94 protein-coding genes and 1 tRNA gene (2 of these 95 cut by a window edge) are annotated in these 115,343 nt (G+C 63.2%); 44 read left to right on the forward strand and 51 right to left on the reverse strand.

The genetic code is table 11. The features are described 5' to 3' along the window. A protein-coding gene (locus tag L6D64_RS12610; protein ID WP_236192452.1) for a DUF2780 domain-containing protein crosses the window boundary here: on the forward strand, positions 1 to 560 show its 3' portion. Its footprint begins 16 nt before the window's first position; the window shows 560 of its 576 coding nt (coding positions 17–576); its start codon lies beyond the left edge, outside the window; it ends in the stop codon at positions 558 to 560. Positions 561 to 750: 190 nt separating this feature from the next. On the opposite strand, the gene L6D64_RS12615 is transcribed toward L6D64_RS12610, so the two are convergent. Both L6D64_RS12615 and L6D64_RS12620 read right to left on the reverse strand, forming a co-directional pair. Further along, positions 751 to 2,100 (reverse strand): APC family permease, encoded by a 1,350-nt coding sequence (locus L6D64_RS12615; protein WP_176506819.1) that lies wholly within the window; start codon positions 2,098 to 2,100, stop codon positions 751 to 753. 219 nt (positions 2,101 to 2,319) lie between these two features. Then, positions 2,320 to 3,207 carry an acyltransferase gene (locus L6D64_RS12620; protein WP_176506818.1) on the reverse strand — a complete coding sequence of 296 codons (888 nt, stop codon included), beginning with the start codon at positions 3,205 to 3,207 and terminating at the stop codon, positions 2,320 to 2,322. Positions 3,208 to 3,389: 182 nt separating this feature from the next. Here L6D64_RS12620 and rloA2 point away from each other — a divergent pair, with 182 nt between their 5' ends. Further along, a complete protein-coding gene (gene rloA2, locus L6D64_RS12625) occupies positions 3,390 to 3,890 on the forward strand; it encodes a retropepsin-like aspartic peptidase RloA2 (protein WP_176506817.1) in 501 nt (166 codons plus the stop codon). A 160-nt stretch (positions 3,891 to 4,050) separates the two neighbouring features. Here the strand turns inward: rloA2 and L6D64_RS12630 are convergent, their stop codons facing one another. From L6D64_RS12630 to aceE, 5 genes are all read right to left on the reverse strand, one after another. Further along, complete coding sequence (locus tag L6D64_RS12630; protein WP_176506816.1) at positions 4,051 to 4,674, reverse strand: glutathione S-transferase; 624 nt, start codon at positions 4,672 to 4,674, stop codon at positions 4,051 to 4,053. A 3-nt stretch (positions 4,675 to 4,677) separates the two neighbouring features. Beyond that, complete coding sequence (gene msrA / locus L6D64_RS12635) at positions 4,678 to 5,346, reverse strand: peptide-methionine (S)-S-oxide reductase MsrA (protein WP_176506815.1); 669 nt, start codon at positions 5,344 to 5,346, stop codon at positions 4,678 to 4,680. Positions 5,347 to 5,484: 138 nt separating this feature from the next. Continuing rightward, on the reverse strand, positions 5,485 to 8,166 hold the full coding sequence (locus tag L6D64_RS12640; RefSeq protein ID WP_176506814.1) for a putative bifunctional diguanylate cyclase/phosphodiesterase: 2,682 nt from the start codon (positions 8,164 to 8,166) through the stop codon (positions 5,485 to 5,487). Between the two features lie 417 nt (positions 8,167 to 8,583). Further along, positions 8,584 to 10,212: a dihydrolipoyllysine-residue acetyltransferase gene (gene aceF, locus L6D64_RS12645; RefSeq protein ID WP_176506813.1), complete on the reverse strand. Its 1,629-nt coding sequence runs from the start codon at positions 10,210 to 10,212 to the stop codon at positions 8,584 to 8,586. Between the two features lie 13 nt (positions 10,213 to 10,225). Next, positions 10,226 to 12,871 (reverse strand): pyruvate dehydrogenase (acetyl-transferring), homodimeric type, encoded by a 2,646-nt coding sequence (gene aceE / locus L6D64_RS12650; RefSeq protein ID WP_176506812.1) that lies wholly within the window; start codon positions 12,869 to 12,871, stop codon positions 10,226 to 10,228. A gap of 383 nt (positions 12,872 to 13,254) precedes the next feature. On the opposite strand from aceE, the gene glnE reads away from it, so the two are divergent. The 8 genes from glnE (at position 13,255) to L6D64_RS12690 (ending at position 23,260) form a co-directional block, all read left to right on the forward strand. Beyond that, positions 13,255 to 16,188, forward strand: a complete 2,934-nt coding sequence (glnE, locus tag L6D64_RS12655) for a bifunctional [glutamate--ammonia ligase]-adenylyl-L-tyrosine phosphorylase/[glutamate--ammonia-ligase] adenylyltransferase (RefSeq protein ID WP_176506811.1) — start codon at positions 13,255 to 13,257, stop codon at positions 16,186 to 16,188. A 111-nt stretch (positions 16,189 to 16,299) separates the two neighbouring features. Then, entirely contained in the window at positions 16,300 to 17,349 is a 1,050-nt protein-coding gene (gene waaF / locus L6D64_RS12660) for a lipopolysaccharide heptosyltransferase II (RefSeq protein WP_054886016.1), read from the forward strand. Beyond that, on the forward strand, positions 17,350 to 18,408 hold the full coding sequence (gene waaC, locus L6D64_RS12665; RefSeq protein WP_176506810.1) for a lipopolysaccharide heptosyltransferase I: 1,059 nt from the start codon (positions 17,350 to 17,352) through the stop codon (positions 18,406 to 18,408). After that, on the forward strand, positions 18,408 to 19,532 hold the full coding sequence (locus L6D64_RS12670) for a glycosyltransferase family 4 protein (protein ID WP_176506809.1): 1,125 nt from the start codon (positions 18,408 to 18,410) through the stop codon (positions 19,530 to 19,532). The genes waaC and L6D64_RS12670 overlap by 1 nt, the downstream gene beginning before the upstream one ends. Continuing rightward, on the forward strand, positions 19,529 to 20,335 hold the full coding sequence (gene rfaP / locus L6D64_RS12675; RefSeq protein WP_176506808.1) for a lipopolysaccharide core heptose(I) kinase RfaP: 807 nt from the start codon (positions 19,529 to 19,531) through the stop codon (positions 20,333 to 20,335). The genes L6D64_RS12670 and rfaP overlap by 4 nt, the downstream gene beginning before the upstream one ends. After that, complete coding sequence (locus L6D64_RS12680) at positions 20,335 to 21,069, forward strand: lipopolysaccharide kinase InaA family protein (protein WP_054886012.1); 735 nt, start codon at positions 20,335 to 20,337, stop codon at positions 21,067 to 21,069. The genes rfaP and L6D64_RS12680 overlap by 1 nt, the downstream gene beginning before the upstream one ends. Beyond that, positions 21,066 to 21,818, forward strand: a complete 753-nt coding sequence (locus L6D64_RS12685) for a lipopolysaccharide kinase InaA family protein (protein WP_176506807.1) — start codon at positions 21,066 to 21,068, stop codon at positions 21,816 to 21,818. The genes L6D64_RS12680 and L6D64_RS12685 overlap by 4 nt, the downstream gene beginning before the upstream one ends. After that, positions 21,818 to 23,260 (forward strand): lipopolysaccharide kinase InaA family protein, encoded by a 1,443-nt coding sequence (locus tag L6D64_RS12690; protein ID WP_176506806.1) that lies wholly within the window; start codon positions 21,818 to 21,820, stop codon positions 23,258 to 23,260. Before L6D64_RS12685 ends, L6D64_RS12690 begins: the two co-directional genes overlap by 1 nt. Here the strand turns inward: L6D64_RS12690 and L6D64_RS12695 are convergent. The 8 genes from L6D64_RS12695 to L6D64_RS12730 form a co-directional block, all read right to left on the reverse strand. Continuing rightward, complete coding sequence (locus L6D64_RS12695; protein ID WP_176506805.1) at positions 23,221 to 26,247, reverse strand: dermonecrotic toxin domain-containing protein; 3,027 nt, start codon at positions 26,245 to 26,247, stop codon at positions 23,221 to 23,223. The genes L6D64_RS12690 and L6D64_RS12695 overlap by 40 nt on opposite strands. Before the next feature lie 60 nt (positions 26,248 to 26,307). After that, positions 26,308 to 26,493 (reverse strand): hypothetical protein, encoded by a 186-nt coding sequence (locus L6D64_RS12700; RefSeq protein WP_176506804.1) that lies wholly within the window; start codon positions 26,491 to 26,493, stop codon positions 26,308 to 26,310. After that, positions 26,490 to 27,602 (reverse strand): PepSY-associated TM helix domain-containing protein, encoded by a 1,113-nt coding sequence (locus L6D64_RS12705; RefSeq protein WP_176506803.1) that lies wholly within the window; start codon positions 27,600 to 27,602, stop codon positions 26,490 to 26,492. Before L6D64_RS12705 ends, L6D64_RS12700 begins: the two co-directional genes overlap by 4 nt. A gap of 55 nt (positions 27,603 to 27,657) precedes the next feature. Continuing rightward, positions 27,658 to 30,090: a TonB-dependent siderophore receptor gene (locus tag L6D64_RS12710; protein WP_176506802.1), complete on the reverse strand. Its 2,433-nt coding sequence runs from the start codon at positions 30,088 to 30,090 to the stop codon at positions 27,658 to 27,660. A gap of 220 nt (positions 30,091 to 30,310) precedes the next feature. Beyond that, positions 30,311 to 31,267: a FecR domain-containing protein gene (locus L6D64_RS12715; protein ID WP_176506801.1), complete on the reverse strand. Its 957-nt coding sequence runs from the start codon at positions 31,265 to 31,267 to the stop codon at positions 30,311 to 30,313. After that, positions 31,264 to 31,782 (reverse strand): RNA polymerase sigma factor, encoded by a 519-nt coding sequence (locus L6D64_RS12720; protein WP_176506800.1) that lies wholly within the window; start codon positions 31,780 to 31,782, stop codon positions 31,264 to 31,266. Before L6D64_RS12720 ends, L6D64_RS12715 begins: the two co-directional genes overlap by 4 nt. A 101-nt stretch (positions 31,783 to 31,883) precedes the next feature. Continuing rightward, the gene (locus tag L6D64_RS12725) at positions 31,884 to 32,594 is read right to left on the reverse strand and encodes a 3'-5' exonuclease (protein WP_176506799.1); all 711 of its coding nucleotides are present in this window, start codon (positions 32,592 to 32,594) and stop codon (positions 31,884 to 31,886) included. Beyond that, entirely contained in the window at positions 32,591 to 34,528 is a 1,938-nt protein-coding gene (locus L6D64_RS12730) for a putative nucleotidyltransferase substrate binding domain-containing protein (RefSeq protein ID WP_176506798.1), read from the reverse strand. Before L6D64_RS12730 ends, L6D64_RS12725 begins: the two co-directional genes overlap by 4 nt. A gap of 214 nt (positions 34,529 to 34,742) precedes the next feature. On the opposite strand from L6D64_RS12730, the gene L6D64_RS12735 reads away from it, so the two are divergent. After that, entirely contained in the window at positions 34,743 to 35,186 is a 444-nt protein-coding gene (locus tag L6D64_RS12735; protein WP_236192458.1) for a response regulator, read from the forward strand. 43 nt (positions 35,187 to 35,229) lie between these two features. Here L6D64_RS12735 and L6D64_RS12740 read toward each other — a convergent pair whose 3' ends face one another. Beyond that, complete coding sequence (locus L6D64_RS12740) at positions 35,230 to 37,407, reverse strand: malate synthase G (RefSeq protein WP_176506796.1); 2,178 nt, start codon at positions 37,405 to 37,407, stop codon at positions 35,230 to 35,232. Positions 37,408 to 37,859: 452 nt separating this feature from the next. Here L6D64_RS12740 and L6D64_RS12745 point away from each other — a divergent pair, with 452 nt between their 5' ends. Beyond that, entirely contained in the window at positions 37,860 to 38,378 is a 519-nt protein-coding gene (locus tag L6D64_RS12745; RefSeq protein ID WP_176506795.1) for a glycine cleavage system transcriptional repressor, read from the forward strand. Positions 38,379 to 38,594: 216 nt separating this feature from the next. Here the strand turns inward: L6D64_RS12745 and rarD are convergent, their stop codons facing one another. The 4 genes from rarD to L6D64_RS12765 form a co-directional block, all read right to left on the reverse strand. Then, a complete protein-coding gene (rarD, locus tag L6D64_RS12750; protein ID WP_176506794.1) occupies positions 38,595 to 39,482 on the reverse strand; it encodes an EamA family transporter RarD in 888 nt (295 codons plus the stop codon). Between the two features lie 55 nt (positions 39,483 to 39,537). Beyond that, positions 39,538 to 40,512 (reverse strand): serine/threonine protein kinase, encoded by a 975-nt coding sequence (locus tag L6D64_RS12755; RefSeq protein WP_176506793.1) that lies wholly within the window; start codon positions 40,510 to 40,512, stop codon positions 39,538 to 39,540. A 156-nt stretch (positions 40,513 to 40,668) separates the two neighbouring features. Then, positions 40,669 to 41,433: a TOBE domain-containing protein gene (locus L6D64_RS12760; RefSeq protein WP_176506049.1), complete on the reverse strand. Its 765-nt coding sequence runs from the start codon at positions 41,431 to 41,433 to the stop codon at positions 40,669 to 40,671. A 26-nt stretch (positions 41,434 to 41,459) separates the two neighbouring features. Then, positions 41,460 to 42,197: a ComF family protein gene (locus tag L6D64_RS12765; RefSeq protein ID WP_176506050.1), complete on the reverse strand. Its 738-nt coding sequence runs from the start codon at positions 42,195 to 42,197 to the stop codon at positions 41,460 to 41,462. Positions 42,198 to 42,286: 89 nt separating this feature from the next. On the opposite strand from L6D64_RS12765, the gene bioB reads away from it, so the two are divergent. The 10 genes from bioB to L6D64_RS12815 all read left to right on the forward strand — a co-directional run bounded on the left by bioB (position 42,287) and on the right by L6D64_RS12815 (position 55,343). Continuing rightward, on the forward strand, positions 42,287 to 43,345 hold the full coding sequence (gene bioB / locus L6D64_RS12770) for a biotin synthase BioB (RefSeq protein ID WP_176506051.1): 1,059 nt from the start codon (positions 42,287 to 42,289) through the stop codon (positions 43,343 to 43,345). A gap of 1 nt (position 43,346) precedes the next feature. Continuing rightward, the gene (gene bioF / locus L6D64_RS12775; protein WP_176506104.1) at positions 43,347 to 44,519 is read left to right on the forward strand and encodes an 8-amino-7-oxononanoate synthase; all 1,173 of its coding nucleotides are present in this window, start codon (positions 43,347 to 43,349) and stop codon (positions 44,517 to 44,519) included. Beyond that, positions 44,512 to 45,243 carry an alpha/beta fold hydrolase gene (locus L6D64_RS12780; protein WP_176506052.1) on the forward strand — a complete coding sequence of 244 codons (732 nt, stop codon included), beginning with the start codon at positions 44,512 to 44,514 and terminating at the stop codon, positions 45,241 to 45,243. Before bioF ends, L6D64_RS12780 begins: the two co-directional genes overlap by 8 nt. Beyond that, positions 45,236 to 46,054: a malonyl-ACP O-methyltransferase BioC gene (gene bioC, locus L6D64_RS12785; protein ID WP_176506053.1), complete on the forward strand. Its 819-nt coding sequence runs from the start codon at positions 45,236 to 45,238 to the stop codon at positions 46,052 to 46,054. The genes L6D64_RS12780 and bioC overlap by 8 nt, the downstream gene beginning before the upstream one ends. A 10-nt stretch (positions 46,055 to 46,064) precedes the next feature. Next, a complete protein-coding gene (gene bioD, locus L6D64_RS12790; protein ID WP_176506054.1) occupies positions 46,065 to 46,745 on the forward strand; it encodes a dethiobiotin synthase in 681 nt (226 codons plus the stop codon). A 124-nt stretch (positions 46,746 to 46,869) separates the two neighbouring features. Continuing rightward, on the forward strand, positions 46,870 to 47,166 hold the full coding sequence (locus L6D64_RS12795; protein WP_054885247.1) for a hypothetical protein: 297 nt from the start codon (positions 46,870 to 46,872) through the stop codon (positions 47,164 to 47,166). 297 nt (positions 47,167 to 47,463) lie between these two features. After that, entirely contained in the window at positions 47,464 to 49,269 is a 1,806-nt protein-coding gene (locus tag L6D64_RS12800; protein WP_176506055.1) for a phenylacyl-CoA dehydrogenase, read from the forward strand. Between the two features lie 527 nt (positions 49,270 to 49,796). After that, positions 49,797 to 51,935: a cytochrome-c peroxidase gene (locus L6D64_RS12805; RefSeq protein ID WP_176506056.1), complete on the forward strand. Its 2,139-nt coding sequence runs from the start codon at positions 49,797 to 49,799 to the stop codon at positions 51,933 to 51,935. Positions 51,936 to 52,136: 201 nt separating this feature from the next. Then, on the forward strand, positions 52,137 to 53,420 hold the full coding sequence (locus L6D64_RS12810) for a GGDEF domain-containing protein (RefSeq protein ID WP_176506057.1): 1,284 nt from the start codon (positions 52,137 to 52,139) through the stop codon (positions 53,418 to 53,420). A gap of 144 nt (positions 53,421 to 53,564) precedes the next feature. After that, a complete protein-coding gene (locus L6D64_RS12815; protein ID WP_176506058.1) occupies positions 53,565 to 55,343 on the forward strand; it encodes an acyl-CoA dehydrogenase C-terminal domain-containing protein in 1,779 nt (592 codons plus the stop codon). Between the two features lie 246 nt (positions 55,344 to 55,589). Here L6D64_RS12815 and L6D64_RS12820 read toward each other — a convergent pair whose 3' ends face one another. After that, complete coding sequence (locus tag L6D64_RS12820) at positions 55,590 to 56,513, reverse strand: LysR family transcriptional regulator (protein ID WP_054885242.1); 924 nt, start codon at positions 56,511 to 56,513, stop codon at positions 55,590 to 55,592. A 212-nt stretch (positions 56,514 to 56,725) separates the two neighbouring features. Here L6D64_RS12820 and L6D64_RS12825 point away from each other — a divergent pair, with 212 nt between their 5' ends. After that, positions 56,726 to 58,003 (forward strand): aspartate aminotransferase family protein, encoded by a 1,278-nt coding sequence (locus L6D64_RS12825; protein ID WP_176506059.1) that lies wholly within the window; start codon positions 56,726 to 56,728, stop codon positions 58,001 to 58,003. Between the two features lie 138 nt (positions 58,004 to 58,141). Further along, the gene (locus L6D64_RS12830) at positions 58,142 to 58,300 is read left to right on the forward strand and encodes a YqaE/Pmp3 family membrane protein (RefSeq protein WP_009681539.1); all 159 of its coding nucleotides are present in this window, start codon (positions 58,142 to 58,144) and stop codon (positions 58,298 to 58,300) included. A gap of 33 nt (positions 58,301 to 58,333) precedes the next feature. On the opposite strand, the gene L6D64_RS12835 is transcribed toward L6D64_RS12830, so the two are convergent. From L6D64_RS12835 to rpsU, 15 genes are all read right to left on the reverse strand, one after another. Beyond that, entirely contained in the window at positions 58,334 to 60,157 is a 1,824-nt protein-coding gene (locus tag L6D64_RS12835) for a S9 family peptidase (protein ID WP_176506060.1), read from the reverse strand. Beyond that, positions 60,123 to 61,271, reverse strand: a complete 1,149-nt coding sequence (pqqE, locus tag L6D64_RS12840) for a pyrroloquinoline quinone biosynthesis protein PqqE (protein WP_176506061.1) — start codon at positions 61,269 to 61,271, stop codon at positions 60,123 to 60,125. The genes L6D64_RS12835 and pqqE overlap by 35 nt, the downstream gene beginning before the upstream one ends. Beyond that, on the reverse strand, positions 61,243 to 61,518 hold the full coding sequence (gene pqqD / locus L6D64_RS12845; RefSeq protein ID WP_176506062.1) for a pyrroloquinoline quinone biosynthesis peptide chaperone PqqD: 276 nt from the start codon (positions 61,516 to 61,518) through the stop codon (positions 61,243 to 61,245). The genes pqqE and pqqD overlap by 29 nt, the downstream gene beginning before the upstream one ends. Then, the gene (pqqC, locus tag L6D64_RS12850) at positions 61,515 to 62,252 is read right to left on the reverse strand and encodes a pyrroloquinoline-quinone synthase PqqC (RefSeq protein WP_176506105.1); all 738 of its coding nucleotides are present in this window, start codon (positions 62,250 to 62,252) and stop codon (positions 61,515 to 61,517) included. The genes pqqD and pqqC overlap by 4 nt, the downstream gene beginning before the upstream one ends. A gap of 27 nt (positions 62,253 to 62,279) precedes the next feature. Further along, positions 62,280 to 63,191 carry a pyrroloquinoline quinone biosynthesis protein PqqB gene (gene pqqB / locus L6D64_RS12855; protein WP_176506063.1) on the reverse strand — a complete coding sequence of 304 codons (912 nt, stop codon included), beginning with the start codon at positions 63,189 to 63,191 and terminating at the stop codon, positions 62,280 to 62,282. A gap of 80 nt (positions 63,192 to 63,271) precedes the next feature. After that, positions 63,272 to 63,343 carry a pyrroloquinoline quinone precursor peptide PqqA gene (pqqA, locus tag L6D64_RS12860; RefSeq protein WP_168085465.1) on the reverse strand — a complete coding sequence of 24 codons (72 nt, stop codon included), beginning with the start codon at positions 63,341 to 63,343 and terminating at the stop codon, positions 63,272 to 63,274. Between the two features lie 169 nt (positions 63,344 to 63,512). Beyond that, complete coding sequence (pqqF, locus tag L6D64_RS12865; protein WP_176506064.1) at positions 63,513 to 65,792, reverse strand: pyrroloquinoline quinone biosynthesis protein PqqF; 2,280 nt, start codon at positions 65,790 to 65,792, stop codon at positions 63,513 to 63,515. Between the two features lie 57 nt (positions 65,793 to 65,849). Continuing rightward, entirely contained in the window at positions 65,850 to 66,644 is a 795-nt protein-coding gene (locus L6D64_RS12870; RefSeq protein WP_176506065.1) for a carbon-nitrogen hydrolase family protein, read from the reverse strand. A 15-nt stretch (positions 66,645 to 66,659) separates the two neighbouring features. Then, positions 66,660 to 68,342 carry a flavin monoamine oxidase family protein gene (locus L6D64_RS12875; RefSeq protein WP_176506066.1) on the reverse strand — a complete coding sequence of 561 codons (1,683 nt, stop codon included), beginning with the start codon at positions 68,340 to 68,342 and terminating at the stop codon, positions 66,660 to 66,662. Positions 68,343 to 68,531: 189 nt separating this feature from the next. Further along, positions 68,532 to 68,993 (reverse strand): Lrp/AsnC family transcriptional regulator, encoded by a 462-nt coding sequence (locus L6D64_RS12880; RefSeq protein ID WP_176506067.1) that lies wholly within the window; start codon positions 68,991 to 68,993, stop codon positions 68,532 to 68,534. A gap of 120 nt (positions 68,994 to 69,113) precedes the next feature. Continuing rightward, positions 69,114 to 69,190 (reverse strand) — tRNA-Ile (locus L6D64_RS12885). Positions 69,191 to 69,206: 16 nt separating this feature from the next. After that, a complete protein-coding gene (locus L6D64_RS12890; protein ID WP_176506068.1) occupies positions 69,207 to 72,950 on the reverse strand; it encodes a bifunctional diguanylate cyclase/phosphodiesterase in 3,744 nt (1,247 codons plus the stop codon). A gap of 118 nt (positions 72,951 to 73,068) precedes the next feature. Then, positions 73,069 to 74,919, reverse strand: a complete 1,851-nt coding sequence (gene rpoD / locus L6D64_RS12895) for an RNA polymerase sigma factor RpoD (RefSeq protein ID WP_176506069.1) — start codon at positions 74,917 to 74,919, stop codon at positions 73,069 to 73,071. Between the two features lie 67 nt (positions 74,920 to 74,986). Next, entirely contained in the window at positions 74,987 to 76,969 is a 1,983-nt protein-coding gene (gene dnaG, locus L6D64_RS12900; protein ID WP_176506070.1) for a DNA primase, read from the reverse strand. Between the two features lie 285 nt (positions 76,970 to 77,254). Further along, positions 77,255 to 77,470: a 30S ribosomal protein S21 gene (rpsU, locus tag L6D64_RS12905; RefSeq protein ID WP_003255575.1), complete on the reverse strand. Its 216-nt coding sequence runs from the start codon at positions 77,468 to 77,470 to the stop codon at positions 77,255 to 77,257. Positions 77,471 to 77,674: 204 nt separating this feature from the next. Between rpsU and tsaD the strand changes: the two genes are divergently transcribed. After that, a complete protein-coding gene (tsaD, locus tag L6D64_RS12910) occupies positions 77,675 to 78,700 on the forward strand; it encodes a tRNA (adenosine(37)-N6)-threonylcarbamoyltransferase complex transferase subunit TsaD (RefSeq protein WP_176506071.1) in 1,026 nt (341 codons plus the stop codon). A 15-nt stretch (positions 78,701 to 78,715) separates the two neighbouring features. Here the strand turns inward: tsaD and plsY are convergent, their stop codons facing one another. Further along, positions 78,716 to 79,285 (reverse strand): glycerol-3-phosphate 1-O-acyltransferase PlsY, encoded by a 570-nt coding sequence (gene plsY, locus L6D64_RS12915; protein ID WP_054885227.1) that lies wholly within the window; start codon positions 79,283 to 79,285, stop codon positions 78,716 to 78,718. Positions 79,286 to 79,359: 74 nt separating this feature from the next. Here plsY and folB point away from each other — a divergent pair, with 74 nt between their 5' ends. Together folB and folK are read left to right on the forward strand one after the other, a co-directional pair. Next, positions 79,360 to 79,716: a dihydroneopterin aldolase gene (folB, locus tag L6D64_RS12920; RefSeq protein WP_103448718.1), complete on the forward strand. Its 357-nt coding sequence runs from the start codon at positions 79,360 to 79,362 to the stop codon at positions 79,714 to 79,716. Continuing rightward, complete coding sequence (gene folK, locus L6D64_RS12925; protein ID WP_176506072.1) at positions 79,707 to 80,216, forward strand: 2-amino-4-hydroxy-6-hydroxymethyldihydropteridine diphosphokinase; 510 nt, start codon at positions 79,707 to 79,709, stop codon at positions 80,214 to 80,216. The genes folB and folK overlap by 10 nt, the downstream gene beginning before the upstream one ends. Before the next feature lie 48 nt (positions 80,217 to 80,264). On the opposite strand, the gene L6D64_RS12930 is transcribed toward folK, so the two are convergent. From L6D64_RS12930 to L6D64_RS12980, 11 genes are all read right to left on the reverse strand, one after another. Further along, on the reverse strand, positions 80,265 to 81,359 hold the full coding sequence (locus L6D64_RS12930; RefSeq protein WP_176506073.1) for a multifunctional CCA addition/repair protein: 1,095 nt from the start codon (positions 81,357 to 81,359) through the stop codon (positions 80,265 to 80,267). A 54-nt stretch (positions 81,360 to 81,413) separates the two neighbouring features. Next, positions 81,414 to 82,982: a SpoVR family protein gene (locus tag L6D64_RS12935; protein ID WP_099813725.1), complete on the reverse strand. Its 1,569-nt coding sequence runs from the start codon at positions 82,980 to 82,982 to the stop codon at positions 81,414 to 81,416. Further along, positions 82,979 to 84,250: a YeaH/YhbH family protein gene (locus tag L6D64_RS12940; RefSeq protein WP_099813724.1), complete on the reverse strand. Its 1,272-nt coding sequence runs from the start codon at positions 84,248 to 84,250 to the stop codon at positions 82,979 to 82,981. Before L6D64_RS12940 ends, L6D64_RS12935 begins: the two co-directional genes overlap by 4 nt. Before the next feature lie 141 nt (positions 84,251 to 84,391). Further along, entirely contained in the window at positions 84,392 to 86,314 is a 1,923-nt protein-coding gene (locus tag L6D64_RS12945; protein ID WP_054885222.1) for a PrkA family serine protein kinase, read from the reverse strand. A 283-nt stretch (positions 86,315 to 86,597) separates the two neighbouring features. Continuing rightward, positions 86,598 to 86,927 carry a thiosulfate sulfurtransferase GlpE gene (gene glpE, locus L6D64_RS12950; RefSeq protein WP_054885221.1) on the reverse strand — a complete coding sequence of 110 codons (330 nt, stop codon included), beginning with the start codon at positions 86,925 to 86,927 and terminating at the stop codon, positions 86,598 to 86,600. Positions 86,928 to 86,940: 13 nt separating this feature from the next. Further along, positions 86,941 to 87,807, reverse strand: coding sequence for a symmetrical bis(5'-nucleosyl)-tetraphosphatase (locus L6D64_RS12955; RefSeq protein WP_176506074.1), 867 nt, complete (start codon positions 87,805 to 87,807; stop codon positions 86,941 to 86,943). Continuing rightward, positions 87,807 to 88,187 (reverse strand): Co2+/Mg2+ efflux protein ApaG, encoded by a 381-nt coding sequence (apaG, locus tag L6D64_RS12960; RefSeq protein WP_176506075.1) that lies wholly within the window; start codon positions 88,185 to 88,187, stop codon positions 87,807 to 87,809. Before apaG ends, L6D64_RS12955 begins: the two co-directional genes overlap by 1 nt. 142 nt (positions 88,188 to 88,329) lie before the next feature. Beyond that, positions 88,330 to 89,130 carry a 16S rRNA (adenine(1518)-N(6)/adenine(1519)-N(6))-dimethyltransferase RsmA gene (rsmA, locus tag L6D64_RS12965; protein WP_176506076.1) on the reverse strand — a complete coding sequence of 267 codons (801 nt, stop codon included), beginning with the start codon at positions 89,128 to 89,130 and terminating at the stop codon, positions 88,330 to 88,332. Then, positions 89,127 to 90,116 (reverse strand): 4-hydroxythreonine-4-phosphate dehydrogenase PdxA, encoded by a 990-nt coding sequence (gene pdxA / locus L6D64_RS12970; protein WP_176506077.1) that lies wholly within the window; start codon positions 90,114 to 90,116, stop codon positions 89,127 to 89,129. The genes rsmA and pdxA overlap by 4 nt, the downstream gene beginning before the upstream one ends. Next, the gene (locus tag L6D64_RS12975; protein ID WP_176506078.1) at positions 90,113 to 91,432 is read right to left on the reverse strand and encodes a peptidylprolyl isomerase; all 1,320 of its coding nucleotides are present in this window, start codon (positions 91,430 to 91,432) and stop codon (positions 90,113 to 90,115) included. Before L6D64_RS12975 ends, pdxA begins: the two co-directional genes overlap by 4 nt. Then, positions 91,413 to 94,223, reverse strand: a complete 2,811-nt coding sequence (locus tag L6D64_RS12980) for an LPS-assembly protein LptD (protein ID WP_176506079.1) — start codon at positions 94,221 to 94,223, stop codon at positions 91,413 to 91,415. Before L6D64_RS12980 ends, L6D64_RS12975 begins: the two co-directional genes overlap by 20 nt. A gap of 130 nt (positions 94,224 to 94,353) precedes the next feature. Between L6D64_RS12980 and L6D64_RS12985 the strand changes: the two genes are divergently transcribed. Genes L6D64_RS12985 through L6D64_RS12995 form a run of 3 tightly spaced genes read left to right on the forward strand, consistent with a single transcriptional unit; the run spans position 94,354 to position 96,807 of the window. Next, entirely contained in the window at positions 94,354 to 95,373 is a 1,020-nt protein-coding gene (locus tag L6D64_RS12985; protein WP_176506080.1) for an aminoglycoside phosphotransferase family protein, read from the forward strand. Beyond that, positions 95,370 to 96,041: an N-acetylmuramate alpha-1-phosphate uridylyltransferase MurU gene (gene murU, locus L6D64_RS12990; RefSeq protein WP_176506081.1), complete on the forward strand. Its 672-nt coding sequence runs from the start codon at positions 95,370 to 95,372 to the stop codon at positions 96,039 to 96,041. Before L6D64_RS12985 ends, murU begins: the two co-directional genes overlap by 4 nt. Position 96,042: 1 nt before the next feature. Continuing rightward, on the forward strand, positions 96,043 to 96,807 hold the full coding sequence (locus tag L6D64_RS12995) for a TerB family tellurite resistance protein (protein ID WP_176506082.1): 765 nt from the start codon (positions 96,043 to 96,045) through the stop codon (positions 96,805 to 96,807). Between the two features lie 31 nt (positions 96,808 to 96,838). On the opposite strand, the gene L6D64_RS13000 is transcribed toward L6D64_RS12995, so the two are convergent. Continuing rightward, positions 96,839 to 97,837, reverse strand: a complete 999-nt coding sequence (locus L6D64_RS13000) for an alpha/beta hydrolase family protein (RefSeq protein ID WP_176506083.1) — start codon at positions 97,835 to 97,837, stop codon at positions 96,839 to 96,841. Between the two features lie 95 nt (positions 97,838 to 97,932). Between L6D64_RS13000 and L6D64_RS13005 the strand changes: the two genes are divergently transcribed. The 9 genes from L6D64_RS13005 to trpE all read left to right on the forward strand — a co-directional run bounded on the left by L6D64_RS13005 (position 97,933) and on the right by trpE (position 108,665). After that, entirely contained in the window at positions 97,933 to 100,320 is a 2,388-nt protein-coding gene (locus tag L6D64_RS13005; RefSeq protein ID WP_176506084.1) for a PAS domain-containing sensor histidine kinase, read from the forward strand. A 10-nt stretch (positions 100,321 to 100,330) separates the two neighbouring features. Continuing rightward, entirely contained in the window at positions 100,331 to 100,960 is a 630-nt protein-coding gene (locus L6D64_RS13010; protein ID WP_054885209.1) for a response regulator, read from the forward strand. Positions 100,961 to 101,100: 140 nt separating this feature from the next. Then, on the forward strand, positions 101,101 to 102,225 hold the full coding sequence (locus L6D64_RS13015) for an ABC transporter ATP-binding protein (RefSeq protein ID WP_054885208.1): 1,125 nt from the start codon (positions 101,101 to 101,103) through the stop codon (positions 102,223 to 102,225). A 40-nt stretch (positions 102,226 to 102,265) separates the two neighbouring features. Beyond that, positions 102,266 to 103,300, forward strand: a complete 1,035-nt coding sequence (locus L6D64_RS13020; protein WP_176506085.1) for an ABC transporter substrate-binding protein — start codon at positions 102,266 to 102,268, stop codon at positions 103,298 to 103,300. Between the two features lie 60 nt (positions 103,301 to 103,360). Next, positions 103,361 to 104,608, forward strand: a complete 1,248-nt coding sequence (locus L6D64_RS13025; protein ID WP_176506086.1) for an ABC transporter permease — start codon at positions 103,361 to 103,363, stop codon at positions 104,606 to 104,608. Between the two features lie 11 nt (positions 104,609 to 104,619). Next, complete coding sequence (locus L6D64_RS13030) at positions 104,620 to 105,447, forward strand: ABC transporter permease (protein ID WP_054885205.1); 828 nt, start codon at positions 104,620 to 104,622, stop codon at positions 105,445 to 105,447. 176 nt (positions 105,448 to 105,623) lie between these two features. Continuing rightward, on the forward strand, positions 105,624 to 106,298 hold the full coding sequence (gene rpe / locus L6D64_RS13035; RefSeq protein WP_027917448.1) for a ribulose-phosphate 3-epimerase: 675 nt from the start codon (positions 105,624 to 105,626) through the stop codon (positions 106,296 to 106,298). After that, positions 106,295 to 107,113 carry a phosphoglycolate phosphatase gene (locus tag L6D64_RS13040; RefSeq protein ID WP_176506087.1) on the forward strand — a complete coding sequence of 273 codons (819 nt, stop codon included), beginning with the start codon at positions 106,295 to 106,297 and terminating at the stop codon, positions 107,111 to 107,113. Before rpe ends, L6D64_RS13040 begins: the two co-directional genes overlap by 4 nt. Positions 107,114 to 107,183: 70 nt before the next feature. After that, positions 107,184 to 108,665, forward strand: a complete 1,482-nt coding sequence (gene trpE, locus L6D64_RS13045) for an anthranilate synthase component I (protein WP_176506088.1) — start codon at positions 107,184 to 107,186, stop codon at positions 108,663 to 108,665. Positions 108,666 to 108,793: 128 nt separating this feature from the next. Here the strand turns inward: trpE and estP are convergent, their stop codons facing one another. Continuing rightward, positions 108,794 to 110,674, reverse strand: a complete 1,881-nt coding sequence (gene estP / locus L6D64_RS13050) for an esterase EstP (protein ID WP_176506089.1) — start codon at positions 110,672 to 110,674, stop codon at positions 108,794 to 108,796. Between the two features lie 374 nt (positions 110,675 to 111,048). Here estP and L6D64_RS13055 point away from each other — a divergent pair, with 374 nt between their 5' ends. The 4 genes from L6D64_RS13055 to L6D64_RS13070 all read left to right on the forward strand — a co-directional run bounded on the left by L6D64_RS13055 (position 111,049) and on the right by L6D64_RS13070 (position 114,340). Further along, positions 111,049 to 111,642 carry an aminodeoxychorismate/anthranilate synthase component II gene (locus tag L6D64_RS13055; protein WP_176506090.1) on the forward strand — a complete coding sequence of 198 codons (594 nt, stop codon included), beginning with the start codon at positions 111,049 to 111,051 and terminating at the stop codon, positions 111,640 to 111,642. Positions 111,643 to 111,651: 9 nt separating this feature from the next. Then, complete coding sequence (trpD, locus tag L6D64_RS13060; RefSeq protein WP_176506091.1) at positions 111,652 to 112,701, forward strand: anthranilate phosphoribosyltransferase; 1,050 nt, start codon at positions 111,652 to 111,654, stop codon at positions 112,699 to 112,701. Beyond that, entirely contained in the window at positions 112,698 to 113,531 is an 834-nt protein-coding gene (gene trpC, locus L6D64_RS13065; RefSeq protein WP_176506092.1) for an indole-3-glycerol phosphate synthase TrpC, read from the forward strand. Before trpD ends, trpC begins: the two co-directional genes overlap by 4 nt. Before the next feature lie 104 nt (positions 113,532 to 113,635). After that, positions 113,636 to 114,340 carry a lipoate--protein ligase family protein gene (locus L6D64_RS13070; protein WP_176506093.1) on the forward strand — a complete coding sequence of 235 codons (705 nt, stop codon included), beginning with the start codon at positions 113,636 to 113,638 and terminating at the stop codon, positions 114,338 to 114,340. Here L6D64_RS13070 and crp read toward each other — a convergent pair. Next, complete coding sequence (gene crp / locus L6D64_RS13075; protein ID WP_176506094.1) at positions 114,337 to 114,981, reverse strand: cAMP-activated global transcriptional regulator CRP; 645 nt, start codon at positions 114,979 to 114,981, stop codon at positions 114,337 to 114,339. The two genes, L6D64_RS13070 and crp, sit on opposite strands and share 4 nt — an antisense overlap. A 189-nt stretch (positions 114,982 to 115,170) precedes the next feature. Between crp and L6D64_RS13080 the strand changes: the two genes are divergently transcribed. Continuing rightward, positions 115,171 to 115,343: the beginning of an OsmC family protein gene (locus tag L6D64_RS13080; protein ID WP_039602515.1), read on the forward strand. It continues 250 nt past the right edge of the window; 173 of the gene's 423 nt are visible here — the first part of the coding sequence; its start codon is at positions 115,171 to 115,173; the stop codon falls past the right edge of the window.

A 115,343-nucleotide genomic window follows, 5' to 3' on the forward strand; every position in this document is an offset into this window, starting at 1 on the left:
TGGCAACCCTGATGACCCTGGCCGCAAGCCCGGTGTTCGCCTTCAACCTCAGCGACGCCGCCAACGCCGTCTCCGCCATGCAGAACCAGCAGCAACAAGGCCAGGTACAGGCGCCCGAAGGGCAGGCCAATCTGCTCAACACCCTGGGCAGCCAGTTGAATATCACCCCCGAACAGGCCGTGGGCGGGGCAGGGGCCATGCTGGGGCTGGCGCGTAACAACCTGAGCAGCGACGACTATGGCCAACTGACCAAGGCCGTGCCGGGCCTGGACCTGCTGTCGGGTGCCAATGTCCTGGGTGGGCTGAGTGGGCTGGGTGAGTTGCTGGGCAGCGACAAGGGCAGCCAGTCGGCGCTGGACAAGGCGCTGGGCAATGACGTGCAGAACCGTGGTGACTTGGACAATGCGTTCAAGGCGCTGGGGATGGATACCGGGATGATCGGGCAGTTTGCGCCATTGATTCTGCAGTACCTGGGGCAGCAGGGGATTGCGGGGTCGTTGTTGCAGAATCTGGGTAGCCTTTGGACCACACCGGCGCCGTTGGCACAGCCTTCGGTTTGATTTTTGTGTAGCGTCAGTGCCGGCCCTATCGCCTACAAGCCTGGCGCTGCACCTGTGGGAGCGGCCTTGTGTCGCGAAAGGGCTGCGCAGCGGCCCCAAGATCTAAGCGTTACCGCAACGATTGCTGGGGCCGCTTTGCGGCCCTTTCGCGACGCAAGGCCGCTCCCACAAAAAAGCAGATTGCGGCTGGTCAGGCAGCTTCGCTGAAGTCCACAAGGCGCACAGGGCGGCGGAAGCCGGCGGTCAGTATTGCCAGGTACGCCAGACCAAACGCAAACCAGCACAGCCCAATCACCAAGGTCAGCGCCGACAGGCTGGTCCACAGCCACAGGGTCAACGCCAACCCCACCAGCGGCACCAGGCCGTAGCACAACAGCCCCTTGAGGTTACGCTGGGCGCTGTCGTCCATCAGGTGCGTCTTCACCACCGCCAGGTTCACCGCCGAAAACGCCACCAGCGCACCGAAGCTGATCAGCGAGGCGAGGGTGGCCAGGTCGATCACCAACGCCAGCAGCGAGAACGCCGACACCAGCGCAATGGCGAACACCGGCGTGCCGAAGCGCGGCGACAGGTAACCGAAGCTGCGCCTTGGCAGCACGTTGTCACGCCCCATGGTGAACAGGATGCGCGACACCGCTGCCTGCGAGGCCAGCGCCGAGCCGAGGCTGCCGGCGACATACGCTGCCGTGAAGAAGTTGGCCAGGAACTGCCCGCCCGCCTTGAACATCACCTCGTTGGCCGCTGCATCGGCATTGGCGAAGGTGGTGCCCGGCATCACCAGCTGGCTGACATAGGCCAGTACGGTGAACAGCACGCCAGCGAACAGGGTGGTGAGGATGATCGCCCGCGGTACGTCACGGCGGGCATCGCGGCATTCTTCAGCCAGGGTCGACACGGCGTCGAAGCCGAGGAACGACAGGCACAGCACCGCCGCGCCGGCCATGATCGCGCCGAAACCGGGCTTGGAGCCATCACCCAGCAGCGGCGCCAGCAGGTCCAGCGGTTGGCCGGCCAGCGACTGGCACGACAGCGCGACAAACACCACGATGAAGACGATCTGCGCGCCGACGATCAGGTTGCTGGTCTTGGCCACCGAGTGGATGCCGACCACGTTCAGCACCGTCACCAGCACGATCGAGGCCAGGGCGATGGACCACGCCGGGATGGCCGGGAAGGCGATGTTGAGGAACAGGCCGATCAACAGGTAGTTGATCATTGGCAGGAACAGATAGTCGAGCAGCAACGACCAGCCGGCGAGGAAGCCGACGTTGGGGCCGAAGGCCATGTTGGTGTAGGAGTACGCCGAGCCCGCGACCGGGAAGCGCTTGACCATGAAACTGTAGGACGCGGCGGTGAACAGCATGGCCACCAGGGTGACCATGTAGGCGCCGGCGGTGCGGCCACCGGTGAGTTCAGTGACGATGCCGTAGGTGGTGAAGATGGTCAGCGGGACCATGTACACCAGGCCGAAGAACACCAGGGCGGGGAGGCCGAGGACACGGCGCAGTTGGGCGGAGTTGGAGCTGGGTGGGTTGGCCATCGATCGATCCAGGCATTTTTGTAGTTGTGCTTTGGTCGATTTTTATCCACTTGGGTGGGTGATGACAAAAAAGTATTACTTATTCTAATTATTAGCCTGGGTTTTAATTGGGGCCTTAGTTGTGCCTGTACCGGCCTCTCGCGGATAAATCCGCACCTCACGGGTAGCGATCCCCGTAGGAGCGGATTTATCCGCGAGAGGCCGGTACAGCAATAAAACTCAGCTCATTTCACCGCGCAGCTGCTCAATCCGCTGGTCCTTCTCCAACCACAACTGGTTCACCCAACCCTGCACGGTCTGACGGAAAGCCGGGTCATTCTCGTAATCCCCATCCCACAAGGCCGGGTCCAGCTCACGCACCTGAATGTCGATAATCACCCGGTTGATGCTGCCATTGAGCAACGCCCAGAACCCCGGCGCCTGCTTGCCGGGGTAGACGATCGTCACGTCCAGCAGCGCATCCAGCTGTTCGCCCAGCGCTGCCAGCACGAACGCCACGCCGCCAGCCTTGGGCTTGAGCAGGTAGCGATAGGGCGATTGCTGTTCGCGGTGCGTGGCCTCGGTGAAGCGGGTGCCCTCGAGGTAGTTGACCACGGTCACCGGCTGGCGCTTGAACAGCTCGCAGGCGGCTTTGGTGATCTCCAGGTCCTTGCCCTTGAGCTCCGGGTGCTTTTCCAGAAACGCCTTGCTGTAGCGCTTCATGAACGGGTAATCGAGGCCCCACCAGGCCAGGCCCAGCAGCGGCACCCAGATCAGCTCCTTTTTGAGAAAGAACTTGAAGAACGGCGTGCGGCGGTTGAGGCTTTCGATCAGCGCCGGGATATCGACCCAGGTCTGGTGGTTGCTGACCGCCAGGTACGAGGTGTCCTTGCGCAGGTTCTCGACACCGCGAATGTCCCACTGGGTCGGGATGCACAGGGCGAAGATGGCCTTGTCGATTTCCGACCAGGTTTCGGCCACCCACATCACCGCCCACGAGGCATAGTCACGCCCACGGCCCGGCAGCACCAGTTTGAGCAGGGCGAAGACCAACAGCGGGCAGATCAACACCAAGGTGTTGAGCAGCAGCAGGATGGTCGTGAAAAGGCCGGTAAGCAGGCGACGCATAAGGAAACTCTTGTTGTGGGAAATTAGCAGGGCGCAATGATAAGCAGCGCCGCGGCCTACGCCAAATGTCCAATGCCCGACGGCAGGGACAAATGTTTCACAACATGTTGGTTAGGCTTGTGACAGCGAACCTATCCCGCCAGTGCAGTCTAAGCACTGACCCTTCTCAAGGAAGCTTGCCTGTGAAATCTCTGCTTGCCCTCTTATCGCTGCTGGCGTTGCCGGTCATGGCCGCCGAACCGACACTCTACGGCCGTTACGAGAACATCAAGTTGCCCGAGCTGGGCCAGACCTTGAAAGCCAAGATGGACACCGGTGCCTGGACGGCCTCGCTGTCGGCCAAGGACATCGAGTTGTTCACCCGTGATGGCGAGGAGTGGGTGCGTTTCCGCCTGGCTACCAAGGACTCCGACGGCAAGGTCTATGAGCACCAGGTCTCGCGCATCAGCAAGATCAAGGGGCGTGCCGAGGAAGAGGACGAGGGCGATGCGCCGGAAATCTCCAAGCGGCCGGTGATCGACCTGGAGATGTGCCTGGGTGGCGTGAAGCGCACCATGGAGGTCAACCTGGTGGACCGCAGCCACTTCAACTACCCGTTGCTGATTGGCTCCAAGGCATTGCGCCAGTTCAAGGCGGCGGTGAACCCAGCCAAGAAGTTTACTGCGGGTAATCCTGACTGCTGATCGCGATAGCACACTGGTTCTGCTGTATGTGGGAGCGGCCTTGTGTCGCGAAAGGGGCGCGAAGCGGCCCCAGGTTCTCAGCTTCGCAGCGGAAATTGCCGGGGCCGCTTCGCGGCCCTTTCGCGACACAAGGCCGCTCCCACACCCGCGAAGAGGCCCTTCAGGCCGCTGGGGCGGTAGCAACCATCGACGGCCGCTTGGCCACTTCGGCATACCACGCCGCCAGGCCAGGCTGGCGCTCACGCCAGCCGAACTGCGGCTGGCGCAGGTCCAGATACCCTAACGCACAGGCCACGCCAATCGCCGCAATATCGAACCCGGACGCCAGCTCTGCCAGGTGCGCTTGCTCCAGGTTCGCCAGGCTGCGGCGAATCTTCTCGGCTTGCGCTTCGAGCCAGCCCTCCCAGCGCTTCGCTTCAGGCCGCAGGAAGCTTTCGTAGCGGCTCAGCACCGCTGCATCCATGATCGCGTCAGCCTGCGAAGCCAAGGTCATGCGCCGCCAGCGCGCCGAGCCCTCGCGTGGCAGCAGCGGCTGGCCGACATGCTGCAGGTCGAGGTACTCGCAGATCACCCGGCTGTCGTGCAGCACGGTGCCGTCCTCCAGGCGCAGCGCCGGGATCTTGCCGATCGGGTTGTCCTGGTTGAGCTGCTCGTCGCCGTTCACCGGGCTGATGTTCACCGGCTGCAGCGCGACACGGCCAAGCTGGCCGGTCTCGTGCAGCACCACCATGACTTTGCGCACGAAAGGTGACAGCGGTGAGTGGAACAGGGTCATCGTGCCCATGGTTCAGTTGCCCTGCAGGCTCGGAGGCAGGCACACGCCGGTGCCGCCGATGCCGCAGTAGCCGTCCGGGTTCTTGGCCAGGTACTGCTGGTGGTAGGCCTCGGCGAAATACACCGTCGGCGCCTGGTCGATTTCGGTGGTGATTTCGCCGAAGCCGGCCTTGCTCAGCTCGGCCTGGAAGGCATCGCGGCTGGCCTTGGCCTGCTCCAGCTGTTCCGGGCTGGTGCAGTAGATGGCCGAGCGGTACTGGGTGCCGACGTCGTTGCCCTGGCGCATGCCCTGGGTCGGGTTGTGCAGCTCCCAGAACATCGCCAGCAGCTCGCGGTAGCTGACCTTGTCCTTGTCGAACACCACCAGCACCACCTCGGTGTGGCCGGTCAGGCCCGAGCAGACTTCTTCGTAGGTCGGGTGCGGGGTGAAGCCACCGGCGTAGCCGACCACCGTGCTGACCACGCCTTCGCGCTGCCAGAAGCGGCGCTCGGCGCCCCAGAAGCAGCCCAGGCCGAAGATGGCGAAATCAATGGCGCCTTCGAAGAACGGGCCGAGCAGTGGGGTGTCTTTGAATACGTAGTGGAACTCGGGCAGCTGCATGGGCGTTTCGCGGCCAGGCAGGGCTTGCTCCGCGGTTGGCATGACGTTTTTGTTCACCAGGATTTCCGAACGCAGGACCATGGCCGTTCCTCTGTATGTCGGTGGGATAGGAGTTGGCCTCATCGCGGATAAATCCGCTCCTGCAAGGATTGCGTAGGAGCGGATTTATCCGCGATGAGGCCTGAGTGGGATCTAGTTTGCCCGAGCTTGGCGCCGCTGTCAGGCTATTGGGCCGCGCGGATAGCGCTTGAGTTTTTCTTCCAGCTCACGGCCCGGGATTGGCCGGTCGAACAGGTAGCCCTGGCCGACGTCGCAGCGATGCCGGCGCAGGAAGGCGAGCTGCTCGGGCGTCTCGATCCCTTCGGCCACCACCTTGAGCTTGAGGTTGTGGGCCATGGCCACCACCGCCGAGGTGATTTCCATGTCGTCCTGGTTGTCGGGGATCTCGTTGATGAAGCTGCGGTCGATCTTGATGATGTCGATCGGGAATTTCTTCAAGTAGCTCAACGACGAATAACCGGTGCCGAAGTCGTCCATGGCCAGGGTCAGGCCCAGGGCCTTGAGTTCGTCGAGCTGGCGGTGGGTGTCTTCGGTCGCTTCCAGCAGCAGGCCCTCGGTGAGTTCCAGCTCCAGCAGGTGCGGGGGCAGGCCTTCTTCCTTGAGGATCAAACCGATCGAGGCCACCAGGTCGGGGTCGGAGAACTGTTTGGGCGAAAGGTTGATGGCCACGTGCAGGCAGCCCATGCCGGCTTGCTGCAACTGCTGGCTCATGCGGCACGACTGGCGCACCACCCACTTGCCAATGGGGATGATCAGGCCGGTTTCCTCGGCCACGCTGATGAACTGGTCCGGGCGGATCATGCCGCGCTCGGGGTGGTTCCAGCGTAGCAAGGCCTCAAGGCCCAGCAGGCGGCCGCTGCGCAGGCACAGCTTGGGCTGGTAGAACACCTCCAGCTCGTTCTGGGTCAGGGCGCGGCGCAGGTTGTTCTCGACGAACAGCTTGTAGCTGGCTTCGGCATTGAGCACTTCGGTGAACACCTGCACCTGGTGCTTGCCGTTGGCCTTGGCCTTGTGCAGGGCGAGGCCGGCATTCTTCATCAGAGTGGTCGGGTCGCTGCCGTGCAGCGGCGCGCACGCCAGGCCCACCGAGGCGGTGACGTTGATCAGCTGGTTGTCGACGAACATCGGTTTGTCGAGGGTACGCAGCAATTGCAGGGCTACGCCCTGGCCGTCTTCCAGGCTGGTGTCGTCGAGCAGCACGGCGAACTCGTTGCTGGCGAAACGGGCGAGCACGCCGTTGACGCTGAGGCTGTTGCGCAGGCGCCGGGCCAGGCTGATCAGCAATTTGTCGCCGGTCTGGTGGCCGAGGCTGTCGTTGATCCGCTTGAAGTTGTCGATGTCCACCAGCAGCAGGCAGATCGGGTTCTCGCTGTCGCGGGCGAAGCGCTCGTCGAGCTTGCGGATGAATGCCGGGCGGTTGCCCAGGTTGGTCAGGTTGTCGGTGTAGGCCAGGCGCTCGATGCGTTGCTGGGCCAGCTTGGTCTGGGTGACGTCTTCGTAGATGCCGATGTAGTGGGTCAGCTCACGGTTGTCGCCGTACACCTTGGAGATCGACAGTTGGCCCCAGTAAGGCTCGAGGTTCTTGCGCCGGCTCTTGAATTCGCCCTGCCAGCTGTTGCCCATGGCCAGGCTCGACGGCGAGTCGAACAGCAATTCGCTGAGGTTTTCCAGGGCTGGCAGCTCGGCCAGGTGGTGGCCCTGGACTTCCTCGGTGCTGTACTGGGTGATGGCCGTGAAGCTTGGGTTGACGTACTCCACCACGCCGTCGCGGTTGACCAGCAGGAAGGCGCTGGCGCTTTGTTCCACGGCCCGCTGGAACAGGTGCAGGGCGCTGGCGGCGGTGCGCCGGTTGTGGTTGGTGATGACCTGGGCGAACTGGTCGGCGAGCTCACCGGCAAAGGCGATTTCATCGGACTGCCAGGCGCGCGGCTGGCCAGTCTGTTCCAGGCACAACACGCCGACTACCTGGCCATCGACGCGGATGCTGGCGTCGAGCATGGCGTTGTTGTCGGCATACAGGCTCTCGGCCAGGTCACGGGTGCGCGGGTCGTGGTTGGCGTTGTGCGCGTCGATGGCACGGCTGGCGTGCAGGGCGTCCAGGTAGTCGGGGAAGCGGCTGGCATCGATCGGTTCGGGCAGGCGGTGCGCCTGCTCGTCGCGCAGCCAGGCACTGATCGGCTCCAGACGCTGCTCTTCCAGGTGCCAGATGCTGGCGCTGTCGACCTTGTAGATCTCGCAGGCGCTGCGGGTGATCAGCTGGGCGGCTTCGAGCAGCGAGTTCTCGGCGCTGTAGCGCTGGCGGGCCAGGCGCAGGATGAGGTCTTGCTGGGCACGCACGCGTTCCAGGTGCTCAAGCTGCTCCTGCTGGGCACGCTGGTTGATCTGCAGGGCCAGTTGCAAGCGGTTGTTGCGCGATTCCAGGTCGTCGGTGTCGAGGTCGCTGTCGTCGTCATCGAGCACCGTGAGGAAGCCGCGCAGCAGCTGGCGGTTGTGCTGCTTGTATGCCTCGCCGGCTTCCAGCACGCGCAGCGCGCGGGCCTGGGTGTGCAGGGTGTAGCGCACCCGGTAGTAGCCGCGGTTGCTCAGTTGCAGTTGGATTTCATCGTGCAGCCGGTAGCGGGCCTCGGGTTCCATGAGGCTGGCATAGGGCGCATCGATCAGCGCACACAGCTCGGCAGCGGGCAAGCCGAACTGGCGTTCGCAAGCAGGATCGAGGTAAAGCATCGCCCAGTTGGCTTCGTTCAGCCTTTCGAAACGCAGCATGCCGAGCCGCGAGGGCACGGGGAGCTGAGTGACGACCTCGGCCGCCACACGGCTGGCGGCATCGGGTTGGCTTTTCATCGAAGACTCGCTTGAAGGGGACGCGGCCTGGACGGCGGCGTATCTGGCAAGGTTGCATCATGTCCCTGAGGCTGGCAAGCGGCCATGAGGGCTGTCATGTATATGTTTTCGGCCGCCTGGCTGAAATCCTTAGTTTGCCTTGGGATTTTTGGCGCCTGTGAGATCGAGCGCCGCCCGCGCGGCGCATCGCGGATAAATCCTACAGTTGTTGCGACGTGCCGAACTTGTTACGCCATGGTCGCCTGCCTTGGTGCATGTCTTGAGTCTTGCAAGCCGGCTGACAACCATGGCCTCACAGGCATGGCCACGTTGCTTAAAGGCGGACAAAAAAGCCCCGCCAACGGGCGGGGTTGAGGTACGAGCGTGGCAGCTCGAAAAGGGTACCTGCCTCCCTGGGAGGAGGCAGGTGGGCTGCGATTACAGCAGCATGGTGCGGATATCGCCCAGCACGTCGCCCAGGCGCTTGGTGAAGCGCGCGGCGGCAGCGCCGTTGATCACACGGTGATCGTAGGACAGCGACAGCGGCAGCATCAGCTTCGGCTGGAAGGCCTTGCCATCCCAGACCGGCTGCATGGTCGCCTTGGAGACGCCCAGGATCGCCACTTCCGGCGCGTTGACGATCGGCGTGAAGCCGGTGCCGCCAATGTGACCGAGGCTGGAGATGGTGAAGCAGGCACCTTGCATGTCGTCGGCCGACAGCTTCTTGGTGCGCGCCTTCTCCGCCAGTGCAGCGGCTTCTGCAGCCAGTTGCAGCAGGCTCTTCTGGTCGACGTTCTTGATCACAGGGACCAGCAGGCCGTCCGGAGTGTCCACGGCGAAGCCGATGTGCACGTACTTCTTGCGGATGATGGCCTTGCCGCTTGGCGCCAGCGAGCTGTTGAAGTCCGGCAGTTCCTTGAGCAGGAAGGCGCAGGCCTTGAGCAGCAGTGGCAGCACGGTCAGCTTGACGCCAGCCTTCTCGGCCACGGCCTTCTGCGCAACGCGGAAGGCTTCCAGCTCGGTGATGTCGGCGGTGTCGAACTGAGTCACGTGCGGCACGTTCAGCCAGCTGCGGTGCAGGTTGGTGGCACCGACCTGCATCAGGCGGGTCAGGGCGACTTCTTCCACTTCACCGAACTTGCTGAAGTCCACGGCCGGGATCGGCGGGATGCCAGCGCCGCCGGCTGCTGGAGCTTCCTTGGCCTTCTGCATCATCGCCTTGACGTAGACCTGCACGTCTTCTTTGAGGATGCGGCCGTGCGGACCGGTAGCAGCCACTGCGCCCAGGTCGACACCGAATTCACGGGCCAGCTGGCGAACCGCCGGGCCTGCGTGAACCTTGGCGTTGCTGCCGGCAGCCGGTGCGGTAGCGACCGGAGCGGGGGCAGCAGCCGGGGCGGCAGCGGCAGGTGCGGCGGCAGGAGCAGCCTCGGCCTTGGCCGGTGCAGCAGCGGCTGGTGCCGGTGCCGCAGCAGGTGCAGCGCCAGCCACCTTGAGCTTGAAGATCAGGTCGCCAGTGCCGACTTCGTCTTCCAGCTTGCACAGGACTTCTTCGACCACGCCGGCAGCCGGCGACGGGATTTCCATGGAGGCCTTGTCGGACTCCAGGGTAATCAGCGACTGGTCGGCTTCGACGGTGTCGCCGACCTTGACCAGCACTTCGATGATCTTGGCCTTGCCCGACGAGCCGATGTCCGGCACGTGGATGTCCTGCACGCTGGCCGCAGCCGGGGCTGCGGCCGGAGCAGGGGCAGGTGCTGCTTCAGCGGCTGGCGCTGGAGCAGCAGCCTGGGCAGGAGCGGCAGCAGGAGCCTCAGGGGCCGCAGCAGCGGCGCCCTCGGCTTCCAGAACCAGCAGCTCGTCGCCTTCTTTCAGGCGGTCGCCCAGCTTGACCTTCAGTTCCTTGATCACGCCGGCCTTGGGCGCCGGGATCTCCATGGAGGCCTTGTCGGACTCCAGGGTCAGCAGGCTCTGGTCAGCCTCGATACGGTCACCGACCTTGACGAACAGCTCGATGATTTCACCTTCACCGCTGCCGATGTCAGGTACGCGAATGAGTTCGCTCACTTAAAAATACTCCTCAGCAGTCCAGTGGGTTGCGCTTGTCCGGGTCGATACCGAACTTGACGATAGCGTCAGCCACAACCTTGGGTTCGATCTCGCCGCGGTCAGCCAGGGCTTCCAGGGCAGCCAGCACCACGAAGTGGCGGTCGACTTCGAAGAAGTGACGCAGCTTCTTGCGGCTGTCGCTGCGACCGTAACCGTCGGTACCCAGGACCTTGAACTCTTTGCTCGGCACCCACTGGCGGATCTGCTCGGCGAACAGCTTCATGTAGTCGGTGGACGCGATGACCGGGCCTTTGCGACCGTTCAGGCACTGCTCGACGTAGGTCTGCTGTGGCTTCTGGCCAGGCTTCAGGCGGTTGGCGCGTTCCACGGCCAGGCCGTCGCGACGCAGTTCGTTGAAGCTGGTGACGCTCCACACGTCGGCACCGACGTTGAACTCTTCACGCAGGATCTTCGCCGCTTCGCGAACTTCGCGCAGGATGGTGCCGGAGCCCATCAGCTGTACGTGGTGCGCGGCTTCGCGGGTGTCTTCTTCGAGCAGGTACATACCCTTGATGATGCCTTCCTCGACACCGGCCGGCATGGCTGGCTGCTGGTAGGATTCGTTCATCACGGTGATGTAGTAGAAGATGTCCTGCTGCTCTTCGGTCATCTTCTTCATGCCGTCCTGGATGATCACCGCCAGCTCGTAGCCGTAGGTTGGATCGTAGGTGCGGCAGTTCGGGATGGTGCCCGCCATCATGTGGCTGTGACCGTCTTCGTGCTGCAGGCCTTCACCGTTGAGGGTGGTACGGCCGGCGGTACCGCCGATCAGGAAGCCACGGGTGCGGCTGTCGCCGGCAGCCCAGGCCAGGTCGCCGATGCGCTGGAAGCCGAACATCGAGTAGAAGATGTAGAACGGCAGCATCGGCTGGTTGTGGCAGCTGTACGAGGTACCGGCAGCAATGAACGACGACATGGCGCCGGCTTCGTTGATGCCTTCCTCGAGGATCTGGCCCTTCTTGTCTTCGCGGTAGAACATCACCTGGTCTTTATCGACTGGCTCGTAGAGCTGGCCGACCGACGAGTAGATGCCCAGCTGGCGGAACATGCCTTCCATACCGAAGGTACGGGCTTCGTCCGGGATGATCGGGACGATGCGCTGGCCGATGTCCTTGTCCTTGACCAGCTGCGCGAGGATACGCACGAAGGCCATGGTGGTGGAGATTTCGCGGTCGCCCGAACCGTCCAGGATCGCTTTCAGCGTTTCCAGTGGCGGGGTCGGCACGCTGAAGCTCTTCGCGCGGCGCTGTGGCACGAAGCCGCCGAGGGCAGCACGGCGCTCGGCCAGGTACTTGGCTTCGGCAGAACCTTCTTCAGGCTTGAAGAACGGCAGGTTCTCGAGGTCGGCATCCTTGACCGGGATGTCGAAGCGGTCACGGAAGTGACGCAGGCTGTCGACGTCGACCTTCTTGGTATTGTGCGCGGTGTTCTTGGCTTCGCCGGCACCGGTACCGTAACCCTTGATGGTCTTGGCCAGGATGACGGTTGGCTGGTCCTTGTGGTTGACCGCCTGATGGTAAGCCGCGTAGACCTTGTACGGGTCGTGGCCGCCACGGTTGAGCTTCCAGATCTCGTCGTCGGACAGGTCTTCGACCATGGCCTTGAGCTCTGGGGTGTTGAAGAAGTTCTCACGAACGTACGCGCCGTCTTTGGCTTTGTAGTTCTGGTACTCGCCGTCGATGACTTCGTCCATGCGGCGCTGCAGGGCACCGTTGGTGTCCTTGGCGAACAGTGGGTCCCAGAAGCGACCCCAGACCACCTTGTTGACGTTCCAGCCACCGCCACGGAACACGCCTTCGAGTTCCTGGATGATCTTGCCGTTGCCGCGAACCGGGCCGTCGAGGCGCTGCAGGTTGCAGTTGATGACGAAGATCAGGTTGTCCAGCTTCTCGCGGCCGGCCAGGGCGATTGCGCCCAGGGATTCCGGCTCGTCGCACTCGCCGTCGCCCATGAAGCACCAGACCTTCTGCTTGCCGGCCGGGATGAAACCACGAGCTTCCAGGTACTTCATGAAGCGTGCCTGGTAGATAGCCTGGATCGGGCCCAGACCCATGGATACGGTCGGGAACTGCCAGAAGTCAGGCATCAGCCACGGGTGCGGGTACGAAGACAGGCCGTTGCCGTCCACTTCCTGACGGAAGTTGTTCATCTGCTCTTCGCTGATGCGGCCTTCCATGAAAGCACGGGCGTAGACGCCTGGCGAGGCGTGGCCCTGGAAGAAGATCAGGTCGCCGCCATGCTCTTCAGTCGGCGCCTGGAAGAAGTAGTTGAAGCCGATGTCGTACAGGGTGGCACTGGAAGCGAAGCTGGAGATGTGGCCGCCCAGGTCCGAATCCTTCAGGTTGGTGCGCATCACCATGGCCAGCGCGTTCCAACGCACCATCGAGCGAATGCGGCGTTCCATGAACAGGTCGCCAGGCATGCGTGCTTCGTGGGTGACAGGGATGGTGTTGCGGTATGGCGTGGTGATCGCGTACGGCAGCTGGGAGCCACTGCGGGTGGCCAGCTCGCCCATGCGGGTCATCAGGTAATGAGCGCGGTCTTCGCCTTCTTTGTCGAGGACCGACTCCAGGGCATCCAGCCATTCCTGGGTTTCGATTGGATCGAGGTCTTGCATGGCTTGCTCCAGGGCGGAAAGGCCACCAGAATCGGGGGCCTGAGTTTGCGACTGGCCTTATGGGCAGACGTCGTGAATTCTTGGATTACCGGGGTGTCTCCCGGCGCCGTGTAGTTTTACTACATTTGCTTCGGCATTTCATGCTTTTGCACGTCACGGGTAGTAGTAAAACTACACAAATGCGACGTTTGGTCGCACCTCGGCTTGTGAGGAAAAACGTTCATGTTGGTTGGCGGTGTGTCGCGAACAGGTGGATCTTGATGTTTCATGCCAATGATTCGTTTTTTTCAGCTATTTCCAACTTTTGTATGACAGTCCAACCGAGGTCCGGCTCCCTCCTGGCCGCTTTTTCCCCTCCTTTTCACGCCGATCAAGGATAGACCATGCGCCTACCTTTGCCGCTCGAACTGCCTGCTTCCCTGCAACCGCTGGTCGTTCGCAACCAGCAGTTCCTGCGCGATGCCGTGGCGGGCCACGCTGACCTCGACCTCAACACCTTGACGCCTTTGCACCGGCAACAGTTCGATCAGGTCGCCGCCGCCAGTGATTTTGTCCTTGGCGTTGCCCAGCGCGAGCCGGCCATGCTGTTCGCGATGATCGCCAGCGGTGAACTGGACCGCCGTTACGCACCGGGCGAGCTGCGCGGGCAGATCGCCGCTGCAGCCCAGGCCGCGCAGAGCGAGGACGAGCTGGCGCGCAACCTGCGTCGCCAGCGCAATCGCCATCAGCTGCGCATCATCTGGCGTGACATTACCCGCCAGGCCGAGCTGGGCGAGACCTGCCGCGACCTGTCCGACCTCGCCGATGCGGCCATCGACGAAGCCTACCAGTGGCTGTACCCGCGCCACTGCCAGCAGTTCGGCACGCCGATCGGCAACCGTAGCGGCCAGCCGCAGCACATGGTGGTGCTGGGCATGGGCAAGTTGGGCGCGGTGGAGCTGAACCTGTCGTCGGACATCGACCTGATCTTCGCCTTCCCCGAGGGCGGCGAAACCGAAGGGGTCAAGCGCTCGCTGGAAAACCAGGAATTCTTCACCCGCCTGGGCCAGCGCCTGATCAAGGCGCTCGACCCGGTGACCGTCGATGGCTTTGTATTCCGTGTCGACATGCGCCTGCGCCCCTACGGCTCGGCCGGCGCCCTGGTGCTCAGCTTCAATGCGTTGGAGCAGTACTACCAGGACCAGGGCCGCGACTGGGAACGCTACGCGATGATCAAGGCGCGGGTGGTGGCCGGTGACCAGGCCGCTGGCGCGCAACTGCAGGAAATGTTGAAACCGTTCGTGTATCGGCGTTATCTGGACTTTTCGGCGATCGAAGCGCTGCGCACCATGAAGCAGCTGATCCAGCAGGAAGTGCGGCGCAAGGGCATGGCCGACAACATCAAGCTGGGCGCGGGTGGCATCCGCGAAGTCGAGTTCATCGCCCAGGCCTTCCAGCTGATTCACGGTGGCCGTGACCTGAGCCTGCAACTGCGGCCATTGCTCAAGGTGCTGGCAATCCTGGAGGGCCAGGGTTACCTGCCGCCCGCCGTGGTGGCAGAGCTGCGCGAAGGCTATGAATTCCTGCGCTACACCGAACACGCCATCCAGGCCATCGCCGACCGCCAGACGCAGATGCTCCCCGACAGCGAACTCGACCGTGAGCGTGTCGCCTATATGCTGGGTTTTGCCGACTGGCAGAGCTTCCACGATCAGTTGATGTACTGGCGCGGCCGGGTCGACTGGCACTTCCGTCAGGTCATTGCCGACCCGGATGAGGACGAAGGTGAAGGCGAGCTGGTGGTCGGTGGCGAGTGGTCACCGCTGTGGGAACAGGCCCAGGATGAAGAGGCCGCAGGTCGCCAGCTGGAAGAGGCCGGTTTCAAGCAGCCGACCGAAGCCTTGCGCCGCCTGGCAGCGCTGCGCGCCAGCCCGCAGCTGCGTTCGATGCAGCGCATCGGCCGCGAGCGCCTGGATGCCTTCATTCCACGCCTGCTGGCCCAGGCTGTGGAACACGACAACCCGGACCTGGTACTGGAGCGGGTGTTGCCGCTGGTCGAGGCCGTGGCCCGGCGCTCGGCCTACCTGGTGCTGCTCACCGAAAACCCGGGCGCCTTGCGGCGCTTGCTGACCCTGTGTGCGGCCAGCCCGTGGATCGCCGAGCAGATTGCTCGCTACCCCTTGCTGCTCGATGAACTGCTCAACGAAGGCCGCCTGTTCAGCCCACCACTGGCGCCGGAGCTGGCTGCCGAGCTGCGCGAGCGGCTGACGCGCATCCCCGAGGACGACCTGGAACAGCAGATGGAAGCGCTGCGCCACTTCAAGCTGGCCCATAGCCTGCGTGTGGCAGCGTCGGAAATCAGCGGCAACCTGCCGTTGATGAAAGTCAGCGACTACCTGACCTGGCTGGCCGAGGCCATACTCGACCAGGTGCTGGCCCTGGCCTGGCGCCAGACCGTGGCCCGCCATGGTCAGCCCCGGCGCAGCGACGGTAGCCTGTGCGACCCAGGCTTCATCATCATCGGCTACGGCAAGGTCGGCGGCCTGGAGCTGGGCCATGGTTCGGACCTGGACCTGGTGTTCATTCACGATGGCGACCCGCAGGCGGAAACCGACGGCGCCAAACCGATCGACAGTGCGCAGTTCTTCACCCGCCTGGGCCAGCGCATCATCCACTTGCTGACTACCCAGACCAACTCCGGCCAGCTGTACGACGTCGACATGCGCCTGCGCCCGTCTGGCGCGGCGGGGTTGCTGGTCAGTTCGCTGGGAGCGTTCGAGCGCTACCAGCAGAGCGAGGCCTGGACATGGGAGCATCAGGCCCTGGTGCGCGCCCGTGTGCTGGTGGGCTGCAAACAGGTGGCGACGGCATTCGAGGGCGTGCGCGCCAAGGTCCTGGGCCAGCCTCGCGATCTGGGCAAGTTGCGCAGCGAAGTGAGTGAAATGCGCGCCAAGATGCGCGACAACCTCGGCACCAAGGCCACCCTTGCCGGCACCGCGGCCAATGCCTTCGATACCGGTGTGCCGTTCGATATCAAGCAGGATGCCGGCGGTATCGTCGATATCGAATTTATGGTGCAATACGCCGCTTTGGCCTGGTCTCACGAGCACCCGGCCATACTCCGATGGACCGATAACATCCGCATTCTGGAAGAACTGGAGCAGGCAGGGTTGATGCCGGCCAGTGACGCGGTGCTGTTGCGTGAGGTGTACAAGGCGTTCCGCTCGGCGTCGCACCGCCAGGCCCTGCAGAAGCAGGCCGGGGTGATCGATGCGGCGCAGTTCGCCGATGAGCGCCGCCAGGTGCGACGGATCTGGGCTGAGCTGGGGCTGACCTGAAGGCCCGGAATGGGCCTGAGTGGTACACTGTCCGCCACATAGCCTGAATATAAAGAGGGGAGGCCAGGCTGTATGCAGCCTGTAGCCTCCCCGAGCGTTTCTGGACTAAGCATGAGAATACTGATCATTGGCCCCAGCTGGGTCGGCGACATGGTGATGGCGCAGACCCTGTTCCAGTGCCTGAAACAGCAGCACCCCGACTGCGTGATCGACGTGCTGGCGCCCGAGTGGAGCCGGCCGATCCTTGAGCGCATGCCCGAAGTGCGTCAGGCCTTGAGCTTCCCGCTCGGCCACGGCGCGCTGGAACTGGCCACGCGTCGGCGCATCGGCAAGTCCCTGGCCGGCCAGTACGACCAGGCCATCCTGCTGCCCAACTCGTTGAAGTCGGCACTGGTGCCGTTCTTTGCCGGCATTCCCAAGCGCACCGGGTGGCGCGGTGAAATGCGTTTCGGCCTGCTCAACGACGTGCGCAAGCTGGACAAGGCCCGCTACCCGTTGATGATCGAACGTTTCATGGCCCTGGCCTACGCACCCGGTGCCGAGCTGCCGCAGCCGTATCCGCGGCCAAGCCTGCAGATCGAAGCGCAGAGCCGTGAAGCCGCCCTGGCCAAGTTCGGCCTGGCGTTGGACCGCCCGGTGCTGGCGCTGTGCCCGGGCGCCGAGTTCGGTGAGGCCAAGCGCTGGCCGAGCGAGCACTACGCCGCTGTGGCCGATGCGATGACCCGCCAGGGCTGGCAGGTGTGGCTGTTCGGCTCGAAGAACGACCACCCGGTCGGCGAGCAGATCCGCGACCGCCTGATACCGGGCCTGCGTGAAGAGTCGTACAACCTGGCGGGCGAAACCTCGCTGGCCGAGGCCATCGACCTGATGTCCTGCGCCGATGCCGTGGTGTCCAACGACTCTGGCCTGATGCACGTGGCGGCGGCACTGAACCGCCCGCTGGTCGCGGTGTACGGTTCCACTTCGCCTGGCTTCACGCCGCCGCTGGCCGAACAGGTGGAAGTGGTGCGCACCGGCATCGAGTGCAGCCCGTGCTTCGACCGCACCTGCCGCTTCGGCCACTACAACTGCCTGCGCCTGCTGGAACCGGGCAGAGTGATCGCCGCCCTGCACAGCCTGGGTGGTCCGAACCTGATCGATACCGTGGCCGAGGTCGACTAAGTGCGGGTACTGATCATCAAGACTTCGTCGCTGGGTGATGTGATCCACACCCTGCCGGCGCTGACCGACGCCGCCCATGCCATCCCGGGCATCCGTTTCGACTGGGTGGTGGAAGAGGGCTTTGCAGAGATCCCCAGCTGGCACCCGGCAGTCGACCAGGTCATCCCGGTGGCGATCCGCCGCTGGCGCAAGAACCTCTGGCAGACCCTCAAGAGCGGCGAGTGGAAGGCGTTCAAGCAGCGCGTTCGCGAGCGCCAGTACGACCTGGTGATCGATGCCCAGGGCCTGGTCAAGTCGGCTTGGCTGACCCGCTACGTCAAGGCACCGGTCGCCGGGCTGGACCGCTATTCGGCCCGTGAAGGCTGGGCCAGCCGGTTCTATGACCGGCCGCTGTCGGTCGCCGTTGGCCAGCATGCCGTGGAGCGAGTGCGACAACTGTTCGCCATGGCCCTGGCCTATGACCTGCCGGAAGGCATCGGCCAGTACGGTCTCGACCTCGACCGCCTGCAATTGCCGCCGGCTGCGCCTTACGTGGTGTTCCTGCATGGCACCACCTGGGCGACCAAGCACTGGCCTGAAGCCTACTGGCGCGAACTGGCCGAGCGCATGGCCCGGCGCAAGCTGCAGGTACGCCTGCCCTGGGGTAACCCTGCTGAAAAGGCCCGTGCCGAGCGCATTGCCCAAGGCTTGAACAACTGCCAGGTGCTCCCCAGATTGAACCTTGCCGGCGTCGCCCGTGTGCTGGCGGCGGCCAAGGCCTGTGTGGCGGTGGATACCGGCCTCGGCCACCTGGCTGCAGCGCTGGACGTGCCGACCATTTCGCTGTTCGGCCCGACCAACCCAGGCCTGACCGGCGCCTACGGACGGACCCAGATTCACCAGGCCAGTGACTGGCCATGCGCACCCTGCCTGCAAAAGAAATGCACCTACAAACCGAGCGCCGAAGACCTGCGCCGGTTCGATCTGAAACGCGAGTGGCCACTGTGCTTCACTCGCCTGAATCCCGAGCATGTAGCGAGCCGCCTGAGCGCGCTGCTGCTGGCTGAGGATGTTCGTTGATGCAACTGGCTTTCGTGCTTTACAAATATTTCCCCTTCGGCGGGCTGCAGCGCGATTTCATGCGCATCGCCCTGGAATGCCAGAAGCGGGGCCATCAGATCCGCGTGTACACGCTGATCTGGGAAGGTGATATCCCGCCGGGCTTCGAGGTGCTGGTGGCGCCGGTCAAGGCGATCTTCAACCACCGCCGCAACGAGAAGCTCAGCGCCTGGATGGAAGCGGACCTGGCCAAGCGCCCGGTCGACCGGCTGATCGGTTTCAACAAGATGCCGGGGCTGGACGTTTACTACGCCGCCGACGGCTGCTTCGAGGACAAGGCGCAGACCCTGCGCGGCGGCCTGTACCGCCGCTGGGGCCGCTACCGGCATTTTGCCGAGTACGAACGTGCCGTGTTCGCCAAGGACGCGCGCACCGAAGTGCTGATGATTTCCGAAGTGCAGCAGCCGCTGTTCATCAAGCACTACGGCACCCCGGTGGAACGCTTCCACCTGCTGCCGCCAGGCATCTCCCAGGACCGCCGCGCGCCGGCCAATGCCGCCGAGATCCGCGCCGAGTTCCGCAAGGAGTTCAACCTGGGCGATGACGACCTGCTGCTGGTACAGATCGGCTCCGGCTTCAAGACCAAGGGCGTCGATCGGAGCCTCAAAGCCCTGGCCGCACTGCCCTCGGCGCTGCGCAAACGCACCAGGCTGATGGTCATCGGCCAGGACGACCCCAAGGTGTTCCAGTTGCAGAGCGCCGCCTTGGGCTTGGGGGAGCAGGTGCAGTTCCTCAAGGGCCGCAGCGACATCCCGCGCTTCCTGCTGGGTGCCGACCTGCTGATCCACCCGGCCTACAACGAGAACACCGGCACGGTGTTGCTCGAAGCGCTGGTGGCCGGCTTGCCGGTGCTGGTGTCCAAGGTCTGCGGTTACGCTCACTACATCGCCGAGGCCGACAGCGGCCTGGTGCTGGACGAGCCGTTCGAGCAGGAGCAGCTCAATGCCTACCTGCAACGCATGCTGGAGGACGCTCAGGCCCGCGCCGGCTGGTCGCGCAACGGCCTGGCCTTTGCCGACAGTGCCGACCTGTACAGCATGCCGCAGCATGCTGCCGATGTGATTCTGGGACAGGAGAACGCATGAAGCTGATTTTGGCCGAACCCTTCAAGCATCTGTGGGCCGGGCGGGACGCCTTCGAGGCCGTGGAAGCGCTGCAAGGCGAGGTCTATCGCGAGCTGGAAGGCCGCCGCACGCTGCGTACCGAGGTCGATGGCGAAGGCTTCTTCGTCAAGATCCACCGTGGCATCGGCTGGGGCGAGATCTTCAAGAACCTGCTCACTGCCAAGTTGCCGGTACTCGGTGCCGGCCAGGAATGGCAGGCCATCCAGCGCCTGCATGAAGTGGGCGTGCCGACCATGACTGCGGTGGCCTATGGCGAGCGTGGCAGCAACCCGGCCAGCCAGCATTCGTTCATCGTCACCGAAGAGCTGGCGCCTACCATCAGCCTGGAAGACTTCAGCATCGACTGGGTCAAGCAGCCGCCCGAGCCACGCCTGAAGCGTGCGCTGATCGCTGAAGTGGCAAAGATGACTGGCGGCATGCACCGCGCCGGGGTCAACCACCGAGACTGTTACATCTGCCACTTCCTGCTGCACACCGACCGGCCGGTGACGCCGGAAGACTTCAAACTGTCGGTCATCGACCTGCATCGCGCCCAGACCCGGGCGAAAATCAGCCGCCGCTGGCGCGACAAGGACCTGGCCGCGCTGTATTTCTCGGCGCTGGACATCGGCCTTACCCGGCGTGACAAGCTGCGTTTCCTGCGCGGTTACTTCCAGCGCCCGTTGCGGCAGATTCTGGCCGAGGAGGCCGCGCTGCTCGCCTGGCTCGAGCGCAAGGCGCAGAAACTCTACGATCGCAAGCAACGCTATGGGGATGCACTCTGATGGCGAGTTGGACACTGGCGCCAGGCTACGAACATCTGGCGTCGGACTTCGGCAGCCTCGATGCGGTCTTTGCCCTCAAGGGCGAACACCTCACGCGTGACCCGCTCAGCGAGGTTATCCGCGTCGAGCGTGACGGGGTCAACTACTACGTCAAGCGCTACACCGGCGCTGGCAAGCACATGCGCCGTTACCTGGGCCGGCCACGCATCAAGGCCGAATGGCAGAACCTCAAGCAGTTCGCCAAGTGGGAAATTCCCACTGCCGAGGTGGTGGCCTGGGGCCTGGAACGCAAGGGCCTGGCCTTTGGCCGTGGGGCGATGATCACCCGCGAGCTGCCGCGTACCGAAGACCTTTCGGCCCTGGCCGAGCGCAACGACCCACGCCTGGCCGACCGGGTCTGGGTCGACAAGCTGAGCCGTCAGCTGGCGCGCCACACCCGGGTGATGCATGAACACCGTTTTGCCCACAACGACCTGAAGTGGCGCAACCTGCTGGTCGACGACCTGGGTACGCTGTTCTTCATCGATTGCCCGACCGGCGATTTCTGGCGCGGCTTCATGTGGCGCCACCGCATGATCAAAGACCTGGCGTGCCTGGACAAGGTGGCTAAATATCATCTGTCGGCGACCCAGCGCCTGCGTTTCTATCTGCAGTACCGTGGGCGTCAGCGCCTGAATGTGCGCGACAAGCGGCGCATTCGCCAGGTGCTGAGCTTCTTCGAGGGAAGGGAATGACCGACTACCTGGCCAGCGCGGACCTCGCGCTGCTCAAACGCCATGGCTTGAACGATTTCGAAGCGTTGTGGGCGCTGCAGCTCGACGCCGTGGACGAACCTAACACCGGCCGCGGCGGCTGGAGCAGCGTCTATCGCCTGGAGCTGGAGGGCAAAGGTTATTACCTCAAGCGCCAGAGCGATTACCTGACCCGCACCTTGCACCGGCCGTTTGGCGAACCGACCTTCGCCCGCGAGTTCCGTAACATCAGCCGTTACCACAAACTGCACATCCCGGCCTTGCAGGCTGTGTTCTACGGCGAGCGCAAGCAGAACGGCAAGCACCGGGCAATCCTGATGACCCGTGCGCTGGACGAGTGGAGCGACCTCGAAGGCCTGCTGGCTCAGTGGCCACAGCTTGCCGATGACGCCCGGGCAGGTATCCTCAAGGCCTGCGGCCAGCTGGCGCGCACCCTGCACGGTGCAGGCCTGGTGCACGGCTGCTTCTATCCCAAGCACATCTTCCTGCGCCCACGTCGCGAGGGCTGGGAAGCGCAACTGATCGACCTGGAAAAGACCCGGCCGCTTCTGTTCGGCATGCGTGACCGCCTGCGCGACCTGGAGCCGCTGCTGCGACGTGCCGGGGCCTGGAGCGAGGCGGACGTGCGCCAGTTGTTGGCGGCCTACCTGCAGCAGCCTGGCGACAGCGCCCTGGTCGGCACCTGGCTGCAACGCCTGACGCAACGCCGTCGTGAAAAAGAGGCCCGCTGATGCGTTTGTCCGAACTCAAAGACGCCGGGCGCAGCCCGGCGCTGCCGTTGAGCATCACCCTGGCCGATGCCGCTGGCCCGGCTGACCTGCAATTGCTCAGCCTGCTGCGGGTGCTGCCCGGCCAGCGCTATGTCGGCGCCGGCATCTGGCGTGGCACCCCGGTGCTGGCCAAGCTGCTGGTCGGCGGCAATGCCGCGCGGCATTTCCAGCGCGAACTGGATGGCGTGAAGCTGTTGGCCAAAGAAGGCCTGACCACGCCGCAACTGCTGGCCGACGGCCTCAAGGAAGGCGAGGGCGGCTGGCTGCTGTTCGAATTCCTCGATGGCGCCGAAAGCCTGGCCGATGCCTGGGCGGCGGTGGAAAGCCTGCCGGTGCTGGCTGACGAGCAGCACCTGGTGCTGGGCGAAGCCCTGACTGCCGTGGCGCACATGCATGCCCAGGGCCTGTGGCAAGAAGACCTGCACCTGGACAACCTGCTGCGCCACGGCGGCAAGCTGTACCTGATCGACGGCGCCGGCATCAAGGCCGAGACACCCGGCCAGCAGCTGTCGCGCCCGCGTGTGCTGGAAAATCTCGGGGTGTTCTTCGCCCAGTTGCCCAAGCGCCTGGAGCCGTTCATCGAAGAGCTGCTGGTGCATTACCTGCTGGCCAACGCCGAGCACGCGCTGCCGCTGGAAGCGCTGTTGAAGCAGGTGGACAAGGTGCGCAGCTGGCGCCAGAAGGATTACCTGGAAAAGGCTGGCCGCGAGTGCAGCCTGTTCAGTGTCGAGCGCAGCCTGTCGGGCCTGCGCGTGATCCGCCGCAGCGAGGTGGAGGCCATGCGGCCGGTGCTCGAGCAGGCGGATGCACTGATCGACCAGGGCCACCTGTACAAGACCGGTGGTGCGGCCAGTGTGGCGCGTATCGAAGTGAACGGCCGCAAGCTGGTGCTCAAGCGCTACAACATCAAGAACACCGCCCACTGGTTCAAGCGCTTTTGGCGGCCGAGCCGGGCCTGGCATTCGTGGATCGAAGGGCATCGCCTGGAATTCCTCGACATCGCCACCCCGCGCCCGCTGGCGGTGCTGGAGCAACGGGTGATGGGCCTGCGCAGCCGCGCCTACCTGGTCACCGAATATGTCGATGGCCCGGACCTGACCGAGTGCTTCGCGCCCTATGTGGACAACGGCGACGCACCTGAGGAGCAGGTCGATGCGCTGGTGCATGTCATGCAGCAGCTGATCCGCGAGCGCATCAGCCACGGCGACTTCAAGGGTCACAACCTGTTCTGGGACAAGGGCCAGTGGTCGTTGATCGACCTTGACGCCATGTGCCAGCACGCTACCCAGCTCAGTTTCGCCCCGGCCTATGCCCGTGACCGGGCGCGGCTGTTGCGCAACTGGCCGAGCAGCAGTGCCCTGCATCAACGTCTGGACCGACTGCTGCCTCGGCTGTCCGAATAGGCAGCGGGTAGTGCCAGCCAGTCGCTGCTGCGGCCGGACTGGCGTACGCGAATGCGCCATGCACCCTCTTGCTGCCGCAAGACCGCCGAGGCTGGGACGGCGCCGCTGAGGGTGTCAGGCAGCAGCAGATGGTAATGGCCGGCGAGCAGGTGCTGGCGAACGGGAAGCTGGTGGTCACCCAACTGCAGATACGACAGGCTGCCCGCTGCGAACAGCCCTGGTTGATTGTCGATGGCGCTGCCTTGCCGGGCAGGGATCAGGCGGCATTGCGCCAGCAGGCTGGCAAGGTCGGGTAGCCCGTCATACCAGAGCACGGGCGAGTCCACTGTCCAGTTGCCGTCTTGCTTGCGCTTGATCGGCAGTTTCAGAAAGGCAAAGGGTTGGTCCGGGTCGGTGGCTCGCCAGCGCCGGCCGTCATAGCTGACATTGAAAAGAACGCCCTGGTTGTCTTGCACATAGTACTGGCTCAGCCCTGGCTTGGCCGAGGGCAGCTCATAGACCGTCTCGCCATGCAGGGTATCGATTCGGTAGCGGAGCCGGGCCCGCTCAGGGAACGCCTCATAGTGCCTGGGCAGCGGCACCGGAGGTGGTTTGGGCAGCCCGCGCAGGGCCCGGCGCATCAGGCCCGACCCCGCCATTTCGTTGAGCCCTGCGGTGCCGTGGCCTAAGGCAGCGATGGCATGGTGAAGGGCGCCATCATGATCCCCCTGTTCGAAGGCTTCGAAGCCATCCCATATCGATATCGACATGCGGCCGAATGCCAGGGCAATCATTGTGCGCTGCGGCAATACCAGGCTGACGATATCCAGCAGGAGCCTGAGGACGTTGATTGAAAATTCGCCGAGCAGTTCCTGGTTGCTGCGCGTGGACGTATCCGTTTCGCTCATCAGGTGGTTGACCTCCGCAAGATACAGCGCTTGCAACAGGTCACCGGTGATCGTCTGAGCCCTCACGGTACTTCCGAGTCCGCCTTTGCGCAGACGTTTCTCCAATAAGCGTCCAGTCGCCGTCGGCAAGCGCTGGATCAGGTAGGCCTGCAGGTGAAGGTCGCTGCGCACTGCCTTGATCAGCGCGCGGACACTGCTGTATTCGCGCCAATAGCGGCGGTCCGGGACGTCCGGGCAGTACACCACGATGTGTCGGGACGCCTGCGGTGAGACCAGCAGCACTACGCCTTGCAGGGTGTCTTCATTGACGAGCAACTGCTGTGCGTGCACCGCGTGCCCTGCGAAAGGTGGCCGGCTCTGGCTGTCGGCTGAGTGGATGACCGTGCTGGCCCAGCCATAGCCCTGTTCGCTGGGATCCTCGAGGAAATGGCCGGCGTAGCGCGCCTTGACCGCTTCGGCATTCATGCGAGTGCGGGTGAGCTGTCCATGGGCCTTTTTTCGCCAGCGGCCTTGCTCTGAGTCGAGCAGTTGGATGCGCAGGTAGGCCTGGTAGCCGCTGCCTGCGTTGAGTCGCCGTACGATGTCCTTTACCCGCTGAGGCGTGAGCGCGGGGAGAGGTTGGTCGCCATATACGTGTACGCGCGCCGTCAGCCAGTAATCCACGTCGAACCAGGCAATGTTCAGCAATGCCAGTTCTTCGAGGCGGTAGGTGTGATGCACCAGTTCGACGGTGTCGCCCACCTGCGGGCGGCTCGCGACCGGGATGTAGCTGCTGGTGATGCCAGTGGGTTGTGGTTGGATGAACGGGCCTTTCTGGCGCGCCAGAGTGACGCTGACGGAAATGTCCTTGGGATCGATGTCCAGGCCTGGGTCACGTTGCAGGTACTCGCGCAGACGCTCGTTGACCCAATGCAGCAAGCTGTGCCGTTGTTTGAATTGATCCAGTGTCAGGATGCCTGGGCCGCTGGCGCCTTCGATGGCGGCTATCTGTTCTTGCATGGCCTGCATGATGTGCGTGACACCTTGCGCCGAGGTCTCGCGTAGCCAGTTGGGCAAGTGTTTTTCCAGCAACTGGCCGTAGCGGTTGGCCATCGGTCCTTTGCTGCTGACGGCGCCGCGCCAGTCCAGGGCCTTGGCCAATGCCTGGTCGAACTGCCCGATGTCACGCTGCTGCCCGCGATTCCAGGCGGTCTGCCAGGTGTGGCTGAGCTGCTTGATCTGCGCGTCGCGGATAGCGTGGGCGAAGTGGTCGGCCAGATCTTCGGTGTACCAGTCATAGCGCAAGCGTTCGGCTTGGCGGGCGTTGTGTTGTTCGACGGGGTCGATCATCAGCTTGACCAGGTGCTCGCTTTGCTGGGGGTCTTCCAGGCGCTCGCAGACTTCCTGATGAAGGGCCGTCAGGCTGTCGAAGGTCTCGATGCCGTGGGCCACGCTGCACAGCATCGCTCGGCCAACACCCTCGTGAGGCTCCAGCAAGCCCCCCTCCAGGCCCTGCTCGGTGAGCACCAGAAAACCTGGCAGATAACTACGCCAGTTGGGGGCGGTGCTGCTCAGCAGGATTCGATAGATTTGTGGGCGCATGCCCGTAGGCAATTGCCGTCGTTGCCAGGGGTAAGGCATCTGTATGCAGGTCCTGAGCAACTGGGTGTGTTGGGGTGAAAGGGTCTGGTCGGTCATGCGCAAGCGGACTTCTGCCTCGAACCGGTCGCGCAAGTACGAGGCCAGCCGCACCAGGCGGCTCAAACCATTGCTGCCACGCTCCATCCAATAGTTGGCCAGGCGCGCGTGCAAGCCCTGGCGCAGGCCATGGCAGAAGCTGTGGATGCTGTTGTTGAAGTCGAGCGGCAGGCTTATGGCCGGATAATCGGCGTGCCGTGGCCGACTGCCTGCGGGTACGCGGAACGTGCCGCCATCGAACAGATGAAAGCCCACCAGCTGAAACAGTGAATGGCCTTCGAACATTAGCGTACGGGCGCTGATGGCGAGCCCTGGAAAGAGCCCGGCGAGGTGTTGATCGAGGGCATGTTCGATGCCGTGTAGCGGCGGCAGCAAGGCCTCCAATTGGGTGTCCAGCACCTGGAACAATGGCTGTGTGGTCATGCTTCGTCTCCTTGAACGAGGCAGACCATGTTGCGCGGGCATGGCGGGGGGCTGTGTTAGTCAGCTACCGCTGGCGCGCCACAGGCCACGGATGGATAGCCAGGCGGGCAGGCCAAGACCGAGCCAGGACAGCCCGTCCCACCAGCCGTCGCCAAGCAAGGCGGCGAACAGGCCCAGCGCACCGAGGGCGGCAATCAGCGCTGGCCAGGCAAAGATGCGCGAGGTGGTCTGCGACGCGTGGCTCATGGTCGTGCCTCCCGGCGCTTGTTGTACTTGCTGCACCACAGGTAGAGGCCGCTGCCGAGCACGATGATGGTCAGCACATCCAGCACTGCCCAGAGGATCTGCATCGGCCGACCGCCATAGTCACCGAAGTGCAGCGGCTGTGACAGGCCCAGGGCATCCATGTACCAGGGACGCTCGCCGACCGCGGTCACCTCGAGTGTGCGGGCGTCGATCAGCACTGGCGTGAACAGGTGTGAGCTCAGGTGCGAGGCGCCATTCATGAACACGGCGTAGTGGTGTTCGCTGGAGAAACGCGTGCCGGGGAAGGCGATGAAATCCGGGCGCATGCCGGGGGCGGCCTGTTCGGCTATCTCCAGCAGACGGGTGGCCGGCGCGCGCTCGGTCAGCGGCGGGGCATCACCATAAGGAGCAACCATGGCGGCCAGGCTGTCGTTGCGCCAGGCGGCGATGACCAGGTCGGAGAGGGCGCTGATCACCCCGGTGACGCCGACGGTCAACGCCCAGGCCAGGGTGACGATGCCGATCAGGTTGTGCAGGTCCAGCCAGCGCAGGCGCCGGGATTTGTCGTGGCGCACGGTGGCGAAGTCCAGGCGGCGCATGAACGGTGCATAGAGGACGGTGCCGGAGATGATCGCGACGACAAACAGCACGCCCATGAAGGCCAGCAGCAGCTTGCCGGGGAGCCCTGCGAACAGGTCCACATGCAGGCGCAGCATGAGCATCATGAAACCGCCATTGGCAGCCGGCATGGCTACGGCTTCGCCGGTGCGGGCGTCGAGCATGAAGGTGTGCGACGAATTGGGTTCGGTGCCGGCGGTGGCAGCGGTGATCGCCAGCACACCGTCGGGTTCGTCCTTGTCGAAGCCGAAATACTGCACGACCTCGCCGGGGCGGTGTTGCTGAGCTTTCAGCACCAGCTGTTGCAGGTCCAGGTGCGGGGTGTCGGCGGGCATCGCGCGCAACTCTGCGGCATCGCCGAGCAGGTGTTCGAGTTCGTGGTGGAAAATCAGCGGCAGGCCGGTGAGCGCCAGCAACAGCAGGAACAGGGTGCAGACCAGGCTGCTCCAGGTGTGGATCACCGACCAGCGGCGGATGGTTGGGCTTTTCATCACGGTACCGATGTTGTCTGTTGGACCGTGGGGCCGCGACGCGGCCCCCGTTCACTCAGAACTTGTAGGAAGCACTGGCCACGACACTGCGCTCGTCGCCGTAGTAGCAATAGAAACTGTCGCAGGTGGAGATGTAGTCCTTGTTGAACAGGTTGGTGGCATTGACCGCCACCGACGCGCCCTTGAGGCTAGTGCTCAGGCGACCGAGGTCGTAATGCACCGAGGCGTCGAACACGGTGTAGGCGTTGGCCTTGCCCAGGTAGGTATTGGCCTGGTCGCCGTAGGTGTTGCCGGTGTAGCGCGCACCGCCACCGATGCCGAAGCCATCGAGCACGCCGCTGTGCCAGGTGTAGTCGGCCCACAGCGAGGCTTGCTGGTTGGGCATCAGCTGCAGGCGATTGCCTTTGAAGTCGCCGTCCTGCACTTCCGACTTGGCCAGGGTGTAGGCCGCAGTCAGCTTGAGGTTTTCGGTGACGTCGGAAACCGCTTCCAGCTCCAGGCCATGGACTTTCACTTCGCCGGTCTGGCTGGTGACGGTCACACCGCCCTCGTTGTTGGTGACCGAGACGTTTTTCTGCGTCAGGTCATACACGGCTGCCGAGAGCAGTGTGTTGGAGCCCGGTGGTTGGTACTTGACGCCCAGTTCCCACTGCTTGCCTTCGGTCGGTTTGAACGACTCGGAGGCGGACACGGCAGCGTTGCTGGATGGCTGGAACGACTCGGCATACGACAGGTACGGCACGAAGCCCGAGTCGAATACGTAGCTGATGGCCGCGTTGCCGCTGAATTTCTTGTCGCGCTGGGTGTTGGTGGCATCGCCCTGGTTGAGGAACTTGGTGCTGGTGTGCACCCAGTCTTCGCGACCACCCAGCGTCAGGCGCCAGTTGCCGAGGGCCATCTGGTCCTGGACGTAGACGCCGGTCTGATAGGTTTTCTGGTCGTAGTCGTAGAACGCCGTGGAGCGGTCCGGGCGAGTGATCGGCACGCCATAGATCGGGTTGTTCACGTTGCTGTCCGGCACGTTGAAGCCGAAGATCGACAGGTAGTTGGTATTGATGCGCTGGTGGTCCAGGCCCAGCAGCAGGGTGTGAGTCACGTCGCCGGTGGCGAAGTCGGCCTGGAAGTTGTTGTCCACCGCGAACTGGCTGATGTCTTCATCGGTGTTGGTGGACATGCGGCTGACAGTGCCATCGTCCTTCACCGGCGGCGTGCCCGGGTTATAGGCGCCGGGGGTGATGGTCTGGAACGCCAGGTCCGTCTTGGTGTAGCGCAGGTTCTGACGGAACTGCCAGACATCGTTGATGCGGTGCTCGAAGGCGTAGCCCAGCGCGTAGTAGGTGCGGTCGTAGAACTCGTAGTCCGGGTCACCCAGGTTCTTGTGGTGGGAGATCTTGCCGAACGGCATGTCGATCTTGGTGCCCTGGATCGGCCGGAACTGGCTGGTGGCGCCTGTATCGTCGCGGGTGAACTGGGTCAGCAGGGTCAGCGTGGTATCGTCGTCGATGTTCCAGGTCAGGCTTGGAGCGATGTTGTAGCGCTTGTCATCGATATGGTCGATCTGCGTGCCGCCATCGCGAATCACACCACTGACGCCGTAAAGGAATCGGCCTTCGTCATCAATCTTGCCGGTGCTGGCAAAGTTGATCTGGCGGTGGTTGTCGCTGCCGTACTGCACTTCGATTTCATGGGCGCTTTCAGCCTGCGGGCGGCGGCTGACCATGTCCAGCAGGCCGCCGGGTGGGGTCTGGCCATACAGCGAGGACGCCGGGCCACGCAACAGCGCCAGGCGGTCGAGATTCCAGGTTTCGGCCTTCGGGTTGGCATATACGCCGCGTGGCAGTGGCAGGCCGTCGAGAAACTGGGTCGGCTCGAAGCCGCGCACCCGCATCCAGTCGTAACGGGTGTCGCTGCCGAAGCTGGCGGAGACGATGCCCGGCATGTATTTCACGGCATCGTCGAGGCTGTGCACGCCACGGTCACTCATTTGCTGACGGGTGGCCACGGAGATCGACCGCGGCACTTCGACCAGCGCGGTGTCGGTCTTGGTTCCCGCTGCAGTGCGCTTGGCCAGGTAACCGTCGACCGGGCCCCAGGCGCTCTCGGACGCGCTGGCGGCATTCACGGTGGTTTCCGGCAGGGCCAGGGCGCCATCCGGCACGGCGACCAGGCTGTAGCTGCCCACGCTGCTTTGCTGCAGTTGCAGGCCGGTGCCCTGCAGCGCGGCTTGCAGGGCGCCGAGGCCATTGTATTGACCGTTGACCGGCGCCGAGGTACGGCCGCTGACCAGCGCCGGGTCGATGGCCAGGGCGATGCCCGACTGGCTGGCGATCTGGTTCAGCGTCGTGGCCAGCGGCGCAGCGGGCAGGTTGTAGGTGCGTGGTGCCGACTGCTCGGCGGCAAGCAGGGCGGTGCTGGACAAGGGCGCGGCCACGGCGATGGCCAGGGCCATCAGGCTGGGGCGCAGGATACGATCAACGGCACGGGACATGCAGCGGTTCCTCGACGGATAAGTGCTTACTGCTTCCTTGCCGAGCGAGATTTCAGAAGTGACAGGGGGAATCGGAAAAAAAGTGAGAATTATCAGGATCTGGCTTTCACCTGCACCGGCCCTTTCGCGGGCTCGCCCGCTCCCACAAGGACCGTCCCTGTTTCAAGGACGGTGAGATTGCTGTGGGAGCGGGTTTACCCGTGAAGAGGCCCGTACAGGTTTACTTGGGAACTACGGTCACCCACCACGGCGTATGCCGCTCGATCTTCACCGGTAGCGCCGGCACGAGCGAAGCCAGGGCCAGGTCGGTGTTGGTCAGCGGGAAGCTGCCGGTCACGCGCAGGTCGGCCACTTCATCGGCCACGCCCAGGTGACCGCTGCGGTAGCGGCCCAGCTGTTTCAGCAGGTCGGCCAGGCGCATGTTGTCGACCACCAGCATGCCGCGGGTCCAGGCATCGGCCCCGGCTGGCACCGTGCCTATCTGGCCGAGGCCGTTGGTGTTCATCAGCACTTGCTGGCCTTCGTGCAGGACCAGCTCGTCGCCGCTGTTGTGCGGCATGGCGGCTACTGACGACTGCAAGACTTCAAGGCGCGTGCCATGGTCTTCACGGCGCACCTGGAAGCGCGTGCCCAGCGGGCGCAGGCGGCCATCGTCGGTACGTACCAGTAACGGCCGAGGATCGTCGTGGCCGGTTTCCACCGAAATTTCGCCTTGATGCAGCACCAGCACGCGCTGGTCGCCGTCGTAGTCGATATCCACGGCGGTGTGGCTATTGAGGCTCAGCAACGTGCCGTCGGCCAGACGCAGGGTACGCAGTTCACCGGTGGCGGTGCGCTGGTCAGCGAGCCAGTAACTGGGTGCCAGCGACGATGTGCCGACGCCGGCCAGCAGGGCACCGAGCAGGAACAGGCCGGCCAGCCCTCCGCCGGCCTTGCCTATCCGGCGGCGCAGGCTGGCGCGCGATTGCAGCAGGGCCTGGCGAGCCGGGCCGGCAGCGGCGCTGACGCGCTGGTCGAGCGCGCCGAGCTGGCGCCAGGCACGGGCATGTTCCTCGCTGGCGGCATGCCAGCGGATGAATTCGTTGCGCTGGTCAGGCGTGCCGCTGCCATCGTCCAGGCTCATTTTCCAGGCGATGGCGGCTTCCAGCACGCGCGACGAAACCGGTGTGTTGTTCACCTGGGCTCCCCGTACAGGGCCACGTAGCACTGGCGCATGCCCTGGGCGATGTACTGGCGCACGCGCGACACCGAAACGCCCAGGCGTTCGGCGATTTCGGCGTGGCCCATGCCATCCAGGCGGTTGTGCAGGAAGGCTGCACGGGCCTTGCTCGACAACTTGCCGAGCAGGCGGTCGATGGCCTTGAGGTCCTCGAGGATCAGTTGCTGGGTTTCCGGGGAGGGCTGTTCCGCTTCGGGCATCAACGCAAGCTCCGCGAGGTAGGCCTGCTCCAGCGCCGCACGGCGGAAGTGGTCGAACATCAGGCCCTTGGCCACGGCGGCAAGGAAGGCGCGCGGTTCGCGCGGGGTGTCCAGCTGGTCGCGGCCGAGCAGGCGCACGAAAGTGTCCTGGCTCAGGTCTTCGGCGCGCTGGCGACAGGCCATGTTGCGCTGCAGCCAGGCAAGCAGCCAGCCGCGATGGTCGCGGTACAGCGAGCCGACCAGTTCGGCGTGTGGGCTGTGGGCAGCAGACATGCAGCGTCCCCCGGAACGAATGCATTAACTAACGATAATTATTCGCGATTGTTACAGAGGCGGGGGGTGGGGTGCAATGGACGCTTATCGGATTGCCATCATCAAAGACCGTGGTGATGCGCTTTGCGCCGGCGCCAGCTGGCCAGCCGCTGTTCGAGTTGCAATGGGCTGTCGAGCTGCTGGCGCCGGGCCTGGCTGAACAGGATCAACGCCAGCTCAGCCGTGACCTGCGCATCGGCGCTGGCATGGTGACGCTCATCTACCTGCAGGCCGAAGCGCGCCACCCAGTCGTCCAGCCCGGCTTCGCGCAATACGGTGTCGGGGTTGAGCATCGGCGCCAGTTCCGCAACGTCGAGGAAAGGCAACTGCAAGCGATAGCCGAGGCTTTCTTTCAAGGCCCGGGCAAGCATGCGCTGGTCGAACGGCGCATGGAACGCCAGCACCGGGCTGTCGCCCACGAACTCGAGCAGGTCGAGCAAAGCCTCGGCCGGGTCGCAGCCAGCCGCCAGGGCGCTCGGCCCGAGGCCGTGGATCAGCACGCTGGCGTTGGTTTTCTGCTCAGGGCGGTGCAGGGTGCGTTCGAATTGCTGGGCGAAATCGATGGCCCCGTCTTCGATGGCCACCGCGCCGATCGACAGCACGAGGTCGCGATGGGGGTTCAGGCCACTGGTTTCCAGATCAAGCACGACCCAGCGCTGCTCGCGCAACGAGCACACCCCCAACGGCCGTGCCTTGGGCAGCCGGGCCAAGCGCTGGCGCAAGGCGTCGTCCAGCAGTGGGGCCGCGGGGCGCAGCCAGGCGAACAGGCTCACAACTGATACCGCAGCGCCAGGCTGCTCTGCAGGCGCTGGGCCTGGCGCAGGGATTCGCGCAGGATGCGCCGGTCCAGATGGTTGAGGCTGTCTGGATCGAGGCGGTTGGAGTAGGGCAGGTTGTCGCGGGTCTGGCGCTGGTGCTGCTGCATGCGGGTTTGCTGGATGAAGTGGTAGGCCTCTTCATAAGCCGCGCCATCGAGCGCTTCGATGACCCCTTTGTCGACCAGCTGACGCAGGCGCTCGAGGGTGTTGCAAGCACCAATGCCATTGGCCAGGGCCAGCAGCCGGGCACCGTCGACGAAGGGGGTCAGGCCCTGGACCTTGAGGTCTAGTGTGGCGGCCTTGTCATTGCCCTGGCGGGTCAGCACGAATTCGCGCAGGCGGCCCACGGGTGGACGCTGGCGCAGCGCGTTATCGGCCAGCATGCGCTGGAAGATGCGGTTGTCCGCCACCTGCTCCAGCAGCTGCCGACGCAGCTGTTCACAGCCCTGTTCATCGCCCCAGACCACGCGCAGGTCGAAGTAGATGCTCGAACCCAGCAGGTTCTCTGGGCTGGCTTCGCGCACAAAACCGGCAAAGCGCCGCGCCCACTGGGCACGTGACAGGCACAACTCGGGGTTGCCGGCCATGACGTTGCCCTTGCACAGGGTGAAACCGCACTGGGCCAGGCACTGGTTGATGTACTGCGCCAAGGGCAGCAAGCGTGCACGAATGATCTCGGCTTGGGCGTCGTCGGCGGCCTCGAAGAGGATGCCATTGTCCTGGTCGGTATGCAGGGTCTGCTCGCGGCGCCCTTCGCTGCCGAAGCACAGCCAGCTGAACGGCACGCCGGGGTCGCCGCGTTCGGCTATGGCCAGCTCGATCACCCGGCATACCGTGTGGTCGTTGAGCAGCGTGATGATCTGGGTGATCTGGGTCGAGGAGGCGCCGTGAGCGAGCATGCGCTCGACCAGTTGGCCGATCTCGCCGCGCATTTGTACCAGCGAATCAAGGCGTGGCGCGTGGCGGATAGTACGCGCCAGGTGTACCAGGTCGACCCGCTGCAACGAAAACAGGTCACGCTCGGAAACCACGCCACACAGCCGCAGGTTTTCCACCAGACAGACATGGGCGATGTGCCGTTCGGTCATCGCCATGGCGGCATCGAAGGCGCTGGCCTGGGGGCTGAGGTAAAAGGGCCTCGCTGTCATGTGCCGTTCGATCGGTGCAGCGAGCTCGGCATCGGCGGCGGCCACCACCTGGCGCAAGTCGCGAAGGGTGAAGATGCCGATCGGGTAGCGCTGCGGGTCGATCACGACGATGCTGCCCACCTGCTGTTCATGCATCAGCCGCACCGCCTCGCGCAGCGGTGTATCCGGTGCGCAGACCACCGGGTGTCGCATGGCCAGTTCGCCCAGCGGGGTATTCAGCGAGTACTGGGTGCCAAGGGTTTCCACTGCACGTTGGCGTACCTGCTGGTTGACTTGGTCGAGCAGGCTGCTGACACCGCGCAGTGCAAAGTCTCGAAACACATCCGACATCGAGAACACGCGGATGAACGCGGCCTTGTTCAACTGCAGGCAGAAGGTGTCTTCACCCGCCAGGTGTTCGGTGCGCGTGGCACGCTCGCCGAGCAGCGCCGCCAGCGGGAAGCATTCACCGCCAGTGATCTCGAAGGTGGTTTCCACCCCGGGCTTGACCAGGTGCTGGCGCTCGCCTACCACACGGCCTTGCTTGACGATGTAAAAGTGCTCGACGGGGCCATCCGTGGGTTTGATGATGCTTTCGCCGCTGGCATAGAAGCGCAGCTGGCATTGTTCCACCAGAAAGGCCAGGTGGCTCTGCTCCATCTGGTTGAACGGCGGGAAACGCTGCAGGAACTGCAGGGTGCCCTGGATGTTCTGTAGTACTGCCGTTCTACCCGCCTGACTGTAGGCGTCCTTTTTGCTCATGACACTGACCGTATCGCTACGCCGAACTATATATATCTATATATAGGTGCCGGCCTTGTTGTTCTCGGCCCCCATGGTCGGCTGGCAGCGGGGTGGTGCCCATTGGACGTAAGTCTAGTGAACCATGGCTGTCAAAGCGCCGACGAAAGGTGAGCCGGGTTACGTAGCTTTCGTGGTCATAACCCTTGAGCGGTTTTTTTTTGACGAGATGAACATGGCTGAGCATGACGACATCCTGAGTGACGCCGAACGCGAGGCCCTGGCCGTGCTCAGTGCGCCCCTTGCGCACAGCCCGGTGGTGTTGATCGTCGATGACGACCCGGTCAACAGCGATGCGCTGAAGTGGTACCTGAAAAGCTGGGGTATCGAATGCATGACCGCTGACGGCGTAGAGGAAGCGATGTTCAAGCTGCATTACGAGCCGCGCATTGCGCTGTTGATCACCGACCTGCGGATGCAGCCCTGCAATGGCCTGGACCTGATACGGCAGATCCGCGAATCGGAACGGGCAGCATTGTCGATCATCGTGGTGTCGGGCGACACCGATGTGGAGGAGGCGGTGGACGTGATGCACCTGGGGGTGGTGGATTTTCTGCTGAAGCCGGTGGATCTGGAGAAACTGCTGGGGTTGGTGAAGAAAGAACTGAAGATCGGCTAGTACTGGCCCGGGGCCGCCAAGCAGCCCCGGGCGCAGGTATTACTTACAGCCCGTTACGCGCCTTGAACTCGCGACGGCGGCGGTGCAGCACTGGCTCGGTGTAGCCGTTCGGCTGCCTGGCACCTTCGATGACCAGCTCGATCGCCGCCTGGAACGCGATGTTGTCGTCGAAATTCGGCGCCATCGGGCGGTACAGGGCGTCACCGGCGTTCTGCTTGTCGACCACTGCAGCCATGCGCTTGAGGCTTTCCAGCACCTGCTCCTGGCTGACCACGCCATGGCGCAGCCAGTTGGCCAGCAGCTGGGCCGAGATGCGCAGGGTGGCGCGGTCTTCCATCAGGCCGACATCGTTGATGTCCGGAACCTTCGAGCAACCCACACCCTGGTCGATCCAGCGCACGACATAGCCGAGGATGCCCTGGGCGTTGTTGTCCAGCTCGTTGCGGATCTCTTCAGCCGACCAGTTGGTGTCGGCCGCCAGCGGGATGGTCAGGATGTCGTCGACCGAAGCCGGGGTGCGCGAAGCCAGCTCGCGCTGACGCGCCTGCACGTCGACCTTGTGGTAATGCAGGGCGTGCAGGGTGGCGGCGGTTGGCGACGGTACCCAGGCGGTGTTGGCGCCGGCCAGTGGGTGAGCGATCTTCTGCTCGAGCATGGCGGCCATCAGGTCAGGCATGGCCCACATGCCCTTGCCGATCTGCGCACGGCCTTGCAGGCCAGTGGCCAGGCCGACGTCGACGTTGTTGTTCTCGTAGGCGCCGATCCACTTCTCGTTCTTCATGGCGCCCTTGCGCACCACTGCGCCGGCTTCCATCGAGGTGTGGATTTCGTCACCGGTACGGTCGAGGAAGCCGGTGTTGATGAACACCACGCGCTCGGCGGCCGCCTTGATGCAGGACTTCAGGTTGACCGTGGTACGGCGTTCCTCGTCCATGATGCCGACCTTCACGGTGTTGCGCTTCATGCCCAGCAGGTCTTCGACGCGGCTGAAGATCTCGGCGGCGAAGGCGACTTCTTCCGGGCCGTGCATCTTCGGCTTGACGATGTACACGCTGCCGGTGCGGGTGTTCTTGCGGCTGGTGTTGCCGTTGAGGTTGTGCAGGGCGATCAGGTTGGTGAACAGGCCGTCCTGGATGCCTTCAGGGATTTCGTTGCCCTGGGCATCGAGGATTGCCGGGTTGGTCATCAGGTGACCGACGTTACGCACGAACAGCAGCGAACGGCCGTGCAGGGTTACGCTGCCGCCGTTGGGCGCGGCGTATTCGCGGTCCGGGTTCATGGTGCGGGTGAAGGTCTTGCCACCTTTGCTCACGCTTTCGGCCAGGTCGCCTTTCATCAGGCCCAGCCAGTTGCGGTAGACGATGACCTTGTCGTCGGCATCCACGGCGGCGACCGAGTCTTCGCAGTCCATGATGGTGGTCAGTGCCGATTCCATCAGGATGTCTTTGACGCCGGCGGCATCGGTGCTGCCGACTGGCGTGCTGGCGTCGACCTGGATTTCGAAGTGCAGGCCGTTGTGCTTGAGCAGCACAGCGGTCGGTGCCTTGGCGTCGCCATGGAAACCGACCAGTTGGGCATCATCACGCAGGCCGCTGTTGCTGCCGCCTTTGAGGGTGACGACCAGCTTGCCGCCTTCAATGCGGTAGCCGGTGGAGTCAACGTGCGAACCGGCAGCCAGTGGCGCGGCTTCGTCGAGGAAGGCGCGGGCGAAGGCAATGACCTTGTCGCCGCGGCGCTTGTTGTAACCCTGGCCTTTCTCGGCGCCGCCTTCATCGCTGATGGCGTCGGTGCCGTACAGGGCATCGTACAGCGAACCCCAACGGGCGTTGGCGGCGTTCAGGGCGAAGCGGGCGTTCATCACCGGAACGACCAGCTGCGGGCCAGCCATGTGAGCGATATCTTCGTCCACGTTCTGGGTGGTGGCCTGGAAATCGTCGGCTTGTGGCAGCAGGTAGCCGATTTCCTGGAGGAATGCTTTGTAGGCTACGGCGTCGTGCGCCTGGCCTTGGCGTGCCTGGTGCCAGGCGTCGATCCTGGCTTGCAGCTCGTCGCGCTTGGCGAGCAGGGCTTTGTTCTTTGGAGCGAGGTCATTGATGATCTTCTCTGCACCGGCCCAGAACTGCTCGGCGACGATGCCGGTCCCCGGAATGGCTTCGTTATTCACGAAGTCGTACAGGACCTTGGCGACCTGAAGGCCACCGACTTGAACGTATCCAGTCATTGCTTGCCTCACTCTGCTCAGCTATTTCGCTCTTCTGTATTAAGCCTGTAGCGCTTCTCTAAACACGTTCCAGTGCTTGCCCTCGTCGGATGGCACGAGCGCGGCTGGGTGCGGCCTGCCAGACGGGCTGGCAGACAGTGTGCGTATTTTCACAGGCGCCTTGGCAGACATCCAAACGACGTTTTGTAGTCCGCGCCACGGGATACTACATGAAGCAGTAGACGAGGCAAAATCAGACTAAAAGCGCCGTTATGCGACCGGTTGGTCGCGTATGGTCACGCTGGGAGAACGTATGTTCGCAAAAAACGGGTGGATTGTTCCAGATAAATCTTGAAACAGTACACGATTTGTCATGCCGATTGCCCTGCGGCAGGTTGCCGCGCCTTGCCTATACTGAGTCGATCCCCCGTATTTACGCCGCCTTTGGGCGGCCCGACACCGAGGAAGGGCCTGTGGATCATCTTGTACTGACCGTGATTGCCCCGGACAAGGCCGGCCAGGTCGAGCGCATTGCCCAGTGCATCGCCGACCATAACGGCAACTGGCTGGAGAGCCGCATGTCGCGGATGGCCGGGCAGTTCGCCGGGATCCTGCGGGTGGCGGTACCGGCGGAAAACTACGACGAACTGGTGAAGTCGTTGCAGGCGCTGGGTCAATACGACATTCGCGTGCTCATTGCCGAGAGCGGCATCGAACCGTCATGTACCTGGAAACCGATCGCCATGGAACTGGTAGGCAATGACCGCCCGGGCATCGTGCGCGATATCACCCGCCTGCTGGCGGACCAGGGGGTGAACCTGGAGCGCTTCACCACCGAAGTGCGGCCAGCGCCGATGAGCAGTGAGCCGTTGTTCCATGCCGACGCGCTGTTGGCGCTGCCGTTGACCCTGTCGCTGGATGAGCTGCAACAGAAGCTGGAGAGCCTGGCGGACGACCTGATGGTGGAGTTGAAGTTACGGCCGGAAGAGTGATCGGGTTATCCCGATTTCACGGGGACGGCCCTGTGGATAAGCTGGGGGCGCAGCTCTCCAGCCCAGGAACGGCAAGGCTTTCCGAGGTTTGATCAAAAAACGTACATAAATCAGCCGCTTGTGCACAAAGCGCGGGGACGAGGGTGTGGATAACCTTTGGAGATGTTGATGCAGGCCACGAGCGGCGTGGCCTGCACAATTTTGATCGTTTTTTGATCAGGCGCGCTTGCGCAAGTTCAGCCAGGCGTCGACGCTGTACACCGCCAACCCCGCCCAGATGAAGATGAACGCTAGCAAGCTGCTCGACGACAGCTGCTCATCGAACAGCAGCACCGCTTGCAGCAGCACCAAGGTCGGCGCCAGGTACTGGAGAAAGCCCAAGGTGGTATAGGGCAAATGCCGCGCTGCCGCGTTGAAGCACACCAGCGGCACCAGTGTCACCGGCCCTGCCGCCATCAGCCACAGCGCCTCGCTGCTGGCGTAAAAGTCAGCTTGTGCGCTCATCGCTGTCGGATGCAGCAGCAACCAGCCCAGTGCCAGCGGTACCAGCATCCAGGTTTCCACTACCAGGCCGGGCAGCGCCGCCACCGGTGCCTGTTTGCGAATCAGGCCATAGAAGCCAAAGCTCAGGGCCAGCGCCAGCGACACCCATGGCAGGCTGCCGACTTGCCAGACCTGCTGCGCTACGCCCACCGCCGCCATGGCCACCGCCAGCCATTGCAGGCGGCGCAGGCGCTCGCCGAGCAGCAGCATGCCCAGCAGCACATTGATCAAGGGGTTGATGTAGTAACCCAGGCTGGCTTCGAGCATGCGACCGTTGTTCACCGACCAGACATAGGTCAGCCAGTTGGCGGCGATCAATGTCCCGCTCAGGGCCAGGATAGCCAGCCGGCGCGGGTTATCACGCAGCTCGCGCCACCAGCCGGGGTGCTTCCACACCAGCAACAGCAATGAACCGAACAGGGCCGACCAGAGCACCCGGTGGACGATGATCTCAACCGCCGGAACGCTCTGGATAGCTTTGAAGTACAGCGGGAACAAGCCCCAGATGATGTAGGCACCTAGGCCCAGGAGATACCCGCGGCGCGGGTTTGCAGCGTGCATGGAGAGTCCTTGCTCAATAAAGCGACGCCTATTGTAGACAGAGGCGCGCTGGCTTCTAGAACAATTTCAGCGGTTGTTCATCCAGTGCCGCCAATTGCTCGCGCAAGGCGAGGATCTGGTCCCCCCAGTAACGCGGCTGGCCGAACCACGGAAAGCTCGGCGGGAACGCCGGGTCGTCCCAGCGCCGCGCCAGCCAGGCGCTGTAATGCAGCTGGCGCAGGGCGCGAAGCGGTTCGATGAGGGCCAGTTCGCGCGGGTCGAAATCGTGGAACTCGTTGTAGCCGTCGATCAGTTCGGCCAACTGCCCAAGGCGTTCCTCACGGCTGCCGGCGAGCATCATCCACAGGTCCTGCACAGCGGGGCCCATGCGGCAGTCGTCCAGGTCGACCACGTGATACACCTCGTCGCGGTGCATCAGGTTGCCGGGGTGCAGGTCGCCATGCAGGCGGATGACCTGATGCGGGGTGCGGGCAAAGACATCCTCGACCCGCTTGAGCAGATCCCGGGCCACGGACTCGAAAGCCGGCAGCAAGTCCCTGGGGACAAAACCACCGTCGAGCAGGGTGTTCAGCGAGGCATGGCCGAAGTTGTCCACAGCCAGCGCTTCGCGGTGTGCGAACGGGCGCGCAGCCCCTACCGCGTGCAGGCGGCCAAGCAACTGGCCGAGGCGGTAGAGCTGGTCGAGGTTGCCGGGTTCCGGTGCATGGCCGCCTCGGCGCGGGAACAGCGTGAAGCGGAAGCCTTTGTGCTCGAACAGGGTCTGGCCGTGGTGTTGCAACGGCGCGACCACGGGCACTTCGCAGGCGGCCAGTTCGGCGGTGAACTGGTGCTCTTCGAGAATCGCCGCATCGCTCCAGCGCCCGGGGCGGTAGAACTTGGCGATCAACGGTTGCGAATCCTCGATGCCCACCTGATAGACGCGATTCTCATAGCTGTTCAGCGCCAGGACCCTGGCATCGCTGAGAAAGCCCAGGCTTTCCACGGCGTCCAGGACCAGGTCGGGGGTGAGGGTGTCGAAGGGGTGGGACATGGTGGCTCCGGGGGTGGGCGGCATGCTGGCATGGTAACCCATTCCAAGGCCTGCCCAGATGTTGCCGGTACGGGCCCTGTCGCGGGTAAACCCGATCCCACAGAATTCGTACAACACTTGAACAGGATGCAGTACCTGCGAAGAGGCCGGCGCAGGTTAAACCGGTACCCCAAGCAACACATGGGAAGGATGAAACTGTACGCGTACCTGGCATCCTTCACTGACCGACTGCTCGCCCAGCCAATCCGCTTCGGCAAAGGCACACAACGTCTGCCCATTGCCCAGCGCCAACCGCACCTCGCTGTCCCCCTGCGCATCCGCCAGCACCGCTTCGACGGTGGCGTTCAGCACATTGCTACCCGCATCCGCCTCATCCCCTGCTGCCAGCAACTGCACCCACCCGGCCTTGAGCAGCGCCACCACCGTGGTCCCCAATGTCAGCTCCAGCCGCGCCGTGCTGTCAGGGGTAATCAGTGCATCGATCTCCAGCCCGCCGCCCAATGCCAGGCTGACCCGATCATGCCGGCCCTCCCTGCGCAAACCGCTGACCTGCCCCTGCAGCTGGTTGCGTGCACTGGTGCGCAACATCAGGCGCCCGAGCAGATCCAGGTCGCTGGACTCTTCCGCTGCGTCGAGAATCTGTGCCTGCAGTGCCTGCACTTTCTGATACAGGCGCAGCACCCGCTCGCCTTCCATGGACAGCCTTGCGCCGCCACCGCCACGCCCGCCCGTGCTGCGCTCGACCAAGGGCTTGCTGGCCAGGTTGTTGAGTTCATCTATCGCATCCCAGGCAGCCTTGTAGCTGATGCCGGCAGCCTTGGCCGCGCGGGTGATCGAGCCTTGTTCGGCAATGTGCTGGAGCAGGCTGATGCGCTGCGGACGGCGTGCAATATGCTGGGTGAGGAGGGCGGGCAGGGACATGGGGCGGCCTATCGGGTGATGACCCGTCAAGCTTGCCCCGGTTTTGCCGTGCGTGCCAGGCAATACACATCGATCCTGCGCGCACCTGCCAGGTGCAACAGCTGCGCAATGGCCTGCGCGGTGGCTCCGGTGGTCATGACATCATCGATCACGGCAACGTGGCGGCCCTCGATTGCTGCCTCGCTGGACAGCGCGAACGCCTGGCGCAAATTACGCCGGCGAGCACGGGCGTCCAGGCTCTGCTGTGCCGGTGTTTCACGCGTGCGCAGCAACAGACGTTCATCACATTCGATCGCCAGTGCCCTGGACAGCCAGCGCCCGAGCATGCCGGCCTGGTTGAAGCCGCGCTCGCGCAGCCGGCGTCGGGCCAGCGGTACAGGCAACAACAGGTCTGGCCTGGGCAGGCCTTCCTGATAGCGATGGTGCATGTGGAGGCCCAGCAGTTCGGCCATCAGGCGCCCCAGCGGCCATTGGCTGTTGTGCTTGAAGCGGCTGATCAGCGTGTCCAGCGGGAACCCATAGTGCCAGGGCGCTATGGCCTGCTGAAAAGCTGGCGGGCGGCGACTGCACTGGGCGCAGATCAGGCCGGCCATCGGCAATGGCAGGGCACAGCGCAGGCAATACTCATCGAGCCAGGGCAGTTCCTGCTCGCAGGCGGCGCACAACGGGTAATGCTGTTCGGCAAGTTCGCCGCATAGCAAACAGATATGATTAATATTTGTACAGTTGTAAACCAGTGCTTTTAACCAAGGTTGACAGTTCATAGGCCATCCATGAGTATGCGAGCTATCCGTGATGCGCTGGCGGGCACTTGTACCTCGGCGCCAGTTACAGCCTAAACAAGGAAACGCCGATGAGCGCCAGCACAACTGCAACAACACGTCACGATTGGTCCCTGCCTGAAGTCAAGGCACTGTTCCAGCAGCCTTTCAATGACCTGCTGTTCCAGGCGCAGACCGTGCACCGCGCGCATTTCGACCCCAACCGCGTACAGGTTTCGACGCTGCTGTCGATCAAGACCGGTGCCTGTCCGGAGGATTGCAAATATTGTCCGCAGTCCGGCCACTACAACACCGGGCTGGAAAAACAAAAGCTGATGGAAGTGCAGAAGGTGCTCGAGGAAGCGGCTCGCGCCAAAGCCATCGGCTCCACCCGCTTCTGCATGGGCGCGGCCTGGAAGCACCCGTCGGCCAAGGACATGCCCTACGTGCTGGAGATGGTCAAAGGCGTGAAGGCCATGGGCCTGGAAACCTGCATGACCCTCGGCAAGCTCGACCAGGATCAGACCCTGGCCCTGGCCGAGGCCGGCCTGGACTACTACAACCACAACCTCGACACCTCGCCTGAGTTCTACGGCAGCATCATCACTACCCGTACCTACAGCGAGCGCCTGCAGACCCTGGCCTACGTGCGCGATGCCGGCATGAAGATCTGCTCTGGCGGCATCCTCGGTATGGGCGAGTCGCTGGACGACCGCGCCGGCCTGCTGATCCAGCTGGCCAACCTGCCCGAGCACCCGGAATCGGTGCCGATCAACATGCTGGTCAAGGTCGCCGGTACCCCGCTGGCCGATGAAGAGGATGTAGACCCGTTCGACTTCATCCGCATGCTGGCAGTGGCTCGGATTCTCATGCCGAAGTCGCACGTGCGCCTGTCCGCCGGCCGCGAGCAGATGAACGAGCAGATGCAGGCCCTGGCCTTCATGGCGGGCGCCAACTCGATCTTCTACGGCGAGAAACTGCTGACCACCGCCAACCCGCAGGCCGACAAAGACATGCAGCTGTTCGCTCGCCTGGGTATCCAGCCTGAAGCCCGCGAAGAGCATGCCGACGAAGTGCACCAGGCGGCCATCGAACAGGCCTTGGTCGAGCAACGCAGCAGTGAGCTGTTCTACGACGCCGCGTCTGCCTGAGATGGCTTTCGACCTGGCGGCGCGCCTGGCCGAACGGCGTGCCGCAGACCTGTATCGGCAGCGGCCATTGCTGGAAAGCCCGCAGGGGCCGGAAGTGGTGGTCGATGGCCAACGCCTGCTGGCCTTCTGCAGCAATGACTACCTGGGGCTGGCCAACCACCCTGAAGTGATCGCCGCCTGGCAAGCGGGCGCCGAGCGCTGGGGTGTCGGCGGTGGCGCCTCGCACCTGGTGATCGGCCATAGTTCGCCGCACCATGCTGTCGAAGAGGCGCTGGCCGAACTGACCGGTCGCCCACGGGCGCTGCTGTTTTCTACGGGCTACATGGCCAACCTGGGCGCCATCACCGCGCTGGTGGGGCAGGGCGACAGCGTATTGCAGGACCGCCTGAACCACGCGTCGCTGCTCGACGGTGGATTGCTCAGTGGCGCCCGGTTCAGCCGCTACTTGCACAACGACGCTGCCAGCCTGGCCAACCGCCTGGACAAGGCAACTGGAAACACGTTGGTGGTCACCGACGGTGTTTTCAGCATGGATGGCGACCTCGCCGATCTGCCGGCCCTGGCCACTGTGGCCCGCGCCCGCGGCGCCTGGCTGATGGTCGACGATGCCCATGGCCTGGGTACGTTGGGTGAGCAGGGCGGCGGAATCGTCGAGCACTTCGGTTTAGGCATCGATGATGTACCTGTGCTGATCGGCACGCTGGGCAAGGCCTGCGGCACGGCTGGCGCTTTCGTCGCAGGCAGTGAAGAGCTGATCGAAGCCTTGGTGCAGTTCGCCCGGCCCTACATCTACACCACCAGTCAGCCGCCAGCGCTGGCCTGCGCCACGCTCAAGAGCCTGGAACTGCTGCGCCGTGAAACCTGGCACCGCGAGCACCTGGCTGCGCTGATCCGCCAGTTCCGCCAGGGGGCTTCGCAAATTGGCCTGCAACTGATGGACAGCCCGACGCCGATCCAGCCGATTTTGATCGGCGACAGTGCCCAGGCCCTCAAGCTGTCGCGCATGCTGCGTGACCGCGGCCTGCTGGTGACCGCCATTCGCCCGCCAACGGTGCCTGCTGGCAGTGCCCGCCTGCGGGTCACCCTGAGCGCGCCGCACAGCGAGGCGCAGGTGCAGCTATTGTTGAATGCATTGGCCGAGTGTTATCCACAGCTGGAGGCCGCCGATGCGTAACCGTTTGTTCCTTTTTCCCGGTTGGGGGCTGGGCACTGCTGCCCTCGAGCCGCTCGCCGCCAGCCTGCGGGCCCAGGACGCACGCCTGCAGGTCGAATTGATGCCCCTGCCGGAACTGCCTGATGCCGACGTACAAGCCTGGGTGGACTACCTTGATCGCAAGGTGCCCAGCGACACCTGGCTGGGTGGCTGGTCGCTCGGCGGCATGCTCGCCAGCGAACTGGCGCGCAAGCGTGGCGACCACTGCTGCGGCCTGCTGACGTTGGGCAGCAACCCCAGTTTCGTGGCCCGCGCCGATTGGCCCCATGGCATGGCCGAGGATACCTTCGGCACCTTTCTCGATGGTTGCCGCAGCCACACGTCGGTGACCCTCAAGCGTTTCCGCACCCTGTGCAGCGACGGTGCCTTGCAACCTCGCACGCTGCTGCGCCAATTGGGTATCGGTGTGCCGGACACCGATCCGCTGTACCTGGCCACCGGCCTTGAAGTGCTGGCCAAACTCGATACCCGTGAGGCCCTGCAGGCCTATGGCGGCCCGCAATTGCACCTGTTCGCCGGCAGCGATGCGCTGGTGCCGGCCGAGGTGGCCAAAGCGCTGAGCGAGCTGCTGCCCGATGTGGAAGTCGGCCTGGTCGAAGACAGTTCCCACGCCTTCCTGCTGGAGTATCCACAGGAGCTGGCGGCGGGCATCAAGAGTTTCCTGCATGAGAGTGGCGATGACTGACCTTTCCCGTCCAACCCTGCCCGGCGCGCTGCCGGACAAACGCCAGGTGGCCGCCTCGTTCTCCCGGGCGGCAGCCAGCTACGACAGTGTTGCGGCCCTGCAGCGTGCGGTGGGCATGAGCCTGCTGGAGCAGTTGCCGGATGACGTGGCACCGACGCGCTGGCTGGACCTTGGCAGTGGCACGGGGCATTTCAGCCGGGTACTGGGCGAGCGTTTTGCCCAGGCCAGCGGCGTAGCTGTGGATATAGCCGAAGGCATGTTGTGCCACGCGCGTGGCGAACTGGGCGGGGCGCATTACCATGTGGCTGGCGATGCCGAGCGCCTGCCGCTGCGTGACGCCTGTGTCGACCTGGTGTTCACCAGCCTCGCGGTACAGTGGTGCGGTCAGTTCGCCAGTGTGCTGGATGAGGCCCGGCGAGTATTGCGCCCGGGCGGGGTGCTGGCGTTCAGCAGCCTGTGCGTCGGCACGCTCGATGAATTGCGCGCCAGCTGGCAGGCCGTGGATGGCATGGTGCATGTCAATCGCTTCAGAAGGTTTGAAGACTACCAGCGCCTGTGTGCAGCCAGTGGCCTCTCCGAGGTCAGCTTGCGGCGCCAGGCCCATGTGCTGCACTACCCCGATGTGCGCAGCCTGACCCATGAACTCAAGGCGCTCGGTGCGCACAACCTCAACCCCGGGCGGCCTTCCGGCCTGACCGGCCGTGCGCGTATGCAAGGCCTGTTGCAGGCTTACGAAGCGTTTCGCCAGCCTCAGGGGCTGCCCGCCACCTATCAGGTGGTCTATGGTGTGTTGCGCAAGCCACAGGCATGAGAGGAGCAGCATGAGCCAGGCCTATTTCATTGCCGGGACCGACACCGATGTCGGCAAGACCACCATCGCCGCCGGGCTGCTGCATGCGGCCCGCTTGCAGGGGTTGAGCACCTTGGGCGCGAAGCCGGTGGCTTCGGGTTGCTCGATGACGCCCAAAGGCCTGCGCAACAGTGACGCCCAGGCGTTGATCGACGAAAGCTCGATCAAGCTTGCCTACGAGGAGGTCAACCCGTTTGCCTTCGAGCCGGCCATTGCCCCGCATGTGGCGGCCCGGGAAGCGAATGTCGCGCTGGAAGTCACTGTGCTGGCAAAGGCCATGCGCCATGTGCTGGGGCAGGGCGCAGACTTCACTTTGATCGAAGGTGCAGGCGGCTGGCGCGTGCCATTGTCCAACCATGCCAACCTCTCTGACCTGGCGATTTCCCTGAAACTGCCGGTGATTCTGGTGGTTGGGGTGCGCCTGGGATGCATCAACCACGCGCTGCTCAGTGCCGAGGCAATTGCCCGCGACGGGCTGCAACTGGCAGGCTGGGTGGCGAATATCATCGAACCGCGGACCTCGCGGCTGGAAGAAAACCTCGCCAGCCTGGCGGAGCGACTACCTGCCCCGTGCCTGGGGCGGGTGCCGAAGCTCAAGCAGGCTACTGCTGATGCGGTGGCAGAGCATTTGCAGCTCGACTTGCTGGATTGAATGCGGCCGGATATGCCCTTGGCCTATCAAGTGGCACTGAGCCATTAGGGATTTAAACGGGCCTTTTCGCGCCTGGCCTGCTTTAATTGCCCTTGTTCATATCCAGCGTCATTGGAGTTCTGACATGGAAATCACCGGCAGCACCGCGTATTACGCGGGCCTCAATGCCATCTACAACGGCCAGAACCGGGTCGATCAGGCCGCCGGCGAGATCGCCAATGCCTCGGTCGAGCGTGCCGCCACCAGCCAGTCCAGCGACTTTCAGGCCGAGCGCCTGCGTGGGGTCGACCGCAGCCAGCAAATGGACCTGGCAACCAGCACCGTGCAATTGGCCCTGGGCAAGACCGAGGTCGAACTAGGTGCCAAGGTGGCCAAGGCTTCCGACGAAATGCTCGGGCGGTTCATCGATACCTACGCCTGATTCCAGCTTCCCTGCAAAACCCTGTGGGAGCGGGTTTACCCGCGAATGCGCCTGTCCGGACACCCCTGTTGTCCCGGCTGGCCCTTTCGCGGGTAAACCCGCTCCCACAGTCGTTTCTGCCTGAGATTTCAGGCGATGGCATAAACGCCATCTTTCGCGGCGTAAATGGCACCATAGTCCCTTCTTGACATCGGGCTGTCCTAAACGTAAGTTTCAAACAACTGTTTGACCCAAAGCCGCCAAGAGCTGGTCGGTACCAGCGGTCCCCTACCGAACTCATCACAGAGGTTCATCGCAATGCCTGATTACAAAGCCCCCTTGCGTGATATTCGTTTCGTCCGCGACGAGCTGCTCGGCTACGAGGCGCACTATCAGAGCCTGCCGGGTTGCCAGGACGCAACGCCTGACATGGTCAACGCGATCCTGGAAGAAGGCGCGAAGTTCTGTGAGCAGGTGCTGTCGCCACTGAACCGTATCGGTGATCAGGAAGGCTGTACCTGGAGCGAGTCGGGCGTGAAGACGCCGACCGGTTTTAAGGAAGCCTACCAGCAGTTCGTCGAAGGTGGCTGGCCGAGCCTGGCGCATGACGTCGAGCACGGTGGCCAGGGCCTGCCGGAGTCGCTGGGCCTGGCCCTGAGCGAAATGGTCGGGGGTTCGAACTGGTCCTGGGGCATGTATCCAGGCCTGTCCCACGGCGCGATGAACACCATCTCCGCCCACGGCACCGCTGAGCAGCAGCACACCTACCTGACCAAGCTGGTGTCCGGCGAGTGGACCGGCACCATGTGCCTGACCGAGCCACACTGCGGTACCGACCTGGGCATGCTGCGCACCAAGGCTGAGCCACAGGCTGATGGCAGCTACAAGGTCTCCGGCACCAAGATCTTCATTTCGGCCGGTGAACACGACATGGCCGACAACATCGTCCACATCGTGCTGGCTCGTCTGCCAGATGCGCCGGCGGGTACCAAAGGCATTTCGCTGTTCATCGTGCCGAAGTTCCTGCCCAACGCCGAAGGCGGCGTGGGTGAGCGCAACGGCGTGAGCTGTGGCTCGATCGAACACAAGATGGGTATCCACGGCAACGCTACCTGCGTGATGAACTTCGACGGTGCCACTGGCTACCTGATCGGCCCGGCCAACAAAGGCCTGAATTGCATGTTCACCTTCATGAACACCGCACGCCTGGGTACTGCGCTGCAAGGCCTGGCGCATGCCGAAGTGGCGTTCCAGGGTGGCCTGAAATACGCCCGTGAGCGCCTGCAGATGCGCTCCCTGACCGGCCCGAAAGCGCCGGACAAGGCCGCTGACCCGATCATCGTCCACCCCGACGTGCGTCGCATGCTGCTGACCATGAAGGCCTTCGCTGAAGGTAACCGTGCGATGGTGTACTTCACTGCCAAGCAGGTGGACATCGTCAAGTACAGCCAGGACGAGGAAGAGCGCAAGAAGGCCGATGCCCTGCTGGCCTTCCTGACCCCGATCGCCAAGGCGTTCATGACCGAAGTCGGCTTCGAGGCCGCCAACCATGGCGTGCAGATCTACGGCGGCCACGGCTTCATCGCCGAGTGGGGCATGGAGCAGAACGTGCGCGATAGCCGCATCTCCATGCTGTACGAGGGCACCACCGGTATCCAGGCCCTTGACCTGCTGGGCCGCAAGGTGCTGATGACCCAGGGCGAAGCGCTCAAGGGCTTCACCAAGATCGTGCACAAGTTCTGCCAGGCGCAGGAGGGTAATGACGCGGTCAAGGAGTTCGTCGAGCCATTGGCTGCGCTGAACAAGGAGTGGGGCGAGCTGACCATGAAAGTGGGCATGGCCGCGATGAAGGACCGCGAGGAAGTCGGCGCCGCGTCGGTGGATTACCTGATGTACTCCGGTTACGCGTGCCTGGCCTACTTCTGGGCGGACATCGCTCGCCTGGCGGCGGAAAAACTGGCAGCCGGCACCAGCGAAGAAGCCTTCTACACTGCCAAGCTGCAGACTGCGCGCTTCTACTTCCAGCGCATCCTGCCGCGTACCCGTACTCACGTCGCCAGCATGCTGTCGGGCGCCAACAACCTGATGGACATGAAGGAAGAAGACTTCTCTCTGGGTTACTAAACCCGGTTGAGTTACTGAAGAAAACGCCGCTCCTGCCGAGCGGCGTTTTTTTTGTTTTATTTTTATCTTCAGGTGTCCGGGCTGTTCTTTCACTTCCAAATTGCAATCGCTGGCGCAGCGCAACTTTTCGACAGGCGCAGGCTTATCGTTCTGTGACTTTTGGATGGGTCGAATTCAGCCCATTCTTTAATTTCATCCCCTGTTCACTACAAGTAGCAAATACATTGCCAGATGCTATCTGGTCGCCTTTCCAGCGTCCGGTCCCTTGTGTGCCGTGGCTTTCGTCATTTCTGTGAACGGTTCATGAATATGAGTTGGGGAATGTCACCCACTATTGGGGCTGTTTTACACCGGAACTGAGGAAGTTTGAATTTCAGTATTTCTTGGTATTGCCGACAAAATAAACTGGTCTAAAAAACCATTGAATGTTTCGTGTCGAAATACTTTGTTACAGCTATGGTGGCATTAAGCGCACTTCGTTGCGCGAACCAACAGCCTGAAAAACCTGAGCCGTCGGGAAGTCCATCATGGTCGACTATCTGATTAACGTGCGAGTCCCCCGCCTGGCCTGTGCGATAGCGATTACATTCGCCGCCAGCCTTCCTTTGACCAGCGTTCGGGCTGCGGACCCGGCCGGGACCGTACCGGTCGTCCCGGATGTGCCCAGCCTGCAGTCACTGCGGGGCATGACGCCGCCGGATCCCTCCGGTACCGAAGGTGGCCGCAAAGTCGACCTGATGTCCGATTACGTGATCAATCGCGGGGCGGTGGTGCTGTTGGGCAAGGCGCTGTTCTGGGACATGGCGATCGGCAGTGACGGCGCCACCGCCTGCGCTTCATGCCACTACCACGCCGGTGTCGATCACCGGGTCACCAACCAGATCAACCCCGGCCAGGCCAATACCAATGCCAACGTCGCGTCGATCTTCAACAAGCCGTTCACGGCAGGCGACATTCCGGGTGACGTGCCGAGTTACACCACCCGCTCCGGTGGCAAGGGCGGCCCGAACTACACGTTGAAAAAGGGTGACTTCCCGACCCACGTACTGGCCAATCCTCTGGACCGCAACTCGGCGATTGTCTATTCGAGCGATGACGTCATCGGCTCGCAAGGTGTGTTCGACGCCAACTTTGTCAAACCCCGCCAGTCGCGCTTCGACAAGTGCACCCAGCAGCCGGATGGCATTTTCCAGGTGGGCGGCATCAACGTGCGGCGCGCCACCGGGCGCAATGCGCCGTCGGTGATCAACGCGGCATTCAACGTGCGCAACTTCTGGGATGGCCGGGCCAACAACGTATTCAACGGCTTCTCGCCGTTCGGTAACCGCGACCCTGACGCTGGGATCTTCGTGACCAAGGATGCCAGTGGCGCGGCGGTCAAGGTACGCCTGGCTCTCAAGGATGCTTCGGCCGCTTCGCAAGCCGTCGGGCCTCCCGGCAGCGCGGTGGAAATGTCTTGTGGTGGGCGTACGTTCGCCGACATTGGCCGGCGCATGCTCGACACCATGATGCTCAAGGGGCAAAAGATTTCGCCTACCGACTCGGTACTCGGCCCCGTCTCCAGTGCCCGTCGGCCAACCTATCGCGAACTGATCAAGAACGCCTTCCAGCCTCGCCTGTGGAACGCCACGCAGCCGGTCTTGCTGGGCAGCGAGCCCTATACCCAGATGGAGGCGAACTTCCCGCTGTTCTTCGGGCTGGCGATCCAGATGTACGAATCCACGCTGATCTCTGACCAGGCGCCACTGGATGCCTACCTGCAGGGCGACCACACCGCCATGAATGCCCAGCAGGTGCAAGGCATGAACCTGTTCCTGGGCAAGGGCAAGTGCGTCAGCTGCCATGGTGGGGCGGAGTTGACCAACGCGGGCAGCAGGCTGCTGTTCCAGCCGCATGAGCGCGTCGAGCGCATGGTCATGGCTGACGGCCTGACCACACTCTATGACAATGGGTTCTACAACACCGGTGTGCGCCCCACTTCCGAGGACCTGGCATTGGGGGGCTCGGACGCCTGGGGTAATCCTTTGTCCTTCACCCGTGAGTACAACAGCCAACTGCAAGGCGGGAATGTTCCCGACCCACTGGAGGTCGATGTGTGCACCTTCGAAGTGCCACTGAGCGCAGCAGTCCCCTGCGACCCGACGCTCAAGCCCAGTGTCGGTTTCCGCGACGCGGTCGATGGCGCCTTCAAGACCCCGACCCTGCGCAACATCGCCTTGACCGGGCCGTACTTCCATAACGGCAGCCGGGCAACGCTGCAGCAGGTCATGGAGTTCTACAACCGCGGCGGCGACCGGCGCGGCGAAGACGCCAGCAACACCAGCGGCTTCGAGCACCCGGCAGTCAACCAGCACAACGGCTCCAACCTTGATCCGGACATGACCCCGCTGAACCTGACGGCGGATGAAGTGGATGCATTGGTCAAGTTCATGGAAGTCGGCCTGACCGATCCGCGCGTGGCTTGGGAGCGGGCGCCGTTCGATCATCCGTCCCTTGTGCTGCCGCAGGGTGAGAAGGGCGATGAAAACTCGGTCGGGCAAAAACCGGCCAGCGCACAGATCACCTCTCGGCAAGCACAAGACGCCGAGTTCCAGCTCAATGCCGTCGGTGCCTCGGGTCGCTCCACTGCGCAGGGGCCGTTGCTGCCCTTCAACAACGACCTGTAACGCTGTTCCCCTTTGCATCACTGGCGTCCGCTGGAGGCCAGTGATGTTTTTTCAGCAACCGGTAAAGATCCCGTTACAAGAAAACCTCAAGCGCTCCACCCTCGCTGCCGTTAACCCACCGGTGTATTCATCTATTCACGTGTGCTGCCGATGAACTAGAGGCACAATGCTATTATTGATCTGCCGGGTCGGAGATTGCCCTTGTTTCGTCTAAATGCTGTTCGCGCGAGCCATTTCCTGCCTTCGCTGTTTTTGCTGCTGGCTGGGCTCGCGGCGGCTTATGTAAGAGACCTCAGCGTCTTCTTCACATCCCTGTTCAATGTTCTTCCCACCTTGGTCCTGCTGCTGGGGGGCGCCTACTGCGCCGTGTATCGCCGCCAGCGTGAACTGTTCCTGATGGTGACGGTGTACATCGCTTATTTCCTGCTCGACACGCAGACCGATTTCTACCGTGACAATGGCCGCGTGCGCGAGGACGCAGCCGTGATCTTCCACCTGGTGTGCCTGTTGCTGCCTGCCCTGTACGGCCTGTTCGGCGCCTGGCAGGAACGCACTCACCTGGCCCAGGACCTGTTGGCCCGCTTCGCCGTGCTGTTCGCCGTTGGCAGCGTGGCCGTGGCCTTGGAGCAGAGCTTCCCGCAGGCGCTGCTGGCCTGGTTGGCGGAGATCCGCTGGCCCTCGCTGCATGGCCAGTGGATGAGCCTGATCCAGATGGTCTACCCGGTATTCCTGGTGGTGTTCGTCCTGCTGGTCGTGCAATACCTGCGCGAGCCCCGGCCGTTGCATGCGGCACAGCTGATCGGCCTGGTCGGTATTTTCTGGATGCTGCCCAAGACCTTCATCCTTCCGTTTACCCTGAACATCATGTGCAGCCAAGTGATGCTCATGATTGCCGCTGCGGTATCGCACGAGGCCTACCAGATGGCCTTCCGTGACGAACTTACCGGGTTGCCGGGGCGCCGTGCGCTGAACGAGCGCATGCAACGCCTGGGTCGCAACTACGTGATCGCGATGACCGACGTCGACCACTTCAAGAAATTCAACGATACCCACGGCCACGATGTCGGTGACCAAGTGCTGCGGCTGGTCGCCAGCCGGTTGTCCAAGGTGACCGGTGGGGGCCGCGCCTATCGCTACGGGGGCGAAGAATTTGCCCTGGTGTTCGCCGGCAAGACGGCAGAGGAGTGCGTGCCGCACGTCGAAGCCGTGCGCGAGATGATTGCCAACTACACCATGCACCTGCGTGACCAGAACAGCCGCCCGCAGGACGATTCCACCGGGCGTCAGCGCCGCAGTGGCAGCGCGGGCGGCACGGTTTCGGTCACCATCAGCATCGGTGTCGCCGAACGCTTGGTCGATCATCGCAACCCGGAAGAGGTGCTCAAGTCCGCCGACCAGGCGCTCTACAGTGCCAAGGGGGCGGGACGTAACTGTGTCATGGTCTATGGTCAACAATCCCAGCGTGGCGCCGTGCGGATGGCGTGACCGAAATAGACCATGCGGTCGCGTGATGACCCTATGTCTCGCAAAAGTTGTTCGGTTACACTGGATTCAACCCCGGGGTTGTTTTTTACGAACCCCGTGCCGCGGTCCGTGTGGCCGCCCCGACCCGACCAGCGAGAGGTTGTCATGGCTGACTATAAAGCGCCCCTGCGCGACATGCGCTTCGTACTGAATGAAGTCTTCAATGTGGCCGAGTTGTGGGCGCAGCTGCCCGAACTGGCCGAGGCGGTCGACGCGGACACCGCCATGGCTGTGCTGGAAGAAGCCGGCAAGGTCACCAGCAAGAGCATCGCCCCCCTCAGCCGGGCCGCCGACGAAGAAGGCTGCCACTGGGACAACGGGGCCGTGCGTACGCCAGCCGGCTTCATCGAGGCTTACAACACTTACGCCGAAGGCGGTTGGGTGGGCGTGGGCGGTGACCCGCAGTTCGGTGGCATGGGCATGCCCAAGGCGATCTCGGCCCAGGTCGAGGAAATGGTCAACGCCTCGAGCCTGGCATTCGGCCTGTACCCGATGCTGACCGCCGGCGCCTGCCTGTCGATCAATGCCCACGCCAGTGAGGCGCTGAAGCAAAAGTACCTGCCTAACATGTACGCGGGTGTCTGGGCCGGCTCCATGTGCCTGACCGAACCGCATGCCGGTACCGACCTGGGCATCATCCGCACCAAGGCCGAGCCCCAGGCCGACGGCAGCTACAAGGTCAGTGGCACCAAGATCTTCATCACCGGCGGCGAGCATGACCTGACCGAGAACATCATCCACCTGGTGCTGGCCAAGCTGCCGGATGCACCTGCGGGGCCCAAAGGCATCTCGCTGTTCCTGGTGCCGAAGTTCCTGGTCAACGAAGACGGCAGCCTCGGCGCGCGCAACCCGGCCACTTGCGGCTCGATCGAGCACAAGATGGGTATCCAGGCGTCGGCGACCTGCGTGATGAACTTCGACGAGGCGGTCGGCTACCTTGTCGGCGAGCCGAACAAGGGCTTGGCGGCGATGTTCACCATGATGAACTACGAACGCCTGGGCGTAGGTATCCAAGGCCTGGCATCGGCCGAGCGCTCCTACCAGAACGCCGTTGAATACGCCCGTGATCGCCTGCAGAGCCGCGCCCCGACCGGGCCGCAAGCCAAGGACAAGGCCGCCGACCCGATCATCGTCCACCCCGATGTGCGGCGCATGCTGCTGACCATGAAGGCGCTGATCGAGGGCGGTCGTGCCTTCTCCACCTACGTGGCGATGCAGCTCGACAGCGCCAAGTACAGCCAAGACCCGGCAACGCGCAAACGCAGCGAAGAGCTGGTGGCGCTGCTGACCCCGGTGGCCAAGGCCTTCCTTACCGACCTCGGCCTCGAGTGCACGGTGCATGGCCAGCAGGTATTCGGTGGCCATGGCTACATCCGCGAGTGGGGCCAGGAACAACTGGTGCGCGATGTGCGTATCACCCAGATTTACGAAGGCACCAATGGTATCCAGGCACTGGACCTGATGGGGCGCAAGGTGGTGGCCAGCGGTGGGGCCTACTACAGGCTGTTCTCTGGCGAGATTCGCCAGTTCATTGCCAGCGCGGATGGCCAGCTGGGCGAGTTTACCAGGCCGCTGGGTGCCTGCCTGGATCAGCTCGATGGGCTGACCGAATGGGTGCTGGATCAGGCCAAGGGCAACCCGAATGAGATCGGTGCCGCGTCGGTCGAGTACCTGCATGCCTTTGGCTATGTGGCCTATGCCTACATGTGGGCGCTGATGGCCCGGGCGGCCAAGGCGGCTGAGGGCGATGAGGCGTTCTATTCGGCCAAGCTGGGCACGGCGCGGTTCTACTTCGCACGGCTGCTGCCGCGGGTGAGCTCGCTGGTGGCTTCGGTGAAGGCAGGCAGCGAGTCGTTGTACCTGCTGGATGCCGAGCAGTTCTGACAGGGTGAAGTGTTTGCGAAAGACTACTTCTTGTAAGCCTTTTCCTACATTACGTGGTGACTTTTCGCCACTGGTGCCAGATTGGATCCACGGTTAATCTTTCTACATGGACGTTGCGCAGGAAGCGCAAAGGACAGAACAGGGACAACGAAGGATTTCCTGCCAGGATGGCGGGGCGATAGGGATGTCACAGGGAAACAGTCTAGAGAACCCCGCTTCGGCGGGGTTTTCTTCGTCTGCAGGTTTTCAGCCAAGCACATCCAGCGGCGGGGCGCCCAGCTGTCGCGCATCGGTCTCCTCTTCCAGCAGCGTGCGCAGCAGCTCCACCGAGGCCTGCTGGCGCTGGGCATCGCGAAACACCAAGCCGACCTTGAGCGGCACGCGTGGCTCGCTCAGCGGTTTCCATAGCAAGCCCTGATCGTCTTCGGCAGCATCCTTGGCCCGCCCAGGCAGAATGGTCGCCAGCGAGGTGTGCGCCAGGCTGTCGAGAATCCCGGCCATGTTGTTCATTTCGGCTTGCACCTGCGGTCGGCGGCCCTGTGCGGCCAGTTGTTCCTTCCAGATCTGGCGGATCTGGAATTCCTCTCCGAGCATCAGCATGGGCAGTTCGGCGGCCTGCTTGATCGAGACTTTCTTGAAGTCCTTCAACGGGTGGGTGTCCGGGATGACCACCTGCAACTCATCTTCGTACAGCAGCGAGCCGTGCAACCCTGGCTGGCGCGGTGGCAGGTAGCTGATGCCAATGTCGAGGTTGCCATTGAGCAGCCGCCGTTCGATCTCCAGCCCCGACAGCTCATAGATTTGCACCACGAGATGCGGCTGTGCCTTGCGCACGCGCTCCAGCAGCTGTGGCACCAGGCTTGGCCGCACGGTCTGCAGCACACCGATGGCCAAGGTGCGCAAGGACTGGCCCTTGAAGTTGCGCATGGCCTCATGGGCCCGCTGCAGGCCATCCAGTAGCGGCAGGGCATGGTTGTACAGGGTGTGTGCGGCCAGGGTCGGCAGCAGGCGTTTGTTGCTGCGTTCGAACAGGCTGAGGTCGAGGCTGTGCTCAAGCTGGCGAATCTGCTGTGACAGGGCCGGTTGCGACAGCGACAGCCGTTCGGCGGCGCGGCCGACATGGCCCTCTTCATACACCGCGACGAAATAACGCAGTTGGCGAAAATCCATAAGTATCACTTATCGAAAAAGCTGGGAAAACGAAATGGCCGCAAGCGCCGCTGAAGCCTAGTCTATCGCCGTATTCCAATGGCTTACAGCGATCGCTGAGCGCATTGTTACCGAGTTTGAAAAACACTTTTGATAGGCAAGGCAAAATTATCCAGCGTCGGCAACAAGACCGGATCCCTGGCTGCCTTTTTCCGTGACTGGTTGGAGCCCCGATGAACCTGTTCAACCTGCGCCGTTCGGCTCCCGCAGTTGCCGAGCCCAAGCGTGCGCCGGCGATTGTGGCGGATGCGCCGCAGTTGTCGCGTGAGCGTCTGATGCCGAGCACCGAGCGGGCCGCGCAAGTGTTCGTGCGTGGTCAGGGTTCCTGGTTGTGGGACAACGAAGGGCATGCCTACCTGGACTTCACCCAGGGCGGTGCCGTCAACAGCCTTGGGCACAGCCCGACGGCGCTGGTCAAAGCCCTGGGCAACCAGGCCCAGGCGCTGATCAACCCCGGTGCGGGTTACCACAGCCGTGGCCTGTTGGCGCTGGTCAACCGCTTGTGCCAGAGCACTGGCAGCGACCAGGCCTACCTGCTCAACAGCGGCGCCGAGGCCTGTGAGGGAGCGATCAAGCTGGCGCGCAAGTGGGGCCAGCTGAACCGTAATGGCGCCTACCACATCATCACCGCCAGTCAGGCTTGCCATGGCCGTAGCCTGGGTGCGCTGTCAGCTTCCGACCCACTGCCGTGCAACCGCTGCGAACCGGGCCTGCCGGGGTTCAGCAAGGTGCCGTTCAACGACCTGGCGGCGCTGCATGCCGAGGTCGACTCGCGCACCGTGGCGATCATGCTCGAGCCGATCCAGGGCGAGGCGGGGGTGATTCCGGCTACGCGCGAGTACCTGCAAGGCGTGGAAAAGCTCTGCCGGGAACTGGGCATTCTGCTGATTCTCGACGAAGTGCAAACGGGTATCGGCCGCTGCGGGGCGTTACTGGCAGAACAGATCTACGGCGTGCGTGCCGACATCATCACGCTGGGCAAGGGCTTGGGTGGTGGCGTGCCGCTGGCTGCCTTGCTGGCCCGCGGGACCGCCTGCTGCGCCGAGCCGGGCGAACTGGAGGGTAGCCATCACGGCAACTCACTGATGAGCGCCGCCGGCCTGGCCGTGCTGGAAACCGTGCTGGAACCTGGCTTCTTCGAGCAGGTGCAAGACAGCGGCCGCCATTTGCGCGACGGCCTGAGCCGCCTGGCTGGCCGCTATGGCCAGGGCGAAGTGCGTGGCCAGGGCCTGCTGTGGGCCTTGCATTTGCAGGAAAGCTTCGCCAGGGAACTGGTCGAGGCAGCCTTGCACGAGGGCTTGCTGCTGAATGCGCCACAGGCGGATGTGGTGCGTTTCTCGCCAGCGTTGACTGTCAGCAAGGGCAATATCGATGAAATGCTCCTGCGCCTGGCCCGAGCCTTTACCCGCCTGCATGCGCAACTACAGGCCCGCCGCGAAATGCCGGCCTGATCAAGAACTCAACGAACCGTCTGGCGTTTCTGCGCATCGCCCCGTGCCTGTTTCATTTGGCCCGGGGCGTTTTTTTGCCTGTGGAACCTCTGCGATGCGTAGCTAGTCTGTGATGTAACCCCTTGAGGAGAGACCCGCATGGACTTCATTCGCATCATCATCGCCATTATCCTGCCGCCGCTGGGTGTGTTTCTGCAGGTGGGGTTTGGCGGGGCGTTCTGGCTGAACATACTGCTGACCCTGCTGGGCTACATCCCGGGCATCGTGCATGCGGTGTATATCATCGCCAAGCGCTGAGTAAGCGGGGGCCGCCCAGGCGGCCCCAAGGTGTCAGTCCTGCAGCACCCGGCAATAGAATTTCCACTCCTCTTCCAGCGCGTGCGCCAGGTTCTCAGCCTTGCGGAACCCGTGCCGTTCCCCGGCATAGAAATGCCCTTCGGCGTCGATGCCGTTGGCCTGCAATGCCTGCAGCATGGCGCGCGTCTGCTCCGGCACCACCACTGCATCCAGCTCGCCCTGGAAGAAGATCACCGGCACCTTGATCCTGGAGGCGTGAAGCAGAGGGGTGCGTTGGCGGTAGCGCTCGGCATCCTGCTGGGGGTCACCGATCAACCAGTCCAGGTAGTCGCCCTCGAACTTGTGCGTGGCGCGGCCCAGGGCAATCGGATCACTGACCCCGTAAAGGCTGGCTCCAGCGCGAAACACGTCGTGGAATGCCAGGGCGCACAGCGTGGTATAGCCACCGGCACTGCCGCCGCGAATGAAGGCCTTGCCGGGGTCGATCAGCCCTTGCCCAGCCAGGTATTCGACGGCGGCACAGGCGTCTTGCACATCGCTCTGGCCCCATCGCAGGTGCAGGGCCTGGCGGTATTCCCGACCATAGCCCGTGCTGCCACGGTAATTCAGGTCGGCAACGGCGAAACCGCGTTGCGTCCAGTACTGGATGCGTGGGTCGAGTACCGGGTAGCAGGCCGAGGTCGGGCCACCGTGGATGAACACCAGTAAAGGGGCAGGGCCCTGGGTGGCGCTGGCTGGATAGAAAAAACCATGGGCAAACGCGTCGCCACTCTTGTACTGGATCGATTGCGGCAAACTGATCTGCGCTGCCGGCAGCACTTCTGCGCCACCGGCCAGCACGCTGACCTCATGGCTGGCGCGGGCAATGGCGATCACTGCCGGCGGGCTGATCGGTGAAGCCGCGATGGCATAGAGGTGCCCGGCATCCATGGCCAGGTTGCGGAACCGGGTGTAGGCGCTGGCGAAGCGTTCCATGCGTCCATCTTCATCGTGCAGGCCCAGCTGCCCGATACCACCTTCGAACCAGGTGGCCAGATAGTGCTGCGGGCTTAGCGGCAGCCAGGTGCTGGTGCCCAGTTGCCAGGGCGCGGCGGCGTGGTCGGCGGGTTCGGCCGGCAGCGCCTGCCAGAGGCCGTCGACCTCGCCCCAGGGCTGCCAGAAGCCATTGCGGTCAGACAAACAGTACAAGCGGCCTTCGGCGTCGAAGCGCGGCTGTTGCAGTGATTCATGCTCGGCGGCGATACAGCGTGCTGCCCCCCAGTCGCCGTTGGCGTCACGCTCGCGGCACATTAGCCGGGTAAGGGTCCAAGGCTGTGCCGGACGGTCCCATTCGACCCAGGCCAGGCGTTGGCCGTCAGCGCTGACGGTTGGCGCGGCATAGAAGTCGGCCCCTTCGGCGAGTACCTCGCGAGAGGTATCGGTCAATGCCACCAGACGATGCTCGACGCTTTCGCCATGGCGCTCTTCGACTGCCAGTACCTTGCCGTCGTGCCACTGCACATCGCCATAGCGGCAGTCGGCTTCGGCGGTCAGGGCGCGGGGTGCTCCGCCTTCAAGGCGCTGGGTATAGACCTGTTGATCCTTTTCGTTGACGAACAGCAGCCCGTCACCGCCCAGGCAGAAGCTGCCGCCGCCGTATTCGTAGACCCGGCTGCGCGCGCTGAAGCCATCGGGCGTGAGGCAACGTGCCTGGTGGTCACGCCACTGCCAGATCCGGCAGGCGCCATCGGCGGGGCGGAACTCGTTCCAGAACAGGCCTGCGTCGCCGACCTTGAGTTCGGCAAAGTCGGTGCCGGCGGCGACGGCCTGGGCGGCGCTGAAGTCAGCCGCGGACGATGACACGGGAGTTGCGCTCATTGCGGAAGGTCAGCTCTTCGATGGCAAGTTGGGCAGTTTCCGCCTCTTCACGGGCCTTGAGGATAATGCCGTGGTCAGCAGACTTGGCGCACACCGGGTCGGCCTTGCTGGCATCACCGGTCAGCATGAAGGCCTGGCATCGGCAGCCGCCGAAGTCTTTTTCCTTCTCATCGCACGAGCGGCACGGCTCGGGCATCCAGTCGTAACCGCGGAAGCGGTTAAAGCCGAACGAGTCGTACCAGATGTGCTGCAGGTCATGGTCGCGCACGTTGGGGAACTGCACCGGCAATTGCCGGGCGCCATGGCAGGGCAAGGCAGTGCCGTCTGGCGTGATGGTCAGGAACAGGCTGCCCCAACCGTTCATGCAGGCCTTGGGGCGTTCTTCGTAGTAATCCGGGGTGACGAAGATCAGCTTGCACGGGCTGCCCTCGGCCTTGAGCTTCTGCCGGTACTCATTGGTGATGCGTTCGGCACGTTCGAGCTGTGCGCGGGTCGGTAGCAGGCCGAGGCGGTTGAGGTGCGCCCAGCCGTAGAACTGGCAGGTGGCAAGCTCGACGAAGTCGGCCTCAAGGGCGATGCACAACTCGATGATGCGGTCGATCTTGTCGATGTTGTGCCGGTGGGTGACGAAGTTGAGCACCATCGGATAACCGTGGGCCTTTACCGCGCGGGCCATTTCCAGCTTCTGCGCGAAGGCCTTCTTCGAACCGGCCAGCAGGTTGTTGACCTGTTCGTCACTGGCCTGGAAGCTGATCTGGATATGGTCCAGCCCGGCTTCCTTGAAGGCGGCGATGCGCGCTTCGGTCAGGCCGATGCCAGAGGTGATCAGGTTGGTGTAGTAGCCCAGCCGACGGGCCTCGCCGATCAGCTCGGCGAGGTCCTGGCGCACCAGCGGCTCACCACCGGAAAAGCCGATCTGCGCGGCGCCCATCGCGCGGGCTTCGGCCATCACCTTGAACCACTGCGCAGTGCTCAGCTCCTGGCCTTGGGCAGCGAAGTCCAGTGGGTTGGAACAGTACGGACATTGCAGCGGGCAGCGGTAGGTCAGCTCGGCCAGCAGCCATAGCGGCAGGCCGACCGGCACCTCAGGCGAGGACGATCCAGTGTTCGGCACGGGCCACCTCCATGAATTGCTCGATATCGTCTGCGACTTCGGGCACACCAGGGAATTGTTGTTCGAGGTCGGCGATGATCGCCGCCACGTCACGCTTGCCGTCGATCAGCCCGCCGATCAGGCCGGCGCTGTCGTTGAGCCTGATCATGCCTTCGGGGTACAGCAGCACATGGCCTTTTTGCGCCGGCTCGTACTGGAAGCGGTAGCCGGGGCGCCAGCTCGGCACTTGCTTGCGGTCGAAACTCATAGGGCAATCCCCTTGTGCCAGACCCGTTGCGGGGTGACGGTGTGGTAAGGCGGGCGGTTCAGCTCGTAGGCCATGCTCATGGCATCCAGCATGCTCCACAGGATATCCAGCTTGAACTGCAGGATTTCCAGCATACGCTCCTGGCCCGCGCGGGTGGTGTAGTGCTGCAAGGTGATCGCCAGGCCGTGCTCGACATCACGCCGGGCCTGGCCCAGGCGAGTGCGGAAGTACTCGTAGCCAGCCGGGTCGATCCACGGGTAGTGCTGTGGCCAGCTGTCCAGGCGGGACTGGTGGATCTGCGGGGCGAACAGTTCGGTCAGTGAACTGCTGGCCGCTTCTTGCCAGCTGGCCCGGCGAGCGAAGTTGACGTAGGCATCGACGGCGAAACGCACGCCGGGCAGCACCAGTTCCTGGGAACGTAGCTGGTCAGGGTCGAGGCCGACCGCCTGGCCCAGTCGCAGCCAGGCTTCGATACCGCCGTCCTCACCCGGCGCGCCATCATGATCGAGCAGGCGCTGGATCCACTCACGGCGTACCTCGCGGTCCGGGCAGTTGGCCAGGATCGCGGCGTCCTTCATCGGGATGTTGACCTGGTAGTAGAAGCGGTTGGCTACCCAGCCCTGAATCTGCTCGCGGGTGGCGCGGCCTTGGTACATCGCCACGTGATAGGGGTGGTGGATGTGGTAGTAGGCGCCCTTGGCGCGCAGGGCCTGCTCGAATTCGGCAGGTGACATTGGCAGTGCGTCGCTCACGGGGCCTCCTTACAGCTCGATGCTCATGCCATCGAAGGCGACTTCGACGCCGCGGCGCTGGACTTCGGCGCGTTCGGGGGAGTCTTCATCGAGGATCGGGTTGGTGTTGTTGATGTGGATAAGCACCTTGCGCTGGCGCGCGAAGCCGTCGAGCACTTCGAGCATGCCACCCGGGCCATTCTGCGCCAGGTGGCCCATCTCGCGGCCGGTACGGGTGCCGACACCACGGCGCTGCATTTCATCATCTTCCCACAGCGTGCCGTCGACCAGCAGGCAGTCGGCGCCATGCATCATCTGCAGCAGCTTGGCATCGACCTGGCCGAGGCCGGGTGCGTAGAACAGCTTGCCGCCAGTGCGCGTGTCTTCGACCAACAGGCCGAGGTTGTCGCCCGGGTGGGGGTCGAAGCGGTGCGGCGAATAGGGCGGTGCGGCGCTGCGCAGGGGGAAAGGGGTGAACCTGAGGTCAGGGCAGGCGTCGATGACGAAACTGCCTTCGAGCTCGATGCGGTTCCACTGCAGCCCACCGTTCCAGTGGCTGAGCATGTTGAACAGCGGGAAGCCGCTGGTCAGGTCCTGGTGGACCATGTCGGTGCACCAGACCTGATGCGGGCAGCCTTCGCGCAGGCTGAGCAGGCCGGTGGTATGGTCGATCTGGCTGTCGAGCAGGACGATGGCGTTGATCCCGGTATCGCGCAGGGCGCGCGCCGGCTGCATCGGTGCGAAGGCCTGGAGCTGGGCGCGGATGTCAGGCGAGGCATTGCACAGGATCCAGTGCTCACCGTCGTCGGACAGGGCGATGGACGACTGGGTGCGTGCCGTGGCGCGCAGGCTGCCGTCGCGATAGCCCTTGCAATTGACGCAGTTGCAGTTCCACTGCGGGAAACCACCACCGGCGGCGGAACCGAGAATCTGGATGTACATGGCCACTCCTTCTGCGAAAAGCCGTATCCGGAAAACAACGACGCCCCGGCGGGCCGAGGCGTCGATCCGCAAAGCAGGGCTTAGCGGTTGGCGAAGTACATGGTCACTTCGAAGCCGATACGCAGGTCAGTGTATGCAGGTTTGATCCACATGGGAGTTCTCCTTCCGGATGGGGTTGGGTTACTTCAGCTATTCGTTGGGTGCCGCCTGGAGCAGGAGGTTCCGTTGGCTGAGATAGCGTTATCTTACAAGAAAAATTTGTACCGAAAGGTTAATTCTTTGATAAGCGCCCTTGCAGCAAACGTAACAATCCGCGCGAGATCAGTGCCAGGACGCCTCTGGCGCGGCACTGTTGGCCAGGCAAAGCCACGGCCAATCGGTACCGAGCAGGTCGCGTAGCAGGCCGTCAAGATCTGCCTGTTGCGTGATCAGAATAGACCGCCGCAGCGCAAGCAGGTCGCCAGGTTGGGTGGCCAGGTGTGTCTGCCATGCCCATTCGGTGACGTCGGCGTTGGCCATGGCGTTTTCGTCGAACTGCTCAGCCAATGCTTGTCGGGCGGCCGCGTCGAGGGTGACGCCGCGGCCCAGCAGCTCGCGCAGGTGATCGAGGATCTCGGCCTGGCTGGCGTGCGGCGACTGCACCCCGAACAGCAGGCCACCGATGCCCTCGATCTGACGAAAGGTACTGAAAACCGCGTAGCCCAGCTGCAATTCGACCCGCAGGCGTTGATATACCGGGCCTTGCAGCAGCTGCGCCAGTAGGCGACCGCTGCCTTGCCGTGCGGCAGGCAGTGGGCAGAACAGTAGCAGGGCATGTTCACTGCCTGGCACCTCGGCATGGTGCCAGCGGCGACCAGCCCAGCCGGCAGCCGGCGTGGGCGCCCCGCCTTGCCCGGGGCATGCCTGCAGCACGGCGCCGAGGGCCTGCACGGCACTGGGCTCGAAGCCGACGGCCAGGCCGTGCCAATGGCTGTGTTGCCAGACGCCATCGAGCAGCGCCTGGTCGAGGGTGGCAGACGGCATTGTGGCCGGGGGAGTGCCGAGCACGGCGTCAGGTAGCTGACTGATCAACGCCCTGATCGGCATCAGCGCGGGCGCCTCAGGTGGCGACGTCTGCCAGTGGGAGGGCGCTCGCATCAGGGCCAGGGCCTGGCCTGCGGCGTGTACCACGGCTACCGGATGGCCAGCGCAGCACAACTGCCAATGGTCGCCCGACGCGCTGAATTGCAATTGCACGCAGGCCTGCTCGCAACGACTTTGCAGGGGGCGCAGGGCGCGTTGCAGTACGCTGTACAGACGCTGGCGCAATGCCGATGGCACGTGCCAACGCAGATACAGTGCTGCGTATTGCCTGGAGGGTGGCAGCAAGTCGCTGATGCACAATGCAGCCGGCAACTCAGCACTTGGGGCAGATGGCTGTTCATCCGACAACAAGGGCTCGGGCTCAGGCAGCTGCCATTGCCCGTATGCGCATCGCGGCAGCTGCTCGAGCAGCGCTTCGAGCGCCCTCAGTGCTTGGTCATCCAGTGCTGCAAACGGCTGCCCGGCGCTGTCGCGGCGGGCCAGCTCCAGTGCGCTGGCGCTGCGTTGACGACGTTGTTGCAAGCTGCCAAACGTGCGGTTGAGTGGGCCGGGGTCTGTCTTGCCGATGAAGTCGAACCAGCCGTGCAGCAGCTTCAGAGCCTCATCGCTGTTGGCATCCGGGGCGAGCTCCAGGTCGATGTGCCAGAGCAGTTGCCCGGCAAAGGCATGCAGCTTCTCGGCCTTGAACCCTTTGAGCCAGCCACGTCGCTCCAGTGCATCCAGCCAACTGCCGGGGCGGTTGTCGCCGAGGTGGGCGATCAGCAGCTCCAGTGCCTGTTCTGCCCCTGCTGGCAGGCCGTCGTGTGCGAACAGCAGTGGCGGGTTGGCGGCCAAGGCAGGTGGCAAGGCTTGTAGCACAGGGGGGCTCGGCTTGAAGACGCCGGCGTAGTGCCTGCCAAGCTGTTCCAGTTCATCCAGCGGTTGCGGGCCGCACAGGCTCAGGGTGACCTGGCCACCCTGGTAAAAGCGCTGATGGAAGCCTGTGAGGGCTTGCTGGAAAGCCCTATCGCCCAGTACGAGGGAGTAGCGGTTACCGGCGTGAAAGCCGCTCAAGGGGTGATCGCCACCCACAGATTGCAACAAAGCGAATTGCTGTTGCGCCTGCGGGTTGCGTGACCAGGCGATGAATTCGGCGTGGATGACTTCCCGCTCGCGGCGCTGCCGCTCGATGCCCAGATCCGGCTCGGCAAGCATCTGGCACAGGCGCTCCAGGCCACCGGCCAATGCCGCAGGTGGTACTTCAAAGAAGAAATCGGTGGTGCGCTCGCGGGTGCTGGCGTTGACCTGGCCGCCCAAGGCCTGGACGTAGCGCATCAGGCCGTCTTCCAGCGGGAAGCGTGCCGTGCCCAGGAAAAACAGGTGTTCGAGGAAATGGGCCAGGCCTGGCCATGCGGTTGGGGCGTCATGGCTGCCCGCATGTACCCTCAACGCGGCCGCAGAGCGCTTCAGGCGCGGCGCATGGCGCAGAGTCAACTGCAGGCCGTTGGCGAGGGTGAGGTGGCGGGTGGTATCAGGCATGGGAACTCCAGGGCAGGTGTCCATGCTAACCCATTTGCAAGAAAGGTCCGGCCCCTGTCAGCCTTGGCGCAAATGCAGTTCCTGGCGCAAATCGGTCAGGTAAGGAAACGCCTCACGCCCCTGCACCACTCGTTCCTGCTCAAGCTCTGCCAGCAACTGGCATTCATCTCGCCCCGCCATGGCCAGCAGACTGCCATCGGGCCCGATGATGCTGCTCTGCCCGCAGTACTGGATCTCGCCCTCGGCCCCGCAGTAATTGGCATATACCAGGTAGCACTGGTTTTCCTGCGCCCGCGAGCGCACGGTCACCTGGCAGACGAAATCGTACGGCGTCATGTTCGCCGTCGGCACCAGGATCAGCTCGGCTCCTGCCAGCGCCAGGCGCCGGGCGTTTTCCGGGAACTCGATGTCGTAGCAGATCAGCATCCCGACTTTCCAGCCGTTCAGCTCGACCACCGGAAAATGGTCGGCGCCAGGGCTGAACATCGCCCGGTCCAGTTCACCGAACAGGTGGGTCTTGCGGTAATTGCACAGGCTGCGGCCATGGGCATCGATGAGCTGCACGCTGTTGTAGATCGCTCCGTCATCGGCGCGCTCCGGGTAGCCGTAAACAATGGCGATGCGGTGCGACTGGGCAATCTCCACCACCGCCATGGCCGCAGGACCATCGTCGGCTTCGGCCAGCCGTTCGACCTGCGCCAGGCCGATGTTGTAGCCGCTCAGGAACATCTCCGGGCACACCAGCAATTGCGCGCCACGCTCGGCCGCCAGCTGCGCCTGGTGGCGCAGCCGTTGCAGGTTGCCGGGCACGTCCAGCGGGTTGGGTGCGCCCTGGAACAGAGCGATGCGCATGCTGCCTCCTTGGTTTCAGTCGGCCAGGGCGATGGGCCCGATCTCATCGAACACATCACCCGGGCCTGGGTTGTCCGGGTGGGTGTGGCCACCGAAGTGGTTCATGATACCCCACACCGCATTCAGCGATGTCTGCACCGCACCTTCGACCCAGGCCGGGGTCCACGACACGTCGTCGCCGGCGATGAACATGCCGCGTTGCTCGGCGGGCATATCCTGCTGCATGAAGTGGGCGTACATGCGCTGGTTGTAGCGGTAGTGGCCTGGCAGCGCGCCCTTGAATGCGCCGAGGAAGTGCGGGTCGGCTTCCCAGGAAACGGTGATCGGGTCGCCGATGATGTGCCCGGCGATATCGGTCTTGGGGTAGATCTTCTTCAGTGCGTCCAGGGCCAGCTGCACGCGCTTTTCCACCGGGTGCGGGAGCATCTTCAGGGCGTCGCTCATCCAGGCGTAGGACAGGCAGATCACCCCCGGCTTGTCGTCACCGTTGTCGAACAGGTAGGTGCCGCGGGTGAGGCGATCAGTCAGGGTCATGCTCATCAGGTCGCGGCCGGTCTGCGGATCCTTGTCCTTCCAGAACGGCCGGTCGACCATGACGAAGGTCTTTGATGATTGCATGTAGCGGGTGCGGTCCAGGGCCATCCACATCTTTTGCGAGAACAGCGATTCTTCGCAGTCGATCTGGGTGGTCAGCAGCCAGCTCTGGCAGGTCGCAAGCACTGCACCGTAGTGGCGGGTGTCACCCCAGTTGTCGGTGACCGCCACGCGCCCGTCGGCAGCACGGGCGATGCGCTTGACGCCGCTGCGCGGTGCGCCGCCATGCAGCGAACTGAGGCTGGTGCCCTCTGGCCAATGGGCGCAACGCTCCGGCACATGGCGCCAGATACCCTGAGGGACCTGTTCCACGCCACCGACGATCAAGTGCTGATGATCGTCGCAGTTGGTCATGACCACGCGGAAGATTTCCAGCATCGAGTTGGGGAAGTCCGAGTCCCAACCGCCGGTGCCGAAACCGACCTGACCGAACACTTCACGATGCTGGAAGCTCAACTGGGCGAACGAGCGCGAGGTGGCGACGAAGTCGTAGAAGGTGCGGTCGTCCCACAGGGGTACCAGCTTGTTCCACAACGCTTTCAGCCGAGCTACATCACGATCACGGATCGCCTGCTGGATTTCGGCGAACTGCGCACCGCTTTCCAGCGCGTCTGCCCAGGCGTCGGCCACTTCGTGGAACAGTTTCGGCAGGTCACTGGGCTTTTCTGCATAGTAGGTCTGGCCTTCGAGGTCGATCACCGTGCTGCCCGAGGCTGAGGTCAGCGGGTTGGGGAAGGGCTTGGTTTCCAGCCCCAGCTTGTCGACGTAGTGGTAGAAGGCGGTCGAGGACACCGGGAAGCGCATGCCGCCGAGCTCGGCGATGATACCGTCGGTACCGTTGAAGGCCTGCGAACGCAGCCGGCCACCGAGCTTCGAGGCCTCATACACCACGGGCTTGAGGCCCAGCTTCATCAATTCGTAGGCCGCAACCAGGCCGGCGATACCTGCCCCCACGATGGCGACTTCTTCGCCATGGCGTTCGGCCGGGATGCTGCCCAGGCCCGCCGGGTGTTCCAGCCAGTCGTCGAAGGCGAAGGGGAAATCCGGGCCGAAGATGGTGACAGGTTGCTTGCCGTCGGCGGGGTGGCGGTTTTTCTTGTTCATGAAGTGACCTTGCCAGAGCGGCTGCGCAGGGGCGGAGCCTGAGTATAGGAGATGGCTGACGGTCATTTTATGAAGCGGCGAGATCGTAATTAAGATGCAGAATGATGGCGAAATGTAATATTTACCGTCGGTATGACGACCCGAGCATCATTTTTAATGAACAGTTCAGCGCAGCCGAGCTGTATTGTTTCAAACGGGCTGCCCACGATCGACCTTGCTGCTGAGGATGATCGACGTGGTGGTCTTCTCCACCCCCTCGACGCTGCCAATCTGGTCCAGCAGTTGGTCGAGCTGCTCCGGTGAATCGCTGCGTAGCCAGGCCACGTAGTCGAACTCGCCACTCACGGCACACAGCTGCTGCACCTGCCCCATGGCACTCAGGCGCCTTACCACTTCCTTGCCGGAGCGTGGCTGCACCTTGATCCCGACATAAGCCTGCAGCCCACCGCCGATCAGGCGCTGGCCGAGACGCACTCCGTAGCCGGTGATGACCTTGTGCTTTTCCAGCCGTTCCAGGCGCGAGTTGACCGTGGTGCGGGCGATGCCAAGCTGGCGGGCGAGGGTGGCGACGCTTTCACGGGCGTTGATCTGCAGCAGAGCGATCAGCTGACGGTCGATTTCGTCGAGGGCGATGGGGCGAGTGTCCGACATGGTAAGTCTCTACGAAGGGTCCCCTAGCCTAGCCAGCCGCAGCCGAGCGGGGCAAGGCCTTGAACGGTCAACATCCGGACACGAAAAAGCCGCGCACACTGGCGCGGCTTTCGTCATATCTGGTGGGCCCACACGGACTCGAACCGTGGACCAAAGGATTATGAGTCCTCTGCTCTAACCGACTGAGCTATAGGCCCTCAGTAAGTGCCCGGATTATAACGAGGGTTTTGAAAGCGTGCCATCCGAAAGATCAGACAGTGCTATGCGAAGAAACGTCGCTGCGAACTCGTCCGGTGGCAACGGCAGGCTGACGATGTAACCCTGGATCTGCTCGCAGCCCTCTGCTGCCAAGAAGCGCTGCTGCGCCTGGTTCTCGACGCCTTCGGCAATGATCGTCAGCTGCATGCTGCGCCCGAGGGCGATGATGGCGCGGGCGATGGCGGCGTCATGGGGGTCGTCCGGCAGGCCGCGAATGAACGACTTGTCGATCTTGAGGATGTCCAGCGGCAGGCGCTTGAGGTAACTCAGCGATGAGTAACCGGTGCCGAAATCGTCGATCGCCAGCTGCACGCCCAACTGTTTTAGCTGATGCAGAATGGCCAAGGCTTCTTCGGCCTGGCTCATGATGAAGTTCTCGGTAATCTCCAGTTGCAGGTCGCCCGCTTTCAGCTGATACACCTTCAACAGGTGCTCGATGCGCTTGGCGAGGTTGGGGTGGCGCAGCTGCGCGCCAGCCAGGTTGATCGACAATGGCCCGAAGGCTTGATAAGCCTTTTTCCAGCGATGCATCTGCTGGCAAGCCTGCTCCAGCACCCAGTCGCCCAGCTGCAGGATGGTGCCGTTCTCTTCGGCCAGATGAATGAAATGCTCGGGCGGTACTTCGCCGAATGTCGGGTGGCTCCAGCGAACCAGTGCTTCGGCCCCGACCAGGGTCTGGGTCTTGAGGCTCAGCTTGGGCTGGAAGCTCAGGCTCATCTCGTTGCGCTCGATGGCGCGACGCAGTTCGTGCTCCATGGCGATGCGTTCGCTGGCCTGTACGGTCAGGTCACGGGTGTAGGCTTCCACGCGGTTGCGGCCTTTAGCCTTGGAGCGGTACATGGCGGCGTCGGCGTTGCGGATCAGCGTGGCGACGTCGGTGCCGTCCTGCGGGTAAAGGCTGATGCCAATGCTGGCGCTGGTAAAGAACTCATGCTCGCCGGCCTGGAACGGGGCGACGAAGCAGGCCAGCAACTTGCTGGCGATGGCATGGGCATCGCTGGGCTTGTGCAGGCCGGGCAGCAGGATGATGAATTCGTCGCCACCCAGGCGGGCCACGGTGTCGACGTCGCGCACCTGCTCCTTGAGGCGCTGGGCGATGCCTTTGAGCAAAAGGTCGCCGACCGGGTGGCCGAGGCTGTCGTTGATGTGCTTGAAACGGTCGAGGTCGAGGAACAGCACGGCGCCCTGGCGGTTGGATACCTGCGCACAGGTCAGCACCGCCTGCAACCGGTTCTCGAACAGGGCGCGGTTGGGCAGGCCGGTCAGTGGGTCGTGGTGGGCCTGGTAGTCGAGTTTGGCCTGGGCATGCTTGAGGCTGGAAATATCGGCGAACACGGCGACGAAGTGGGTAATGTTGCGGTCGTTGTTGCGTACGGCGCTGATGGTCAGCCAGCCGGGGTACAGCTCGCCATTCTTGCGCTTGTTGTAGATCTCGCCCTGCCAGTGCCCTTCGGCGGTGAGCTGGTGCCACATGGCGGCATAGAAAGCACTGTCGTGCTGGCCGGAGGCGAGGATGCGCGGGGTCTGGCCGAGCGCCTCGATTTCGCTGTAGCCGGTGATCTCACTGAAGGCACGGTTGACTGCACTGATGCGCTGGTCGGTGTCGGTGATCAGTACACCTTCAGCAGTGTTTTCGAACACGGTGGCAGCCAGTTGCAGTTTTTCCTGCATCAGGTGGCGTTCTGTAATGTCGCGGGCGATGGTCAGCATGCAGTCGACACCGCCGATCGGCAGTGGCCGGGCCGAGAGCTCGCAGAGGCGAATCTGCCCGTCGCTGCGGCGCAGGTGGCAGCTGAAGTCACGCACGAAACCATCGCGACCCAGTTGGTCGATCAGGCGTTTGCGTTCGTTGAGGTCGACCCAGATCCCCAGGTCGAAGGAAGTCTGATCGATAGGCTGGTTGAATTCGTAACCGGTCAGGCGGCAGAAGCCTTCGTTGACTTCCAGCAGCAGGCCGTCGCTTTGGCGCGACAGCAGCAGGCCGTCAGGCGACGCGTGGAAAGCCTTGGCGAACTTTTCCTCGGAGGTCTGCAATTGTTGTTGGGTTTCCTTGAGCTGGCTGATGTCGCGAACCGCCACGACCAGCGCCGGGGTACCGTCGAGCTCGAAGGTTTCGGCCGAGGTCAGGCCGGTGAACAACTGGCCGTTGCTGCGGCGGAAAGTCATTTCAAGGTTGCGGATGCCACCTTGGTGCAGGCGTTCGAGAAGCCTCGGGCCCATGCCTTCGACCCCCCACAGGTTGAGCTCGGTAGCGGTACGGCCGATGACCTCGCCCGGTTTCAGGCCGATCTGTTCTTCGAAGGCTTCGTTGACCTCGAGCAGCACGCCATCACTATGCCGTGCGATCAGCAGAATGTCCGGGCACTGCTCGAACACCGAGGCGAACTTTTGTTCCGACAGACGCAGGGCGTCTTCGGTGCGTTTGGTCTCGCTGATGTCGATCATCAGGCCCCGCATCACCGGCCGGTGGCCATGTTCGATCATGCTGACGATGTTGCGTACCCAAAGCGCCTGGCCGTCGGCGCGTAGCACGCGGTAATCGAGGCTGTGATCACGCCCCGCGGCGGTTTCGCTTTCGCAGAAGGCCTGGGCCCAGAGCGCATCGTCGGGGTGCAGGATGCTGCGCCAGAAGCCGGGCTTGAGCCAATCGTGCAGCGGGTAGCCCAACAGGTCCTCGGCATGCGGCGAGACATAACTGTAGGTGAAGTCGTTGGCGTCGGCCTCCCAGGCGATTGCCGACAGGCTCTCGATCAGGCCGCGGTAATGATATTCGCTGCTGCGCAGTTCCTGCTCCAGGGCAATACGCCTGGAAATTTCCGAGCTGAGCCGGCGATTGATACGGATGACCGCGGCGAGAATGGCGATCAGCAGCAGGACGGCGGGCAGACCATAGAGCAGCGTGTCGTGCCAGAAGCTTCGCTGGTCGACCACGGCGCCGACCCAGCGCTGCTGGATATGGCTGATCTCTTCGCTGGACATGTCGGCCATCACTTTGTCGAGGATGCCGACCAGTACCTGCTGGTCACGGGGCGCGGCCATTGCCAATTGATAGCGATAGGGTGTGTCGCCGCTTACATACAACCCTTCGAGCTTGAGCTGGCGCAGGCTCCAGATGCTGGAGGCGAGGTCACCGACCACCGCGTCCACGGCGTCGGTGGCCAGAGCCTGCAGGGTCGAGTTGACATTTGGCATCGCCACCAGGTTCAGGTCCGGGTGGTGGGTGCGGAGCAGCTCATGGGGCGCATAGTTTTCCACCACAGCGATCTTCAGCCCGTACAAGTCCTTGAGCGTGCGCGGTTGCGGGCCGCCTTCATGGGCCAGGATGACGATGGGGAAATCGAGGTAGGGACGGGTGAACGCGAGGTAGCCCTGGCGTTCGGGTGTCGACATGATGCCGGGCAGCAAGTCGATGCGGCCTTCGCGCGCCTGCTGCAGCACTTCGGTCCAGCTGCTCGGCTCGACCGGTTTCAGTAATACGCCCAGGCGATCCTGGAGCAGGGCGATGTAATCGGCGGCCAATCCCTGGTACCGGCCCTCCTGGTCACGAAACTCGAATGGTGGCCAGGAAGCGTCGACGCCCAGTCTCAACTGCGGGTGGGCAGCGAGCCAGGTTTTTTCCTCGTCTGTCAGGGTCAGGGCGCCGGCCGTTGTGTTCCACAGCATCAGGAGCAACAACAGAATGGCCGGCTTCGGCAGCATAGCGGCCTCGCATTCAGTTGGTCTGAAGTCGAGTGTAGACGGGCATTCAGCCAGCCGAGTAGCCGATCACAACTATTTGTCGGATAAGAAAAACCCCGGCCTGGGCCGGGGTTCGTCATCACTCGTCGAGGAAGGAGCGTAGATGCTCGCTGCGAGTCGGGTGGCGCAATTTGCGCAACGCCTTCGCTTCGATCTGACGGATCCGCTCACGGGTCACGTCGAACTGCTTGCCTACCTCTTCAAGGGTGTGGTCGGTGTTCATGTCGATACCGAAGCGCATGCGCAGCACCTTGGCTTCGCGTGCGGTCAGGCCCGAGAGCACGTCACGGGTCGCTTCCTTGAGGCTTTCGACCGTGGCCACGTCGATCGGGGACTGCATGGTCGAGTCCTCGATGAAGTCGCCCAGGTGCGAATCTTCGTCGTCACCGATCGGGGTTTCCATGGAGATCGGTTCTTTGGCGATCTTCAATACCTTGCGGATCTTGTCCTCAGGCATTTCCATGCGCTCACCGAGCTCTTCCGGGGTCGGCTCACGGCCCATTTCCTGCAGCATCTGGCGGGAAATACGGTTGAGCTTGTTGATCGTCTCGATCATGTGCACCGGAATACGGATGGTGCGCGCCTGGTCGGCGATCGAGCGGGTGATCGCCTGACGGATCCACCAGGTGGCGTAGGTCGAGAACTTGTAACCGCGACGGTACTCGAACTTGTCCACCGCCTTCATCAGGCCAATGTTGCCTTCCTGGATCAGGTCGAGGAACTGCAGGCCCCGGTTGGTGTACTTCTTGGCGATGGAAATCACCAGACGCAGGTTCGCCTCGACCATTTCTTTCTTGGCGCGGCGGGCTTTCGCCTCGCCGATGGACATGCGGCGGTTGATTTCCTTGATTTCGGCGACGGTCAGGCCGGTCTCGGTCTCGAGGTCGATCAGCTTCTGCTGGCAAGCGACGATGGCGGCGTCCTTTTCACCCAGGGCAGCTGCCCACTTGGTGTTGCGCTTGGCCAAATCACCGGACCAGGTCTGGTCGGTTTCATTGCCCGGGAACAGGCGCAGGAAGTCCGCACGCGGCATACGGGCATCACGCACGCACAGCTGCATGATCGCGCGCTCTTGCTGACGCAGGCGGTTCAGGGCATCGCGCACACGCTCGACCAGGACGTCGAACTGCTTCGGCACCAGCTTGATCGGCATGAACAGGTCAGCCAGGGCCTGCAGGGCCTCGATGCTTTCCTTGCCGTCACGGCCGTGCTTTTTCAGGACCTTGGCGGTGGCCTGGAGCTGATCGGCAACGGCACCGAAGCGCTGGGCTGCGACAACCGGATCGGGACCGCTTTCGGTCTCTTCCTCGTCATCGCCCCCTTCGCTTTCCTCGTCTTCGTCGTCCGACTCTTCCTTGGCCGCTGGCGCCTTGGCACCAGGTACTGGCACTTCGTCGGTCGGTGCGGCAATGTTGTCGTCAGGGTCGATGTAACCGCTGAGGACGTCGGACAGGCGGCCGCCCTCGGCGGTGACGCGGTCGTATTCGCCGAGGATGTAGTCGACAGTACCCGGGAAGTGAGCGATGGCGCTCATGACTTCACGGATGCCTTCCTCGATTCGCTTGGCGATTTCGATTTCGCCTTCGCGAGTCAGCAGCTCGACGGTACCCATTTCGCGCATGTACATGCGCACCGGGTCGGTCGTGCGGCCGATATCGGTTTCAACTGCCGCCAACGCAGCAGCGGCTTCTTCGGCCGCGGCTTCGTCGGTGTCGGCTTCCGCCAACAGAAGGGCATCCGCATCCGGAGCACTCTCGAATACGTTGATCCCCATGTCGTTGATCATGCGGATGATGTCTTCCACCTGTTCCGGATCTGAAATATCCTCAGGCAGGTGGTCGTTGACCTCCGCGTAAGTCAGGTAGCCCTGCTCACGACCGCGGGTGATCAACTCTTTGATACGAGACTGCTGTTGCGCTTTTCCGGACATAACACCCTATCCACTGAAGGTCTTGGCGGGCAAAAAACAAGCCGAGGATTATACCCGAGCATGGGCCTCACGCGCCAGATGAGGTCGGCGTTTGTGCGGGAACATTCCGGCTCAGCAGGGCGAGGAGCTGTGATTTTTCCTCGCTGGTCAATTCGCTTTGACGTGATTTCCTGAGCAGTTGTTCCAGGCTGCGCTCGCGTTGGCGGGCGGACAAGCTAGTTATAGTGTCGAAAAACTGTTGTTCAAGGTTGTCGGCCACGATCAACCATTCCTTTTCGGCCAGGGCCCGCAGCAGGCGGCCTTGTTCAGTGCCGTGCCAACGTGCGATCAACTGCATTGAGCTTAGCCCAGGATTCTTCTGCGCAGCTTCGATCAGGGCCACCAGCAGCTGGCTGTACAGGTGTTCTTCGCCGGCGAAGTGGCTGGCATCCTCGACCTTGCCGGCCAGCAATGGATGGTGCAGCAAGGTGCGCAGGGCGGCCAGGGTCGGTGGTTCGACCGGTGCCGGCACCCGCGGCGGTGCTTCGTCGCGCTGCTGCCATGGCTTGCCGCCCTTGCGGTTCTTGTCCCAGGGCTTGTCGCCCCACTGCTTCTTGCCCCCGCCTTTGTTTGGCTTCCACTCCTGTTGCTGATGAACGGGGGCGTAGTCCGGCTGTGGCAGGTCGCCGTAGTCGGGGGTGTAGCTGGCCATGGCATCGTAGTCATAGCCAGGGTCGTAATCGGGCACGCTGCTGGTCGCCGGGGCCTGCTGCGCCAGTTGCTCGACCTGCTGAGGGTCGAGGCCGGTGATTTCCTTCAAGCGGTTGCGCATCAGCTGACGCAAGTTGGCACCGGGGATCTTTTCGATCAACGGTGCAGCCAGGGTGGCCATGTGTGCCTTGCCTTCCAGCGAGCGCGGGTCGGCTTCGTTGCTCAGTTGCTCGAAGAAATAGTCGGCCAGTGGCTGTGCGTGCTGGTTGATCCGGGCCATGAAGGCATCAGTGCCTTCGGCGCGTACCAAGCTGTCCGGGTCTTCACCTTCTGGCAGGAACAGGAAGCGCGCACGGCGGCCATCCTGCAGTGCCGAGAGGGTCGATTCCAGTGCCCGCCAGGCAGCCTTGCGCCCCGCCTGGTCGCCGTCGAAGCAGAACAGTACGCTGGGCACTACGCGGAACAGGCGCTTGAGGTGCTCTTCGCTGGTCGCGGTGCCGAGGGTGGCGACGGCATTGCGCAGGCCTTGCTGGGCCAGGGCGATCACGTCCATGTAGCCTTCGACGACGATTATCTCGTCGAGGTTGCGGTTGTGCTTGCGTGCCTCGTACAGCCCGTAGAGTTCCTGGCCCTTGTGGAACACCGGGGTTTCCGGCGAGTTGAGGTACTTGGGCTTGTCGTCGCCCAGTACCCGGCCGCCAAAAGCGATGATGCGCCCACGGCTGTCGCGGATCGGGAACATCACCCGGTCGCGGAAGCGGTCGTAGCGTTTGCCGCTTTCGGCATTCTCGATCAACAAGCCGGCGTCGATCATCACCTTTTGCTGCAGGCTGTCGGCGCCCAGGTGCTTGAGCAGGTTGTCCCAGCCCGGCGGCGCGAAGCCCAGGCCGAAGTCACGGGCGATCTCGCCAGACAAGCCGCGGCCCTTGAGGTAGTCCACCGCCGCCTTGCGGGTCGGATGGCTACGCAGGGCCTGGCGGTAAAACTCCGAGGCGGCATCGAGTAATGGGTACAGCGGCGAATCGGTTGGCTGGCGCGGCTTGTTGTCGCGACGGCCTTGTTCCCTGGGCACTTCCATGCCGGCTGCGCGGGCCAGTTCCTCGACGGCCTGGGGAAAGTCCAGGTTGTCGTGGTCCATGACGAAACCAAGGGCGTTGCCGCCGGCACCGCAGCCGAAGCAGTAGTAGAACTGCTTGTCTGGGCTGACCGTGAAAGAAGGGGTCTTTTCCTTGTGAAACGGGCAGCAGGCGGAGTAGTTCTTGCCGGTTTTTTTCAGCTGAACGCGCGAACTCACCACGTCGACAATATCGAGGCGGTTGATCAGGTCGTCGATGAAGCTCTGGGGAATCAGCCCGGCCATGGCAGTCTCGTCATCTGGCAACTGGCAAGTCTAAACGCTAACGGGGCGAGTGATGCTAGGGGAAGTGCGAGGGAGTGTGTGCTCGTCGCCAGCCTCCGGCTTGCCGGGGGCTCGTCAGTCAGGACGTGCACGACTGGCCGAAACCAGATCTGACGCTTTGAAACCATTTGCCCGCTGCAAGTTGCTGCAGGCACCTTGGGCTAGCTGCTCAAGGCCAAGCAAACCGCTGCCATCGGCCCGGCAGTGAGCCGGGCAGGGCAGAAGCTCTTGCGTAGAACGTCTGTATTAGTACAGGCGAACGGCGCGGCGCTGTTCGCGCTGAACTTTCTTGGCGTGACGCTTAACAGCTGCAGCTGCTTTGCGCTTACGCTCGGCGGTCGGCTTCTCGTAAAACTCGCGGCTACGAACTTCAGCCAGTACACCGGCTTTTTCGCAGGAGCGCTTGAAACGACGCAGAGCTACGTCGAAGGGTTCGTTCTCTTTAACTTTGACGGCTGGCATCCAGGGCTACCTTAATTCATTACCGGGGTAGACGTGCTCCTGGCAAAACAAAGGTGTGCTGGAGAACGTCGGTTTTCAAGGGTTGCGGATGTTAACCCTTAGTACGCCGGAATGCAAAGCCTCTGATCGAAAACCGCTGGTCGGCACCCGGCACGGGGACTATCATGCGCGGCTTCGAATTCAGCCCCCACAAGGGACGAGCCCATGCTAGTACTGGGATTGGAAACATCCTGCGACGAAACCGGCGTCGCATTATACGACAGCGAGCGCGGTTTGTTAGCCGACGCGCTGTTCAGTCAGATCGACCTGCACCGCGTGTTCGGTGGCGTGGTGCCCGAGCTTGCCTCGCGTGACCACGTCAAGCGCATGCTGCCGCTCATCCGCCAGGTGCTGGAGGAGGCTGGCTGCGTCGCCACCGAGATCGACGCCATCGCCTACACGGCCGGCCCTGGCCTGGTCGGTGCGCTGCTGGTCGGCGCCTCGTGCGCCCAGGCCCTGGCTTTTGCCTGGGATATCCCGGCGATCGGTGTGCATCATATGGAAGGCCACCTGTTGGCGCCGATGCTGGAGGAAAACCCTCCCGAGTTTCCGTTCGTCGCTTTGCTGGTTTCCGGCGGCCACACCCAGCTGGTGCGGGTGGATGGCATCGGCCAGTACGAGCTGCTGGGCGAGAGCCTCGACGATGCTGCCGGCGAAGCGTTCGACAAGACCGCCAAGCTGATCGGCCTCAACTACCCGGGTGGGCCGGAAATCGCGCGCCTGGCCGAGCGGGGTGTGCCTGGGCGCTTCGTGTTCCCGCGGCCGATGACCGATCGGCCGGGCCTTGAGTTCAGCTTCAGTGGCCTCAAGACCTTCGCCCTGAACACCTGGCAGCAGTGCAAGAATGCTGGCGACGACAACGAGCAAACCCGTTGCGACCTGTCCCTGGCTTTCCAGCAGGCGGTGGTGGAGACTTTGACCATCAAGTGCAAGCGCGCCCTCAAGCAGACTGGCCTCAAGCGCCTGGTCATCGCGGGTGGCGTGAGCGCCAACAAGGCCTTGCGCGCCTCTCTGGAAGACATGCTGGCCGGTCTCAAGGGCAACGTGTACTACGCGCGGCCACAGTTCTGCACTGATAACGGTGCGATGATCGCCTATGCCGGTTGCCAGCGTCTGTTGGCCGGGCAGCAGCAGGACTTGGCCATCAGCGTGCAGGCACGCTGGCCCATGGAGCAGCTGCCGCCGCTGTGAAGGCGTGCGGGCGCGTCAGAAATGCCTTTCGCGCCCGGCAAACAAGTCGCGCAGATTGTTGCGGTGGCGCCAGACGATCATCACCGTCAGCACGGCGATCGGCAGCAGCGCCTCCGGCTCTCGCCAGGCCAGAAGTGGCAAGGTCAGCGGGGTTGCCACAAGCGCCGCCAGCGAGCTGGTGCGAGTGAGATAGAAGGTCAACAGCCAAGCGCCGATGGCCAGCAGTGCGGCTGGGAAATACAGGCCCATGAGCATGCCCGCGGCAGTGGCGACGCCTTTGCCGCCGCGGAAGCGGAAATACAGCGGGAACAGGTGGCCGAGCACTGCGCACACGCCGACCCAGGCTTGCTCTTGCAGGCCAAGGCCGGCAGCGCGGGCGAGCAAAACCGGCAACAGCCCCTTGCACAGGTCGCCGAGCAGGGTCAGGATCGCCAGTTTACGGCCCGCCAGGCGTAGCATGTTGGTGGCGCCGGCATTGCCCGAACCGCTGGAACGAGGGTCCGGGCTGCCCGAAAGGCGGCTGAGGACGATGGCGAAGGACAGCGAGCCGAGCAGGTAGGCGAGCAACGCCAGTAACCAAAACATGCTAACTATTCCGGGCGAGGACGCCCTGATTCTAACGGCGCCAGTCGCCCTTGTCGTGCTGTGGAGAGAAGTGCTTGGACAGAGTGTTCATCGAAGGCCTGGAAGTCGATACCGTCATCGGCGCCTATGACTGGGAACGGGATATTCGCCAGTGCCTGCGCCTGGACCTGAGTTTTGCCTGGGACAACCGCCCGGCAGCGGCCGGTGATGACCTGAACCTGGCACTCGACTATGCCAGTGTGTCGGCGCGGGTCCAGGCATTTGCCGAGCAGGCGCGCTTCGAACTGGTGGAAACCTTCGCCGAGCGCCTGGTGGCCGCGCTGATGGAAGAGTTCCACATTCCCTGGGTGCGGTTGAAGCTGACCAAGCCGGGGGCCGTTCCCGCTGCCCGCGGCGGTGTTGGCGTGGAGATCGAGCGCGGATGTCTCTGAACACCGTTTACCTGGGCCTTGGCAGCAACATCGATCGCCACCAGCACCTGTGTGCGGGGCTCGATGCGCTGGCGGCCATTCTCAGTGACATGCAGTGTTCCCCGGCATTCGAGAGCCAGGCGGTGGGGATCAAGAGCGGGCCGTTCATCAACTTCGTGGTCACCGGCAAGACCGGTCTGCCGCTGATGGAGCTGGATCGCCGGCTCAAGTTCATCGAGGCGGACAATGGTCGCTATGCCCCGGATCGCAAGGGCCTGCCGCTGGATATTGATGTGCTGATGTACAACGATTTGCACGGCACCTTCGATGGGTTGGTACTGCCCAGGGCAGAGATCCTGAAGAATGCGTTTGTGCTGTGGCCGTTGTCGCTTTTGGCGCCGGAGCTGGTGCACCCTGGGGCAGGGAAGAGCATGGCGCAGTTGTGGCAGGAGGCGCGGATCGATCAGGTGCTGGCGCCGGTCGCGTTCGAATGGCGGGGGTTGCAGCTGACTCAGGCGTGAGCCTGTGCCGGCCTCTTCGCGGCTTTAGCCGCGAGGAGGCCCGCGTGGTCAGCCCTGCTTGTAAGCCTCGAGCGCTTTGAGCCGCTCGCCTTTGAGGGCCTCGCCCAAGCCCTGACCGGTCAACCCGGCTTGCACCAACGGTTTCACATCCACTGCCCGGGCTGCGTTGGCTGCCCCCCGCAGATAATCGCCCTGTGGATAACTTTCACAGGTGGCCATTGCACACGCGGCAATGAAATCCTCGAAACGCTGCGGCCGCCGATAAACGTCGAACTTCTGCAACATTTCCAGCAAATTTGCAGGTGCCAGCTGCAAAGCGTTGTCGGCCTGCACGGCAAACTCAGCCACCAGCACGGCCAGTTCCTGGCATTCGCGCGGGGCCTTGAAACGCTGATTGAGTGCTTTGATCGCCGCTGGCTCCAGCCCTCGCAACAAGCACGCCCAGCGCACAGCCAGCGGCTGTTGACGCTCTGCCGCCCGGCGCAGGGCAATCAGTGTGTGCGCAGGCTGCTCCAGCTCAGGCATCAACTCGTTCAAAGCGCCACAGGCCTGCAGTACCTGGATGAACACTTGCGGCTGACTTTCCATCAGCGCCCGTTCGATCTCTTTCCAGCTGCGTTCGGCTGTCAGCGCCTGTAATTCGCCCGATTCGGCGATCTGGCGCATCAGCGACAGTGTTTCATCGGCGACCTTGAAGCCCAAGGGGGCGTAACGTGCGGCAAAGCGGGCAACACGCAGCACACGTAAGGGATCTTCGGCGAATGCCGGGGAAACATGGCGCAGGATGCGTTGTGCAAGGTCGGCCTGGCCATGGTAAGGGTCGAAGACCACGCCCTGTTCATCCTCGGCCATCGCATTGATGGTCAGGTCGCGGCGGATCAGGTCTTCCTCCAGCGTAACGTCCGGGCTGGCGTGAAAGGTGAACCCGCCGTAACCGCGTCCGCTCTTGCGCTCTGTGCGTGCGAGGGCATATTCCTCGCCGGTCTCTGGATGCAGGAACACCGGGAAATCAGCGCCGACCGGGCGGAAGCCCCGGGCATGCATTTCCTCGACCGTGGCGCCGACCACCAGCCAGTCGATATCACTGACCGGGAGCCCGAGCAGGCGGTCGCGTACTGCGCCGCCGACTTTGTAGATGTGCATGTGCAGCCTCCATTACTGCCCACAGGATAACCTGTTGGCAGTAATGGCGTTGCATCAGAGGTGGTGGATGACGGCGAGGTCCATGCGCCCGTAGTCGCCGCTCTCAGCATGTTCCCCGCGTGGCGGCATGTGATGGGTCTTGACCACCTGGTCACCCTGTACGGTCTCCAGGTGGATATCGAAGCCCCACAAGCGGTGCAGATGCTTGAGCACCTCCTCGGTGGAGTCGCCCAGCGGTTTGCGGTTGTGCTGCTGGTGGCGCAAGGTCAGCGAGCGGTCGCCGCGGCGGTCGATGCTCCAGATCTGCACGTTGGGCTCGCGGTTGCCCAGGTTGTACTGGGCAGCCAGTTGCTCACGAATGATCCGGTAACCTGCCTCGTCATGGATGGCCGGTACCAGCAGGTCGTCGCGCTGGTCGTCATCGAGGATGCTGAACAGCTTCAGGTCCCGCATCACCTTGGGTGACAGGTACTGCAGGATGAAGCTCTCGTCCTTGAAGCTGCTCATGGCGAACTTGATGGTAGAAAGCCAGTCACTGCCGGCAATGTCGGGGAACCAGTGGCGATCTTCCTCCGTCGGGTTTTCGCACATGCGGCGGATGTCGGTGTACATGGCAAAGCCCAGTGCATACGGGTTGATGCCGCTGTAGTACGGGCTGTCGAAACCGGGCTGGAACACCACGCTGGTATGGGACTGCAGGAACTCGATCATGAAGCCTTCAGTGATAAGGCCTTCGTCGTATAGGTCATTCATCAGGGTGTAGTGCCAGAAGGTGGCCCAACCTTCGTTCATCACCTGGGTCTGGCGCTGTGGGTAGAAGTACTGCGCGATCTTGCGCACGATGCGCACCACCTCGCGCTGCCAGGGTTCGAGCAGCGGAGCGTTCTTCTCGATGAAGTAGAGGATGTTTTCCTGCGGCTCGGAGGGGAAGCGGGCATCGTCGCGGTCACCACCTTTGTCCGCACTCTTCGGAATCGTGCGCCACAGGTCGTTGATCTGCCGCTGCAGGTGCTCTTCCCGGTCTTTCTGACGCCGGCGTTCTTCCTCGGCGGAGATCGGATAGGGGCGCTTGTAGCGGTCCACCCCATAATTCATCAGCGCATGGCAAGAGTCGATCAGGTCCTCCACGGCGTCGATGCCGTGCCGTTCCTCGCACTGGGCGATGTACTGCTTGGCGAACACCAGGTAATCGATGATCGATGTGGCGTCGGTCCAGGTGCGGAACAGGTAATTGCCTTTGAAGAAGCTGTTGTGGCCATAGCAGGCGTGGGCAATCACCAGTGCCTGCATGCACATGGTGTTCTCTTCCATCAGGTAGGCGATGCACGGATCGGAATTGATCACGATCTCATACGCCAGGCCCATCTGGCCCCGGCTGTAGGACTTCTCGGTACTGAGGAACTGCTTGCCGTAGGACCAATGGTGGTAACCCAGCGGCATGCCGACGGACGCGTAGGCATCCATCATCTGCTCGGCAGTGATCACCTCGATCTGGTTGGGGTAGGTGTCCAGGGCGTAACGCTCGGCCAGCCGACTGATTTCCCGATCGTAGGTCTGGATCAGTTCGAACGTCCACTCGGACCCGGTGGATATGGGTTGGCGTCTCTGTGCTCTGGCGGTCATGTGGCTAACCTGCGCTGGAAGAGTTCACGGAAGACCGGGTAGATATCGCCGGCCGATACCAACTGCTGCTGGGCGAATGTGTCGGGGAAGGCTTCGCCGATTCGCTCGTACTCGTACCACAACGCCTGGTGCTCACGGGGGGTGATCTCAACGTAAGTGTAGTACTGCACATGCGGCATGATCTGCTTGGACAGGATCTCGCGGCAGATCGGCGAGTCGTCGTTCCAGTTGTCGCCGTCGGAGGCCTGGGCGGCATAGATGTTCCAGTCGGCGGCCGGGTAACGCTCAGCCATGATTTCCTGCATCATCTTCAGCGCACTGGAGACGATGGTGCCGCCCGTTTCCCGGGAATAGAAGAATTCTTCCTCGTCGACTTCGCGGGCGCTGGTGTGGTGGCGGATGAACACCACTTCGATCCGGTCGTAGTTTCGCTTGAGGAACAGGTACAGCAGGATGAAGAAGCGTTTGGCGATGTCCTTGGTGGCCTGAGTCATCGAGCCGGACACGTCCATCAGGCAGAACATCACCGCCTTGGAACTGGGATTGGGTTGCTTGACCAGCAGGTTGTACTTGAGGTCGAACGTGTCGAGGAAGGGCAGGCGGTTGATGCGTGCCTTGAGCCGTTCGATTTCCTGTTCGACTTCCTGGATATCGGTGAAGTTGTCGGGTTCTTCGATCTTCAGCCGGTCCAGTTCCTTCTGTGCTTCGCGCAGCAGCGCACGGCTGCTGCCGGTCAGGGCGATGCGCCGGGCGTGCGCCGAGCGCAGGGTACGGACGATGTTGATGCGTGACGGGTTGCCCTCGTTGGCGATGCCAGCACGCACGGTCTTGAAGGTGTCGGCGCCGGTCAGGTGGCGTTTGACCAGGTTGGGCAGTTCGAGGTCTTCGAACATGAATTCGAGAAACTCTTCCTGGGTGATCTGGAAGACGAAGTCGTCCATCCCCTCGCCGGAGTTGCCGGCCTTGCCGCGGCCACCGCCGCCCCCGCCGCCTTGTGGCCGAGGGATATGCTCGCCAGCGGTGAACTCCTTGTTGCCTGGGTGGACGATGGTCTGCTTGCCGCCCCGACCATGGTGCAGCACCGGTTCATCGATGTCCCGTCCCGGAATGCTGATCTGTTCGCCATGTTCCATGTCCATGATGGAACGGCGGCTCACGGCCTCTTCGACGGCCTTCTTGATGTGTTCACGGTAACGCCGCAGGAAGCGCTGGCGGTTGACCGTGCTCTTGTTCTTGCCGTTCAGGCGTCGGTCGATAACGTAGCTCATGGTCCCTCCGGTAGCTGGGAGCAGCTGCAAGCCACAAGCTTCAGGCTGCCGGAATCAGCAGCCACCGCTGCTTGAAGCTACGGCGCCGGGCTTGCGCTCGGCGCTGGGCAGCTTGAAGCGAGCGGCTTGTAGCTTGCCGCTTTATTGCGATTTCCTGACCCGCAGGTACCATTCCGACAGCAGGCGCACCTGTTTGTCGGTGTAGCCACGTTCCACCATCCGCGTGACGAAGTCGTTGTGCTTCTGTTGGTCCTCCTTGCTGGCCTTGGCGTTGAAGCTGATGACCGGCAGCAGGTCCTCGGTGTTGGAGAACATTTTCTTCTCGATCACCACCCGCAGCTTCTCGTAGCTGAGCCAGCTCGGGTTCTTGCCGTTGTTGTTGGCGCGGGCACGCAGCACGAAGTTGACGATCTCGTTGCGGAAATCCTTCGGATTGCTGATGCCTGCCGGTTTCTCGATCTTTTCCAGTTCTTCGTTGAGGGCGATGCGGTTGAGAATCTCGCCGGTTTCCGGATCGCGGTATTCCTGGTCCTGAATCCAGAAGTCGGCGTACAGCACGTAGCGGTCGAAGATGTTCTGACCATACTCGCTGTAGGACTCGAGGTAGGCCGTCTGGATTTCCTTGCCGATGAACTCGATGTAGCGCGGTGCCAGGTACTCCTTCAGGTAGCGCAGGTAGCGCTCGCGTACTTCGGCCGGGAACTGTTCCTGCTCGATTTGCTGTTCCAGCACGTACAGCAGGTGCACCGGGTTGGCTGCCACTTCGTGCGGGTCGAAGTTGAACACCTTGGAGAGAATCTTGAAGGCGAAGCGGGTCGACAGGCCGTTCATGCCTTCATCGACCCCCGCCGCATCGCGGTACTCCTGGATCGACTTGGCTTTCGGGTCGGTGTCCTTGAGGTTTTCGCCGTCGTAGACGCGCATCTTCGAATAGATATTGGAATTTTCCGGCTCCTTCAGGCGTGAGAGCACGGTGAACTGGGCGAGCATCTTCAGCGTGTCTGGCGCGCAATGGGCTTTGGCCAGCGAGCTGTTGATCAGCAGCTTGTCGTAGATCTTGATCTCGTCGCTCACGCGCAGGCAGTACGGCACCTTGACGATGTAGATCCGGTCGATGAACGCCTCGTTGTTCTTGTTGTTGCGGAAGGTGTGCCACTCCGATTCGTTGGAGTGGGCCAGCAGGATACCGGTATAGGGAATGGCCCCAAGGCCCTCGGTACTGTTGTAGTTGCCTTCCTGGGTGGCGGTGAGCAAGGGGTGCAGGACCTTGATCGGCGCCTTGAACATTTCGACGAACTCCATCAGGCCCTGGTTGGCCCGGCACAGAGCGCCCGAATAGCTGTACGCATCGGCGTCGTTCTGCGGGAATTCCTCGAGCTTGCGGATATCGACCTTGCCGACCAGGGCGGAGATGTCCTGGTTGTTCTCGTCGCCCGGCTCGGTCTTGGCGATGGCGATCTGGTTAAGGATCGAGGGGTACAGCTTCACTACCCTGAACTTGCTGATATCACCGCCGAACTCCTGCAGGCGCTTGGTGGCCCAAGGCGACATGATGGTGTTCAGGTAGCGCCGCGAGATGCCGTACTCCTCCTCGAGAATGGCCCCGTCTTCGGTGGCATTGAACAAGCCCAAGGGGGACTCGAACACTGGCGAGCCCTTGATTGCGTAGAAAGGCACCTTTTCCATCAACTGCTTGAGTTTCTCGGCCAGCGACGATTTACCGCCGCCTACCGGGCCCAGCAGATAGAGGATCTGCTTCTTCTCTTCCAGGCCTTGGGCGGCATGGCGGAAGTACGAAACGATCTGGTCGATGCACTCTTCCATGCCATGGAAGTCGGCAAAGGCCGGATACCGGCGAATGACTTTGTTGGAAAAGATTCGCGACAGCCTGGAGTTGGTTGAGGTGTCGATCAGTTCTGGCTCACCGATGGCCAGCAACAGCCGTTCAGCCGCCGATGCGTAGGCACTGCGATCCTCTTTGCACAGCTCGAGGTACTCCTGCAGCGAGAGTTCTTCCTGGCGCGTAGACTCGAAGCGTTGTTGGAAGTGGCTAAAAATGCTCATGACGTCACCTCGCTCGATACGTGGAGACGACGCCGGATCAGTCAGCTGATGCTGGCATGCAACCGGGTTCGCCGATTGCTGTATACCCCCCAGAACACCCTGAAACGCTACCGATGACCCGCACGCCGGTGTACCGGCTCTCCCCTTTTTTTGGATGGCCTGCGCTTAAGAATAGTTGGTTATCCGCAAGGTCAAGGGCGCGCAGCGCAGAAGTTACCAACGACCGTTCGTCAGGTGGGCTGCGAGCCCGCGTGGGGCGCGGGCTGCAGTAAATATGAAAAAATTATTCGGCAGCGCCTTGAGCGGTCTCTGCCGGGTAGGTGGCGCGCCACAGTTCGAAGCCGCCATCGACGCTGTACACCTCGGAGAAACCTTGGCCGACCAGGTAGGCCGCTGCGCTCTGGCTGGAGTTACCGTGGTAGCAGACCACCAGGGTCGGGGCATCGAGGTCGGCATTGCGGATGAACTCGGCGACTGAGTGGTTATCCAGATGCTTGGCACCGGTGATGTGGCCGGCGGCAAAGGCTTGCGGGTCGCGAATGTCGACGACTACCGCACCTTGCGCGCGCAGTGCCAGGGCCTGCTCGGGAGGGATGCGCTTGAATTCGCTCATGGTACGGCTCTCTTCAGGGTTGATCGTTCAGTGTAGTGGGTTGCGCCGGCAGACGGACATTGCCGTCATCGGTGCAGTCGCAGCGGTGGTATTCACCGCTGTCAACGTTGTACAGGGTCATGGCGCCTCCCCACACGCAGCCGGTGTCCAGGGCGATGATGCCAGGCTCGTCGACCTGGCCCTGGAGTGCAGCCCAGTGGCCGAAAATGATCGTCACGTGGCGGGAGCGGCGTTCTTTGTGGGCATACCAGGGTTTGTACCCCTTGGGGGCGGTGCCCAGGCCTTCCTTGCTCTTGAGGTCGAGCTTGCCTGCGGGGGTGCAGAAGCGCATGCGCGTAAGGTAATTGGTGATGACCCGCAGGCGCTCGATACCGGTGAGGTGTTTGCTCCACTTGTTCGGCTCATTGCCGTACATGCCATCCAGATACAGCTGCAGACGGCCGTCGTCGCGCAGCACTTCTTCGACTTCCGCAGCGAGCTTCAGGGCCTGGCCAAGGGTCCACTGTGGCGGGATGCCGGCATGAACCAGGGCGATGCCGCGGGGCTCGTCGTAATGCAGCAGCTTCTGCTGGCGCAGCCAGTCGAGCAACTGATCGGCGTCCGGCGCCTCGATGACCTCGCGCAGGGTGTCGCTCTTCTTCAAGCGCTCGACATTCTGCCAGGCAGCCAGCAGGTGCAGATCATGGTTGCCCAGCACGCACACCAGTGACTGGCGGATCGAGTAGAGGTAGCGCAGGGTTTCCAGCGACTCGGGGCCGCGGTTGACCAGGTCGCCGACCAGCCAGAGGCGGTCGACCGCCGGGTTGAAGTGGACCCGCGCGAGCAGGCACTTGAGAGGACCAAGGCAGCCTTGCAGGTCTCCGACGGCGTAGGTAGCCATCAGTGCAGGGCTCCAGGAACCGCGAGGCGGAAGGGTGCGATGTCGGCTTCGAAGCGCTTGCCGTCTTCGGCGAACATCTCGTAGCTGCCCTGCATGGTGCCGACGCGTGTGCTGATCACCGCGCCACTGCTGTAGGTGTGGCTCTGGCCAGGTTCGATGGTCGGCTGCTGGCCGATCACGCCGGCACCGCGCACTTCCTCGACTTCGCCATCACCGTTGGTGATCAGCCAGTGGCGTGACAGCAGCTTGGCTTTGACCAGGCCGTTGTTCTGCACGGTGATGGTGTAGGCGAAGGCGAAGCGACTGCTTTCGGGGTCGGATTGGTCTTTCAGGTAACGGGTCACGACGCTGACGTCGATCTGATAGCGAGGGTCGGACATGCAAGGGCCTTGGGCGAACTGACGCAATAATGCAGTCTAGGCCATTGGCGGGGGGGAGGGCCAGCGGTGTAGGGGCTTGGGGGATTGCATCGTCATTGCCGGCCCCCTCGCGAGTAAACCCGCGATGAGGCCGGCAGCCGTATCAGGCTTGCTGGTCGGCCAGCTGATCGGCCAGGCGCACGAAGGCTGCCAGGTCGAGCTGTTCAGGGCGCAGGCTGCCATCCACGCCGGCGGCCTCGATGGCGGCGCTGTCGAGCAGGCCTTTCATGGTGTTGCGCAGGGTCTTGCGACGCTGGTTGAACGCTTCACGCACCACCTGCTCCAGCAACCGTGCATCCTTGGCCGGGTGCGGCAGCACGTCGTGCGGCACCAGGCGCACGATTGCCGAGTCGACCTTTGGCGGCGGGTTGAACGCGCCTGGGCCGACGTTGAACAGGTGTTCCACGCGGCAGTGGTACTGGACCATGATCGACAGGCGACCCCAATCACCCCCGCCTGGGCCGGCAGCCATGCGCTCGACCACTTCCTTCTGCAGCATGAAGTGCATGTCACGGATCAGTCCGGCGTGGCTGAGCAGATGGAAGATCAACGGCGTAGAGATGTTGTACGGCAGGTTGCCGACCACCTTCAGGCTGCGTGAGGGTACACCCAGCTGGTTGAAGTCGAACTTCAACGCATCGCCCTGGTGCAGGCGGAAATTATCGCGGCCAGCGAACTTGTGCTGCAGGATCGGGACCAGGTCCTTGTCCAGCTCGACAACGTCCAGCTGGGCGCCACTGCCCAGCAAGCCTTCGGTCAGGGCGCCCTGGCCCGGGCCGATTTCCAGCAGGTGTTCGCCGGCCTTGGCGTTGATGGCGCGCAGGATGCGGTCGATGATGCCTGCATCGTGCAGGAAGTTCTGGCCGAAGCGCTTGCGTGCCCGGTGTTGGTATTGCTCGTTCATGGTCGGTTCTCGGCCATCTGGTAGGCGGTTTCCAGGGCTACGCGCAGGCTGCCGGTGTCGACCTTGCCGCTACCGGCGAGGTCCAGGGCAGTGCCGTGGTCGACCGATGTGCGGATGATCGGCAGGCCCAGGGTCACGTTGACGGCTGCGCCAAAGCCTTTGTACTTCAGTACGGGCAGGCCCTGGTCGTGGTACATCGCCAGCACCGCATCGCAGTGCTCCAGATATTTGGGGGTAAACAGGGTATCGGCCGGCAGTGGGCCGCGCAGGTCCATGCCTTCAGTGCGCAGGCGGGCCAGCGTCGGCTCGATGATGTCGATTTCTTCGCGGCCAAGGTGGCCGCCTTCTCCGGCATGCGGGTTGAGGCCGCAGACCAGGATGCGCGGGTTGGCGATGCCGAACTTGTCGCGCATGTCGGCGTGCAGGATGCGGGTAACCCGCTCCACACGTTCGGCAGTGATGGCGTCGGCGATGTCCCGCAGCGGCAGGTGCGTGGTCACCAGGGCAACGCGCAAGCCACGGGTGGCCAGCATCATCACCACCTGAGCGGTGCGGGTAAGGTCGGCAAGAAATTCGGTATGGCCGGAGAAGGCGATACCGCTTTCGTTGATCACGCCCTTGTGCACTGGCGCGGTGATCATCCCGGCGAATTGCCCGTCAAGGCAACCTTGGCCGGCACGGGTCAGCGTTTCCAGCACGAACGCCGCGTTGGCCTTGTTCAGCTGGCCCGCCACCACGGGCGCAGCCAAGGGTGTATCCCATACGTACAGGCTGCCGGCAGGCGCAGGCTGGTCAGGCCATTGGCCTGGCGCTACCGCCAGCAGGTTGACCGCCAGCCCCAGCTGCGTGGCCCGCTCGGCGAGCAGGTCACGGCTGGTGATGGCAATCAGGGGATGGGGCTGGGCGTCGGCGGCGAGCAGCAGGCACAGGTCAGGGCCTATGCCGGCTGGTTCGCCGGGGGTGACGGCGAAGCGCAGGGGCTTCACTTCGCGGCCTGGTCAGCGCCAGGCAGCTTGATTTCAACGTAGGCTTCGTCGCGGATCTGGCGCAGCCAGGTCTGCAGCTCTTCGTCGTACTTGCGGTTGCGCAGCACGTTCATGGCCTGTTGCTCACGCGCCTGTTCGGTGCTGTCGGTAGCGCGACGGCCCAGCACTTCCAGGACGTGCCAGCCGTACTGGGTCTTGAATGGCTTGGTCACCACGCCTTGCTGGGCGTCGGCCATCTGCTCGCGGAACTCCGGCACCAGGCTGTTCGGGTCGACCCAGTTGAGGTCGCCGCCGTTGAGTGCCGAACCTGGGTCTTCCGAGAAGCTCTTCGCCAGTTCGCCGAAATCTTCGCCGTTCTGGATACGCTCGTACAGGCGCTCGGCCAGCTGCTTGGTGGCTGCTTCGCTGCGGATTTCGCTCGGCTTGATCAGGATATGGCGCACATGCACTTCGTCACGCAGCACGTTCTCGCCGCCCCCGCGCTTCTCTTCGAGCTTGAGCAGGATGAAACCGTTGGGGATGCGGATTGGCTGGGTGATGTCGCCGACTGCCATGCTGCTCAGCATCTTGGCGAAGTCCGGTGGCAGCTGGGCCGCTTTACGCCAGCCCATTTCGCCACCTTCCAGGGCGTTTTCGCTGGCCGAGTTGGCAATCGCCACCTGGCCGAAGTCGGCGCCCTGGCGCAGTTGCTGGTACAGCTCGCCGACCTTGCGTGCAGCTTTCTGGATGTCGTCCGAGTTGGCGGCTTCCGGGGTCGGGATGAGGATGTTGGCCAGGCGGTACTCTTCCGACATCTGCATCTTGCCCATGTCCGAGGCGAGGAAGTTCTTCACTTCCTGCTCGGACACCTGGATACGCTCGGCAACCCGACGCTGACGCACGCGGCTGATGATCATCTCGCGCTTGACCTGCTCACGGGCGTCGTCGAACGACAAGCCGTCATGGGCGAGGGCGGCGCGGAACTGCTCCAGGGACATGCCATTGCGCTGGGCAATGGTACCGATGGCCTGGTTCAGTTCTTCGTCGGTGATGCGGATGCCCGAACGCTCGCCAATCTGCAGCTGCAGGTTCTCGACGATCAGGCGTTCCAGTACCTGCTGCTCCAGTGCGCCGGTCGGTGGTACGCCACCGCCGCGCTTGGCGATGGTCTGCTGCACCTCGTGGACGCGCTGGTCCAGTTGGCTCTGCATGACCACGTCGTTGTCGACGATGGCCACCACGCGGTCGATGGGTTGTACCGCGGCATGCACCGCGCCACTCAGCAATGCAGCGCCCAGCAACACCGGGCGCAGTCGATCAATAAGCTTGGTCTTCACGTGTACGGTAACCTTGAATGCCTTGGTCGAGGAACGATTCGACTTTATTACCCACTACACCACCGAGGCCTTTCAGCACGATTTGCAGGAAGATGCCGTGGTCACCCTTTTCGTTTGTCGGGGTAGCCTGGCTAAAGTCGTCGGCGTCGATCCAGTAACGGTTGATCAGGCGCAGCTTCCAGCAGCAGTTGTCGTACTCGAAGCCACCCATGGCTTCCAGGGTACGGTTGCGGTTGTAGTCATGCTGCCAGCGGGCGATCACGCTCCATTGCGGCACGAGCGGCCAGATGACCGAGAAGTCGTGCTGCTGGATCTTGTAGTAATCCTTGATGAAGTTGTCGGTACCCGGTGTGCCATAGTCGCCGCCGCCCACTTTCCAGGTACCGGTGGTGGAGTCGTAAGCGATGGTGTCATTACGATAGCGATAACCGAAGTTGACCACCTTGTTCGGGTTGTCTTCAGGCTGGTAGTGGAACATCGCGCTGCCCGAACGGGTGCTGCGGCTGTCCGGGTCCCAGTTGAAGTCCGAATTGAAGCGCCAGTCGCGGTTGAAGTAGTAGTTGTACAGCAACGCGTACGGCGATACGTCCGACTGCGAGTCCTTGCGGGTACGGTAGTCGATGCCGGGCAACTGGACCTTGCGGTCCTTGAAGTAGTAAGCCTGGCCGATGCTGAAGTTCTGACGCTCGAAGCCGTTGTCCTCGATCCAGCGGGTGGTCACGCCCAGCGACAGCTTGTTCTCGTCGCCGATACGGTCGGTGCCGGAGAAGCGGTTGTCACGGAACAGCGAGTCATAGCTGAACAGCGTTTCACTCGTGTCGAACAGCGGGATGTCCACCTGATCCTTGTAAGGAACGTAGAGGTAGTACAGGCGCGGTTCCAGGGTCTGACGGTAATTGGTCCCGAACAACGACGTATTGCGGTCGAAGTAGAGCCCACTGTCTACGCTGAGAATCGGGATGTCGCGGTTCTGATTGCTCTTGAAGTCGCCGAACAGGTCGCGGGTGGCATCGTTGCTGTTGGCAACGTCGGTTTTGCCCTTGCCATCCAGGTCCAGATCATAATGGGTGTACATGTACTTCAGCTTCGGCGTGATGTAGCCGTAGCTTGCGTTCATGGGCAGGCTGATCGACGGTGCGACGTTCAGGCGGGTACCGTTGGCACGGGCAACACCGAACAGGTTTTCGTCGAGTCGACGGCCTGCGGCGCCTGCGCTGAAGTCCGGGTTACCATCTTTGTCAGTGACGAAGTCGTTCTTCAGGTCACGATCAAAGCGTACCGCCTCCGTCTCGTAGCCGAAATTCAAACCGCCAGGCTGGAACGGCAGCGCGCCGTTGAGGGTAATCTGCGGCAGCTTGTTGTACGGGGTGATCTGCGACAGGGTCGCCATCTCGTACGCTTGTGCATTCAAGCGGGCGGTGTAAGTGTCACCACGCCAGGTCAGGGCGCCTTGTTGGTTGACCACATCCCGGCTCTTGACGCCGATCTGGTCGGTTTCCAGGTCCTGGAAGTAGAACGGATCGCTGATGTCGGTGTAATCAACTTCAGTCATCAGGCGCTCGTCCAAGCCACCCTTGTGCTGCCAGTTGATCATCCAGCGTTCTTTCTTGTAGTCCGTCTGCAGCTTGCGATCGTCGTCCTCGTCGTTGAGGTAGCCGCCGCCGAACTGGCCTTCGCTGGACTTGGTCAGGTAGCGGAACTCGCCTTCCATCAGCAGGCCGCGCTTGGTCATGTAGCGCGGGTACAACGTGGCGTCATAGTTGGGCGCCAGGTTGAAGTAGTAAGGCGTGACCAGCATGAAGCCGGTGTCGCTGGTGCTGCTGAACGACGGCGGCAGGAAGCCGGACTGGCGACGGTCGTCGATCGGGAAGTAGATGTACGGTGTGTAGAGCACCGGGAAATCTTTGACCCGCAGGGTGACGTTGGTCGCGGTACCGAAACCGGTCGCCGGGTTCAGGGTGATGTTGTTGCCCTTCAGCTGCCAGGCGTTGCTGCCCGGTTCGCACGTGGTGTACGTACCGTCCTTGAGGCGGATGATGGCGTTTTCGCCACGCTTGGCGTACAGGGCGTTGCCGCGGATGTGCGACTTGTGCATCACGTATTCGGCGTTGTCGACCTGGGCTTCGCCGGTGTCGAGCTGGATCTCTGCCTGGTCTCCGACGACCAGCGAGCCGTTGTCACGGATCTTGACGTTGCCCTTGAGCTCGCCACGGTTCTCGGCCTGGTACAGGTTGGCTTCGTCGGCTTCGGCCTGCATGCTGCCCTGGCGCATGACCACGTCACCGGCGAGGGTAGCGATCTGCTGCTCCTGCTGGTACTTGGACACCTTGGCGTTGATGTAGGTCGGCGACTCGTCCTTCGGCGTGGAGTCGGCCATGCCCGGGCGGGTCGGCTCGATGTACGCACCGCCGCAATACGGGCCGGTTTCGGCCAGCTGGGCGGCAGTGAGCTTCTCGCGTGGAACCCAGTCGAGGTGGCTGTAGTCTTCGCTGCGCGACTTCAGGCCACGGCCCTTGGCCTCGGTGACCAGCATCGGCTTGTCAGCGCTCTCGGCCTCGGCCGGCTCGGCTTCGCTGCCGGAAGTGAGCGCAGCACCTTCGTGCACCGGGCGCGGAGGCAGGTTGTTGGCTGGGGTCTTGGGCTTGCAGTCCCAACCACCGGAGGCGGACACTTGGCAGTCGAACTGCTCGGCAGCCACCACATAGGAGGTGGCAAGAGGTTGCATGGCCAGCAGACCGCCGGTTACCAGCAACGGAAACTTTCTACGAAACGCGGGGGATTTCAATGCCATCTTATTAGTCCGGGCTTCCTGCGTGCCATCTGCCCGCGTGTGGGGCCGCACGCCTCTCGATGGTCTGAAAAAGATGCTGGATAATAAAGCATGACCCGCTTGACGGCTAGGGCCGTCGGAGACCCTTGTAATGCCTGAACACGATGTACGCCTGCAACAACTGACTGTCTGGCTCCATGAGCAGCTCGATCGACTTTTCCGCGACAACGCCTGGGGCGAGGTGCCCGAGGGCAGCCTGACCGCCGCCAGCAGCGACGCCAGCTTCCGCCGTTACTTCCGCTGGCAGGGGGCGGGCCACAGTTTCGTGATCATGGACGCGCCGCCTCCGCAGGAAAACTGCCGACCATTCGTCGCCATTGACCATCTGCTGGCCAGTGCAGGCGTGCATGTGCCGCAGATCCATGCGCAAGACCTGGAGCGCGGCTTCCTGTTGCTGGGTGACCTGGGCCATCAGACATACCTGGACATCATTCAGGCCGACAACGCCGATGGCCTGTTTGCCGATGCGATTGACGCCCTGCTGGCCTTCCAGCGTCTGCCAATGGACGCGCCATTGCCCAGCTACGATGATGCCTTGCTGCGCCGCGAAGTCGAACTGTTCCCGGAGTGGTACGTGGGCCGTGAGCTTGGCCTGGCCTTCACGCAAGCGCAGAAAGCCAGCTGGCAGCGCATCAGCCAGCTGCTGATCGACAGCGCCCTGGCCCAGCCCAAGGTGCTGGTGCACCGTGACTACATGCCGCGCAACCTGATGCAAAGCACCCCGAACCCAGGCGTGCTGGACTTCCAGGACGCAGTCTATGGCCCGGTCACCTACGACATCACCTGCCTGTTCAAGGACGCTTTCCTCAGCTGGCCACAGGCCCAGGTCGAAGTCTGGTTGCGCAGCTACTGGGACCAGGCGCGAGCCGCCGGTATTCCGGTGCAGCCGGCGTTCGACGATTTCCAGCGTGCCAGTGACCTGATGGGCGTGCAGCGCCACCTCAAGGTGATCGGTATCTTCGCGCGAATCTGCCATCGTGACGGAAAACCGCGTTATCTGGCCGACGTCCCGCGATTCTTCGCCTATATAGATGAAGTGGTCAGCCGTCGCCCGGAGCTTGCCGAACTGGGCCAGCTGATTGCCGAGTTGCAAGCCGGAGCGCGTGCATGAAGGCGATGATTCTTGCAGCAGGCAAAGGCGAGCGCATGCGCCCGCTGACCCTGCATACCCCCAAACCGCTGGTGCCCGTCGCGGGTCAGCCACTGATCGAATATCACCTGCGGGCGCTGGCGGCGGCCGGGTTTACCGAGGTGGTGATCAACCACGCCTGGCTTGGCCAGCAGATCGAAGATCATCTGGGCGATGGCGGCCGGTTCGGCCTGCGCATCCGTTACTCGGCCGAAGGGGAGCCGCTGGAAACCGGCGGCGGAATCTTCAAGGCCCTGCCGTTGCTGGGCAGCGAGCCCTTTGCCCTGATCAACGGCGATGTCTGGACCGACTACGCCTTCACGCAACTGCGCACGCCGCTGCGTGGGCTGGCGCACCTGGTGCTGGTCGACAACCCAGGCCATCACGGGCGTGGCGACTTCCGTCTGCGCGAGGGTCGGGTGATCGATGGTGACGACGCCCCCGGTACGCTGACGTTCAGCGGGCTCTCGGTGCTGCACCCGGCGCTGTTCGAAGGTTGCCAGGCGGGGGCCTTCAAGTTGGCGCCGTTGTTGCGTCAGGCGATGGCGTCGGGCCAGGTGAGTGGCGAGCATTACCGTGGCCATTGGGTGGATGTCGGTACCCTTGAGCGCTTGGCCGAGGCCGAGCGCTTGATCGGCGAGCGCGCCTGACATGTGGTGGCCAGGCACGGTAATCGGGTTGGGCGCAGGCTTCGCGGTCGCCAGTATCCCCGGCGCGCTGCTCGGTGCCTTGCTGGGCCAGGCGATGGACCGGCGCCTGCGCTTGCAGGGTTGGGACGACATGTGCGAGCGCCTGGGGGCTCGCCCGGCCCTGCAGGACGATGAGTTGCTGTTCGTCTTGCTCGGGCGGCTGGCCAAGAGCGATGGTCGGGTGGCCGAGCAGCACATTCAGCAGGCGCGGCAGGAAATGGTCCGCCTGGACATGCCCGAGGCGGCGCGGTTGCGGGCCATTGCCGCGTTCAACCGGGGCAAGGCGGGCAAAGACCGGCTGTCGGGCCACCTGCGCCGGATCCGGCTGCAGCCGCATGCTGCCGAGGGTACCCTGCGTGCCTGCTGGCGCATGGCCTGGGCCGACGGCAAGGCCGGGCGCCATGAGCGCGAGCTGTTACTGGAGTGGGGGCAAAAGCTGGGCCTGAGCCGTCGCCAGGTGCAAGCAATGTCGCTGGAGTACGAGCCGCGCAAGGTGCCGGCGTCAGCGGCGGTGATGAACTATGCGGCAGCGCTGCGCTTGCTGGGCATCGAGGCCGACACGGAAGGGGACCAGGTCAAGCAGGCTTACCGGCGCCTGGTCAGCAAGCATCATCCGGACAAGCTGGCGGGCAGCGGAGCAAGCGAGGCGCAGGTGCGCGAAGCGACCGAGCGGACCCGCGAACTGCACCAGGCCTATGCCATGGTGCGCAAGCGGCGGGGGTTCTAGCAGGGGCGCACAGCGCCCCTGGCCATTCACGCTACTGTTGCGGGCTCATCCAGCCTCGAACCCTGCGGAACAGCTGCTCCTGCTCGCCGTCCTTGTTCGCCGGCATGGCAATCAGCGAGAGCTGCTTGTACTGGCTGTCCTTCTGCCGTTTGCTGGCCTGCAAGCGCTGCGCCGCCGCATTGCGGTCGCCGGTACGGGTGGCGTAGTAGAGATCGGCCGTCGGCACCTTGAGGGTTGGCGTCAGGCTTTCCAGATCGTGCTCGACCCGCGCCGGCGTCTGCGCCGCCACCATCACCAGTTTCTGCACCTGCGGCGGTTGCTTCTCGCTCAGGTAGCGCGCTGCCCAATAGGCGCCGCTGCCGTGACCGATCAGCACGATGCTGCGCGAATTGTGCTGTTGCGCATAGGCTACGGCAGCATCCAGGCGGGCGAAGATGCGTTCAGCGTCGGCCACGTCGTTCTGTTCGCTGGCTTGCTCGGCGTCGGTGCTTTCTGCGGTATCGGCATCGGCGGCCGTTGCCTGGGCGACGTTGGCGTTGGCGTCGGCGGGGGTGTCCTTGGCCGGTGCGCTTTCGCCTGCCTTCTGCTCAGGCGCTGGCGCCGGCTTGGCCTCTACCCGCGCCTGCGGGGCGTCGGCGAGCAGGTCGGGCAGGCTCACGCTCAGGCTGTGCCAGCCGATATCCGGGAACTTACGCCGCAGCGGCCCGACTGCATTGGGCCAGTCGGCATTCTCGCCAGCGCCAGGCACGATGATCACGGCACCTTGCGGATCAGCGACGTTGGCCGGTTTCCACAGGGCCAGGAAGCTGTCCGCTCCGGCCTGCAGGGTCTGTTGTTCGGCTTTTGGTACCAGGCGCTCCAGGGCTTGCGCGCCCTCCTGGCTGCGCTCCAGCAACGGTGGGCGTGGCGCCGCGGCGGAGGGCGCCTCGGTTGCCGCCTCTGGCGTGGCCGCATCGGTGGCCAGGGCGGCGAGTGGTAGGAGCGAGGCCAGGCAGCACATTGCCAGCGTCGTGCGATAAAGTGTGGACATGAATCAACCCAAGGCCAGAATGATACCGGCAGCCTAATAGTATTTGCCCGCGGCGGCCATGCTGCATGGCCGCCCTTGCCAAGACGAGCGTGTAGATGAAGCGATTGCGTCGCCTGTTGGTTATCGGCTGGTTGTGCCTGCCCTTGATCGCGTTGGCACGGCCGCAGGTGCCGCCAGTGGTGACCTTGGAGCCTGCACAGCAGCAATGGCTCGAAAGCCATCGCAGCTTGCGTGTCGGTCTGGTGCTGCAGGCGCCCTACGCCCAGTTCGACCGGCGTCTGCAACAGCTTTACGGCGCCAACGTCGAGCTGGTGAACGGGTTGGGACAAGCGCTGGGCCTGGACCTGACCTGGCGCAACTTCACTGACCAGGCCAGCCTTGAACATGCCTTGCAGGCAGGAGAAATCGATTTTGCCCCAGGGCTGACGCAAACCCCGGCCAGCTTGCGCCTGTGGCTGTTCAGCGACCCTTACATGCGGGTACCCCAACTGGTGGTGGGAGCGCGGACGGGGGCAATGTCGGTAGAGCTGGAAAAGCTCGATGCGCAAACCCGCGTCGCGGTGCGCATGCCCAGCGCCCTTGCCGACTATCTGCGCGGTAATTACAGCGGCCTGAACCTGCAAGGCGTGCCCAGCGAACGCCAGGCGTTGCAATGGGTGGTCGGCGGCCAGGCCAGTTACGCGGTGCTGGATGAGGCTCAGCTGAGTCGGTTGTCACGCGAAAATGAGTTCGCCGAGCTGGTAGTGGTGGGTGATATAGGTTTGCCCCAGTTATTGCGGGTGGGCTCGCGGCGCGACTGGCCAATGCTCGCCGATGTGCTCGAACGCGGGCTGCAGGCCATGCCTGCCAAGGAGCTGGAACAACTTCACCAGCGTTGGTTGCAGCCTAAATACCCGCGCTTGAGCGAGTCGCCGGGCTTCTGGCAGAACCTGGCGTTGCTGTTCGGCATGTTGCTGCTGTGTACCGTGGCCACCCTGGTGTGGCAGCGTCGGCAGCAACGTCAGCTGGAGCGCAGCCTGCTGGCCACGCGCGAAAGCCTGACCGAGCGGCAGGGCCGCGAAGAGGCACTGCGCCTTAGCCAGTTCGCTATCGACCAGAGTACGGTGGGCATTCTCTGGGTCAATTGGGACAGCCATGTGCGCTACGCCAACCATGCAGTGGAGGCCATGCTCGGCTATGCCGAGGCTGAGTTGCTGGAGCGCCCGCTGAGCGACTTCGAGCCGAACCTGAGCATGGACCGCTGGCTCGAACTGTGGAAAGGGGCCCGCGCCGGCGACGGCGGTGCCCGGCAATTCGAAACCCAATGCCGGCGCGCGGATGGCAGCTTGCTCCCGGTGGAGTTGTCGCTGAGTTTCCTGCGTTTTCGCGATGCCGAATACCTGGTGGTGTACCTCGCCGATGTGACTGAGCGCCATCGCGCCCTGGCAGCGTTGCGCGAAAGCGAGGCGCGGCTCAAGGGTATCGCAGGCAACGTGCCCGGCCTGGTGTTCCGCCTTGAACCGGCGCCGGCCGAAGGTGAGCCGGAATTTCCCTACATCAGCGAAGGCAGCGAGGCACTGGTGGGTTACACGCCTGCGCAGATCCAGCACCCGCTGATGGGCTTGCGCAATCTCGTTCACCCGGACGACCGGGCCGACTATCACCAGGTGCAGGATCTGGCCATTGCCAGCGATCAGGACTGGTCGTGGCAGGGGCGCATCCTCACCCGTCAGGGCGAGCAACGCTGGGCCGACATCAAGGCCAGTGCCCGACGCCTGCCCAATGGCCGGGTGGCCTGGGACGGTATCGTCTGGGACATTACCCAAGGCAAGCGCGCCGAGCTGGCGCTGGCCCAATCGCAGGAACAGCTGCGCGAACTGTCGGCGCACCTGGAGAGCGTGCGCGAAGAGGAAAAGGCCCGCATCGCCCGTGAAGTTCACGACGAGCTGGGGCAGATGCTGACCGTGCTCAAGCTGGAAGTGTCGATGTGCGAGCTGGCCTTTGCCGACCTGGATCCTGGGCTGCACGAGCGCCTGGGCAGCATGAAGCGCCTGATCGCCCAGCTGTTCCAGTTGGTGCGCGACGTCGCCACCGCGCTGCGTCCACCGATCCTCGACGCTGGCATTGCCTCGGCCATCGAATGGCAGGCGCGGCGCTTCGAAGCGCGCACGCAGATACCCTGTCTGGTGCAGGTACCGGATAATCTGCCAGCATTGAGCGATGCCAAGGCCATCGGCCTGTTCCGCATCCTGCAGGAGGCGTTGACCAACGTGATGCGCCACGCGCAGGCGCACAGTGTGGAGATCGAGCTGGTGCGTGAGGACGGGCAGCTGCGCATGACCGTCAGCGACGATGGCACCGGGTTCTGCCGGGACCAGCCCAGACCTGCCTCGTTCGGCCTGGTCGGCGTACGTGAGCGGGTGCTGATGCTCGGCGGCAGCATGGCGCTGGACAGTGAACCAGGCGAAGGCACCAGCCTGAGCGTGGCCATTCCCTTGGAGTAGGAGAGCGAGCGTGATTCGAGTGCTGGTGGCCGAAGACCACACCATTGTCCGCGAAGGCATCAAACAGTTGATTGGCCTGGCCAAAGACATGCAGGTGGCGGGGGAGGCCGGGAACGGCGAGCAGTTGCTCGAAACCCTGCGCCACACACCTTGCGAGGTGGTGTTGCTGGACATCTCCATGCCGGGGGTGAATGGCCTGGAGGCGATCCCGCGAATCCGCGCGTTGCACGATGCCCCGGCGATCCTGATGCTGTCGATGCACGATGAGGCGCAAATGGCTGCCCGTGCCTTGAAAGCTGGCGCTGCTGGCTATGCGACCAAGGACAGTGACCCGGCCTTGTTGCTCACGGCGATTCGCCGGGTGGCAGGCGGCGGGCGCTATATCGATCCGGCACTGGCCGACCGCATGGTCTTCGAGGTAGGGCTGACTGAGACCCGGCCACTGCACACGCTGTTGTCAGAGCGCGAGTTCTCGGTGTTCGAGCGCTTGGCCCAGGGCGCCAACGTCAACGACATCGCCCAGCAACTGGCGCTGTCGAGCAAGACCATCAGCACCCACAAGGCCAGGCTGATGCAGAAGCTCAAGGTCAATTCACTGGCGGAGCTGGTCAAGTACGCCATGGAGCACAAGCTGGTCTGATTGCGACATCCTTGTAGGGATTGCCCTACAACAAATCTTCCAGCGGGATGATGGCATTCTCTCAGCAGCGCCGATTTCCGGGCGCTGGCGGCTCTTTTACTCTTTTGCCTACGCAGTCATTCCAACAAGAAGGTGCAGGCATGAGCGAGGCGAATTCGAACGCTGCCACCAGCGAGACGCTGGTCAGCTTCCGTGGTGTGCAGAAGAGCTACGACGGCGAATCGCTGATCGTCAAAAACCTCAACCTGGACATTCGCAAGGGTGAATTTCTCACCCTGCTCGGCCCCTCCGGCTCGGGCAAGACCACCAGCCTGATGATGCTGGCCGGTTTCGAAACCCCGACCGCCGGTGAAATCCAGCTGGCCGGGCGCTCGATCAACAACGTGCCGCCGCACAAGCGCGACATCGGCATGGTGTTCCAGAACTACGCACTGTTCCCGCACATGACCGTGGCCGAGAACCTGGCCTTCCCGCTGACCGTGCGCGGCCTGAGCAAGACCGACATCAGCGAACGGGTCAAGCGGGTGCTGAACATGGTCCAGCTCGATGCTTTCGCCAAGCGCTACCCCGGCCAGCTTTCCGGCGGTCAGCAGCAGCGTGTGGCATTGGCTCGGGCACTGGTGTTCGAGCCACAGCTGGTATTGATGGACGAACCGCTGGGCGCCCTCGACAAGCAGCTGCGTGAACACATGCAGATGGAGATCAAGCACATTCACCAGCGCCTGGGCGTGACCGTGGTCTACGTGACCCACGATCAGGGTGAGGCACTGACCATGTCCGACCGTGTGGCGGTGTTCCACCAGGGCGAAATCCAGCAGATCGCCGACCCGCGCACCCTCTATGAAGAGCCCTGCAACACCTTCGTCGCCAACTTCATCGGCGAGAACAACCGCATCAACGGCACCCTGCTGGCCAGCGATGGCAAGCGTTGCCAGGTGCAGCTGGCCCGTGGCGAGCGGGTCGAGGCGCTGGCGGTGAATGTCGGCCAGGCCGGCGAGCCGGTGACCCTTTCGGTACGCCCCGAGCGCGTGCGCCTCAACGGCCACAGCGAAAGCTGCGTCAACCGCTTCTCTGGCCGCGTGGCTGAGTTCATCTACCTGGGCGACCACGTACGGGTGCGCCTGGAGGTCTGTGGCAAGGCCGACTTCTTCGTCAAACAGCCGATCGCCGAGCTCGACCCGGCGCTGGCCGTGGGCGATGTGGTACCCCTGGGCTGGGAGGTGGAGCACGCCCGCGCGCTCGATCCGATTGCCGAAGCCCACTGATCGATTGCTTCACCAACCCTGTACTGTGGAGAGAATAATAATGCGCAAGCAGTTGAAACTGACCGCCCTGGCCCTCGGCCTGTGCGCCGCTGGCCAGAGCATGGCGGCGGACCTGACCGTGGTCTCCTTCGGCGGTGCCAACAAGGCGGCCCAGGTCAAGGCGTTCTACGAGCCATGGGAGAAGGCCGGCAAGGGCAAGATCGTCGCGGGTGAGTACAACGGTGAAATGGCCAAGGTCAAAGCCATGGTCGACACCAACAGCGTGTCGTGGAACCTGGTGGAGGTGGAGTCGCCAGAGTTGGCCCGCGGTTGCGACGAAGGCATGTTCGAAGAGCTCGACCCGGCCCTGTTCGGCGACCAGTCCGATTATGTGAAGGGCGCCATCCAGCCATGCGGCGTGGGCTTCTTCGTATGGTCCACGGTATTGGCCTACAACGCCGACAAGCTCAAGACCGCACCGACCAGCTGGGCCGATTTCTGGGACACCAAGAAATTCCCGGGCAAGCGTGGCCTGCGCAAGGGCGCCAAGTACACCCTCGAGTTCGCCCTGATGGCCGACGGCGTGGCGCCGAAGGATGTGTATCAGGTGCTGGGGACCAAGGAGGGCGTGGACCGCGCCTTCAAGAAGCTCGACGAGCTCAAACCGAGCATCCAGTGGTGGGAAGCGGGCGCCCAGCCGCCACAGTACCTGGCCTCGGGTGACGTGGTCATGAGCTCGGCCTACAACGGCCGCATCGCCGCCGTGCAGAAAGAGAGCAACCTCAAGGTGGTGTGGAACGGTGGCATCTACGACTTCGATGCCTGGGCGATCCCGAAAGGCGCCAAGGATGTGGAGGAGGCGAAGAAGTTCATCGCCTACACCGTGCAGCCCGAGCAGCAGAAGACCTACTCCGAGAACATCGCCTATGGCCCGGCCAACTCCAAGGCCGTCCCGCTGCTGGCCGATGCGGTGAAGAAAGACATGCCGACCACGCCTGAGAACATCGCCAATCAGGTGCAGATCGACGTGGCCTTCTGGGCCGACAACAGCGAGCAGCTGGAGCAACGCTTCAACGCCTGGGCGGCGAAGAAGTAAGAAACCGGGAAGCGGGGCCGCGCTGCGGCCCCAATTTCAGCCTGTATCGCGGAGTTCGCCATGGCCATTGCAGTGCCCCTCAACGAAGGCGCAGGTCCAAGTCTCAAGCAGCGCCTCAAGCATGCCGAGCGGGTCAACCGCTGGAAGGCGCAGGCGTTGATAGCGCCGCTGGCGCTGTTTCTCCTGCTGGTGTTCCTGGTGCCGATCGCGGCGCTGCTGTACAAGAGCGTCGGCAACCCGGAAGTGGTCGGCGGCCTGCCGCGCACGGTCGAGTTGATCAGCCAGTGGGACGGCAAGAGCCTGCCCGGCGAAGACGTCTACAAGGCGCTGAGCCAAGATTTGGCCGAGTCGCGCAAGAACCAGACCCTGGGCGACCTCTCCAAGCGCCTGAACATGGAACTGGCCGGCTACCGCAGCCTGCTGGCCAAGACCGCACGGGCGCTGCCGTTCAAGGCAGAGCCTGCCTCATACAAGGATGCCTTGCAGGCACTCGATGAGCGTTGGGGCGACCCGGCGTACTGGCAGGCGATCCGCCGCAATACCAGCTCGCTGACCTCGTTCTACCTGCTGGCGTCGCTCGACCACCGCATCGATGACCTTGGCGAGCTGGCCAAAGCCACCCCCGACCAGGCCATCTACCTGGATATCTTTGCCCGCACCCTGTGGATGGGTGTGGTGATCACCGCCATCTGCCTGGTGCTGGCCTATCCGCTGGCCTACCTGCTGGCCAACCTGCCGACCCGGCAGAGCAACCTGCTGATGATCCTGGTGCTGCTGCCGTTCTGGACCTCGATCCTGGTACGGGTCGCTGCGTGGATCGTGCTGCTGCAGTCCGGCGGTTTGATCAACAGTGCGCTGATGGCGATGGGCATCATCGACCAGCCGCTGGAGCTGGTATTCAACCGCACCGGGGTGTACATCTCGATGGTGCACATCCTGCTGCCATTCATGATCCTGCCGCTGTACAGCGTGATGAAAGGTATTTCGCCGAGCTACATGCGTGCGGCGATTTCGCTGGGCTGCCACCCGTTTGCCAGCTTCTGGCGGGTGTACTTCCCGCAGACCTACGCCGGGGTCGGCGCCGGTTGCCTGCTGGTGTTCATCCTGGCCATCGGCTATTACATCACCCCGGCGCTGCTCGGCAGCCCGAACGACCAGATGGTCAGCTACTTCGTCGCCTTCTACACCAACACCAGCATCAACTGGGGCATGGCCACGGCCCTGGGTGGCTTGTTGCTGCTGGCGACCGTGCTGCTGTACCTGATCTATAGCTGGCTGGTCGGCGCCAGCCGCCTGCGCCTGAGCTGAGGAACCTTGAGATGCTGAGCCCCTACATGTCGCCCGTCGAACGGGTCTGGTTCTACACCCTGCGCATCCTCTGCGGCCTGATCCTGCTGTTCCTGGTGTTGCCGGTGCTGGTGATCGTGCCGCTGTCGTTCAATAGCGGCAGTTTCCTGGTCTATCCACTGCAAGGCTTTTCGCTGCAGTGGTACCACGACTTCTTCGCCTCCGCCGAGTGGATGCGGGCATTGAAGAACAGCATCATCGTCGCGCCAGCGGCCACGGTGCTGGCCATGGTGTTTGGCACCCTGGCGTCGATCGGCCTGACCCGTGGCGATTTCCCGGGCAAATCGTTGGTGATGGCGCTGGTGATTTCGCCGATGGTGGTACCGGTGGTGATCATCGGCGTGGCCAGCTACCTGTTTTTCGCCCCGCTGGGCATGGGCAACAGTTTCACCTCGCTGATCCTGGTGCACGCAGTGCTGGGCGTGCCGTTCGTCATCATCACCGTGTCGGCGACCTTGCAGGGCTTCAACTACAACCTGGTGCGTGCGGCTGCCAGCCTCGGCGCCTCGCCGTTGTTGACCTTCCGTCGGGTGACCTTGCCGCTGATCGCCCCTGGCGTGATCTCGGGGGCACTGTTCGCCTTTGCCACGTCGTTCGACGAAGTGGTGGTGACGCTGTTCCTCGCCGGACCGGAGCAGGCGACCCTGCCGCGGCAGATGTTCAGCGGCATTCGCGAGAACCTCAGCCCGACCATTGCGGCGGCGGCGACCCTGTTGATTGCCTTCTCGGTGGTGCTGCTGCTGACCCTGGAGTGGTTGCGCGGGCGTAGCGAGAAGCTCAGGACTCAACAACCTGCCTGATCATGCGGTGTCTGTACCGGCCTCTTCGCGGCCAAAGCCGCTTCCACAGGGTTCGCATCCCCTCTGTGGTCGCAGCTTGAGCCGCGAAGAGGCCAGTGCAGGTTGACGCTAATCAGCCCTCATGCGCTTCCCTGAGTTACAATGCGCGCCACCGTGATTCTGCCAACAGGTGCGCCATGCAGCCCTACGCTATTGCCCCCTCCATTCTCTCTGCCGATTTCGCCCGTCTGGGCGAAGACGTCGACAAGGTGCTGGCCGCGGGTGCCGACATCGTCCACTTCGATGTCATGGACAACCACTACGTACCCAACCTGACCATCGGCCCGATGGTCTGCACCGCGCTGCGCAAATACGGCGTGACCGCACCGATCGACGTGCACCTGATGGTCAGCCCGGTCGACCGCATCATCGGCGACTTCATCGAAGCGGGTGCCACCTACATCACCTTCCACCCGGAAGCGTCGCAGCACATCGACCGCTCGCTGCAACTGATCAAGGACGGCGGCTGCAAGGCCGGCCTGGTGTTCAACCCGGCCACCAGCCTGGATGCCCTGAAGTACGTGATGGACAAAGTCGACATGGTGCTGCTGATGAGCGTCAACCCCGGCTTCGGCGGGCAGAAGTTCATCCCTGGCACCCTCGACAAGCTGCGCGAAGCGCGTGCGCTGATCGACGCCAGCGGCCGCGACATCCGCCTGGAGATCGACGGCGGCGTCAACGTCAACAACATCCGCGAAATCGCCGCCGCTGGCGCTGACACCTTCGTAGCCGGCTCGGCGATCTTCAACGCTCCGGACTACCAGGAAGTCATCGCCAAGATGCGTGCCGAACTGGCCCAGGCCCGCCCATGAGTGGCTTCGAGCAGCTGTTCCCGGGGACGCTGCCCAGGCTGGTGATGTTCGATCTGGACGGTACGCTGATCGACTCGGTACCCGACCTGGCCGCCGCCGTGGATCGCATGCTGCTCGAACTGGGTCGCCCGCCAGCGGGTCTTGAGGCGGTGCGCCACTGGGTTGGCAACGGCGCCCAGATACTGGTGCGCCGCGCGCTGGCCGGTGGCATCGAGCATGAAGATGTGGACGATGCGCTGGCCGAAAAGGGCCTGGCGCTGTTCATGGACGCCTACGCCGAACACCATGAGCTCACCGTGCTCTACCCCGGCGTGAAAGACACCCTGCGCTGGCTGCAGAAGCAGGGCGTGGAAATGGCGCTGATCACCAACAAGCCGGAGCGCTTTGTCGCACCGTTGCTGGACCAAATGAAGATCGGGCGCTACTTCCGCTGGATCATCGGTGGCGATACCTTGCCGCAGAAAAAGCCCGACCCGGCGGCGCTGCTGTTCGTCATGCAGATGGCCGGCGTCAGCCCGCAGCAGTCGCTGTTCGTCGGCGATTCGCGCAGCGATGTGCTGGCGGCCAAAGCGGCCGGGGTGCAATGTGTGGGTCTCACCTATGGCTACAACCATGGCCGGCCAATCACCGAGGAATCCCCCAGCCTGGTGGTCGACGACCTGCGGGCTCTGCTGCCTGGTTGCGCAGACCCGGCCACTGGGATAACGTTGGCGGACCTTCAAGCCTCACAAGACAGAGAGTCCACCGTGGCGGTCACTGGCAAATTCTGGATGAAAGTCATCAAGGCCCTGGCCCGTTGGCGCTGGCGCGCCTGACTCATGCCCGCCGGCGCCTGCCGGCCCGTCCGCTTGCCCGATCCTATTGCTGCTTGCCACGAGGCTACCCATGACCCGCGAAGAATTCCTGCGCCTGGCCGCTACCGGCTACAACCGCATCCCTTTGGCCTGTGAAACCCTGGCCGACTTCGACACGCCGCTGTCGATCTACCTGAAACTGGCCGACCAGGCCAACTCCTACCTGCTCGAGTCCGTGCAGGGCGGGGAGAAGTGGGGCCGTTACTCGATGATCGGCCTGCCGTCGCGTACCGTCATGCGCGTGCATGGCTACCGCGTGAGCATCCTGCAGGATGGCGTGGAGGTGGAAAGCCACGAGGTCGAGGACCCGCTGGCCTTCGTCGAAAGCTTCAAGGACCGTTACCGGGTCGCCGATATTCCTGGCCTGCCGCGCTTCAACGGTGGCCTGGTCGGCTACTTCGGCTATGACTGCGTGCGCTATGTCGAGAAGCGCCTGGGTGCCAGCCCGAACCCGGACCCGCTGGGTGTGCCGGATATTCTGCTGATGGTTTCCGACGCGGTGGTGGTGTTCGACAACCTGGCGGGCAAGATGCACGCCATCGTGCTGGTTGACCCGGCGCAAGAGCAGGCCTTCGAGCAAGGTCAGGCGCAACTGCAGGGCCTGCTGGAGAAGCTGCGTCAGCCCATCACCCCACGCCGTGGCCTGGACCTGAGCGGGCCGATGGCTGCCGAGCCGGAATTCCGTTCAAGCTATACCCGTGACGATTACGAGAACGCGGTAGGCCGGATCAAAGAGTACATCCTGGCCGGCGACTGCATGCAGGTCGTGCCGTCGCAGCGCATGTCGATCGACTTCAAGGCTGCCCCCATCGACTTGTACCGCGCGTTGCGTTGCTTCAACCCGACGCCGTACATGTACTTCTTCAACTTCGGCGACTTCCATGTGGTCGGCAGCTCGCCGGAAGTGCTGGTGCGGGTGGAAGACAACCTGGTCACCGTGCGCCCGATCGCCGGTACCCGTCCGCGAGGCGCTACCGAAGAAGCGGACCGGGCGCTGGAAGACGACCTGCTGTCGGACGACAAAGAGATCGCCGAGCACCTGATGCTGATCGACCTGGGCCGCAACGACGTGGGTCGCGTTTCGTCGACCGGTAGCGTGCGCCTGACCGAGAAGATGGTGATCGAGCGCTACTCGAACGTGATGCACATCGTGTCCAACGTGACCGGCCAGCTGCGTGAAGGCCTGACCGCGATGGATGCACTGCGGGCAATCCTGCCAGCGGGCACCCTGTCGGGTGCACCGAAGATCCGCGCGATGGAGATCATCGACGAGCTCGAGCCGGTCAAGCGTGGCGTCTACGGTGGTGCGGTCGGTTATTTCGCCTGGAACGGCAACATGGATACCGCGATTGCCATCCGTACCGCGGTGATCAAGGACGGCGAACTGCATGTGCAGGCAGGTGGCGGCATCGTTGCCGACTCGGTGCCGGCCCTGGAGTGGGAAGAAACCATCAACAAGCGCCGGGCGATGTTCCGTGCCGTGGCGCTGGCTGAGCAGACCTCTGCCAAGTAAATCGGTTGGGGCTGCTTTGCAGCCCATTCGCGGCTAAAGCCGTCCCAGGGTATGCACCGCTTCAATGCTGTGCGCTACCTATAGGAGCGGCTTTAGCCGCGAAAGGGCCGCAAAGCGGCCCCAACGATCTAGAAGTCCACACTCACTCCCAGGCTCACCCCCTGCTGGGTCAGTTCATCACTCTTGCGCCAGTTGTAATTACCGCGCAGATGCACCCCCGCCACCAGTTCATGGCTCACTCCCAGGCTAGCCCGGGTCAGGTCGCTGTGCGGCGTATACCCAGTCAGCGTGAAGTCATTGGCCGGCCACGTCGTCAGGTGCAAGGTCACATCCTGTTGGTCATCCTCGAACTCGTGCTCCTGCGCCACCTCGGCAAACAGCCGGGTGCCCGGCAGTACCTGCACGCTGCCTAGCAGCCCAACGCCCAGGCGCCGCGAAGTCCGCTCCTGATCATCAAGGCCCAGCGCAGTCGATCGCCCGCTTTTTTCGTCATAGCCATCCACTTTTACCCGCGCATAATCGGCACTGATAAAAGGTGCCAGTTGCCAGCTGCTGCTTTCGGCCGCCAGGTTGTAGCCCACCCGGGCAGTCACGGCCCAGGCCTCGCCATCGGTGTCACCCTTTTCACTGCGGTCATTGACGCCAAGTGCGAAGGTGCGTTTGAGGTCGTGGTAGTCCAGATGGCCCGCGCTCAACGCGGCATCGGCCCACCAGCGGTCTTGCCGGAACTGGGCGAAGGCACTGGCCAGGTAGCTGTCGAGCTTGTAGTCCGAGTCCTGTTCACCGGCCTCCAGCTTCTGCCGGTATGCACCACCGGCAAGGCCCAGGCGCCAGGCGTCGTTGAGACGGTAACTGCCGCCCAAGGTCAGGTTGTAGCCGTGTCCGTCAGCGCTGGCAGCACTGCGCTGGTCATCGAAGTCCAGGTCCTGGCCACCGGTGCTGACGAAAGCTTGCCATTGGCCGACGGCCTGCCAGGGTGACTGCCACTGATTGCGCAGTTCGTCCTGGTGCGCACGCAAGCTGGCGTGAGCCATTTCCGGCAACAGGGTCAACTCCCAAGGAGCAGAAATGATCGAGTAGGCGTAGTCGGCAATCAGTTGCTGGCCAGCAATGGTCGGGTGTACCGAGTCATTGAACAGCAGTTTGCTCGGATCTGGCGTTGTGCCGTTGATGCCATATAGCGGGTTCTCCACGCACCCTTCGCCGCTGTAGCAGGTGCCAACCAGGTTCTGGCCGACGGCCAGGCCGAACTGACCGGGGCTGGACAGGGCCTCGCTCAGCAGCACGGGAATGTTCAGCGGGATGATTTCGGCATCGATCTGCCGCAGTTGGCTGAGCAGCGACTGGTTGAACGCACCAGACAGCAGCGACAACGGGTTTTGCTGGGGTGTGCCGCTGAAGTTCGGGGTCTGTCCGAGGTCGGGCAACAGCCAGACCATGATGTAGCGGGCCCCACCTTGCTGCAGCGCCTGGGCACTGGCGGCCAGACGGCCGCCGGCGGCGATGGCATCGGCCGGGCTGTTCACCAGCCCTTGCAGGAAGTCGTTGCCGCCGCCTGTCAGGTAGTACAGCGCGTCGGGATCGGCGCGCAGGCCATTGGCCAGGTAGCCAGGGCGCTCACGCAGTACAAGGCCAGCACCTTCCCGGCCCGGCGGGATGACGGTTTCCGATGTCGTGGTGATCGAATCGAGGATCTGCTGGGTGGTGTAGCCGCCGACCGCCCAGTTGTTGCCATCGGCAATCCCCAGCAACGGATTGACGGGGGAGGTGGAGGGGCCGAGCGCTGTCGGGTTCACGCCCAGCCGACCGCCCAGGATCATCGGCGACACCGGGGCGTAGTCGCCATTGGCATCGCGGTTGGTGAAGCGTGCGCCACCAAACTGCCCGGCATCACTGAGGCTGTCGCCAAACACGATCAATGTGGAGTAGGGCGAAGGCGCGGCGAAGGCCTGGCTGCAGGCCAAGGCCAGCGAGGCGAGGGTAAACCGTACCAGGGGTGCTTTTCGCATCGTTGAACATCCTTTTCATTGTTTTTATGAGGAGTAGCTGCTCGACCTTAGCAAATCGCTTTGCATCCCTCCCAAGTCCATTCGTTTCCCCGTGTTTACGGGCATATTGCGCCAGCCGCCCCGGTAGGCTACTGTGCCTGCAAGTATGAGCGAGACCTATCCTGTGTTGATCGTCAGCAAACTCTTGATGCGCGTAATCAAGGCCCACGCCCGTTGGCGTTGGCGCGCCTGACTTTATCTCCTGCCGGCCAGTCCGGCCTGTCCCCGTTTACCTTCCTGTCCGTTTAGCGACTGCCCTTCGTGGCCAAACCGTGCCTGCGGCGGTGTAGGAAGGTTCGTTTTTTGAAGTCAGTAGATTCAAGAGGTTTAGCCCGATGTTACTGATGATCGACAATTACGACTCATTCACTTACAACGTTGTTCAGTACCTTGGCGAGCTGGGTGCCGAGGTCAAGGTCATTCGCAATGACGAAATGACCATCGCCGAGATCGAAGCCCTCAAGCCCGAGCGCATCGTCGTCTCCCCTGGCCCGTGCACGCCGAGCGAAGCGGGCGTGTCCATCGAAGCCATCCTGCATTTTGCCGGCAAGCTGCCGATCCTGGGGGTCTGCCTGGGCCACCAGTCCATCGGCCAGGCCTTCGGCGGTGATGTGGTGCGTGCCCGTCAGGTCATGCATGGCAAGACCAGCCCGGTGCACCACCGCGACCTCGGCGTGTTCGCCGAGCTCAACAACCCGCTCACGGTGACCCGCTACCACTCCCTCGTGGTCAAGCGCGAAACCCTGCCCGATTGCCTGGAGGTCACCGCCTGGACTGTCCATGAAGACGGTTCGGTCGACGAGATCATGGGCCTGCGCCACAAGACCTTGAACATTGAAGGGGTACAGTTCCACCCCGAGTCCATCCTCACCGAGCAGGGCCACGAGCTGTTCGCCAACTTCCTCAAGCAGACCGGCGGCCGCCGCTAAGGATCGATCATGGATATCAAGAGCGCGTTGGGCCGCATTGTCGGTCACCTGGACCTCAGCACCGATGAAATGCGTGATGTCATGCGCCAGATCATGACCGGCCAGTGCAGCGAGGCGCAGATCGGCGCCTTCCTGATGGGCATGCGCATGAAGAGCGAGAGCATTGACGAGATCGTCGGTGCGGTCTCGGTGATGCGCGAGCTGGCTGACAAAGTCGAACTGAAAAGCCTCGATGGCGTGGTGGATATCGTCGGTACCGGCGGTGATGGCGCCAACATCTTCAACGTTTCCACCGCCTCCTCGTTTGTCCTCGCCGCTGCCGGCTGCAGTGTGGCCAAGCATGGCAACCGTGCCGTGTCGGGCAAGAGCGGCAGCGCCGACCTGCTGGAAGCCGCCGGTATCTACCTGAACCTGACCCCGACCCAGGTCGCTCGCTGCATCGACAGCTTGGGCATCGGTTTCATGTTCGCCCAGAGCCATCACAGTGCCATGAAATACGCCGCTGGCCCGCGTCGCGATCTGGGGCTGCGTACCCTGTTCAACATGCTCGGCCCGCTTACGAACCCGGCCGGTGTGAAGCACCAGGTGGTCGGCGTGTTCACCCAGGCGCTATGCCGCCCGTTGGCCGAGGTCCTGCAGCGCCTGGGCAGCAAGCATGTGCTGGTGGTGCACTCTAAGGATGGCCTGGACGAGTTCAGCCTGGCTGCGCCAACCTTTGTCGCCGAGCTGAAGAATGGCGAGATCACTGAGTATTGGGTCGAACCCGAAGACCTCGGCATGAAGAGCCAGAGCCTGCATGGCTTGGCTGTCGAGACGCCGCAGGCTTCGCTGGAGCTGATCCGCGATGCCCTGGGCCGGCGCAAGACCGAAAACGGCCAGAAGGCCGCCGAAATGATCGTGCTCAATGCTGGCGCGGCACTGTATGCCGCTGACCATGCCATGAGCCTGAAGGCTGGCGTGGAACTGGCCCACGACGTACTGCACACCGGGCTGGCCTGGGAGAAACTGCAGGAACTGGGCGCCTTTACTGCAGTATTCAAGGTGGAGAACGAAGCATGAGTGTGCCGACGGTGCTGGAAAAGATCATCGCCCGCAAGTTCCAGGAAGTGGCCGAGCGCAGCGCGCGCGTCAGCCTGGCCGATCTGGAGCGCAAGGCCAAGGCAGCGGATGCCCCACGTGGCTTTGCCAATGCGCTTATTGAGCAGGCCAAGCGCAAGCAGCCAGCGGTAATCGCCGAAATCAAGAAGGCGTCGCCGAGCAAAGGTGTGATCCGCGAAGACTTCGTGCCGGCGGACATCGCCGTCAGCTACGAGAAGGGCGGGGCGACCTGCCTCTCGGTGCTGACCGATGTGGATTACTTCCAGGGCGCGGACGAGTACCTGCAGCAGGCGCGCGCCGCGGTTTCGCTGCCGGTGATCCGCAAGGACTTCATGGTCGACCCCTACCAGATCGTCGAGGCCCGTGCCCTGGGTGCTGACTGCGTGCTGTTGATCGTGTCGGCGCTGGATGATGTGAAAATGGTCGAGCTGGCCTCGGTGGCCAAGGACCTCGGCCTGGACGTGCTGGTCGAAGTGCATGACAGCGGTGAACTGGAGCGTGCGCTGAACAACCTCGATACGCCGCTGGTGGGTGTGAACAACCGTAACCTGCACACCTTCGAGGTCAGCCTGGAAGCCACCCTCGACTTGCTGCCGCGCATCCCACGTGACCGCCTGGTGGTTACCGAGAGCGGTATTCTCAACCGCGCCGATGTCGAACTGATGGAAATCAACGAGGTGTATTCGTTCCTGGTTGGTGAGGCGTTCATGCGCGCCCCGCAGCCGGGGCTGGAACTGCAGCGGTTGTTCTTCCCGGATCAGGTGAAGAAGACCGTTCAGACGCTGGATTGATTGAAACGAAGCCGGCTTTATGCCGGCTTTTTTGTATGCCTGTTCCGGCCTCTTCGCGGACGTGCCCGTAAAAGGTCGGTGAAACCAACATCAAAGGTGGATCAATGACCGATCAACCCCTGGCCCTGACCGTCGAACAGGGCCTTCAAGCCGAGCAGGAGCTGTTGGCTGCCGTTTGCCGAGGCGAGCGCGATTGCGGCGTGTTGTTCTGGCGCCCCACCGACCACGCTCTGGTCATGCCCCGGCGCATGAGCCGGCTGGAAAACTTCGAAGCCGCATGTGCCGAGCTGGCGATTGCCGGCTGGCCTATCCTGCTGCGTGAAACGGGCGGCGAGCCAGTGCCGCAGTCGCACGCCACGGTGAACATTGCGCTGGTCTACGTGGCCCCGCGCAGCGAAGGCGACCATGGCCGTATCGAAAGCGCCTACGAGCGTCTGTGCTTGCCTTTGTGCGACGTGTTGCGCGAGTGGGGCGGCGTCGCTTCGGTAGGTGAAATCGACGGTGCTTTCTGCGATGGCCGTTACAACGTTAACCTCAATGGCCGCAAGCTGGTCGGCACGGCCCAGCGCTGGCGCCAGGGCCTGGGTGGCAAACGCCCGGTGGTGCTGGTGCATGGTGCGCTGCTGCTGGACAACGAGCGCGAGTCGATGGTCGCAGCGGTCAACCGCTTCAATGAGTGCTGCGACCTGGAGCAACGCTGCCGCGCCGACAGCCATATCGCCTTGCACGAAGTGGCGCCTGAGGCACCCTGGTTCGAGCGCCTGTCCCTGGCCTATGACGAGGTGTTGGCAGCCCTTCCCAGAGATTAACGAGTGCCGTAGACCACCATGGTCTTGCCCTTGACCTGTACCAGGCTGCGCTCCTCGAGGTCCTTGAGGACGCGGCCGACCATTTCCCGCGAGCAACCGACGATGCGGCCGATTTCCTGTCGGGTGATCTTGATCTGCATGCCGTCCGGGTGGGTCATGGCATCCGGTTGCTTGCACAGGTCGAGCAGGCAACGGGCCACGCGACCGGTGACGTCAAAGAAGGCCAGGTCGCCAACCTTTCGTGTGGTGTTGCGCAGGCGTTGGGCCATCTGGCTGCCCAGGGCGTAGAGAATCTCCGGGTCCAGGCGGGCCAGTTCGCGAAACTTTTCGTAGCTGATCTCGGCGACTTCGCACTCGGTCTTGGCCCGCACCCAAGCGCTGCGCTGTTGTTCGCCACCGAGCGGTTCGAACAGCCCCAGTTCGCCAAAGAAGTCGCCATGGTTGAGGTAGGCGATGATCATCTCGTGACCTTCGTCGTCTTCGATCAGGATGGTGACCGAGCCCTTGATGATGAACGACAGCGTTTCGGCACGGTCGCCTGCGCAGATGATATTGCTTTTGGCGGTGTAGCGGCGGCGCTGGCAATGAACCAGCAGTTTGTCGATGTTCTTGATCTTGGCGGGTAGGGCTGAGGCAACCATCACGAAATCCTGTTCGAGGCGAGGCATAGGCTCTTCTAAACCTTGTCTGACGCGACGCGCCAGTCAATTGGCGCCAGCTTATCAGACAGCGCTTGAAGTTTTGCCACTAAAGCGACTCGCATTGAGCTTTTCCGACAGGCATACAAGGCTTAAGCTGACACCCTTTTGCGAATCCAGGAGTACGGACAGATGAAGGCACGCATCCAGTGGGCCGGTGAAGCGATGTTCCTCGGTGAATCGGGGAGCGGCCACGTGGTGGTGATGGACGGCCCGCCCGAGGCGGGCGGCCGCAACCTGGGCGTGCGCCCGATGGAAATGCTCCTGCTCGGCCTTGGGGGCTGCAGCAGCTTCGACGTGGTGAG

It is taken from the genome of Pseudomonas urethralis, assembly GCF_021602465.1.
Taxonomy (GTDB): domain Bacteria; phylum Pseudomonadota; class Gammaproteobacteria; order Pseudomonadales; family Pseudomonadaceae; genus Aquipseudomonas; species Aquipseudomonas vlassakiae.

Excerpts from the sequence above, each read along its gene's own strand:
- L6D64_RS12765 (WP_176506050.1), bottom strand. The coding sequence starts at position 42,197 with ATGAACTGTCAACCTTGGTTAAAAGCACTGGTTTACAACTGTACAAAT.
- L6D64_RS12890 (WP_176506068.1), bottom strand. The coding sequence starts at position 72,950 with ATGCTGCCGAAGCCGGCCATTCTGTTGTTGCTCCTGATGCTGTGGAAC.
- glpE (WP_054885221.1), bottom strand. The coding sequence starts at position 86,927 with ATGAGCGAATTCAAGCGCATCCCTCCCGAGCAGGCCCTGGCACTGCGC.
- L6D64_RS13040 (WP_176506087.1), top strand. The coding sequence starts at position 106,295 with ATGAGTGGCTTCGAGCAGCTGTTCCCGGGGACGCTGCCCAGGCTGGTG.
- tsaD (WP_176506071.1), top strand. The coding sequence starts at position 77,675 with ATGCTAGTACTGGGATTGGAAACATCCTGCGACGAAACCGGCGTCGCA.
- L6D64_RS12930 (WP_176506073.1), bottom strand. The coding sequence starts at position 81,359 with ATGCACATCTACAAAGTCGGCGGCGCAGTACGCGACCGCCTGCTCGGG.
- L6D64_RS12875 (WP_176506066.1), bottom strand. The coding sequence starts at position 68,342 with ATGAACAAGAAAAACCGCCACCCCGCCGACGGCAAGCAACCTGTCACC.
- L6D64_RS13055 (WP_176506090.1), top strand. The coding sequence starts at position 111,049 with ATGTTACTGATGATCGACAATTACGACTCATTCACTTACAACGTTGTT.
- L6D64_RS12815 (WP_176506058.1), top strand. The coding sequence starts at position 53,565 with ATGGCTGACTATAAAGCGCCCCTGCGCGACATGCGCTTCGTACTGAAT.
- L6D64_RS12670 (WP_176506809.1), top strand. The coding sequence starts at position 18,408 with ATGCAACTGGCTTTCGTGCTTTACAAATATTTCCCCTTCGGCGGGCTG.
- L6D64_RS12640 (WP_176506814.1), bottom strand. The coding sequence starts at position 8,166 with ATGAAAAGCCAACCCGATGCCGCCAGCCGTGTGGCGGCCGAGGTCGTC.
- pqqB (WP_176506063.1), bottom strand. The coding sequence starts at position 63,191 with ATGTACATCCAGATTCTCGGTTCCGCCGCCGGTGGTGGTTTCCCGCAG.
- L6D64_RS13030 (WP_054885205.1), top strand. The coding sequence starts at position 104,620 with ATGCTGAGCCCCTACATGTCGCCCGTCGAACGGGTCTGGTTCTACACC.
- L6D64_RS12700 (WP_176506804.1), bottom strand. The coding sequence starts at position 26,493 with ATGAGCCACGCGTCGCAGACCACCTCGCGCATCTTTGCCTGGCCAGCG.
- waaF (WP_054886016.1), top strand. The coding sequence starts at position 16,300 with ATGAGAATACTGATCATTGGCCCCAGCTGGGTCGGCGACATGGTGATG.
- L6D64_RS12940 (WP_099813724.1), bottom strand. The coding sequence starts at position 84,250 with ATGAGCTACGTTATCGACCGACGCCTGAACGGCAAGAACAAGAGCACG.
- L6D64_RS12710 (WP_176506802.1), bottom strand. The coding sequence starts at position 30,090 with ATGTCCCGTGCCGTTGATCGTATCCTGCGCCCCAGCCTGATGGCCCTG.
- estP (WP_176506089.1), bottom strand. The coding sequence starts at position 110,674 with ATGCGAAAAGCACCCCTGGTACGGTTTACCCTCGCCTCGCTGGCCTTG.
- L6D64_RS12735 (WP_236192458.1), top strand. The coding sequence starts at position 34,743 with ATGGCTGAGCATGACGACATCCTGAGTGACGCCGAACGCGAGGCCCTG.
- L6D64_RS12780 (WP_176506052.1), top strand. The coding sequence starts at position 44,512 with ATGCGTAACCGTTTGTTCCTTTTTCCCGGTTGGGGGCTGGGCACTGCT.
- L6D64_RS12620 (WP_176506818.1), bottom strand. The coding sequence starts at position 3,207 with ATGCGTCGCCTGCTTACCGGCCTTTTCACGACCATCCTGCTGCTGCTC.
- L6D64_RS12705 (WP_176506803.1), bottom strand. The coding sequence starts at position 27,602 with ATGAAAAGCCCAACCATCCGCCGCTGGTCGGTGATCCACACCTGGAGC.
- murU (WP_176506081.1), top strand. The coding sequence starts at position 95,370 with ATGAAGGCGATGATTCTTGCAGCAGGCAAAGGCGAGCGCATGCGCCCG.
- L6D64_RS12680 (WP_054886012.1), top strand. The coding sequence starts at position 20,335 with ATGGCGAGTTGGACACTGGCGCCAGGCTACGAACATCTGGCGTCGGAC.
- L6D64_RS12995 (WP_176506082.1), top strand. The coding sequence starts at position 96,043 with ATGTGGTGGCCAGGCACGGTAATCGGGTTGGGCGCAGGCTTCGCGGTC.
- L6D64_RS12805 (WP_176506056.1), top strand. The coding sequence starts at position 49,797 with ATGGTCGACTATCTGATTAACGTGCGAGTCCCCCGCCTGGCCTGTGCG.
- L6D64_RS12800 (WP_176506055.1), top strand. The coding sequence starts at position 47,464 with ATGCCTGATTACAAAGCCCCCTTGCGTGATATTCGTTTCGTCCGCGAC.
- aceE (WP_176506812.1), bottom strand. The coding sequence starts at position 12,871 with ATGCAAGACCTCGATCCAATCGAAACCCAGGAATGGCTGGATGCCCTG.
- L6D64_RS12630 (WP_176506816.1), bottom strand. The coding sequence starts at position 4,674 with ATGGGCACGATGACCCTGTTCCACTCACCGCTGTCACCTTTCGTGCGC.
- L6D64_RS12720 (WP_176506800.1), bottom strand. The coding sequence starts at position 31,782 with ATGTCTGCTGCCCACAGCCCACACGCCGAACTGGTCGGCTCGCTGTAC.
- L6D64_RS12955 (WP_176506074.1), bottom strand. The coding sequence starts at position 87,807 with ATGGCTACCTACGCCGTCGGAGACCTGCAAGGCTGCCTTGGTCCTCTC.
- L6D64_RS12740 (WP_176506796.1), bottom strand. The coding sequence starts at position 37,407 with ATGACTGGATACGTTCAAGTCGGTGGCCTTCAGGTCGCCAAGGTCCTG.
- rfaP (WP_176506808.1), top strand. The coding sequence starts at position 19,529 with ATGAAGCTGATTTTGGCCGAACCCTTCAAGCATCTGTGGGCCGGGCGG.
- bioF (WP_176506104.1), top strand. The coding sequence starts at position 43,347 with ATGGCTTTCGACCTGGCGGCGCGCCTGGCCGAACGGCGTGCCGCAGAC.
- L6D64_RS12730 (WP_176506798.1), bottom strand. The coding sequence starts at position 34,528 with ATGAGCAAAAAGGACGCCTACAGTCAGGCGGGTAGAACGGCAGTACTA.
- L6D64_RS13020 (WP_176506085.1), top strand. The coding sequence starts at position 102,266 with ATGCGCAAGCAGTTGAAACTGACCGCCCTGGCCCTCGGCCTGTGCGCC.
- L6D64_RS12755 (WP_176506793.1), bottom strand. The coding sequence starts at position 40,512 with ATGTCCCACCCCTTCGACACCCTCACCCCCGACCTGGTCCTGGACGCC.
- rsmA (WP_176506076.1), bottom strand. The coding sequence starts at position 89,130 with ATGAACGAGCAATACCAACACCGGGCACGCAAGCGCTTCGGCCAGAAC.
- folK (WP_176506072.1), top strand. The coding sequence starts at position 79,707 with ATGTCTCTGAACACCGTTTACCTGGGCCTTGGCAGCAACATCGATCGC.
- rarD (WP_176506794.1), bottom strand. The coding sequence starts at position 39,482 with ATGCACGCTGCAAACCCGCGCCGCGGGTATCTCCTGGGCCTAGGTGCC.
- L6D64_RS13025 (WP_176506086.1), top strand. The coding sequence starts at position 103,361 with ATGGCCATTGCAGTGCCCCTCAACGAAGGCGCAGGTCCAAGTCTCAAG.
- L6D64_RS12820 (WP_054885242.1), bottom strand. The coding sequence starts at position 56,513 with ATGGATTTTCGCCAACTGCGTTATTTCGTCGCGGTGTATGAAGAGGGC.
- rpoD (WP_176506069.1), bottom strand. The coding sequence starts at position 74,919 with ATGTCCGGAAAAGCGCAACAGCAGTCTCGTATCAAAGAGTTGATCACC.
- L6D64_RS12980 (WP_176506079.1), bottom strand. The coding sequence starts at position 94,223 with ATGGCATTGAAATCCCCCGCGTTTCGTAGAAAGTTTCCGTTGCTGGTA.
- plsY (WP_054885227.1), bottom strand. The coding sequence starts at position 79,285 with ATGTTTTGGTTACTGGCGTTGCTCGCCTACCTGCTCGGCTCGCTGTCC.
- L6D64_RS12760 (WP_176506049.1), bottom strand. The coding sequence starts at position 41,433 with ATGTCCCTGCCCGCCCTCCTCACCCAGCATATTGCACGCCGTCCGCAG.
- msrA (WP_176506815.1), bottom strand. The coding sequence starts at position 5,346 with ATGGTCCTGCGTTCGGAAATCCTGGTGAACAAAAACGTCATGCCAACC.
- L6D64_RS12825 (WP_176506059.1), top strand. The coding sequence starts at position 56,726 with ATGAACCTGTTCAACCTGCGCCGTTCGGCTCCCGCAGTTGCCGAGCCC.
- L6D64_RS12685 (WP_176506807.1), top strand. The coding sequence starts at position 21,066 with ATGACCGACTACCTGGCCAGCGCGGACCTCGCGCTGCTCAAACGCCAT.
- rpe (WP_027917448.1), top strand. The coding sequence starts at position 105,624 with ATGCAGCCCTACGCTATTGCCCCCTCCATTCTCTCTGCCGATTTCGCC.
- pqqD (WP_176506062.1), bottom strand. The coding sequence starts at position 61,518 with ATGAGTTTCGACCGCAAGCAAGTGCCGAGCTGGCGCCCCGGCTACCGC.
- L6D64_RS12830 (WP_009681539.1), top strand. The coding sequence starts at position 58,142 with ATGGACTTCATTCGCATCATCATCGCCATTATCCTGCCGCCGCTGGGT.
- L6D64_RS12985 (WP_176506080.1), top strand. The coding sequence starts at position 94,354 with ATGCCTGAACACGATGTACGCCTGCAACAACTGACTGTCTGGCTCCAT.
- L6D64_RS12795 (WP_054885247.1), top strand. The coding sequence starts at position 46,870 with ATGGAAATCACCGGCAGCACCGCGTATTACGCGGGCCTCAATGCCATC.
- L6D64_RS12935 (WP_099813725.1), bottom strand. The coding sequence starts at position 82,982 with ATGACCGCCAGAGCACAGAGACGCCAACCCATATCCACCGGGTCCGAG.
- L6D64_RS13005 (WP_176506084.1), top strand. The coding sequence starts at position 97,933 with ATGAAGCGATTGCGTCGCCTGTTGGTTATCGGCTGGTTGTGCCTGCCC.
- bioB (WP_176506051.1), top strand. The coding sequence starts at position 42,287 with ATGAGCGCCAGCACAACTGCAACAACACGTCACGATTGGTCCCTGCCT.
- L6D64_RS12615 (WP_176506819.1), bottom strand. The coding sequence starts at position 2,100 with ATGGCCAACCCACCCAGCTCCAACTCCGCCCAACTGCGCCGTGTCCTC.
- glnE (WP_176506811.1), top strand. The coding sequence starts at position 13,255 with ATGCGCCTACCTTTGCCGCTCGAACTGCCTGCTTCCCTGCAACCGCTG.
- trpE (WP_176506088.1), top strand. The coding sequence starts at position 107,184 with ATGACCCGCGAAGAATTCCTGCGCCTGGCCGCTACCGGCTACAACCGC.
- crp (WP_176506094.1), bottom strand. The coding sequence starts at position 114,981 with ATGGTTGCCTCAGCCCTACCCGCCAAGATCAAGAACATCGACAAACTG.
- trpC (WP_176506092.1), top strand. The coding sequence starts at position 112,698 with ATGAGTGTGCCGACGGTGCTGGAAAAGATCATCGCCCGCAAGTTCCAG.
- pqqF (WP_176506064.1), bottom strand. The coding sequence starts at position 65,792 with ATGCCTGATACCACCCGCCACCTCACCCTCGCCAACGGCCTGCAGTTG.
- pqqC (WP_176506105.1), bottom strand. The coding sequence starts at position 62,252 with ATGTCACCTGCCGAATTCGAGCAGGCCCTGCGCGCCAAGGGCGCCTAC.
- apaG (WP_176506075.1), bottom strand. The coding sequence starts at position 88,187 with ATGTCCGACCCTCGCTATCAGATCGACGTCAGCGTCGTGACCCGTTAC.
- L6D64_RS12835 (WP_176506060.1), bottom strand. The coding sequence starts at position 60,157 with ATGAGCGCAACTCCCGTGTCATCGTCCGCGGCTGACTTCAGCGCCGCC.
- L6D64_RS13015 (WP_054885208.1), top strand. The coding sequence starts at position 101,101 with ATGAGCGAGGCGAATTCGAACGCTGCCACCAGCGAGACGCTGGTCAGC.
- trpD (WP_176506091.1), top strand. The coding sequence starts at position 111,652 with ATGGATATCAAGAGCGCGTTGGGCCGCATTGTCGGTCACCTGGACCTC.
- dnaG (WP_176506070.1), bottom strand. The coding sequence starts at position 76,969 with ATGGCCGGGCTGATTCCCCAGAGCTTCATCGACGACCTGATCAACCGC.
- L6D64_RS12880 (WP_176506067.1), bottom strand. The coding sequence starts at position 68,993 with ATGTCGGACACTCGCCCCATCGCCCTCGACGAAATCGACCGTCAGCTG.
- L6D64_RS13000 (WP_176506083.1), bottom strand. The coding sequence starts at position 97,837 with ATGTCCACACTTTATCGCACGACGCTGGCAATGTGCTGCCTGGCCTCG.
- L6D64_RS12695 (WP_176506805.1), bottom strand. The coding sequence starts at position 26,247 with ATGACCACACAGCCATTGTTCCAGGTGCTGGACACCCAATTGGAGGCC.
- bioD (WP_176506054.1), top strand. The coding sequence starts at position 46,065 with ATGAGCCAGGCCTATTTCATTGCCGGGACCGACACCGATGTCGGCAAG.
- L6D64_RS12945 (WP_054885222.1), bottom strand. The coding sequence starts at position 86,314 with ATGAGCATTTTTAGCCACTTCCAACAACGCTTCGAGTCTACGCGCCAG.
- rpsU (WP_003255575.1), bottom strand. The coding sequence starts at position 77,470 with ATGCCAGCCGTCAAAGTTAAAGAGAACGAACCCTTCGACGTAGCTCTG.
- L6D64_RS12870 (WP_176506065.1), bottom strand. The coding sequence starts at position 66,644 with ATGCGCATCGCTCTGTTCCAGGGCGCACCCAACCCGCTGGACGTGCCC.
- bioC (WP_176506053.1), top strand. The coding sequence starts at position 45,236 with ATGACTGACCTTTCCCGTCCAACCCTGCCCGGCGCGCTGCCGGACAAA.
- L6D64_RS12690 (WP_176506806.1), top strand. The coding sequence starts at position 21,818 with ATGCGTTTGTCCGAACTCAAAGACGCCGGGCGCAGCCCGGCGCTGCCG.
- L6D64_RS13070 (WP_176506093.1), top strand. The coding sequence starts at position 113,636 with ATGACCGATCAACCCCTGGCCCTGACCGTCGAACAGGGCCTTCAAGCC.